Genomic DNA, 113314 nt, shown 5'->3' on the forward strand with positions numbered 1-113314 from the left:
CGCCATAGATCGTGAAATGGTAATTGTGCTGGCGATAGCCTGTGTAAATATTGAACGCGCCCTCGCGCTCGAAATACTTCAGGTCCGCCTCACACGCTTTTTCGTTCCAGTGAACGACGTTCTGGTAATGGCCGCACAACACGTCGATATGCGTCGGCATATGCACCAGATGTCCCGCATCCGGCACCAGGGTGCGTAGCACATCGCCGGCCTTGAGTGCCTTTTCCGGCGTCGGCGACATTTCCATCAGATGGACATACAGGTGCAACAGGCCCGGATGCGACATGGCGGCGGGAGTGTTCGCCATGGCCCGTTCCAGCGCGTCCTGCGCCTCGAGCGTTGCGGCCCCTTGGGCAGGTTGGCCTGATTTCAGATCCCACATTTGCCAGGGCGTCAGGTTGAGCAGCGCTTCGACATAAATGGTACGCAGGTCCAGATGCCCGGGGTGGTCTGCGAACGCCGCCCGCATGGCGTCGGCAAAGGCGTGATCCCAGCGGTGCATGTCCTCGATCGGATCGCGTTGCGGGTAGCGCGCGGGCAGGGCGCGGATCAGGGCCTGTTCGACTGCTGTGCAACCATCTGCCAACGCCAGGGCCTGTTGGGTGGCGTCATATGCCGTGGCCAGCGCTTTTTGCCGGCCCTGGGCGTCCTGCAGCGCCCAGGGCAGGTTGTAGTTCGGCCCTGCCGCGTAGGCCACACCCCAATGGGCCATGGCGCATCTCGGATCATGCTCCAGAGCACGCTGAAAACAGGCGACTGCTTCGTCGTGATTGTAGCCGTATGTCCAGTTCAGGCCCCGGTCAAACCAGAGCTGTGCATCTGGCGCAGACGTGGTGATCGGACAGGTATAGGTGCCAAGATCGTAATACGCGCTCATCGAATGGTCCCCCCGGGCTTGTCGGGCAGAGTAGCGCGATTCAGCCCTTCAGCACAATTCAGGCTGGCACTCTGTTTTCGATCCGGCCCATATGGACCATCAGCCCAAAGGCAATGATGCACATGGTCAGAATACCCATCGTCAGGGGGGCAATAGAGCCATCGAACAACAATCCGACCGGGGCCGCGATGGCTGCGGCCAGCACGGTGGAGATCGACCCGATGACGGATGCGGCCATCCCGGCGATGTGCCCCATCGGCTCCATCGCGATGGCGTTCAGGTTGCCCATCGTGACGCCGGCCATGAAAAACACCATGGTCTGCCAGAATACGAACAGGGCAAAGGATGCATTCGGTGACAGCGGCGTTGCGTTCAGGACAATGACCGTGAGCGTGATCAGAATTTGTCCACCCAAGGCCCAGGTCACCATGCGTCGCATGCCGACACGCACCACCAGTGCGGCATTCAACAGGCTGGCCGACCCGGACATCAGCGCCACAAAACCGAACCAGAACGGAAAGCTGTCGGCACGGTCGTGGATCACGTCATAGACCGGTTGCACCATGGTCAGCATGGTAAAAAGCACGCCCATACAAAGGGTCTGCACCATGATGGACAATCGAACGGTCGGGTGGGCAAACATCTCCTGAGCCGCCGCGATCATCAGCGGTATGCGGACGGGGCGGCGGTTTTCCTTGGCCAGAGATTCAGGCAGCCGGGTGCCCATCCAGATACAAACGATCAGAGCGAACAGAATGAACAGGGCAAAGATACTGCGCCAGCCGAACAGGGCGATAACGCCTGCGCCCAGCATAGGTGCGATAGCAGGGACCAGTGTGAAAATCATCATGGCGATCGAGATGATACGCGCCATCACACGGCCGGAATAGAGGTCGCGGATGACCGCCATCGCCACCACACGCGGACCCGCAGCGCCAAGGCCCTGCACCACGCGGGCCGCCAACACCAGTTCCAGCGAAGAGGAGGCCCAGGCCACGGCAGAGGCGAGGATATACAACGCCACCCCTCCGTAGATGACCGGTTTGCGCCCGAACGCATCCGAAAGAGGGCCGGTGAAGAAGGTCCCGATGCCCATCCCCAGCACAAACGACGTCAGTATCAGCTGGGCGCGGTTAATATCGTCGGGGCTCAGCTGCGCGCCGATTTCGGGCAGGGCGGGCAGCATCGAGTCGATCGAAAAGGCGATGGTGGAGAACATCATCGCGATCAACGCAATGAACTCCCCCCGGGACATGCGGTTGGCCATAAAGGTCTCCTTACCCAATCGCGCTATCACGGCGGATCAGGTTGCACCAGACCGGAAATTTGCACAGGGCTATGTGCTATTCTGCAGGGGAAGCCTCAAGTTGAGACAGGATCTCACCGATCACTTTTCCCCACATTTCAGGTGGTTGCGCACCGGGAACGGCGTGCTGGTTGGCGACGATGAAAGTTGGGACCGAGGTAATGCCCATATTGCGTGAATGGGTGTCGCGGTTGCGAATATCCTCGCGATCCGCATCGGATTTCAGCAGCTTCATGACAACGGCGGCATCCATTCCCGCGCTGTCGGCGATATCGGCCAGAACTTCCGCATCGCCAATGTCTCGCGCCTGCACGAAATAGGCGTCAAACAGCGCGTCAACGACGGCATTCTGCTTGCCTTCGATGCCGGCCCAATGGATCAGGCGGTGGGCGTCCAGAGTATTGGGTGTGCGTTTCATGCCTTCGAAATCGATCTCGAGACCTGCTTTTCCGGCATGCTCGACAACCGGGGCATAGGCGCGCACCGCGCCCTCCTTGCCGCCGAACTTTCGTTCCAGATACGCGCGGCGATCCATGCCTGCATTCGGCATGTCCGGGTTCAATTGAAATGGGTGCCACTCGATCACAAACGGATGCTCGGGCACAGCGGCCAAGGCCTTGTCCAGATGGGTTTTGCCGATATAGCACCACGGGCAGATCGGATCGGACATGATGTCCAGCTTGACGGTCTGTGTCATTCTGTTGACGCCTTGAAATAGGCCGGCAGCGCGCGGCGCAGGAGTTTACCATTGCCGCCGGTCGGCAACGCGGGCAGGTGAACGAAAGCGCGCGGTTGCTTGTAACGCGCCAGATTTGCCTCGACATAGGTGCGCAGGGCGGCATCGTCCAGTTTTTCCGGCCCGGTATAGAACGCCGCTATCACAAATGTGTCCTGTTTGACCTCGACCGCTGCGGCGCCAACCTGCGTAATTCCGGGAAACCGGGACAGGGCGGATTCGACCTCGACCGGTGAAACACGGTAACCGCCTGCATTCATCATGTCGTCGTTACGCCCGAGATAGGTGATCTGCCCATCGACGGCCATCGCGCCTTGGTCTCCGGTCAGGAACCACTCGCCCTGCATGCGCGCTGCGGCGTCGTCCGGTGCGTTGAGATAAGTCAGCATCAGACCCGGGTCGGATCGGTGAATGGCAATGGTGCCTTCCTGGCCCTGCGGGACAGGCCCCTCTGACCCCAGTATCGCCACGCAGCGACCTGGCTGCGGTTGACCCAGCGCGTCACCCCGGGCCGGGTGGGACGGGCTGGACGAGATAAAGGTCGAGCATTCCGACATCCCATAGGCTTCGTACAACTCGGTATCGGTCGCCTGATGCCATTGCTCGTGCAGCGCGCGTGACAGTTTTTCCCCGGCGCAGAGACCGTGGCGGAAGCCTGGCAACTCGATCCGATCCGCAACCTGCAGCATCCTGCGATACACCCCGGGAGCTGCGGCAAAAATCGTCGCGTGATGGCAGCGCAGCAGGGTGGGCAGGGAGGAGATGTCCGTGCCGGGCTCTGGGATCAGGGCTGTGGCACCCATGGCCCACGGATCCATCAGACCGGTGCCCAGCGTATAGGTCCAGTTGAACGCTCCGGCGTGGCACAGCCGATCTGTGTCGCGCAACCCGTACCAGCCATCGACCATCATCTGTCGCGCCCAGATGGCACGATGCGCGTGGGCCACGGCACGGGGGGTTCCGGATGTTCCGGAAGTGTAAACGACATAGGCCAACCGGTCCGGGTCGCCCATGACATAGTCTGCAGGGGGCAGATCCCGCATGGCTGCAAGATCGGCCAGTTCAATCTGCAAAGGGTGCGGGGCGCAGGCAACCGCAGGATCGCGAAGGATCGCCGCAGGTGACAGATCCGCGATCATACGCGCCGTTTCCGGTTCCGTCAGCTGCGACGATGTCGGCACGGGCACGATCCCAACCGCGATGGCGCCCAGATAGGCGATTGGAAAGTCGACCGTGTTCCCCAGCCGCATCAGCGCGATGTCACCGGGGTTCAGGCCTGCCTGCAAAAGGCCGGTTCCGGTGCCGAGGATGGCTGATTGCAGGCTTTCATAGCTGCAGTCAGACGCGCCCGTTTTGGACAGAACGGACAGAGCGGTCTTGCCCGACAACGGCTCCGCATGACGCAGAACATGTGCGGCCAGATTAAAGGGTGCGGGACAGGTCGGCGGTGGACCCTTATCGAATATCGACAACATGGCCACTGGCTATCGCGGCGCATGGCGCGTTGCAAGCCGGGCTGGCTGGCCCTATAGAAAGGCGCATGAGCACGCAAGATCCTAAGTCCCTTATCCGCATTGCACGCGACTCCGGTGATCACACCGAAGTCGAACCGCTGGACCTTGGCGTACGGGTGCGTGAATTGCGCAAAGCCCGGAACTGGACGTTGGAGCAGGCCGCCGGCCAGGCGGGTCTTGCGCGATCAACACTCAGCAAGATCGAAAACGGTCAGATGTCGCCGACCTATGATGCGCTGAAAAAGCTGGCCACGGGGCTGGAGATTTCGGTTCCGCAGCTTTTCACGCCACCGCAGCGCGATCAGGTGATCGGCCGAATGGCGATTACGCGTCTGGGTGAAGGAACGGCGCATGCCACCGCGACTTACGAGCATGAATTGCTGGCTGAAACGCTGACCAAAAAGCAGATGCTGCCCTATCGCGCCCGTGTCCGCGCCCGGTCAATGCAAGAGTTTGACGGCTGGGTGCGCCATGATGGCGAGGAATTCCTGTATGTGCTGACCGGCGTCGTGCGGCTGTATACCGAGTTTTATGAACCGGTAGAGATGCGCCGTGGCGACAGCGCCTATTACGACGGCAGCATGGGGCATAATGTGATTTCAGTCAGCGACGAGGATGCAACGATCCTTTGGGTGACGTCACTTTCGTGATCCGGCGTGGACAAGCTCCCGGTTGAGACGTTCCGTGAACAGAAAGTCCTCAACCTCTTCATGGGCCTCGTTCACGGTCAGATGGTGACGTTCGGCCAGATACGCCTCGAACCGTTTACGGTCTTTGGAAACGCGGGGCATGTCCTGATCGCGCAGGTTCGGGAAGCGACGCTTCGCACGCGCGTAGGTTGCACCCCAGTCTTGCGTCAGTTCTGTCCAGTTTAGCATCTGCGAGCATTCCTCGGTTGGGTTCAGAACTGCTCTTCCCCAACTCAGGGTACGGATCGGTTGACGCCGCGGGAGACATGACAAAATGTCGCAGGTTGTCGGGCGGGCCATAATATGGGTAGTGCCCGCTGCGGTCATCCCGCAACGGGCGAACGGACCTGCGTTTTGGAGTGAGTGGCGGCCGGTCCGTTATTCTGTCTGTCAGGCAAGTCTATCTGTCCTATGTGTCAGATTTCAAACACGATATCTGGTGAGTGGACGGGACCTGTCTGATCTGACGATACAAGGCTCAGGCGCATTCCGTAAAGTGTTATGGGCGCAGGAGGCCCAAGACCGCAAAACTTGGGACTGGTTTCGATTTGTTGGGTTCACTGGCAGGACAATGCGCGGAATATGGTGTTCTGTTTATCATGTGCCAAATCTCGCCGAAAACCAAGTGAGGCTGCACCAAACGGTGATAGTTTCCCGACCTTGTGAGGTGCGGACACCGATCCGCGTTTCGTCTTGAGCGCTGATGCAGGCCGCCGGAGCAATTCCGGCTGGCGAAAGGCTTGCGGTTGTTGTCAGCCTTCGTACCACCATACTTCGGGCATGTACTGTGGTCCGTCGCCGTAAATCGGCAAGGTCTCCGGAAACTTCAGCGCGCTGTCGTGTGCGATGCGTCCGACATCAAAGCTCCAGATCGGGATCACATAACGTCCGGCCGTCAACACCCGGTCAAGAGCGCGGGTGGCGGCGACGAAATCCTCGCGCGATTCCGACGCCAGCATCGCGTCGATCATCCCGTCCACGGCGAGCGATTGCACGCCCATGAGGTTGCGGGTTCCGGGCGTATCAGCATTTTCACTGCCCCAATAGAGGCGCTGTTCGTTGCCGGGAGACAGTGACAAGGCCCGGCGAAACGGGGTCATGTCAAAGTCCAGTTCGGATGTCCGCGATGTATATTGCGCGTCGTCTACTTTTTCGATGGTCATCTGAATGCCCAACCGCTCCAGTGCCCGGGAATAGATTTCGGCGATCGACTCGACATTCTGAACGACGTTCTGGGCACCTTGGCTGATGAGCAGAGTCATTTGGAAAGGCGCGCCCGAGGCGTTCTTCAAGATGCCGTCCTGAATGGTCCATCCGGCCTCGGCCAGCAACGCGGAAGCCTTGCGAATGTTCGAACGGTTTCGCGCCGACCCGTCACCTTCGGGCAGAACATAGCCTTCAAGGGTGCCGGGGATGAGATCGTCTGCATAAGCCTGAAGCAGATCTTCGACTCTGCCGCTGGCCGGTCCCGGCTGCATCGCCAGATCCGAGCCCGAGAAATATGACGTGATCCGGGGCTGCGCCCCGCCGGTGATTGTGTCGTTGATGAATTCGAAGTTGAACGCCAGGGTCAGCGCCTCGCGCACGCGCCAGTCGTCGAATGGCGCCTTTCGGGTGTTCATGACAAACCCGGTGATCCCGGACGGCTTGCGATGCGGGATCTCGGTTTTGATGACATCACCACGATCTATGGCCGGGAAATTGTACTGCGTATCCCATTTGTCCGCGTTGAATTCGCGGACAGCCGACAGTTCTCCGGCTTTGAACGCTTCGAACAGAACGGTTCCGTCGCCGTAGAATTCGATCCGCATGTCATCGAGGTTCATGGTCCCGCGGCGAAACGGGATATCAGCGCCCCAGTAGTCGGGATTGCGTCGCAGATTGACGTAGCGCCCGGGTTCGTAGTCGTCGATGACATAAGGCCCCGAGCCGATGGGAATGTCCTGAATTTGGGCGTCGGCAAAGTCTTTACCCTCCCACTGCGCCTTTTGCAGGATCGGACGCAGACCGGCGATCAGGGCGAGTTCGCGGTCGGGCTCGTTGAAGGTGATCCGGACAGAGCGCGGGCCGGTCTGTTCGATGCTGTCGATCTTTCCCCAAAGACCGCGATAGCGCAGGTGCCCCTGGGTGCCGAGGGTTTCATAGGACCAGATCACATCGTCCACGGTGACCGGCGCGCCGTCGGAAAACCGGGCGTTCTCGTGCAGCGTGAACTCGACCCAGGATCGGTCGGACGCGGTCTCAACTGATTCGGCTAACAACCCGTAAAGCGTGAAAGGTTCGTCCCAGGACCGGCCCATCAGGCTTTCATGGGTCCAAAACCGCAATTGCCAGGGTGACGTGCCTTTTTGCAAAAACGGGTTCAAGCTGTTAAAGCCGCCGGTATTTCCAAACACGACCTTCCCGCCTTTGGGGGCATCCGGATTTGCATACGGCAGAGACACAAAATCCGGTGGTAGGGCCGGGTCGCCATACATAGCTATGCCATGGGACGAATCTGCATGGGCAAAAGAGGCCGCAAAAATGCCGGCGATTCCCGCCACAAGAGGGCGAAGCGGTCGTAGAATATCCTGGCTCATTTTGGAAACAATCCTGCTCTGGCCTTATTTTGTTGGGATTCACCGTACCGATGATTTTTCTTATTATCAAACTTTTAGCTTGGACGAAGGCGCGGAATTGCTTATAAAGGATGCACTGCTCGATAGGTTTCTTGCCTGTATGAAACCTGCCTCAATAACTTAACGCCCGCTTCGTGCGGGCGTTTTTTTTGGCCTGATTCTCTGGTTTCAGCCTGCGGCAGTGCTCCGGATGTTTCCCCGTTTTCTTTGCAGGTGCAGCATGGCACTCTGTGCAAAATCTGACTCAGTGGGAGAGCGGCCATGAGCCTGTCTGGAAAAACGGCAATCATCACGGGATCGAATTCGGGGATCGGGCTGGGCGTCGTGCGCGAACTGGCCAAAGCCGGCGCTGATGTGGTTCTAAACTCGTTCACGGATCGCGAGGAAGATCACGCGTTGGCCGCCGAGATCGCCCAAGAGACCGGCACGAACGCACGCTACATCAAGGCGGACATGTCCAAAGGTGACGAGTGCCGGGCCCTGATCGAGCAGGCCGGGGCCTGCGACATTCTGGTGAACAACGCAGGTATTCAGCACGTGTCGCCGATCGACCAGTTCCCGGTGGACAAATGGAACGCGATCATCGCGATCAACATGAACTCGGCCTTTCACACGACCGCAGCGGCGCTACCTTTGATGCGCGCTGCAGGCTGGGGCCGGATCGTCAACGTTGCCTCGGCGCATGGATTGACGGCGTCACCGTTCAAAACGGCCTATGTGGCGGCCAAGCACGGGGTGGTTGGGATGACCAAGTCCGTGGCGCTAGAAACCGCCCAAGAACCGATCACCTGCAACGCGATCTGCCCGGGTTACGTCCTAACGCCGCTGGTCGAAGCGCAAATCCCGGACACCATGAAGGAATACGGCATGAGCCGCGAGGACGTGATCAGGAACGTCATGCTCGAACGTCAGCCGTCGAAAGAATTTGCCACCGTCGAACAGCTGGGGGGAACAACCGTGTTCCTGTGTTCGGATGCGGCGGCTCAGATTACAGGCACCACGATTTCGGTGGATGGCGGGTGGACCGCGCTGTGACATTTGACCGGGATACCGCACCTGCGTCCATTGAGCATCCAGAAACCAATAAAGAGGTGAGGTTGTGAAACGGATCAATCTGGCTCTGCAGGGCGGCGGGGCGCATGGTGCCTTTACCTGGGGCGTGCTTGATCGGTTGCTGGACGAAGAAGACATCGAAGTGGCCGCCATCACCGGAACATCTGCAGGCGCTTTGAACGGTGCGGCCTTCAAATCCGGCATGGTCCATGCGGGGCGCGAGGGCGCGCGAGAAAACCTTGATGCGCTATGGAAGCGGATGGGGGCGGTCAGCGACATGCGTGTTGCTCACTGGTTCCGCGGGCTGGAACCCTCTCAGATTGCGCAGGCGATGGAATATTCTCTGCCGTTCTCCATCGGGGATGCGTGGTCGCGGATGGTGTCGCCTTATGCCTACGGACCCTTTTACACCAATCCGCTGGAATCGGTGGTCGAGAGGTTCAACTTCAACGAGATTTGCGCCGATCAGGGGCCGCAGCTGTTTGTCTGCGCGACCTGCGTGCGCAGTGGCAAGATTCGGGTCTTTACAGGCGATGAGGTCTCGACCGATGCGATACTGGCCTCGGCCTGTCTGCCGACCCTGTTCAAGGCCGTTGAGATTTACGATCCGGAAACCGAACGGGTCGAGGCCTATTGGGATGGCGGCTATACCGGCAATCCGGCGCTGTATCCTCTGTTCAACAAAGATCTGCCGGAAGATGTGGTGATCGTAAATATCAATCCGCTGGAACGGGAGGAGATCCCGGTAACCCCACAGCAAATTCAGAACCGGATCAACGAGATCAGCTTTAACTCATCCCTGTTTCGCGAGTTGCGCGCGATCAGTTTTGTCCAGAGATTGCTGAAGGAGGGCAAGCTGAAGTCGGGTGAGATGAGCCGCGTTCTGGTTCACATGATCGCGGATAATGACCTTATGAACAGCCTGTCGGTTGCGACCAAGACCGTCCCCAATCCCGTGATCCTGCACAAGCTCAAGAAGGCTGGTCGCGATGCTGCGGATGGGTTTCTGGCCCGGCACAAGGATGACCTGGGTCAGCACAGTACCGTTGATCTGCCTGCGATGTTCGGGTGATCACTCTGGCGGCTGGGTCGGGTCTTTTTCGTTCGGATAAACGAGCCCCGCCGAGATAACCAGCTTGGCGGCCTCTTCGATCGACATGTCCAGCAGGATCACGTCCTCGGCCGGGAAGAACAACAGAAAACCCGACGTCGGGTTGGGCGTTGTCGGCACAAAGACACTGTAAAGCTCGCCGCCCGTTTCCGCCTTTTGACTGACTTCGCCCCTTGCGGTTGTGGAGACAAAGCCGATCGCCCAGATACCCCGGCGCGGATATTGAATGAGACAGGCTTTTTCGAAGGAGCGTTCGGTCTGGGCAAAGACCGTTTCCGAAATCTGCTTGATGCCGGAATAGACCGACCGGACCACGGGCATCCGGTCGACAAGGCTTTCGGTGAAAGAGATGAACGACCGGCCCAGAATACCCTTGGCGATCCAGCCGACGATGATGGTGAACACCAGAAAGATGATGACGCCAACGCCGCGCAGGTTGATGCCGACATATTGCTCGGGCTGGAACTGCTGCGGCACCAGCGGCAGCACCGCGCTGTCGATCCATCCCACCACGGACCAGATCAGCCAGACGGTCAGCCAGACTGGCGCGATGACCACGATCCCCGTCAGAAAGGACGCACGCAGCCTTGAAAACAGGCCAGGGCGGCGGTGTGGCTCTTCGTCAAAGGGTGTATTCATCGCGGTTCCGAGTGACTTCGGGATTTAGTTAAGCAGTCCGGGGCTTTGAAACAATAGGGTAGTGTCACCTGCCATCGGCCAGAGCTTTGGCGATTTCTGCGGCCAGTCGCGCGTTGTTGCGCACCAAAGCGATGTTGGCGGTCAGTGAGCGGCCCTGGGTTTTCTCGAATATGCGCTGCAACAGATAGGGCGTGACCGCCTTGCCGGTGATCCGGTGCGCGGTTGCGTCCTGTTGAGCCGCCGCGATGATCGGGGCCAGTTCTTCTGCGGCGATCTGATCGGCGGCAGGAATGGGGTTTGCGACCAGTTGACCGCCGGGCAGGCCTAGCGCGCGCCGGGTCGCGTGGGCCTTGGCGATGTCGCTGGCACTGTCCATACGCAGCGGCGCGTCATATGGGGATTTGGCGGACCAGAAGGCCGGAAACGCGTCTTGCCCATATGAAATGACGGGGACGCCCAGTGTTTCCAGAACCTCGAGTGTTTTGGCGAGATCAAGGATGGCCTTGGCCCCGGCGGCGACCACCGTGACCGGGGTTTGTCCCAGTTCGTGCAGGTCGGCGGAGATGTCGAACGAGGTTTCCGCGCCCTGATGCACGCCACCGATCCCGCCGGTCGCAAACACCTCGATGCCTGCATAATGGGCGGCGATCATTGTCGCGGCGACAGTTGTCGCTCCGGTGCCGCCGGTCGACATGCAGGCGGCCATGTCGGCGCGCGAGATTTTCGCAACCCCCTTTGCCTGACCCAGATCCTGCAACTGGTCCGGCTCGAGACCCACATGCAATTTGCCTTTGATGACGGCCATGGTTGCCGGAACTGCGCCTGCGTCACGGATATCCTGTTCAACCTGTGCCGCCACCTCGATGTTTTGCGGGTACGGCATGCCATGGGTGATTATGGTGCTTTCCAGAGCAACGATGGGTCTGTCCGCTTTTTTTGCGGCGCGTATCTCGGCGGAATATTGGATGTCGATCACAGGGGTGTTTCTCCGGAAACATAAGTTGCTGCGGCGTGCAGGGCCCGCGTCAGGGCTTCTTCGCTATCGGCCCCATTGGCCTCAGAGGCGATATGGGCGGCCATGAATGTGTCGCCCGCACCTGTCACACGTGTGACGAGAACGGACGGCGGTGTCTGGGTCAGGATACCGGCCTCCGAGCCGACGGTGGCAGAGTTTCCGCCATCGGTGACCAGAACCCGCAATGCGCCACGGTCCAGCAAGCCCTTGGCCGCGCTATCGGAATCGGTGAATTCACGCTGGCACAAAAGACCCGCTTCTTCGAGGTTGACATACAGCGTGGCACGCGCGTGTTTCAGAAACGGCAAAAGGCGCTCGGCCTTGCCGGGCGAAGCGGGCGCAACACGCAGGTCGGCGCGCGCGAAGGCCGGGCTTTGCGCAATCTCTTCCAGAAGCTCCAGTGTCAGGTTGCCATCCAGAGCTATAGGGCCGTCGAACGGTGTGTTTTCATACCCCAGCGGCCCATGCATCAGCGGACGCAGGATTTTCGCACCGGCCGCTTCCAGCGAGTGGGCATCCGCGATGGCGGCGATCAGGCCGTTGGCCCCTTCGACCGCCATGTAGCGGTCGGTTGGTAAGTCCTGCGACCGGTAGATGTGATCCGTTACCATTCCAAGGCGCGCGCAGGCGTGGATCAGTTCATCCCCTTCCGGGTCGCGGCCAATGGCAGTCAGCAGCGTTGGGGTCATGCCGAACCGCACCAGGGTCATCGCGATGTTAAACACAACGCCACCGGGCAGGCGCGTGATCCGCCCGGGCACATCCGACCCCTGTCGCATCGCGCTTGCGGAGCGCCCGATCACATCCCAGAGAACCGAACCGATGCACAGGATTTCACTGTTTTGAGTCATGATGCTGTCATGCCGGAGCCCGGGTGGCCGTGCAACCCAGAACAGGCCCGCCGTCCGAGATTCCCGGCGGCGTCCTGCCTGTGGGGCTCTTTGGCCTTGCTATCCTTGGGAATCGACAAGACACTCCTCGGGAAGGTTTGGTGTATTGGTTTTGGAGCATTCCTGATGAGTGCTGGGTTTTTCTCTGCCCTCGCTCTTCGCGTTCGGGTTTTCGTGCTGGCGGTTTTGGTAGCCGGGGGCGTTCTGTCGAAGGACGGCGTCGCCCAGTCACCGTCGCCCACAATCATCGATTTTTGGACCAAGTCCGACACGCTGTTTCTGGAAATCAGCCTGAATGCCGAGGCCTTTGTCGCGGGTCTCGACCCGGCAACCGATCCTGAGTCCCTGAGTACTGCACAATACCGGAAACTGCGAGCGACGGTGTCATCGGAACTGGAACCGGAGGTCAAGGCTTTCACCGCAAACTGGATGCAGACCCTTCGGGTCGAGGTCGGTGAACCCATCGTGCTGGATTACGAAGGCGTGAGCATTCCCGCTGTTGGCGATCTGGAAACGGTGCGTGTCTCACGGCTGTTGCTGACGGGGCCATTGCCGGATGGCGCGTCCGGTCTGCGCCTGACTTGGCCAATTGGGAGCGGGCCTGTTGTCCTCAAACAGCAGAATGTCGCGGCCCCCTATACCGGGTATCTTGAGGCCGGCGAAACGAGCCCGCTGATCCCGCTGCAAGGTGGCGCATCCCTGACAACCCAGCAGACCCTGCAGGCTTATTTCGTCAAAGGGGCCGCCCGGGTGCCTGCGGCCGGGTACATGCAGGGTCTGTTTGTCCTTGCCCTCGTGTTCCTGTCGCTGAACCCGCGTTTTGTTTTCGCGCAGATGCTGTTCTTTTCCCTTGGCTTTGTGATCGGTCTGGGCGGTGGGCTGCTCAATTGGATTGACGTGCCGTCCTCAATCGCGGTGCAGGCAACCAGCGTTGCGATTGTCGTTGTGTCGCTTTGGAACCTGATCCTCCGACGGCTTCACGTCTGGCGTCTGCTGGTGGGTCTTGCCGTTGGGCTGCTTCAGGGAATCATCCTGTCCGCCGTTTTGGACGGTATTGGTGTGCCACCAGACCACATCGCGCCCGCCATATTTGGGTTCGGGGCAGGGGTTTTGCTGGCGCTTTGGGGTATTGCGGCAGCTGCGTTTGGTATTGGTGCCGTGATCTCTGGTCGGTCAGAACGTCTGCGCGACCGGGTATCCGCCGTGGCCTCGATCCTTATTGCTGCCGCCGGTGTCTATCTGATTGTCGAGCCATTGCTGGTGGCCTGATCCATTGCGGCTTGCAGGCCCTTCAGTGCCTCCAGAGGGTCCTCAGTGGACCAGATCTCGTCCCCGATGCCAAAGAAATCCGTGTAGGGTGTCAGGTCCCGGATCAAGTCCGGAGTCAGACCGCCTTCGGCCACGACCGGGACCTCGATCATTTCGGACCACCACTGAAACAGATCGCGTTCTGCGCGTGTCCCGTCCCCAAGGCTGTCGCTGCCGACCGGTCCAAAGGCGACATAGTCCGCACCGGCTTCGCCTGCGGTCATGCCGTCATGGCTGGACGCTCGGCAAAAGCTGCCGACGATGGCGTCCGCGCCCAATTCCTTGCGCGCCGAACGCACCGAACGGGCCCCGTCGTCCAGATGCACGCCATCCAGACCCAATCGTTGCGCCAGTGGCACGTGGTTTGAGATCACCAATGCCACGTCGCGCGCATGGGCAACCTCGCGACATGTATCAGCGGCGTGGGCAATGGCGTCTTGGTCACCCCCCGCCAGTGCCAACCGGATACAGGCGATCTCGACGCCGTCCAGCACGCGGGCCAACTGATCGGGAAAGGTCTCCGGCGCAATGGACGGCGGTGTGATCAGATAAATCTGCGGCTGCTCGGGGGTGTCCATTCACGCGTCCTTCGGCTTGGTCTTTGGCGCGGTTTAGCGGATTGCGCACGGGAAGCAAACTTTTATGCCCGGCCGCGCAGGATTTGTCCGCTGCCATGCCTTGCTCTGATCCTATGAGCAGAATAGAGCAGGCGGAGATTTTTGGAGTGAGCGATGCCCAGCGATACATCCCAGCCGTCTTTTGTGCTTGTGCGTCCACAGATGGGTGAAAACATTGGCGCTGCCGCGCGGGCAATGTGGAACTTTGGTCTGGATCGGATGCGGATCGTGGCACCCCGGGACGGGTGGCCAAATCCAAAGGCTGTAGCGATGTCCAGCGGTGCAGGGCGGTTGCTGGACGAGGCGCAGTTGTATGACGACCTTGCCGGTTCACTCGCCGACAGCACCTTTGTGTTTGCAACTACGGCGCGCCAACGCGGGCTGACCAAACCGGTCTACAGCCCGGAACGCGCCATGCAGATCGCAGCTGAAAAGGTCGCGGTCGGCGAAAACGTGGCGGTTCTGTTTGGCCCGGAACGTGCCGGGCTGGAGAACGAGGACATTGCCAAGGCAAACGCCATCATCTCGGTGCCTGTGAATCCGGACTATGCCTCGCTGAACCTGGGCCAATGCGTTCTGCTGACGGCTTATGAGTGGATGCGCCAGACCGGTGACGTGGTGCATGAGGCCACCGATCTGGGTAAAGGCGACTGGGCCACGGGTGTGGAAGTCGAAAAGCTGGTTGAGCATTACGAAGACCGGTTGGACGAGGCCGGATTCTTCTATCCCCCCGAAAAGGCCGAAGGCATGAAGGTCAACCTGCGCAATCTGTGGTCCCGAATGCGGATGACCCGGGCCGATGTGCAGATGCTGCACGGGATAATGCGGCAGATGGTCCGCTGGAAGGACAGGGGCTGAGGCTGGACCTCGGCGCACCTTGGCCCTAGCTTGCGACGAAATCCAGGACATGAGGACAGCATGAGCGGTAAGCGCAGCATCTTCGAAGAGGTCTCAGACACCGAAAAGCAACAGGCGGTGCAGCCGGGCATGATCGACAAGGGGCGTGGTGGCGCGCGCGGTGCGATCCGGGTGTGGCTGATGATCCTGTTCGCCCTCGTCGTCGTGATGATTGCGGTCGGCGGTTTGACCCGCCTGACGGATAGCGGCCTGTCGATCACCGAATGGCGGCCGATCACCGGTGCCATCCCCCCTTTGAATGACACCGACTGGCAGTTGGAGTTCGACAAGTACAAGCAGATCGACCAATGGCGTATCCAGAACCAGTGGATGGAACTGGATGATTTCAAAACAATCTACTGGTGGGAATGGGGCCACCGTCAGTTGGGCCGCGTGATCGGACTGGTCTGGGCCATCGGGTTCTTCGGGTTCCTGATTGCGCGGAAAGTCCCGACCGGCTGGACCGCAAAGCTTGTCATCCCCGGCGCGCTGGGCGGTGTTCAGGGGGCTGTCGGTTGGTGGATGGTCGCCTCGGGCGTTACGCAGGGCGAAGGCATGACGGCTGTGGCCAGTTACCGGCTGGCCGTTCACTTGGGGCTGGCCTTTGTGATCCTGGGATTCCTTGCCTGGTACATCTTTGAACTCGGCCGGGAGGAACGCGACCTGATGCAGGCGCGGCGCACGAAAGAGGCCAAGCTGTTTTCGCTCTCGACCGGCCTGATGCATTTTACCTTCTTGCAGATACTCATCGGCGCGCTGGTCGCCGGGATTGATGCCGGACGGTCGTATACCGACTGGCCGCTGATCGGCGGTCAAATCCTGCCGCCCGATGCAGCGATGCTGGAGCCGATGTGGCGGAACTTCTTTGAAAGCCCGGGCCTCGTGCAGTTCATTCACCGCTGTGCCGGGTATCTGCTGTTCATCTTCGCCATCGTCGTTTGGCGCCGCAGCAGCGCCAGCGCGCATCCGCAAACCCGGTTCGCCTTCAACGCGGTGTTCGCCGTACTCTCGCTGCAGGTGGTGGTCGGGATTGTCACCGTTCTCTACGCCGCCCCCTGGCAGATCGCCATTTTCCACCAGTTCCTCGCGGTCGTGGTCTGGACACTGATCCTGCGCGCCCGGTTCCTGACAGCCTATCCCATTGCAACTTCGCTTCGTGGAGCATGACACAGATGACAGCATTTGATGACCTGATGGCCTATCAGCGCGAAACGTCGGCGATTGGGCAGATCGCCGGGCGGCTCGGCTGGGATCAGGAGACGGTGATGCCGCGCGGTGCAGCACCTCAGCGCGCAGAAGAAATGGCCGCCATCGAGGCGGTTCTGCATGCCCGGCGATCTGACCCGCGTGTGGCGGATTGGCTGGATCGGGCCGAGCCGACATGTGATGCGGGCCATGCCCAGATACGCGAAATACGCCGGTCTTACGAGCGCACGGTCAAGGTTCCAGCCGACCTGGCCAAGACCATCGCGCGCGTCACCTCTGCGGCCCAGGGCAAATGGGCACAGGCCCGGGCCGACGAGGATGTGGCCGCCTTTTTGCCGGTGCTGGAAGAGGTTGTCGCGTTGAAGCGCGAAGAGGGGGCTGCTCTGGCTCAGGGCGGCGACATATACGACGCTATGGTCGAGGATTACGAGCCGTACACTACGGGTGCCCAGATTGCTGCGATCTTTGACGCGATGCGCCCGCGACTGGTGGCGTTGCGCGCTGCCGTTCTGGGTCGCCCGGAACCCAAAGCGTTGAACGGCACGTTTGACGAGCAGGCCCAGATGCACCTGTCGCAGAAGCTGGCGGTTGCTTTTGGGTATGACCTGAACCGGGGCCGTGTGGACAAGGCCGTGCACCCGTTCAGTTCGGGCAGCGGGTCGGACGTGCGGATCACCACACGCACCAGCGCCACGGACCCGTTCAACTGTTTCTATTCCACCATTCACGAGGTCGGCCACGCGGCCTATGAGCAGGGCATTGACCCGGCTTATGCCTTGACGCCGCTGGGGCAGGGCGTGTCGATGGGGGTGCACGAAAGCCAAAGCCGCATCTATGAAAATCAGCTTGGCCGTTCGCGCGAATTTACCGGCTGGCTTTTCGCGCAGATGGTGGACGCGTTTGGAGATTTCGGGATCGCCGATGCGGAGAGCTTCTACGCCACGGTGAACCGGGTTCACAACGGCTATATCCGCACCGAGGCCGATGAGGTTCAGTACAACCTGCACATCATGCTGCGGTTTGATCTTGAGCGCGCCCTGATGGCCGGAGACCTCCAGGTGGATGATCTCGAAGCGGCCTGGAATGATCGGTTCAAGGCCGATTTCGGTTACGCGGTCGACGCACCGTCAAACGGCTGTCTGCAGGATGTCCACTGGTCGGTCGGCCTGTTCGGCTATTTCCCCACCTATGCGCTGGGCAATGTCTATGCCGGGTGCCTCTATCGGGCGCTGCGCCCGGCTGTGCCGGATCTGCAGTCGCAGCTGACGCAAGGCGATACGTCCGGCGCGACCCATTGGTTGCGTGAGAACGTGCAGCAATATGGCGGTCTCTTTGCGCCGCGCGAGGTTATCGAACGGGCAAGCGGCTTTTCACCCGGGCCGGAGCCTTTGCTGGACTATCTGGAAGAGAAGTTCGGGGCCTTGTACCGGCTCTAACACTACGCAGACCAACTGACATGGCCGGTATGCTAATCCCTAGCGCTCGGCAGCTAGGTCTTTGTCATGTGAGCGGCAAAGGCCTGTTCGTATTCGGGGTGCCACCGGCTGAGTGCCGGACGGTTCTCAATTACATCGCCGACGGCCCAGGCGATGCGCTTCTCGTCGATATCGCGTGAGACGTCATTGTCGGGGCACAGGATGTAAAAATCGCCCCGATTCATGCTGTCGATGAAGAAGTCTGCCGTTTGCTCAGGGGTCCAGGCCGATGGCGGCTTTTCCGCCGCACCGATCATTCCGGTGTGGACAAATCCCGGCACCAGCAGATGCGCCGTCAAGGTCGCGCCTTCGGTGTTGCGCAGCTCGTGCGACAACGCCTCGGTAAATGTTTTCAGGGCGGATTTTGATACATTGTAGGCCGGATTCCCCGGCGGTGTGGTGATACCCTGCTTTGACCCGGTATTGATGATCGCGCCCGGACGACCGCGTGCGATCATGCCCGGAAGAAATGCCTGGCAGCCGTTGATTGGCCCCCAAAGATTAACACCCAGGGTTTGGTCCCATGCGTCCCGTGGACCTGTGCAGGATGACCGAATGCCGACACCCGCGTTGTTCATCAGAATGTCTGTGCCGCCAAACCGATCGGTCACGTCTTTGGCGAGGGTTTCGACCTGTCCGATGTCGGACACATCCGTTGACGCGACCATGACGTCAGCGGCCCCGGCCTCACGCAAGGTGCTTTCAGCCGCCGCAAGCTTTTCCGCGTCGCGGTCTACGACAACAACGTGCATACCCATTCCCGCAAATCTTCTGGCGGAGGCCAAGCCGATTCCCGAAGCGCCGCCGGTCACGACGGCGACGGAGTCAGATGTGAGGGCGGGATGGGTCATGGCTAATCCTCTTTTCGTTTGGCATCTGGTTCAGGCTGGGCCGCACCGTTCATCCATCGATCAAGTTGCGGTTTCGTTGGCAGCCAGAATGATCTGACCGATACTGTGTGAGGCGCAAGCTAGCTTCGACAAGAGGCTAGTCCAGCGTATACAGCTCCTGGCGTTCGCTGACGCCCCGGAGGCGGTATTGGCCCAGCGACACAAGTTCCGGAAAATCCTCCAGCAAGGGGGCGGCCACCTTGGCGGAGATGACGATGGTCTGATCCACGGCGCTGCTCATACCGAGAATGCGCGCGGTGGTATTCACTGCCGGGCCGACCACTGTGAAATCCAGACGGGATTTGCCGCCAATGTTTCCGTAGAGGACGTCCCCGGCATGCAAGGCCAGCGTAAAGCCGGTGGTTGGCAAGCCTTCTGCCGTGCGGCGCTGGTTCAGGTCATCGAATGCCGTCTGCAGCTCCATGGCGGCTTTTATCGCCACTTTGCCGGTCTCGGGGATCTGGTCCATGTCGAAGATGGCGAGCATTCCGTCGCCCATGAATTTCAGAACATTTCCGCCGTTGCGCTCGACAACGTCCACTGCTTCGGCGAAGCAATCGTTCAGCAGCTCAATGAGTGCATTGCCCGGAAGCGTTTCGGACAGCTTGGTGAATCCCTGCAGATCGAAATACCAGATCACCGCCGAGATCGTTTCCAGCGAACCGCGTGTGATATCGCCGGAAAGAACCCGCTTGCTGGCATCGCGACCCAAATAGGCGGCCGTGATATCCTCGGCCATCAGCCTGTTGGCACCGCATTTAAGCGTCAGACACAGCGGCGGGATCAACTGGCGCAACCCGTCGAGCTGCGCATCGGAAAACCCACCCGGCGCATCGGTTGTGAGCGAGATGATGGCCCCTTCCTCGGCCCGCATCGGGTCGACGGCGGCGGCCTGATCTTCCAGCAGAAAGAACCGCTTGACCGCGTAGTAATCGGTCGCGCCGCGCTCTCGCAGCTCATCGAAAATCGGGAAATCCAGTACGGGATCCTCAACCGTCAATTTCTGTCTGATCTCTTCAACGTTGTTTGACAGCAGATAGTAGATCGGGCTGAGTTTGTATTCTTCGGGCACGTCATTCTCAGCTCGGCGCATGAAATCCTGACGTTCATTCTCGCGATCTCGGAACCATCGGAATGCAACCGTTCCGATTTCCGGGTGATGGGCGCGCAACGTGATGTTTGCGCGCTGCAAGGGAATGCCCGCCGCGACGAGCCGGATGCAGCACTCTTCAAGCCACGTTTCGACGGGGGTGTTTTCAAGACCTTGCTGCACCAGCCAATCGGTCAGGTCCTTGAGCGCCGCGGTCATTTCCCAGTTTTCGATCGTCGGGGCGGCCATATCGTCCTCGTTCAGCGGTCAGTTCGATGGGTCCTATGTGGCACAAGGTGCCTTGGCCTCTTAATCTGTGGCTGACATCCAATTGGGTCAAGTTTTCTGAAAGCTGTTTGGCGACGTGGCGAAACCCGCCATCGTAGCCAGTGTCACAGTGAAGTGTGCCAAGTGTATGGCGCCGTTTCCAGAAGCGGCTGGCACTTCGTTGGTCCCAAGACGGGCACATCTGCGAACACAGGAGGGATCGCGGCCGCTCTTTGACCGGGTCGATCCTTTTGGGTCTGATATGAAGACCCCCGGGACCAAACTCCCGGGGTGCCGTTCAGCGGGTCACTCTTCCGTGTCGTCGTCGCCCTGATCCGCGATCCAGGCGACGCTGACAACTTCCTCGCCTTTGCCGGTGTTGAACACCTTTACCCCGCCAGCGGACCGTGACCGGAACGAGATGCCGTCGACCGGCACCCGGATCGACTGACCCTTGGAGGTCGCCAGCATGATCTGGTCATCAATCTCGACCGGGAACGAGGCCACCAGCTCTCCGCCGCGCATGGCCTTGTCCATTGCGGCAACGCCCATGCCGCCACGGCCGCGCACGGGGTAATCGTGGCTGGAACTCAACTTGCCCGCACCGCCGGCTGTAATGGTCAGGATCAGGTTCTCGGCAGCCGACATCTCGGCATAACGGTCCTGCGGCAGGAGGCTGTCGGCGTTGCCTTCTTCCTCTTCCGCTTCGGCATCGTCGGCGACACCGGCGACGGCGCGGCGCATCTTGAGATACGCGGCGCGTTCATCCGGGTCCGCTTCGAAGTGGCGAATGACGGACATGGAGACAACCCGGTCGCCATTGGTCAGTTTGATACCGCGTACACCTGTCGACTCACGCGAGTTGAACACGCGCAAATCAGTTGTGCGGAACCGGATTGCGCGACCCGAGTCGGTCACCAGCATCACGTCTTCATCTTCGGAGCAGATGCGGGCGTTCACCAGTTCCACGCCTTCCGGCAGTTTCATGGCGATCTTACCGTTGCGCCGGACATTGGTGAAATCCGACAGGCGGTTGCGGCGCACGTCACCCGCGCTGGTTGCGAAGACGATATGGAGGTTTTCCCATTCTTCGTCGGGAACATCCACGGGCATGATCGCCGCGATTGAGACTCCGGTTGGAATTGGCAGGATGTTGACGATCGCCTTGCCCTTGCCGGTGCGGCTGGACTGGGGCAGGCGCCAGGTCTTGAGTTTGTAGACCATACCATCCGTTGTGAAAAACAGCAGCTGCGTATGCGTGTTGGCGACGAAGAGGTTGGTGACGACGTCTTCTTCCTTGGTCTGCATCCCCGACAGGCCCTTGCCGCCACGCTTTTGCGCGCGGAAATCGGCGAGCGGGGTACGCTTGATGTACCCGCCCGAGGTGACGGTGACGACCATGTCTTCGCGTTCGATCAGGTCCTCGTCTTCCATGTCGCCGGACCAGTCGACGATCTCGGTGCGGCGCGGCACTGCGAATTGCTCGCGGACACTGCGCAATTCATCGCCGATGATCGACATGATCCGTTCACGCGAGGACAGAATATCGAGGTATTCCTTGATCTTGGCGGCCAGCTCTTCCAACTCGTCCGTGACTTCCTTGACCCCGATCTGGGTCAGGCGCTGCAAACGCAGGTCGAGAATAGCGCGGGCCTGTACCTCGGTCAGGTTATAGGTGCCGTCGTCATTCATTTTGGACAGAGGATCATCGATCAGGCGCAGATAGCCTTCGATATCGGAGGCAGGCCAGCGGCGCGTCATCAGTTTCTCGCGCGCTTCGGCTGCGTCGGCAGACGAGCGGATGGTGGCAACCACCTCGTCCACGTTCGACACCGCCACGGCCAGACCACACAGGATGTGGCTGCGTTCGCGGGCCTTTCGCAGATCATATGCGGTGCGGCGGGCAACGACATCTTCGCGGAAGTCGATGAAGGAGGTCAGGAAGCGCCGCAGGGTCAACTGCTCGGGCCGACCGCCATTCAAGGCCAGCATGTTGCAGCCAAAGGATGTCTGCATCGGCGAGAAACGAAAGAGCTGGTTCAGCACCACCTCGGGCGTCGCATCGCGCTTTAGCTCGACGACGACGCGAACACCGTTCCGGTCGGACTCGTCCTGAACATGGGACACGCCTTCGATCCGCTTTTCGCGCACGGCTTCGGCGATCTTTTCGATCATCGCGGCTTTGTTCACCTGATAAGGGATCTCATCGACGACAATGGCGTACCGGTCCTTGCGAATTTCCTCGACGCGGGTTTTCGAGCGAATAATCACGCTGCCGCGCCCTTCCAGATAGGCTTTGCGCGCACCGGACCGGCCCAGCATCACGCCGCCGGTCGGGAAGTCGGGGCCGGGGACGTAGTCGATCAGCTGCTCGGACGTCAGGTCCGGGTCGTCGATCAGGGCCAATGTGGCATCGACCACCTCACCCAGATTATGAGGCGGGATGTTGGTTGCCATACCCACAGCGATACCACCGGCCCCGTTGACCAGCATGTTTGGGAAACGGGCGGGCAGAACAGTCGGTTCACGGTCCTTGCCGTCGTAGTTGTCCTGAAAATCGACCGTCTCTTTTTCGATATCGGCCAGAAGGGCGGCAGCGGGCTTGTCCATTCGGACCTCGGTATACCGCATGGCCGCGGGGTTATCGCCGTCCATCGAGCCAAAGTTGCCCTGACCATCCAGCAGCGGCAGCGACATCGAGAAATCCTGCGCCATCCGCACCAGAGCGTCATAGATCGCGCTGTCGCCATGGGGGTGGTATTTACCCATCACATCGCCGACCGGACGGGCCGATTTACGATAGGCCTTGTCGTGCGTGTTGCCGGTTTCGTGCATCGCATAGAGGATGCGCCGGTGCACCGGTTTCAAGCCGTCCCGCAGATCGGGGATCGCACGGGACACGATGACCGACATGGCATAGTCCAGATAGGACGTGCGCATCTCGGATTCGATGGAGACCGTCGGACCGTCATAAACGGGGCGCTCCGGCGGGATTTCGTCCATGTTTTCAGGGATTTCTGGCGTATCGCTCACGTAAACTGCCTGTTCTTTGTGCAGGGTCTATATCTTGTATATGCACCTTATCAGACCCGGTACATAAGGTGCAAGCAAGCAACCTGTTTAAGCGCCAGAAACGCTGGTAACATCCGAGTAACATATTGTTATCTAAGTATTAGGTGGTTTTCGTGTTACGCTAAAGAGACCTTGAATGAAATTGGAGGTCTGCATGGAGCAAAGCGAAACGGAATTGATGCTCAAAGGGTATGGGCTGACAACGGCGGAGTTTTTCTACCACATGCCCGACTATATCCACGTCCTGAACACGTTTGTCTGGCAGGATTACGATCTGGCGCCTGATCACCCGAAACTGTTCGATTTTATAGAATTCTGGCAGCGCGAGATTGAGGGCCCGCTCCACTCGGTCCGCTATACGCACCGCAAGATGATCGGCCCCGGGGAATGGCGCAACCTTGTGGGTGAGTTCCGGGTGAACTGAACTTTACCCAGAGCAGCTGGCCCCGCCCAAAACGCAGAACTTCGCGCAATGGGGATGGTTCAGGTGCACGTCGGCCTCAGCCTCGGCCAGGGTCGAGCCCATCTCGAATTCCGGGGAATAGGGCAACAAGGTGCAGGCCAGCACCGCAAGACGGTCCGCCCCCTTGCGCTTCACGACCATGCGCGATGTGGCGCACATCACGGATTTCGGGGATTTGTTCAGGATACCCCAGCAGGCGGTGGTGATCTCGGGCACGTCGACGGATTCGTCCATTTCCGGGAACAGCACGGTTTCGCCGGGGTTTTGCGCATCGATATCAAAACCATGCTCGGCAAAGAAAGCGGCATAGCCGGCCCGGCTTTCGGCCTCGGAATCCCCCCACACAGAACGCCCGGCAATTGCCATTTTGAACCCGTTGTCGCGGAGCCACTCCATACCTGTCAGGGTTCTGGCGAAGCTGCCGGCGCCGCGTTCCTTGTCATGCAGGTCAGGCAGAAAGTGATCGACCGAAACCCTCAGCGTCAGCTTGGCCCCATAGTCACGGTTCAGCGCCAATAGCCCGTCGCGCATTTTGTGGCGCATCATCGGCTGCATCGCGTTTGTCAGGATTAGAACCTCGTACCCGCGCGACAGGGCGGCGCGGGCCATCTCGATCATTTCGGGATTCATGAACGGCTCGCCCCCGGTGAACCCGATCTCATGGACCGGCCAGCCGCGCGTTTCGATCTGATCCAGATAATCGATCACCTCGGCAGCCGTAATGTACACCAACGCGTCATTTTTTGGGCTGCTGAGGATATAGCAGTTCTCACACTCGATATTGCACAAGGTTCCGGTATTGAACCACAGCGTTTCGGGATTGTTCAGCGAGACCGAAGCCCGAGGCTGCCCGTCCGCCGTCACCAGTTTGTTCTGAAATTTGCCGGCATTGGCTGTTTGTAGGGCGTTGTCTTTCATAGCCATATCCGGTTCTTGGTCGTCATCAAACTGACTTAGCCTTTTGTCATGCCGGAGTTAAGTATGACGCGACCGTCCTGACAGAGTTTTGATGAGGAAGAAAACCGCCAATATGATTGCGCTAACATTGGACATGAAATCTGTAGCGGGTTAAGGACGTCCCATGGTGTCTCGCGTCATACCAGTTGACCCGTTTGATCTGGTCATATTCGGCGGAACCGGTGATCTGGCGCAGCGCAAGATCCTGCCGGCGCTGTTCAGACGGTTTTGCGCCGGACAATGGCCCGATGCGGTGCAGATCATAGGCGCGGCCCGTCGCGACCATGATCAGGATACGTTTCGGAAAATCGTCGCCGACTCGCTGCGTGCACACGCACCACGGCAGTGCCAGGACACAAAGGCGCTGGATCGTTTCCTGCACAGGGTGGACTACGTGGCGCTGGATGCGCAGTCTGCTGACGGGTGGGGGAGGCTTGCAGGCAAACTGAACGCGGATCGCATCCGGGCCTTTTACTTCTCGGTTGGCCCGCGATTGTTCGGCCCTTTGGCGGAGCAAATACAGGCCCATGACCTGACAACAGAGCGCAGCCGGATCGTTGTCGAGAAACCCTTTGGTCATGACCTGGACAGCGCCCGTGCGCTGAACGCCACATTGGCCGCACACTTTGCGGAAGGTCAAATCTACAGGATCGATCACTATCTGGGCAAGGAAACGGTTCAGAATCTGATGGCGGTTCGGTTTGGCAACATGCTGTTCGAGCCGTTGTGGAACAGCCAGTATGTGGACCATATCCAGATCACGGTGGCGGAAACCGTCGGCATTGACGGGCGCGAAGAGTATTACGAGCGCGCAGGCGCCATGCGCGACATGATGCAAAACCATCTGATGCAGCTCTTGTGCCTGATTGCGATGGAGCCGCCCGCAAAGTTCGCTGCCGATGCGGTGCGGGACGAAAAGCTCAAAGTGATCCGGGCGCTGGATCCGGTTGAGCCGCATCACATCGTGCGCGGACAGTTTTCTGCAGGCCCGGACGGTCCGGGTTATCGGGAAACTGTGAATAACCCGCGCTCCACCACCGAAAGCTACGTGGCTTTGCGGGCCCATATCAGCAACTGGCGATGGGCCGGTACGCCGTTCTATATGCGCACGGGCAAACGTCTGGTGGCGCGGTCCTCGGTGATCAATGTGCAGTTCAAGGACGCGCCGCATTCCATCTTTGGCGAAGCGGCGGGGCGTCATGCCAATGCCTTGTCGATTCGTTTGCAGCCGAACGAAGGCATCACGCTGAAGGTGACCATCAAGGAACCGGGACCAGGCGGGATGCGACTGGTGGATGTGCCGCTGGACATGAGCTTTGCCGAGGCGCTGGGGCCTGAAAACCAGGACCCGCCGGACGCCTATGAGCGGTTGGTGATGGACGTCATACGCGGCAACCAGACGCTGTTTATGCGCGGGGATGAGGTCGAGGCGGCGTGGGCCTGGACCGATCCGATCATTGCCGGATGGCAGGCGCGCGGCGATGTGCCAAAACCCTATGACAGCGGCAGCACCGGTCCGGGCGACGCCGAGCTGCTGATTCAAAGAGATGGTCGCCAGTGGCAAGGGATCAAGCCATGAACATTCAGGAATACGCCGACCGGGACATGCTGGCCATCGACGTTGCAAACGCGCTGGCCGGTGATCTTGAATCGGCTTTGCTTCACCATGAACTGGTGTCGCTTGCGGTGCCGGGCGGTACAACACCGGGGCCGGTTTTCGACGGATTGTGCGCCGCCGATCTGGACTGGGATCGGGTGCGCATTCTGCCCACGGATGAACGCTGTGTGCCCGGCCACCACGACCGCTCGAACGAGCGCTTGATCCGGGAACGGTTGCTGACCGGCCGTGCCGCAGTGGCACAGTATCTTCCGCTCTATGCGGCTGGCAAAGACCCAGAAGATATCCTGCCCGAAATCGAAAGCCTTATCACGCCGGTCCTACCCCTGTCCGTTCTTGTTCTGGGCATGGGCGAGGACATGCACACGGCCTCTCTGTTTCCCGGAATGGATGGTTTGATGGCCGCTCTGGACAGCCATGCGCCCGTTCTTGCCGTGGCCCGCACCGATGTGCAGCCCGAGCCACGCATCACGCTGACAGCCCCGGTTCTGGACGGCGCGCTGTCCAAACATCTGATCATCTTCGGCGCATCCAAACGCGAGGCGCTGGACAAGTCCATGTCCCTGCCACCGGAAGAGGCGCCCATCGCAGCGGTTCTCAGCGGCATGACAGTTCATTGGGCGGAGTAGGCAGATGCAACTGGAATCGCTTAAATCTCTGGCCGCTGCCACGCAGGGCCGCCGCATTCCGGAGCTGTTTGAGGCCGACCCGGATCGGGCGCAGCGCTTTTCGGCTTCGACCGGCGATCTATTGTTCGACTATTCCAAAACCGGGATCGATTCCGATATCCGCGCCGGGTTGATCGGGCTCTGTCAGGCGGCTGACCTGGCGGCGCGGCGCGATGCGATGTTTTCCGGTGCCAAGATCAACGAAACCGAAGGGCGGGCGGTCTTGCACACGGCCCTGCGCAATCTGGATGGCGGTCCCGTCGATGTTGATGGGCAGGACGTCATGCCGGGCGTTCTGGATACGGTGCAGCGGATGCGCGTCTTCGCCGAAGAGGTGCGCGGGGGAACTGTCGCCGGGGCAGGGGGCAGTTTCACGGACGTGGTGAATATCGGCATCGGCGGGTCCGATCTGGGCCCGGTTATGGCCACACATGCACTGGCCCCGTATCACGACGGACCCCGACTGCACTATGTTTCGAATGTTGATGGTGCGCATATCGCGGATACGCTGCGCCAGCTCGATCCAACACGAACGCTTGTCATCGTTGCCTCAAAGACATTCACCACCATCGAAACCATGACCAACGCCCGGACCGCCCGGGCCTGGATGACGGATGGGGGCGGGGACGCGGCCCGCCAGTTCGCCGCGGTCTCGAGCGCACTGGACAAGACCCAGGCCTTCGGCATTCCCGAGGATCGCGTGTTTGGGTTTGCCGATTGGGTCGGCGGGCGTTACTCGGTCTGGGGCCCTGTTGGCCTGCCCGTGATGATTGCCGTCGGGTCCAACGCATTCGATGCGTTCCTGCGCGGCGGTCAGGCGATGGATCTGCATTTCCGGTCAGCCGATTGGCAGGAGAACATTCCGGTCATGCTGGCGCTGGTTGGCGTCTGGCATCGTCAGGTGCTGGGATACGGCAGCCGCGCGGTGCTGCCTTACGATCAGCGTTTGTTGCGACTGCCCGCGTATTTCCAACAGCTTGAGATGGAATCGAACGGCAAGTCGGTGGCGATGGACGGCAGTACGCTCACCGTTCCGTCCGGCCCGGTTGTCTGGGGCGAGCCCGGCACAAATGGCCAGCACGCCTTTTATCAGCTGATCCATCAGGGCACCGATGTCATTCCCTGCGAATTCATGGTCGCCGCTGAAGGTCATGAGCCGGGACTGGCGCATCATCACCGTTTGCTGCTGGCCAATTGCCTGGCGCAGTCCGAAGCCCTGATGCGGGGCCGGTCGCTGGACGAGGCCCGCGAGCGAATGGCCGAGAAAGGCCTTGTAGGCGATGAGTTGGACCGGCAGGCCCGGCATCGCGTATTTCCGGGGAACCGGCCCTCGACCACACTGATCTACCCGAAGCTCACGCCTTTTGTTCTGGGCCAGATTATCGCCCTGTATGAGCACCGGGTCTTTGTCGAAGGGGTCTTGCTGGGTATCAACTCATTCGACCAATGGGGTGTTGAACTGGGCAAGGAACTGGCCACGTCTTTGGGTCCAATTGTCGACGGCGACGAAAGTGCCAGCGACAAGGACGGATCGACTGCCGCGCTGGTCGCATACGCGCTACGCCATCGGGATTAGGCGCATTTCGGGCAGCCTGCCGTAAGGGCAGGCTGCATTCTTTTATTGTCAGACAATTAAATGATTGGCAGGGTTCCTTCTGAGAAAACGTCTGGATCGGCGGGTGGCGCATCGGTGCTGCGCGTTGGCGAAAAGGCGCAAGAAGGCGCGAACACGAAAAAACCGCGTCGAAAACGGGAGGATGTCCATGCTGGGACAGATGATGACGCAGCCTTTGCTGATTTCGTCGCTGATAGATCATGCCGCGCGCTATCACGGCCAAACTGAAATAACCTCGGTTGAAACCGATGGAACAGTGACACGAACCAACTGGTCCGACGTTGCCAGACACGCGCGACAACTGGCCTCGGCGCTGACAAAGCTGGGATTGCAGGCGCAGGATCGGGTGGGGACGCTGGCCTGGAACAACCGGCGGCATCTTGAAATCTACTACGCCGTCTCAGGCGCAGGATTTGTCTGCCACACGGTCAACCCGCGTTTGTTCCCGGAACAGCTGACTTACATAATCAACCACGCCAAGGATCGGGTGCTGTTTTTCGACGCAACGTTCGTTCCGCTTGTCGCGTCGTTGCACGAAAGCCTGTCCGAAGTCCGTCATTTCGTGCTGATGGGGCCGAGAAATGAGGACGCGGCATCGCAAATCCCCGGCCTGCAATTCTATGATGACCTGATCGAGACCGGCGATTCGGATTTTGAATGGCCGAGCTTTGACGAAAACACTGCTTCGAGCCTTTGCTACACCTCAGGAACCACGGGCAACCCAAAGGGTGTTCTGTATTCGCACAGGTCGACTGTTCTGCATAGTTTTGGATCGAACACGCGGGACGTTATTGGGTATTCGGCCATGGACGCGGTGATGCCGGTTGTGCCGATGTTCCATGTGAACGCGTGGGGGTCGCCATATGCCTGCGCGATGTCGGGTTCGCGCATGGTGCTGCCGGGGCCTGATTTGCATGGTGAGGCACTGGTCGACCTGATCGACACCTACGGCGTCACGCTGGCGATGGGCGTACCCACGATCTGGCAAGGGTTGCTGGCGCATGCGGCCAAGTCCGGCAGCAGACTGGCCAGCCTGGAACGCACGGTGATCGGCGGCGCAGCTTGCCCGCCGTCGATGATCGAGACCTTCCGCGAAACCTATGGCGTCGACACCGTTCACGCGTGGGGCATGAGCGAGATGAGCCCGCTGGGCACAACCAACTACCCGCTGGCCAAGCATCGCGACCTGCCAATGGAAGACCAGCACAAGCTGCGTGAAAGCCAGGGTCGACCGCCCTATGGTGTTGAGTTGAAGATCGTGGACGACGACGGAAACGATCTGCCGCATGACGGTGAAACACAGGGTGACCTGCTGGTGCGCGGACACTGGGTGTTGGACAGTTACTACCAGCTTCAGGACCAGGGTTTGCTGCAGGATGGCTGGTTCGCCACGGGCGACGTCGCGACGCTGGATCCGGACGGCTACATGACCATCCGCGACCGTTCAAAAGACATCATCAAATCCGGGGGGGAGTGGATCAGCTCTGTCGAACTCGAAAACATCGCAGTTGCGCATCCCAAACTGGCCACGGCCGCCGTCGTGGGGGTGCCGCATCCGAAATGGGATGAACGCCCGCTGCTGGTGGCGGTCAAAGCGGATGGAGAAACGCCAACCGAACAGGAGTTGCTGACCTTCTTCGACGGCAAAATCGCAAAATGGCAGGTGCCGGACAAAGTGGTCTTTGTCGATGCGCTGCCGCTGAACGCCACCGGAAAAGTTCTGAAACGCAAACTGCGCGCCGAGTTCGAAAGCGCCCTGACCGGGTGAGGTGTTTTGGGGTTTGGAGAAATGGCTCCGGCGGTAGGGATCGAACCTACGACCAATTGATTAACAGTCAACTGCTCTACCGCTGAGCTACGCCGGAACGGTTCGCGCCGTATAGCAATCAGAATTATCCGCGTCCAGAGGCCGTCGTTTGATTTTTGGACAAAATTCGCCCCGAGCCGAATAGCGGAAGCTCAGCCAGAGATTCGGCTGGCTAAAGCCATTCTAGGGCCGCTAGAAAAGACACAGTCCTTTAAGACCAAGGATTGGACTGTGTTAGGTCGCTATCTGAGGTGGTAGACAAATTTCACGACTATGCCGTGGAGACCAGTCTTGAAGACCATACCCGTAGACAGACCAACCCTTACGATGCCACAGGACGCGCAAGACCTGGTTCGCGAGACATACGAAAAGGCGTCCGTCATTCTGGAATATGGCTCTGGCGGGTCGACCGTACTGGCCGCTGAAATGGAATCCAAAACCGTTTTCAGTGTTGAAAGCGACCGGAGATGGGCGCGTATGATGCAGCGTTGGTTCAATCAAAACCCGCCCGCGGCAAATACACAGGTAAGTGTCCGATGGGTCAATATTGGCGCAACAAAGAAGTGGGGATTTCCGGTTGACGGCGAAAATTGGGCGCGGTTTCCCCGGTATCCATTGTCTATTTGGCAAAGCGATGATTTTCGGCACCCGGATGTGGTTCTGGTTGACGGGCGGTTTCGCGTCGGATGCGCCTTGGCAACCGCATTTAACATCTCGCGCCCTGTCACCCTGCTATTCGACGATTATGCAAATCGACGCCGTATGCATGCGGTTGAAGAGTTTTTGGAAACACCGGAACTCGTTGGTCGCATGGCAATATTCCATGTTGAACCCTTGAAAGTCGATGCTGCTCGGTTGATCCGGATTTTCCGTCTTATGACAAATCCCTGACGGCCTTCACAAATGGCGGTCCGCTAAAATCACAAAGAAAAGGGTTGGGTCGAGATTTTGGCTCCGGCGGTAGGGATCGAACCTACGACCAATTGATTAACAGTCAACTGCTCTACCGCTGAGCTACGCCGGAACTGAGGGCGCATATAACAACCCGGATTTTCGGCGTCCAGAGGGGAACGTCGTCGAAGCGCAATTTTCTTATCTGAGCTAGGGAGTTCTGTGAAAGCTGGCGGTCTCGGACAAAGGGCCTTCGGTCGCAACCAAAGAATTCCCTGTCAGATCAATCAGATGCGCAAAGACATTCCGTTCAGCGGCCGGCAACAGGACGGCGGGGGCGTCCGTGTAAATACGTTCCGCCAGTTGCCGGGCTGTCGCCGGCCCGTCCGCGAGCGCGTCCAGGATTTGCGCTTCTCGCCCCAGCCGGTGTTGGATCAGCCAATCCAACCGCCCATTCGGATCTGTGATCGGCGCGCCATGTCCGGCGTGAAAGACGGACCAGTTCCGGGCCTGCAGTTTGCGGCAGGCGGCCATGAAATCCGTCAAATCCCCGTCAGGCGGGGACACCAAAGAGCTGGCCCATCCCATGACATGATCGGCGGTGAAACAGACATCACCCCAAGCCAATGCGATATGATTGCCCAGATGTCCCGGCGTGTGGATCACTTCAAGCCGCCAGCCTTCACCCTCGATCAACTCCCCGTCCTGAACTTCGACATCCGGACGGAATGCGGTGTCGATCCCTTCCCCGCCGCCTGCAAGACCTTGCTGGGCCAGTTGGGCCATTACGACGCTGCGCCCCGCTTGGGGCCCACCAAAGGCCAGAACCGGCGCTCCGGTTCGGGCGGACAACGGCGCGGCCAACGGGGAGTGATCCAGGTGGCTGTGGGTAACAATGATGTGGCTGATCTTCTGTCCAGGGCGCAGCGCGGTCAGGATCGCCTGCAGATGGTCGTCACTCAGGGGGCCGGGATCGATGACTGCAAGGTCCCGGTCTCCCAACAGATACGTGTTGGTGCCGCGATAGGTCATCGGTGACGGATTGGGTGCCAGAATCCGACGCAACCCCGGTTGCAATTCCATCGCGACGCCGGGGGATGGCGCAAAATCGTCAGGTGCCTGCATTCTGTGCTCTTCCTCTTGTCCGGGTGGCCCGCTAGGTTTAGCGCATGTCCACGCAATGGCTCAAACCCTATATGCCGCGCAGCCTGTATGTCAGGGCCGCTCTGATCCTGGTTCTGCCGGTGGTTGTTCTGTTGCTGGTGGTCGGAATCGCCTTCCTGCAGAAGCATTTGGAAGATGTCACCGCGCAGATGACCCGTGCCGCTACGCGCGAAGTCAATCTGGTTCTGGCCGTCATGAACGAGGCGGAAACGCAGCAACAGGCGCTTGCCGCGGTTCGCCCGGATCTGGCCGCGCTGGAGATGAAACTGCGCTTTCTGGGGGTCAGTGAGGTACCTCTGGTCGGCAAACGCCGGTGGTATGATTTCATCGCTCCGCAGGTCGAGGCGGATTTGCGGGCTCAACTGCCGGAACTCGAGGCAATTGCGCTGCCCAGCGGGCAGGAGGCGCGACTGTATCTGGCGACACATCTGGGTACGATGGAGTTGATCTTTGACAGACGACGTCTATCACCAGCTGCGCCGCATCAACTGATCGTCACGATGCTGTTCTTTGCGGTCATCATGACTTCGATTTCGTTTCTCTATATGCGCAACCAGTTGCGCCCGATCACCCGATTGGCCAATGCGGCCCAGGCTTTCGGGCGAGGTCGGATCGTGCCCTATTCCCCGGGCGGTGCCGTCGAAGTGCGCGCGGCAGGCAATGCGTTTCTGGACATGCGATCCCGGATCGAACGTCAGATGGAGCAGCGAACGTTGATGCTGTCCGGAGTCAGTCATGACCTGCGCACACCGCTGACGCGTCTGAAACTGGGCCTGTCGATGTTGCCCGAGGACGAGGCGGCGCCCCTGCAACGAGACGTGACCGAGATGCAGTCCTTGCTGGACGCCTTTTTGGAGTTTTCCCGGGGCGCCTCAGACGGGACACCGGAAGAGGTCGAGCCGGAGGCCTTTCTGCGCCAGATCGTCGATGATGCGAAGCGGGCCGGCAATTCGGCCGAATTGGTTCAGGTCGACGGGCAGGGCAGCGTGATGCTGCGCACCACGGCCATGCGGCGCGCGGTCGAGAACCTGATCGGAAATGCGGTGCGCTATGGCAGCAAGGCGGATCTGAGCCTGAGCCTGACACCGAAATCGATGCGCATCCGGGTCGAGGATGACGGCCCCGGCATTCCGCCGGACCAGCGCACCGAAGCGGTCAAACCCTTTACCCGGCTGGATCCTGCCCGCAATCAGAATCAGGGCACGGGGGTCGGCCTTGGGTTGGCCATAGTGGCCGACATCGCACGCGCGCATGGCGGCACGCTGCGCCTTGCCGAAAGCGAGCGTCTGGGCGGATTATGTGCGGATATCATCATCGGGCGATAGCACCGCGCGAATAGGCCTGCGTGGCGGCTGTGAGTTTGTGAGTTCGCCGGAGAGGCCGCGCTGCTGCCGCTCTGGCGGTGGTAGACGAACAGGATGAAAGGCGGATCGCGCGGCTGATCCCCTGCGCAAGACCTCGGCCGAACAGTCGGACTGAACAAAGATGCGGTATGCTGAAGGTCAGTGCGATCGCTCAGGTAGACGGTGTGACCAACACCATCGGATTTGCACTATTCCCGGCGCCGGTGATCACGTGCACAGAGTAAAAGGGGGAGCCCTTCGACCTATTCTCCGAATGCACCGTCCAAACGGCTTCACTCAGGCCGGCTCTTGTGGTCGGGCCTTTTCGTTTTTTAATCGCTCACAACGACAGAGGCGCCAAATATTTGCAACAAATACAACAGTTCAACCGATCCGGCCCCGGCAAGACCAGGGCCGGTCGCTTGGTCGTCGTCTCTTACTTCGTGTTTTCCTGGAACAAAGAGAACCGTTCGGCTCTCAACAGAGTGGTTCCATCCTCCTGACGCAGCAATACGAGATCATCAGCTTCCAGCCGTATGTCTTCGAGCGTTACGACAACATTGCCCGAATAGCTGCTTCCTTGGTCAGTTTGTGAAATGCTGTCGGAAGAAATCTCGAACGCCTCGCCGGCATCGAGCACGGCCTGAGCACCCCCGGTATATTGTTGAAAGGTGCGGGTTTCATTTGCTGAAAGCTCAACAGCGAACGCCGGCGCAGAGAAGGTGAGCGCTGCGCAGATAGTGGTCGAAATTATGAGTGGGTTTTTCACGAGAATAGCTCCAATTCCAGTTTCTCACTGTGCGTAGGCAGGCGCCTAGCCGGAGAAATTGTCAAGTTAACTAAATTTAAGAAACGCGAGGACGGCAGTATTTGGCTTAGGTACTCTGGGCAGGTGCTTAGATGGTGTTCGTTGCGTGTCGCCCCTACGCCTCCAACAATTTCGTGGCGGGCGTCTGGCTTTTGAGTTGCTGAGACGGTGTGGATGCGGCGGAGGCACTGGGCGCTTTGCAGGCATTTGGAGGCCCTGCGGCCAAGTCATGGCTCAGACGGGCTGGTTGCTGCTGGACGATTGCCGGGCCTTACACGGTCGTGGTGTCAGATGTGAATTCCGCGAGCGATGCCCGGCGTTACATATTCAAAGCAAACTTAACTGAGAGCTTTGACATGACCATACCTCCATTGCACCGTTGTACCTTAGATGGTCTCAGCGGGTGGATGATTCAAGGCACTGGTAGGCCCGGAGGGACTCGAACCCCCAACCAAAGCGTTATGAGCGCTCTGCTCTAACCAATTGAGCTACAGGCCCGCCTGAGCGCCTTGGGTATCACGGTGAACGCCCGCGTCAAGCCTGACCGTTGCATGAAGGCGCACAATCGACTAACCCGCCGCAAAGCACTCAAAAGGGACTGGCCATGACAGCGGGCAAGAATGGAATCACCTATGCCGATGCAGGCGTGGATATTGATGCAGGCAACGCTCTGGTCGACCGGATCAAGCCCGCCGCGAAACGGACCAGCCGTCCCGGTGTCATGAGCGGCCTGGGCGGGTTTGGTGCTCTGTTCGATCTCAAGGCCGCCGGGTATGACGATCCCATCCTGGTGGGTGCCACGGACGGCGTCGGGACCAAACTGCGGATTGCAATCGACACCGGCATCGTGGACGGGGTTGGCGTCGATCTGGTGGCGATGTGTGTCAACGACCTGATCTGTCAGGGGGCGGAGCCTCTGTTCTTCCTCGACTACTTTGCGACCGGCAAACTGGACACCGAAACCGCTGCACGGATTATCGAAGGCATTGCCGATGGCTGTGCGCAATCCGGCTGCGCGTTGATCGGGGGCGAAACCGCCGAGATGCCGGGCATGTATCCCGATGGAGATTTCGATCTGGCCGGGTTCTCGGTCGGTGCGATGGAACGCGGCGCGGACCTGCCGGATGGCGTGCAGGCCGGTGATGTTCTGTTGGGGCTGGCGTCGAACGGCGTCCATTCCAACGGATATTCACTCGTTCGCAAACTGGTCGAGATGTCGGGGTTGAACTGGGATGCCGCGTCTCCGTTTGGCGCAGGCTCACTGGGCGAGGCGCTGCTGACGCCGACACGGCTCTATGTGAAACCGGCATTGGCAGCAATCCGGGCCGGCGGCGTGCATGCACTGGCGCATATCACCGGTGGCGGTCTGACCGAAAACCTGCCGCGCGTCCTGCCAGATGGGTGCGGTGCCGCGATTGATCTGAGCGCATGGGATTTGCCACCGGTCTTTCGCTGGATGGCGGACACCGGGGGAATCGCCGAGGCGGAGATGCTGAAAACCTTTAACTGCGGTGTCGGGCTGATCGTTGTCTGCGCCGAGGATCGCGCCGATAACCTGACCGCGTTGCTGTCCGAGGCGGGTGAAACGGTTGCGCGGATCGGATCTGTAACCGATGCCCCCGGCGTAATCTATTCGGGTACGTTGTTGTGAGCCACAAGCGTGTCGCCATCCTGATTTCCGGGGGCGGATCGAACATGGTGTCGCTGGTCGACAGCATGATCCGGGATCATCCCGCGCGTCCGTGTCTGGTGTTGTCGAATGATGCGCAGGCCGACGGGTTGCAGAAGGCTGCGGATCGGGGCATCCCGACCGCCGTGGTCGATCACCGCCCGTTCAAAGGCGATCGCGTGGCGTTTGAGGCTGAGTTGCTGAATCCGCTGGAGAAGGCGCAACCTGACATTGTGTGTCTTGCCGGTTTCATGCGCGTTCTGACCGGCGATTTCGTATCGCGTTTTCAGGGGCGCATGCTGAATATCCACCCGTCACTGTTGCCCAAATACAAGGGTTTGCACACCCATGCCCGTGCGCTGGCAGCGGGTGATACGGAACATGGCTGTACCGTGCATGAGGTGACCGCGGCGCTGGATGACGGGCCGATTCTTGGCCAGGCCCGCGTGAAAATTGAGGCTGACGACACTCCTGAGACGCTGGCCGCACGGATCTTGGTCTGGGAACACAAGCTGTACCCCGCGGTTCTCCGGCGTTTTGCGGCCGGACGCAGGGTGCCTGTTCTGCTGCCGTGATCACCTCTGGGTGATTTACACGTGGCTGTTATTCGTCTTATGGTCGCCGGTATCGCTCGGGACGTGGAAAAATACGGGCAGTCACAAAGACAAGAGCAAGAATAGTACGGCGCATGAAAACCCTGACGACGACGCAAGAGCTGGCCGATTTTTGCAAGGCCGCTGCCCACTACCCTTATATCACCGTTGACACGGAATTCCTGCGCGAGCGGACATACTACTCGAAACTCTGTCTCATACAGTTGGCCGTGCCTTCAGAGGACGAAGACAGCGCAGTTCTGGTCGACCCTTTGGTCGACGGGTTGTCGCTGGACCCGCTCTATGACCTGTTCCGCGACGAAAACGTGGTCAAGGTGTTTCACGCAGCCCGGCAGGACCTCGAGATTTTCTGGGTCGAGGCTGCGGTCTTTCCCCAACCGCTGTTTGATACGCAGGTTGCCGCGATGGTCTGCGGGTTTGGCGAGCAGGTCGGGTACGAGACGCTGGTGCGCAAGATCTGCAGGCAGGGGGTGGACAAAACCTCGCGCTTTACCGACTGGTCGCGCCGGCCGCTCACCGAGGCACAAAAGACCTACGCCTTGGCGGATGTTACCCATTTGCGGCTGATCTATGAGTACCTGGCGGCAGAGCTTGAGAAATCGAAACGCAGCCATTGGGTCGCCGAAGAATTGCGCACCCTGACGGAACCCGCGACCTATGTTGTACGACCCGAGGACGCATGGAAACGGGTCAAGACACGCACAAATTCCGCCAAGTTTCTGGCTGTGGTCCGTGAACTTGCACAGTTCCGCGAGATATATGCGCAGGAAAACAACATCCCCCGGAACCGGGTGTTCAAGGATGACGCGTTGATCGAGCTTGCTTCGACCAAGCCAAAAACGGCGGCGGATCTGGGCGGGTCGCGCCTGTTGCTGCGCGAGGCCCGAAAGGGCGCCATCGCTGACGGCATTCTGTTGGCGGTCCGGCAGGGGCAGGACTGTCCCGCCGACGCCTTGCCGCGGGTCGACAACAGCCGTGAAAAAATGAAGGTCAACCCGGCGCTGGCGGATCTGTTGCGGGTCCTGCTGAAATCAAAAACCGAAAGCTCGGGCGTGGCGGCCAAGCTGATCGCCACCAGTTCCGAACTGGATCAGATTGCCGCCGGAGAGCGCGCGCTGCCGGCCATGTCGGGCTGGCGGTTCGAGGTATTTGGCGAGGACGCGTTGAAACTGTGCGAGGGCAAGATCGCTCTGGCCGCCAAGGGGCAGGCGGTCAAGGTTGTCTCGCTCTGACGCAACTCAGCGTCGCCGGGATTCCAGGGCGTTTTGTTGACCAACCACGCGCACGAGACGGATGCTCTCCAAATCCTGAGTGCTGACGTTGATCGCGTCTGACACCATCCGGGATCGCTCGGTTCCCTGGCGCGTCGCGTATGTGGGATACACCACCCGGAAGGTGAACTCCAGAATGCCATTTTCCTGATTCTCTTCGGAATCGACCCGGACGAGCCGGGCGTCAAACGCCCCCTGACGTTGCGCAGTTCCAGACGCGTAGACGATTGCGCCAGCGGGCGTGGGATCAATCCGCAACTCGTCAATCTTGGTGATCGGAACGCTTCTGTCCTCTTCCTCGGGGCGTGCAAACAGGCCGCGCCCATCGCCTTGCTGCGGAACCAGAGCATTGGCGTCATCCGGCGGTGTTTCGACGGGGGCGGGCCGGCTGGACCCAAACCAGTTGGACGGGTTCACCCGCGAGTCGCGCCAACTGTTGCAGGCAGACAGGGTCAAGGCGGCGATCATGAGGATAGACAGAGTTTTTTGCATAGACCCAGAGCTTTGTGCAGGAATTCAGGCAATGGGTTAGCGCAAATTCCCGGGTTTGAAAAGCCGCGTGGGGGGCTGGACAGGCCCCTGTCGTCGACATAGGTCACAATTGTGACCGCAACGGAAGGACCGCCACATCATGGCAACGCCCGCCTTTGAAGATATAGTCGAGGATTTCGAGTTTCTGGAGGACTGGGAAGACCGGTACCGCCATGTGATCGAGCAGGGCAAGGCGATGGAGCCGCTGGAGTCCGCGTTCAAGGTGCCCGCGACCAAAGTCAACGGATGCGCCAGCCAGGTCTGGCTGCACCCGGTAATCGAAGGCGGTGTATTTCGGTTCGATGGCGACAGCGACGCGCTGATCGTGCGGGGACTGATTGCCGTTCTGCGCTCCCTTTACAACGGGTTGCCCGTGGCCGAGGTGCCACGAGTGGACGCTGGCGGCGAATTGGCCCGACTGGGATTGAACGACCATCTCTCGGCGCAACGTTCAAACGGGCTGCGCGCCATGATCGAACGTATTCGTGAGGTTGCGCAGGAAAACGCGTGACACGGGGCTGAACGTCCGTGAATCAGCTATGGCTCGGGCGGTTGGCCCAGTCCGTCAAAGTGGTCTCCAGATCGCCATAGCCGGTCAGACGGCGCTCAAACGCCAGTCCCATCCGGTCTGCACATGCGCGGGCGCGCTCGGTCAGGTCCGGATCGTCTGTTTGGGCCTGATAAACCAGCTTTGTATAATTCCCGAAATACATGTCGCGCAGTTCCGGGTGCCGATCCAACCCCAGCGGTTTCCAGACGAAGGCATCGAATTGCCGGGCCAGAAAATCGGTGAGGTAAAATGCGGTGGTTTCGTCATCGCCATGCGCCGCAAAGATGTCGTTCCCTTCAAAGAACGAATAACAGTGCGGGCCTTTGACCATTTCAACGCCCAAGCGCTCGCACGCTTTTTGCAACAGGCCGCCGGTGCCGCAATCGGCATAGACGACAAAGATCTGGTCGTACGCGTCGCGATGCTTGGCGACGGCCTCTTCGACCGCCTCGGTAATGCGTTCCGGATAGACATGCAGAATTGCCGGCAGGCAGGTCAGCGCCATATGGTCCCAGCCATTGCGGGTCTTGATATCCAGAATTTCACGCGCCAGCGCGCCACAAGCCAGCAACAGGATGCGCGACCGTGCATTCTCCTCGACGAAGCCCTGCGTCGTCAGGCTGGAATCATCGGGTAAATGGTGCTGTCGCATTCAAATGCCCCCTTGGGTGCATCATGATTGGATCGTCGGGGTTGCCTAAGCCCTCGGGTGACTGTTGGCGATCTGGCTTGCCGCGTGTCAGGGGAAAAGGGCCGAGCGCTATTCAGACGGCCCTTTTGCGCGGTGGGCTGTGGTCAGCTCGCCAGTTGATTGTGCTTGCGTGACACGAATTCTTTAGCGGTCTCCACCGCCACAGCCGCGTCGCGGCAATACGCGTCCGCACCGATGGCCTTGCCAAATTCCTCGTTCAACGGGGCGCCGCCCACCAGAACGATGTAGTCATCGCGCACGCCTTGTTCGACCATCGTGTCGATCACCACCTTCATGTAGGGCATGGTTGTGGTCAGCAGGGCGGACATGCCCAGAATGTCGGGCTCTTCCGACTCCAGGGCTTCCATGTAGTTTTCCACCGGGTTGTTGATGCCCAGATCGACCACTTCGAAACCTGCACCTTCCATCATCATCGACACGAGGTTCTTGCCGATGTCATGGATGTCGCCCTTGACGGTGCCGATGACCATCTTGCCGACGCGGGGTGCACCGGTTTCGGCCAGCAAAGGCTTGAGGATCGACATGCCGCCCTTCATGGCATTCGCGGCCAGCAAAACCTCGGGCACGAACAGAATACCGTCCCGAAAATCATGCCCGACAATTGTCATGCCACCGACCAGCGCCTTGGTCAGGATGTCATAAGGCATCCATCCGCGCTCCAGCAGAATGTTCACACCTTCTTCGATCTCTTCTTTCAGGCCGTCATAAAGATCGTCGAACATCTGTTCGACGAGCTCGTCGTCGTTCAGTTCGGACAGGACGATGTCTTCTTCATCGGACATGGGGTAATTCCCTGAGCTGTGCGGGCCATTGGCCCGTGGTGGCATTTTTTCCGTTTTGGCTAATACGTCGCAGTTTGACTGTGACGATTGCGACCTCGGCGGTTTCGGGACCGACCTATACGGCAAAATCTCGGGGCTCACGACAGAATAATCTGCAAGATCATCCTGCATTTGGTTCAGGTTACAGCGAAAAACGCTAAACGTCGTTCACGGCAAATTGCGCGCTTGATGCATCCGGGTTTCAGGAAGTGATCGCTTGGTGGAATTGTCCGGCTTGCCGGGCGACAGCACATTTCGTATTGTCAAAATATGGAACATAAGGTGAACAAGATGCGCAATCAGACCGCGATCCGGGGTCGCGGGACGGAGTCGAATGAGGCCGGCCGGTTCGAGAGGTTCGCAACCGTTGCAACAGATGATGGCTGGATCCCCGAAGAAGATTTGCCGCCCCTGCGCACCGAGGTCAGGGACGAGGTGGCGCGTAGCCTGATCACCTACAACAAGTCCCCGGATCTGCCGTTTGACCGCTCGATCAACCCGTATCGCGGTTGCGAACATGGGTGCGTGTACTGTTTTGCCCGGCCAAGCCACGCCTATCTGGGGCTGTCTCCGGGGCTGGATTTCGAAACCCGCCTGATCGCACGGCCGAATGCGGCCGAAGTTTTGCGGCGAGAACTGTCATCCCGATCCTACCGCGTCGCCCCAATCGCCCTTGGGACGAACACGGACCCATATCAGCCGGTCGAGAAAGACCGCATGATTACAAGATCCTGCCTGAGGGTTCTGCAGGCGTTCAATCACCCGATCGCCATTGTCACCAAGGGGGCCTTGATCGAGCGGGATTTGGATATTTTGTCAGACATGGCTGACAGCGGTCTGGTGCGGGTCGGCGTTTCTCTGACAACAATGGACGCGAATCTCTCGCGCCGGATGGAGCCGCGCGCACCATCTCCGCAGCGGCGGCTGTCCATGATCCGGCGATTGGCCGGGGCAGGGGTTCCGGTTCGGGTCATGACGTCGCCGGTTGTTCCGGGCCTGACAGATCACGAGTTGGAAGACCTGCTGGAGGCCGGAAAAGATGCAGGTGCAGATGCTGCTAGTTGGATCATGTTGCGCTTGCCGAGGGAAGTGTCTGCGTTGTGGCAGGATTGGCTGGCCACGCATGAACCTGCGCGGGCCGAAAAGGTGATGTCCAAGCTGCGCGACATGCATGGCGGGCGCGAGTATGATCCCCGCTGGGGGCACAGGATGCGCGGCGAGGGGGAATATGCCGAGATGGTCGCCAAACGCTTCAAACTGGCGGTGAGGCGTCTGGGGCTCGCCACAAAATCCGACCCTCTGCGGTGTGATCTGTTTTCAAAACCGCCGCAGGCGGGGGATCAACTGAGTCTCTTCTAAAGAAAAACGCTCCGGCAAATCCGGAGCGTTTTGGGGCGCTTGTGATCGATCAGCGGTTTTCGATGTCGACGTAGTCGCGCAGTGTTTCACCAAGGTACAGCTGACGCGGACGGCCGATCTTGTTCTGCGGATCGGCGATCATTTCCTTCCACTGGCTGACCCAGCCGACCGTGCGTGACAGCGCAAAGATCGGTGTGAACATCGAGGTCGGAAAGCCCATCGCCTCAAGAATGATCCCCGAGTAGAAATCGACATTCGGGAACAGTTTCTTCTCGGCAAAATATGGGTCTTCCAGAGCCTCTCTTTCCAGCTCTTTGGCAACCTGCAGTTTCGGATTGTCTTCGATGCCCAGCAGATCCAGAACTTCATCTGCCGACTGCTTCATCACCTTCGCGCGTGGGTCGAAGTTCTTGTAAACGCGGTGACCAAAGCCCATCAGGCGGAACGGGTCGTCCTTGTCCTTGGCGCGGGCAATGTATTCGGGAATGCGATCCACCGAACCAATTTCTTCCAGCATTTCCAGACAGGCCTGGTTCGCGCCGCCATGCGCGGGGCCCCAAAGGCAGGCGATGCCGGCGGCGATACAGGCGAACGGGTTCGCGCCGGAAGACGAGGCCAGACGCACGGTCGAGGTCGAGGCGTTCTGCTCGTGATCCGCATGCAGGGTGAAGATGCGGTCCATCGCGCGGCTGAGGATCGGGTTGACCTCATACTCTTCGGCCGGAACGCTGAAGCACATGCGCAGGAAGTTCGACGCGTAATCCAGATCGTTGCGCGGATACACGAAGGGCTGACCGTTGTGGTATTTGTACGCCCAGGCCGCGATGGTCGGCATCTTGGCGATCAGGCGGTGCGAAGCAATCTCTCGCTGACGCGGATCATGAATGTCGGTCGAGTCGTGGTAGAAGGCCGACATCGCGCCGACCACGCCCACCATGATCGCCATCGGATGCGCATCCCGGCGGAAGCCGCGATAGAAATACTGCATCTGTTCGTGCAGCATGGTGTGCCGGGTAATGGTGGTCTCGAAGGTTTCCAGGTCCTTGGCGACCGGCAGTTCTCCGTAGAGCAGCAGGTAGCAGACTTCGAGGAAATGGGACTTTTCGGCCAACTGGTCGATCGGGTACCCGCGATGCAGCAATTCGCCTTTTTCACCATCGATGTAAGTGATGGTGCTGTCGCAGCTTGCCGTGGATGTAAAGCCGGGGTCATACGTGAACACGCCAGCATCGCCATACAGCCTGCGAATGTCTACGACATCGGGTCCTACAGTCGGCGAATGAACCGGCAACTCATAGTCTTTGCCATGAACAGTCAATGTGGCTGTTTTGTTGCTGTCAGTCATGGTTGTCCCTTCTTTATTCATGCGCAGATCGGCGCGCTGTCCGACCTTGCGGGCAACGGCTGCGCGCTGGCGCGCAGTCCGGGTGTTAGCGGAGCAGCGTTACCCGATTATGAAGCTTGGGTTTAGGTCGCTGCCTCAGAAAGCCGGGCCAGGGTCTCGTCGCGCCCAAGTACCAGCATCATGTCAAAAACCGAAGGAGTTACCGCTCGACCTGCCAGCGCTGCCCGCAGCGGACCCGCCAGTTTGCCGAACTTGAGCTCTTTTGACTCGGCAAAAGAATTCAAGGTCTCCTCCAGTTCGCTCCGGGACCAGCTAGCATTTTGCAGATGCGGCGTCAATTCTTCCAGTATACCATCGGATACTGAGCTGAGGGCCTTCGCGGCCTTATCATCCGGGGCGATGGGACGTTCAGTCAAAATAAAATGAGCCTTTTCAAGCAATTCCGGAAAGGTGCGTGCGCGATCCTTGAGGCAATAGAGCGCACGTTCCAGATCACCCGATTGTGTCTGCGTGAGAGGGGGGAACTTGGCTGCGGCCAGAAAATCCTCAATTTCATGCCGCAGCGCGGCATCATCCGACACAGCAATGTGCTGACCGCACAGGTTTTCCAGCTTTTTCAGATCGAAACGCGCAGGGCTTTTACCGATTCCGTCCAGGTCAAACCAGGCTTTGGCCTGATCGTCGGTAAAGAACTCGTCGTCTCCATGGCTCCAGCCGAGACGGGTCAGATAGTTTCGCATTCCAGCGGCAGGGTAACCCATCGCTTGATATTCCTGGGCGCCCAGGGCCCCGTGCCGTTTGCTCAGCTTCTTGCCGTCTGGTCCGTGAATCAGAGGGATATGGGCCCAGACCGGGATGGCCCAGCCCATTGCCTCGTAAATCATCATCTGACGCGCCGCGTTGTTGAGGTGGTCGTCGCCCCGGATCACATGGGTTACGCCCATGTCATGGTCGTCGACCACAACCGCCAGCATGTAGACCGGTGTTCCATCGGATCGCAGAAGGATCATGTCATCCAACTGGTCGTTGCGGATGGTGACATCGCCCTGCACCTGATCCCGTATGATCGTCGCGCCGTCCTGAGGCGCCTTGATCCGTATGGCAAACGGCGCGTCCGGATGGGTTGCGGGGTCCGCGTCGCGCCACGGGCTGCGGTACAATGTCGACTTGCCCTCGGCCTTTGCCTGTTCGCGAAAGGCGGCAATCTCGTCCTGGGTTGCGAAGCATTTGTAGGCCTTGCCCTCGGCCAGCAATTGATGTGCCACTTCGGCGTGCCGCGCCGCGCCCTCGAACTGAGAGATCACGTCTCCATCGTGATCAAGCCCCAGCCACCTCATACCCTGCAGAATGGCTTCGGTCGCTTCGGGCGTAGACCGCTCCCGGTCGGTATCCTCGATCCGCAGAAGAAACCTGCCGCCCCGACCCCGCGCGTAAAGCCAGTTGAACAGCGCCGTCCGCGCGCCACCGATGTGCAGAAATCCGGTGGGCGAGGGGGCAAAACGGGTGACGACCTGATCGGACATTATGTTGATTAACCTTTTGGTAACCGCGTCGGGCATAGCTTGGCGCCTGTCTAACGAGCCCGAAGGACGGGGGCAACCATGCGTGTTCTGGCACGGGTCGAGGCCGCGCTGCTACACCAGACCGGGTTCCTGTTTCCCTGGTCTCCGGTGTGTCTGGCCATCGGCATTGGCCTCTATTTCGGACTGCGGTTCGAACCGCATTGGCCGCTGTATGCCGGTCTTGCGGGGCTGAGCGTCATGCTGATCGGTTTGTCCAGGGCATTGCCGTCCGGCTGGGGTGCGTTGACCATCGGGGGGGCGCTGGTCGCTGTCGGGTTTCTGCTCGCCGGCGCGCGCGCCCACATGATGGCAGAGCCGGTTCTGTCGTGGCGCTACTATGGCCCTGTCGAGGGGAGGGTCGTCGCCATGGACCGGTCTGCCTCGGATGCGCTGCGGCTGACGCTGGACCAGGTGCGAATAGGGGACGTGCCACCGGACCGCCGACCGCAGCGCATCCGTCTTTCCGTCCACGGCAGCGCCGGCCCGATCGCACCGGGCCAAAGGATCATGACAACCGCCTATCTGTCCCCACCGCAAGGCCCGGTGGAACCCGGCGGTTTTGATTTTCGTCGCCACGCGTGGTTTCAGCGTCTGGGAGCGGTCGGATATACGCGCGTGCCGATCCTAACCATCGCACCACCCGAAGAGGCCCTCGACGGCGTTCGGATCACCGCGTGGCGGATGGCCATATCGAACCGCGTGCGCGACATCCTTCCGGGGGAAGTGGGCGGGTTCGCCGCCGCAGTCACAACCGGAGACCGCAGCGGTATGGGACAAGACACCCTGACCGCGTTGCGGGCGTCGAATCTCGCCCATTTGTTGGCCATATCCGGTCTACATATGGGGCTGCTGACCGGCTTCGTGTTCGTGGCGGGCCGGATCGCTTTGTCGGCTATCCCGGTGCTGGCACTGCGCCTTCCGGTCCGCAAGGTCGCGGCGGTTCTGGCACTGGTTGCGGCCGTGATCTATTTGCTGCTCTCAGGCGGGAACGTCGCCACGGAACGGGCATTTATCATGGTCAGCGTCATGCTCGGTGCCGTGCTGATCGACCGCCGGGCGATTTCCTTGCGGGCGGTCGCCGTCGCCGCCCTGATCGTTCTGTTCCTGCGCCCGGAATCCTTGCTGAGTCCCGGGTTTCAGATGTCGTTTGCCGCAACCACGGCGTTGGTGGCGGTATTTGGGGCGTTACGGGAGATCGGTCCGACGCCCGGCCCGAAATGGCTGAGACCTGTTGTCGGAGTGTTAATGTCATCTGCCATAGCCGGTCTGGCGACCGCTCCGATCGGGGCTGCACATTTCAACACCATGTCGCATTACGGATTGCTGGCCAACCTTGTGTCCGTGCCTGTTATGGGCACGGTCGTGGTTCCATCGGCGGTTGTCGCGGCACTGCTGGCCCCAATCGGACTGGAATCACTGGCCCTGACGGTCATGGGCGTCGGTTTGCGTTGGATTCTAGGGGTCGCGGACTGGGTGTCTGGTCTGGATGGTGCCCAGGGGTTTGTGGTCAGCCCGCCGTGGTTCGTTCTGCCGCTGATCGCATTGGGCGCGCTATGGATTGCCCTGTGGCAGGGGCGCGCCAGATGGGCGGGGCTCCTGCCTGTTGCGGCTGCGTTTCTGTCATGGGATCAGGGACATCGCCCTGAAATTCTGGTGGCCGAATCCGGCGGGCTGGTGGGTGTCATGACGGATCAGGGCCGGGCGCTGAGCGAGGGAAAAGGCAGCGGATTTGTCGCCACCGTCTGGCTTGAAAATGATGGGGACGGGGTGGATCAAGCCCAGGCGGCGGGTCGATGGCCGCAAGACCCCGGCCTTGTGCAACGCTACGACTGGAACGGGAAAGAGGTGATACACATCACTGGTAAGCGGGCGGCGCAGGGCTTTGACGAGTGCAAGGAAAACCAAATTGTTGTCTCATCGGTTGCCCTGACCCTGCAAGGTGCCTGCGGCGTGTTTGATCCGGACCGCCTGCTCAAAACCGGCAGCCTGTCTTTTTCTGGTGAGCACATGACAAGCAGCACTGAAATGACCGGCCATCGTCTCTGGTCCCCAAAGGCAGCGAAGAGCCGCCTTCGGGACAGCGATCAGTAGCTGCGGATCAGACCCACCAGCCGACCCTGAACCTTGACCTTGTCTTCGGGTAGGACGCGCGTTTCGTAGGCCGGGTTCGCCGCCTCCAGCGCGATGGCCTGACCCCGGCGGAAGAACCGTTTCAGCGTCGCCTCCTGATCCTCGACCAGTGCGACGACAATGTCGCCATTATCCGCAACAGATGTTTCGCGAATGACCACCACGTCGCCGTCGTTGATCCCGGCGTCGATCATCGAGTCGCCGCGTACTTCCAGCGCGTAGTGTTCTCCGCTGCCGGACACCATCGTGCCGGGCACGGCGACCCGGTGGGAGACATGGCTTATCGCTTCGATCGGAACACCGGCGGCGATCCGTCCCATCACGGGGAGTTCCATGGCGTCGACCGAAACGGGCTCGAAATTGGCGGGGCGCGGGCCGGAGGGTTTGTCCCCTTCGATCACGCGGGGCGTGAACCCGGCTGTAGGCTGTCCGCCGAGGCTTTCGGGCAGTTTCACAATCTCGATGGCCCGGGCCCGATGGGCCAAACGCCGGATAAACCCGCGTTCCTCCAAAGCTGTGATCAGACGGTGAATGCCGGATTTCGATCTGAGATCCAGCGCGGCCTTCATTTCATCGAAACTGGGCGGAACACCGTCCGCCTGCACGCGTTTGTGGATGAATTCCAGCAAATCCAATTGCTTCTTGGTCAGCATCGCTCACACCTCGTCGCTCATGCGTTTTCTTTTGTTCTACGCATGTTCACGTTTTGTGTCAACGGATTTGCCGAAACTCTAGATCGGCAGGTACAAGACCTCATCCCCGGCCTGCAACGGCGGATCATGCGGCGGGCGCACCAACAGCGCGTTTGCCTGGGCCAAAACGCTGAGCAGCGAACTGTCCTGATCCTCACACACCCGAATGCCGGTTTCGTCCAGGACCGACCGCATGTAATGCTCGCGCGGACCGTTGGCCGCGACCGGTTCCACAAGTCTGGCGCGTTTGAACGGGGTCAGGACCTCATCCAGGCCCAACATTCGACGAACCATGGGGGCAAGGAACAGATACCCGCACACCATCGCGCTGACAGGGTTGCCGGGCAGGCCGACCATGGCCGCGCTGCCCAGACGACCGGCCATCAGCGGTTTGCCGGGGCGCATCCGGATCTTGTAGAACGACCGCTCCATCCCCAATCCCTGCGATACGTCCGAAACAAGATCATAGTCTCCGACCGAAGCGCCACCGATGGTCACGACAAGATCGGCACCGTGTGCCAGGCCAAATGCCGTTTCCAGAGACGCCACGGTATCCTGCGCGATGGGCAACACACGCACATGCGCGCCGAGCCCTTCCAGAAGGGCCTGCAGGCCGAACGTGTTCGACGCTATGATCTGATCCGGTCCCGGTGTCTCGCCGGGCATGACCAGTTCGTTTCCGGTCGAGATCAGGGCAACGACCGGTTTTTGCGCGACCGGGACCTGCGCAATGTTCATCGCGGCCATCAGGGCGACATCTTCGGGTCGGATCGGGCGCGGCGCCGAGATGGTGGTGCCCGCGGCGAAATCCACACCTGCCGGGCGAATATTGGTCTTGGGTTTTGGAGTATCCGTGATGGTTATCAGGTTGTCCCGCCGCTCGACATCTTCCTGAATGACAACGAAATCGGCGCCGTCGGGTATCGGAGCTCCTGTAAAGATGCGCACGGCCTGACCGGCGCCGACCGTGCCGTCAAAGCGGCCGCCCGCAGTGGCTTCGCCAATAACCTTGAACATCGCGTGCAGTTCGACCTCGGCCGCCTTGACGGCGTATCCGTCCATCGACGATGCGGCAAACGGAGGTTGATCCCGTGTAGCCGTCACGTCCTGCGCCAGAACGCGGCCAGCGGACCGTGCCAGGGGAACCTGTTCGATGGGCGTCGGTGCAACCAGATCGAACAGCAGGGCGCGTGCGTCCTCTACGCTGATCATGTCGCCTCGTAACGCCCTGATTTACCCCCATCTTTCAGCAGAACTCGGATGCCGCCAATCTCCATCGCCTTATCGACAGCCTTGGTCATGTCATAAACGGTCAGCGCAGCGGTCGAGACGGCTGTCAGCGCTTCCATTTCCACACCCGTCTGACCGGATGTCTTGACGGTGACCTCGATCTGAACGCCGGGCAGATCGGGGTCAAGCGTCAACTCCACCGCGACCTTGGTGACCGGTAGTGGATGGCACAGCGGGATCAGGTCTGGTGTCTTCTTGGCGCCCATGATGCCCGCCAGACGGGCAACGCCCAGGACATCCCCCTTTTTTGCGCGGCCTTCCGAAATGATTTCAAAGGTTTCGGGCGCCATCCTGATGTGCCCCGCGGCGATGGCCACGCGATCGGTCATCGCCTTATCCGACACATCCACCATATGGGCTTGTCCCTGCGCGTCGAAATGAGTCAGCGGCATCACATCACTCCGGGGATCAGAGGGTTGGCCAGCAGGTGGCGCGTAGCCGAGGCCACATCGTCCTGCCGCATCAGGCTTTCACCGATCAGGAAACACCGCGCGCCATAGCGAGCGATGTCGGATAGGTCTTCGGGCGTGTTCAGCCCGCTCTCACACACGATGGTCCGGTCTGCTGGCACCAGCTTGGACAGCCGTCTCGTTGTATCAAGAGTGGTCTCGAACGTCTTGAGATTGCGGTTGTTTATCCCGATCAAGGGGCTTTTGAGCAGGGCCGCGCGGTCCAGTTCAGCCTCGTCATGTACCTCGATAAGGACGTCCATGCCCCAGTCAAATGCCGTCTGCTCCAGCTCGGCGGCTTGTTCGTCTTCGACCGATGCCATGATGATCAGAATGCAGTCCGCCCCGAGCGCGCGCGCCTCGACCACCTGATAAGGGTCATACATGAAATCCTTGCGCAGCGCCGGTAACGACGTCGCCTCGCGGGCTTGCGTCAGGTATTCCTTGGCTCCCTGAAAACTGGGCGTGTCCGTCAGGACAGACAGACAGGCGGCACCGCCTTCCTCATAGGCCTGTGCCAGAGCCGGAGGATCGAAATCGGGCCGGATCAGCCCCTTGGACGGGCTCGCCTTTTTGACCTCGGCAATCAGCCCGTAGCCTTGGCGCGAAGCGTGTTGCAAGGCCTTGACAAACCCTCGCACCTCGGAGGCGTCTCTGGCTTCGCCTTCCAGTGTTTCCAGAGACTTATGCGCCTTGTCTGCAGCGATTTCGTCGAGCTTGTAGGCCTTGATTTTATCCAGAACGGTCTCGGTCATGCGGCTTCCTGTGTCATGCGGGCCAGCGCAGTTATTTTGTCCTTGGCGCGCCCGCTGTCTATGCTCTCTGCCGCTTTTGCGACACCGTCACGCAGGTCCGCTGCGGCATCTGCAACGACCAGCGCTGCCGCTGCGTTCAGCAAAACCGCGTCGCGATAGGCCGAGGCTTGGCCATCCAGCAACGCCCGGAACGCACCGGCATTCTCTTCGGGTGTGCCGCCGATAATGTCGTCAAACGGGTGGACTGGCAGACCGGCGTCCTCGGGATGCAATTCGACCATCTTGACGACACCGTTCTCCAACGCCGCCACCCAGCTGATACCGGTAATGGTCAACTCGTCCGTCCCGTCAGAGCCGTGAACCAGCCAGGCGTGCTCGGCACCCAGCAGACCCAGGGTTTCGGCCATCGGGCGGATCAGGTCGCGACTGAACGCCCCGGTCAACTGGCGCTTTACGCCCGCGGGGTTGGTCAGGGGGCCGAGGATGTTGAAGATTGTACGCGTGCCCAGTTCCTGCCGGGACGGCATGACATGTGCAATGGCCGGGTGATGCATCGGGGCCATCATAAAGCCGATGCCGACTTCTTTCAGCGCCTTTTCAACGGTTTGCGGTCCAACCATAACGTTGATACCCATCTGACCCAGCGCATCTGCCGCCCCGGATTTCGAGCTCAGGTTTCGGTTGCCATGCTTGGCCACGGTTACGCCCGCTCCGGCCACGACAAAGGCCGTCGCGGTCGAGATGTTCAGGGTGCCTTTGCCGTCACCGCCGGTACCGACGATATCAATTGCCCCGTCAGGTGCCGAGACCGCGTTGCACTTGGCCCGCATCACTGCGGCGGCGGCAGCGTATTCATCCACCGTTTCACCCCGCGTCCGCATCGCCATCAGCAATCCGCCAATCTGGCTGGGCGTCGCTTCGCCATCGAACAGAATGCCAAAGGCCTGTTCGGCCTCGGCGCGGGTCAACGGGCGATCGGCCGCGGCTCCGATCAGCGGTTTCAGGGCGTCACTCATGCGGGGACTTTCAGTTCTTGCAGGAAGTTCTTGAGCAGGGCGTGCCCATGCTCGGACGCAATCGATTCCGGATGGAACTGAACGCCATGGATCGGCAATTCCTTGTGTTGCAAGCCCATTATGGTGCCATCTTCCAACTCGGCCGTGATCTCGAGGCAGTCGGGCAGGGTGTCGCGTTCAACAACCAGAGAATGGTATCGGGTGGCTTCAAAGGGCGAAGGCAGCCCGGCAAACACCCCTTTGCTGGTGTGACGCATGGTTCCCATCTTTCCATGCACAATCTCGTGGCAGCGAATGACCTTGCCGCCAAAAACCTGACCGATGGTCTGATGTCCAAGGCAGACGCCCAGCAAAGGCGTTCGTGTCTCAGCCGCAGCCTGCGTCAGGGCCAGACAGATCCCGGCCTGATCGGGGTCACAGGGGCCGGGGCTCAGCAGAATGCCAGCCGGGTTCATGGCCATCGCTTCCTGCACATCCAGCGCATCGTTGCGACGAATGACCATTTCGGCACCAAGTTCGCCCAAATAATGTACCAGGTTGTAGGTAAACGAGTCGTAGTTGTCGATCAGCAGCAGCATTGGGCACTTATCTCGGCTTGGGCATTTCAGGCTGGCGATGCAGCACCGGGCCACGGTATAATGTCCGGACATACATGCTCAGGCTTGTGCGGCAGCGTCAAGAGGACATCCCGTTCCCGATGCGCCCTCAGGCCGAGTGTCGCGGCAGACGGCGCAAAGGTGAGCGAGCAGGACAAGAGGCGAAAGGCAAGAGCAATGGGCGGATTTGTCGGAGGAATGATCGCAGGAGCGGTCGTTGTTTTGATATTGGGCGCGGTGTTGTCGCTGAACACTCCGCTGACCAACAAAACGGTTGTGACCACGCAGGCACCGGAACCGGCTGCGCTTGAGGCCCCTGAGGCTCCGACCGATGTGGCCGAGGCCGGATCCGACGCGGATCTGGTGGAGTTGCCGCCGCATGCGCCGAAAGCCGCCGAAGAGGTGTCCGATGATCTGGCCGATTTGTCCGGCATCGAAACCGGATCCGACGATCAGCCGACCATTGGCGGCGCGGCGCAGGGTCTTGCACAGCCGGAACAGCCAGGGTCTGCCGAAGTTTCCGTTGTGACCGAAGCACCGACGGCGCCCCCGTCTCCCAGTTCTGCGCCTTCAGCCCCTCAGGAAGACAGCCAGCCCGTCGTGATTGACGAAACACCTGAGAGCCCGACCGAGTCGGAGACGCAGGATGTGGCGGTGCTTGAGCCCGAGCCACAGCCCGAAAATCTGCCGGCCACGCCGGACGCCGCACAAGAGGATGAGGACGAAAACCCATTCGAAAACAGCCCTATTGCTGCGGAAGGGGAAGAAGAGGTCTTACCGCGCGAGCTGCCTCGGATAGCGGCACTGCCGCAGATTGGCGGGGACGAGTCGACCAGTGACAACTCGATCGTGGGCACACGTGTGGTCCCCTTGACCGATCGCGACGACGAACCTGTCAATGCGGACTCTGGCGGTAGCGCTGCACCGGGCAAGCCAATCGAAGCTTTTGCAGCAGCGTTTGAAAACCCCGAGGCCAAGCCGTTGATGTCGATCATTCTGATCGACGACGAAGGGGCGTTCGGTGCCGAGGCTTTGCAGGATTTCCCTTATCCAATCAGCTTTGCGGTGAGCCCGTCAGACCCTGACGCCGCCGAAAAGATGGCCAAGCACCGTGCGGCCGGATTCGAAGTTCTGGCCATGGCGGATCTGCCCGAGGCCGCAAGTGCGCAGGATGCCGAAGTGTCGCTTTCTGTCTGGCTGGACACGTTGCCTGAAACGGTGGGTATTCTGGAAGGCGTTGGGACGGGCATTCAGGGCAATCGGAAACTCGCCGATCAGGTTGCGGCGATTGCAGGCGGGACCGGGCGTGGCCTGATCACGCAGGACAATGGCCTGAACACGGTCCAGAAACTTGCGGCGCGCAATGGTGTCCCGTCAGGTGTCATATTCCGGGATATTGACGGCGCCCGGCAGGACCCAAAGATCATGCGGCGGTTCCTGGACCAGGCTGCATTCCGTGCGGGTCAGGAAGGGACAGTCGTGATGCTGGGCCGGGTCCGCCCCGAGACGATTTCAGCCTTGTTGCTCTGGGGGCTGGAAGATCGCGGCAGCCGTGTGGCGATGGCTCCGATCTCGGCGGTCATGATGCGGGAAATCCAGTAGATTGATCTAACAGACCTGTAGAGACCCGGAGCGGCATTCGACAGATGCCACCCGTTTGTGTCAGCTGTTGCCAGACCCGGTGAACCTTGCGGCATCCGCAGCCGCGCGGCGGATCGCGTTGGATTTGTGGACGGTCTCCATGTACTCGGCCTCGGGATCACTGTCGTAGACGACGCCGCCGCCAGCCTGAATGTAGAGCTTGTGATCCTTCACGATGGCCGTGCGCAAGGCGATGCACATATCCATGTCTCCGCCGGCGCTGAAGTACCCGACGCCACCGCCATAGACGCCGCGTTTTTCCGGTTCCAACTCGTCGATGATTTCCATCGCACGGACCTTGGGCGCGCCTGAGACCGTTCCGGCGGGCATTCCGGCAAAAAAAGCGTCCAGCGCATCCTTGTCCTCGGCCAGTTCACCGACGACGTTTGACACGATATGCATGACGTGGCTGTACCGTTCGATGATGAACTCTTCGGTCGGGCGGACGGTGCCGATCTTTGCCACGCGCCCTGTGTCATTGCGACCAAGGTCCAGCAGCATCAGATGCTCTGCCAGCTCCTTTTTGTCGGCCAGCAGATCGACCTCGTTCGCCTTGTCTTCTTCGGGCGTGGCCCCGCGCGGGCGTGTGCCCGCGATGGGGCGGATCGTGACCTCATTGCCGAAGACGCGCACCAGGATTTCGGGGCTTGCGCCGACAACCTGAAAGCCGCCGAAGTTGAAATAGAACATGAACGGCGACGGGTTCGTGCGCCTGAGTGACCGATAAAGCGCAAAGGGTGGCAGGGGAAAGTCCTGCGCCCACCTTTGGGCCGGGACAACCTGAAAGATATCACCCGCCCGGATGTAGTCCTTGGCCTTCTCGACCGCCTCCATGTAACCGGATTTGGTAAAGTTGGAGACGGGTGGCGCGACATCATGGGCCTCGCCCAGATCGCGAGTCTCGGCTGGCATGGCGCGCTCCAGATCGCGCACCGCGTCCATCACCCGCTCGGCGGCTTGTGCATAGGCGGCTTTGGCCGACTGGCCGTCACTGACCCAGGCCGGAGAAACAACGGTCACTTCGCCCTTCACGCCATCCAGAACCGCGATGACCGACGGGCGCATCATGATCGCATCGGGCAGGCCCAAGGGATCCGGGTTCACATCCGGAAGGTACTCCACCAGCCGCACCATGTCATAGCCCAGATATCCGAACAGACCTGCCGCTGCCTGCGGCAGATCATCAGGCAGGGCGATGCGGCTTTCGTCCAGCAGGGTGCGCAGGTTGTCCATCGGGTTGCCACCCTGCGGGGTGAACGCCTCGGCATCAAACCGGGCAGAGCGGTTCAGCGCCGATGCCTTGCCCTGACACCGCCAGATCAGATCCGGCTTCATTCCGATGATCGAGTAACGCCCGCGTATCTCACCGCCGGTCACCGATTCCAGCATGAACGCGTCTTTCTGTGCGCCCGTCAGTTTAAGCATCAGCGAAACCGGGGTGTCCAGATCGGCGGCCAGACGCGTGTATACGACCTGGTTTTCGCCCGCTTCATAGGCGCGCGCGAAGCTGTCGAAATCGGGTGTCAGGGCCATGATGGTCTCGTCTAGTAGCTCGCCTGCACGGCGTTCAGTGCCTGCTGATCAATGATCGGGCGGGCCCGGCTCTGGGCATCGCGGACAAAAGCGTCGAAAATGTTCTGGGCCAGGGCCTGATCCATCTGCGCGGACAGGGCGTTCTGCATCTGGCGCAGTTCGTCGGTCTCCGCCGGGGGCAGTATCTCGTCGAGCCGCACGATCAGCGCGGTGTTGATACCGTCGAGAACACGCAGTTCGCCGGGTTCCATCTGAAAGACGTCACCCATGAAATCCGCCGGGACGTCTTCGAGGAATGCGGTGCGGGTCAGGGCGTTTTCCACCCGGAAGGGCAGGCCGGTTGCGGTGAAATCGCCGTCCGTGGCCAGCGTCGTCAGAACCGAGTTGGCCTGATCCTGAAGGGCTGCGTTGGTCTCGGCCTGCAGCCATGCGGCGGCCACACGCTCACGTGCGCTGTCCAACGGTTCCGGGCGACGGGGCAGCACCTCGTTCAGGCGCAGGGCAAAGATCGATCCGTCTTCCAGAAAGGCAACCTCGGGAAAATCGCCTTCGCGCACCGCTTCGGCTGCGGTTCGGAACCCGTCATAGGCGGCGACCTCCTCGGTGCTGTCGCGGGTCCAGTCGATCTGACCCAGCTCCATTTCGGTCTCGCCAGCCAGTTCTTCCAGGGTCGCGCCGCCGGCCAGCATGTCGTTGATGTCTTCGGATTGCGCCTCGATCAATCGGCGCGCCCGGTCCGACGCAAGTTCTTCGCGCAGGTCAGATTCGGCGTCCTCGAACGGCACATTATTGGCCGCCAGCGATCCGTTGATCCGGAACAGCGCGGGGCCAAATACGGATGGCAACGGACCGACAACCGTGTCCAGATCGGCGGCAAAGATTGCATCGGCGGCATCACCCAGATCTTCGCGTGTCACGTCGCCGAGATCGATATCGCTCAGTTCAAGCTCGCGGTCGCGGACCAGCTGTTCAAAGGTTGTTCCGCCGACTTCCAGCTGTGCCTTGGCGTCATTGGCCGCCGCCTCATCAGGGAAGTTCAGTCGCTCGACCAGACGGCGTTCCGGTTGCTGGTACTCAGCCGACCGTTCATCATACAGGCGGCGCAGCGAGTCTTCGTCCACGCTAATGCCATCCAGCAACATGTCCGGGGACAGAATGGCATAGGTCAGACGCTTGGTCCGGGGCAGGGTGAACAGGTCGGTGTTTTCATCATAATAGGCCTGAACCTGCGCGTCAGTCGGATCCGCTATCGGGGCGGTCAGCGCGTCGGTGCCGACGGTGGCAACGGTAAAGCTGCGCCGGGCGCCGATGTAATCCGTCAGGGCGTCTGTCAGCGTCACCGGCATCTCGACACCGCTCATCACCGCGCCTTGTACGATGGTACGTGCAGATTCCTTGCGCAGGTCGGTTTCAAACTCGGTGTCGGTCATACCGACCTGTTCAAGCTGAAAGCGATAGGCCTCGCGGTCAAAGGTGCCGTTTACCCCCTGAAATGCCGGGATCGCCACAATCTCGCGCTGCAGGTTTTCATCTCCGATGGAAATACCGAGCTGCCCGACCTCGTTGTCCAGAGCCGCGAGCGCCGTCAAGCGGGACAGGGCCAGTTGCTCCAGGCCAAGTTCACGGGCCTGCGCCATTTGCAGCGGCTGACCTGTCTGGGCCTCGACAGCACGGATTTCCCGCTGCAATTCACGGACATAGGCATCGACTGAAACACTCTCATCCCCGACCTGAGCGACCGTGCGGACCGTGCCGCTGAGATTGGTCGCGCCAAACCCTGCGAGACCCAGGAACAAAAGGCCCATCAGAATCCAGACAAAGGTTTTGGAAAGACTGTTTTTGCCTGCGGCCATGGTGCCCTCTTCGTGCGTTTGCGACGGGACCATATCCCGTCGGTTGCGGACCTGAATACGATGGGTGCCGCCGGGGGGCAAGCTCAGAAGGGCAGGGCCTGCAGCCGATCGAACAATTGGCCAATACCCACGCGGTCGAGATTGGCAAATGCGATACGCACCTGTTGTTTGCCCGCCGGATCGTGAGCCGGCATGAACATGGTGCCGGGCAGCAGAAGAATCCCAGCCTCAGCCACCAGCCGACGCGCCAATTCATCGGATGGAATGGCGAACGGATGTTCCAGATAGGCGAAATAAGCGCCCAACCCCAGCAATCGCCATCCCTGTGCCGTCAGTTTTGGCATGCCTTCTGAAATGGCGGCGCGGCGATCCAGGATTTCGTGCCGTTCACCTGCAAGCCATTGGGGCAGGTTTTGCATGCCCCACAGCGCTGCGAACTGACCGATCTGGCCGGGGCAGATCGCGACCGTGTCGAGAAATTTTTCGATCTCGGACAACAGCGCCGCGCTCGTCGCAATCGCCCCGACGCGATGTCCTGTCAGCCGATAGGCCTTGGAAAACGAATAGAGGTGGACCAGTGTTTCATCCCAGCCCGGCTGTTGAAACAGGTCATGCGGGGGGCCGCTGCGGCTGTCGAAATCGCGGTATGTTTCGTCGACCAGCAGGCGAAGGCCGGTGTCGCGCGCCAGATCATAAAAGGCCCGGACCAGATCGGACGGGTACTCGACTCCACCGGGATTGTTGGGAGTCACCAGTGCAATCGCGCGGGTCTTGTCAGAGATCAGAGCGCGGGCTTTGTCCGGGTCAGGCAACAGATCATCACCAGTGGGCAGGTCGACGGCGTGAACACCTACCATATCCAGCCACATTTTATGGTTGAAATACCAAGGCGTTGGCAGGATAACCTCGTCCCCTTGATCGGTGATTGCTGATATCGCCGCTGCAAATGCCTGATTGCAGCCCGACGTGATGGCAACCTGTTCCGGCACGACCTCGGCATCGTAATGCCCGCCGATCTGACGTGCCAGTTCTCCGCGCAGATCAGGATTGCCCAGAACCGGGCCATAGAGATGCGCCTCATCTGTATTGACCGCAAACTCTGCCATCGCCTGGCGCAGAGCCAACGGAGGTGGATCGACCGGCGCGGCCTGGCTGACATTGATCAGCGGCCGGTCGGCCGAAAACTGAACGCCGTCCAGCCAGCGGCGCGCCTCCATCACCGGAGGCGCAAACGTGGCGGCAGTTCGTGTTTGAGGCATACCATTCCCTGATGTGTCAGTGGGCCGTCGCGGTCCGTTCAGAGGTTATTTGAGGCAAGGGCTGAGTCCGCAGGATGTCAATCCGTCCCTCGATACGGCTCGACATATTGCAACGCCATATCCCAGGGGAAGAAAATCCAGGTGTCCTGGCTGACCTCGGTGATGAACGTGTGCACCATGGGGCGCCCTTTGGGTTTGGCGTAGACCGTGGCGAAATGCGCCTTGGGATACAGATCGCGGACAAGCTCCAGCGTTTTGCCGCTGTCGACCAGATCGTCGATGATCAGAATGCCTTCGCCATCGCCCATCAGGGCGGCATCCGGTGCCTTTAGCACCTCGGCCTCGCCCTGTTCCTGATGGTGATAGGACCGCACGCTGATCGTGTCGACGGTGCGAATATCAAGTTCGCGGCTCACGATCATGGCGGGGGCCATTCCGCCCCGCGTGATGGCGACAACCGCCCGCCAGGCACCGTCATCGGGGCCTTGCCCGTCCAGACGCCAGGCCAGAGCACGGGAGTCGCGGTGGATCTGGTCCCAGCTGATGTGAAAACCCTTTTCGTGGGGCAGGCGGTCCTTGGCGCTCATCCCGTTACCCCTTTTCGACGTCCGGTGCGTCGACAGCTTTCATGCCGACGATGTGATAGCCGGAATCGACATGCAGGTTCTCACCGGTCACGCCGCTGCTGAGATCAGACAACAGATAGAGGGCCGATTTGCCGACATCGTCGATCGTCACGTTCCGTCGCAGGGGCGAGTTATACTCGTTCCACTTCATGATATAGCGGAAGTCCCCGATACCGCTGGCCGCCAGCGTCTTGATCGGGCCGGCAGAGATCGAGTTGACCCTGATACCGTCCTTGCCCAGATCCTCGGCCAGATATTTGACCGATGCCTCAAGCGCGGCCTTGGCGACGCCCATCACGTTGTAATGGGGCATGACCTGCTCTGCGCCATAATAGGTCAGGGTGACGGCGCTGCCGCCTTCGGACATCATCTTTTCCGCGCGCTGCATCACGGCGGTGAAAGAGTACACTGACACATCCATCGTCAGATTGAAGTTTGCCCGGCTGGTATCGACATACCGGCCCCGCAGCTCGTTCTTGTCCGAGAACCCGATGGCGTGGACAACAAAATCCAGCTGACCCCATTTCTCTTCGAGCGAGGAAAACAGCGCATCAATTGACGCCTCATCGCTGACATCGCAGGGCAGAACAATTTCGCTGCCCAATTGCATGGCAAGTGGATCGACGCGCTTTTTCAGCGCATCGCCCTGATAGGAAAAAGCCAGTTCGGCGCCTGCATCGGACAGAGCGCGGGCGATACCCCATGCGATTGATTTGTCATTGGCCAGTCCCATGATGAGGCCGCGCTTGCCGGCCATCAACTGATTTGACATGTTTGGTTCTCCGCCTGTCGTCGCGATGTGTTGGGTTGGTTTATGCCATTGGTTGCGCTGCATCAAGGCCGTGCGCTCTTGCTCAGGCTATGATCTCGTCATAGGTTCGACCTCAGTACTTTCCAGGGGATGGAAATGAGCGAACGCGACGGTGTCTTTGCCGGTGCTGACCCGTTTGAGATTGCGGGGCGGTGGCTGGCTGAGGCTGAAGAAACGGAACCGAACGACCCCAACGCAATCGCGTTGGCAACGGTCGATGCCGATGGCATGCCGAATGCACGGATGGTCTTGCTCAAGGAAATCGAACCGGACGCATTTGTGTTTTACACCAATTATGAAAGTGCAAAGGCCGGGGAACTGGATGGTGCGGGCAAAGCCGCATTTGTTATGCACTGGAAATCTTTGCGGCGACAACTTCGTGTTCGTGGTACAATAACCCGTGAGAGCGGGGCGCAGGCGGACGAATACTATGCCTCGCGGTCCTTAAAAAGCCGGTTGGGGGCTTGGGCATCGCGTCAGTCTCAGCCGCTCAGCAGTCGAACTGCGTTGATGGCTGAGGTCGCAAAAGTGACCGCGAAACTGGGCCCCAATCCGCCTCGCCCCCCATTTTGGGGCGGGTACAGGTTAACGCCTACCGAGATCGAGTTTTGGGCCGATGGCGCGTTTCGGCTGCACGACCGGTTCAGATGGCAAAGGGAAGAACCGGGTTCCGCGTGGCAAGTGCAGAGGTTAAATCCATGACGTTCACGTATCGCGAAATGCAAGGATCAGAAAACAGTAGATTTTTTCGGCTTGAATTTGCTACCCATTGCCATAAACAACGAACCCTTAACGAACACGAAAAACTCGCGATGGGGAAACTGTGCCGGATGATCTGAACAACATGTACCGCGTACGTGGACACGTGAAATGGTTCGATCCCGCAAAGGGGTACGGTTTCGTTGTGTCCGACGAAGGCGGTCCGGATATTCTGTTGCATGTGAACGTGTTGCGAAACTTTGGTCAGAGTTCCGTCGCGGATGGCGCCGGGATCGAGATCATGACGCACCGCACGGATCGCGGTGTGCAGGCGGTTGAAGTGATCAGCGTCGATCCCCCCGTCCGTGCGGACACGATGATGCTGGCGGATTTCGCGGAGCTGGATCCGAATGAGATTTCGGCTGCGCCGCTGGAAGCCGCCCGGGTCAAATGGTTCGACAAGGGCAAAGGGTTTGGGTTCGCCAATGTCTTTGGTCGCGGAGAGGATGTCTTTCTGCACATTGAAGTTCTGCGCCGTTCCGGCCTGGCCGACCTTCAGCCCGGCGAAGCCCTGGCCATGCGCGTGATCGACGGTAAGCGGGGACGTATGGCAGCCCAGGTCTTGGCCTGGGAATCGGCACTGGACGACTGATTTGCCATGATGCGATTGCTTGCGGGTCTGGCGGTTTTGACAATGCTGTGGACCGGGAGCGTGATGGCGGCGTGTCGTCCCGACCGTGTGGACCTCAGGAATGACAAAAGCCAGGTGCGGTTCGATGTCGAACTCGCCGTAACGCCACAGGAACGGTCGCGCGGATTGATGTTTCGCGAGTCGCTGCCCAAGAGCGCGGGGATGCTGTTTGTTTTTGACCCGCCACAGCCGGTGGCGTTCTGGATGAAGAACACGCTGATTCCCCTGGACATGATTTTTCTGGACCGGACAGGGCGCGTCACGCATGTGCACGAGGGCGCGATACCCGGCGATCTGACACCGATCGAAGGTGGCGATTCGGTCTATGCCGTTCTTGAGATCAATGCGGGTTTGTCCTCTCGCTACCTGATCGACGCCGGCACCCAGATGCGGCACGAAGTTTTTTCGCAAGGTCCTGCGATTTGGCCTTGTTAGGGCTTTTCAAATCCAAAAGGCATCGTTAGGAAGGCGCACGGTCCGGGGCGTGGCGCAGTCTGGTAGCGCACCTGTTTTGGGTACAGGGGGTCGTGAGTTCGAATCTCGCCGCCCCGACCACTTCGCTCCCTTAGGATAGTGATCCGCCCATCGCCTCGTAAAGCGCGCTGATGGCCCGATCCAGTGATTTGCTTTCCACCGGAACTTCGACGGTCGATCCTGATTTTTGCGGCACCTTGAAGTACAGTTGCGCATCCACCTGGTATCCGGCTGTGTTTTTTGTCGAGGTCAGGCGCATGACGCTGTGCGGCAGGTCTTGCGGAGAGCCATCGTAATTGAGAATCAAATAGGCCGTCGTGTCGGGGGGCAACAGTTCGCGGCACTCAAACACGCCGTTCCTGACTTTCTCAAACGTTTCGCCCGGCCCGGCGCAACTGGTTTCGAAGGTGTCGAACAGTTTCTCGGGGTATTGCGCGAACTGGGCGCTGCGTGATGCGTTGGGCACATTTTGTGGTGCACATGCCACGAAAACAGTCAGGACGGGCAATAGGCGAAACAGCAGCATCCGTTTGTAAGTCCTCACTCATTTGCGCTACGTCCTGCGCAACGTGTCCATCTCTGCGCTGCAGCAGCGCTGATTCTGTGACAGCCTAGCCATCTTTGTAGTGGTTGATCAAACGGCGATAACTATGCCGGTAAACACAGCAATTTCTTTTTGCGTTTTGGCAGATCGGCGGAAAATCGCCGCGTAGGACCCGGGGCGGGAATCGGAAATGCGAAAACCGCTACTCCCCGCGGGGCTCAGGTCAACACAAAAGATTTCAAAAATGACCGAAAAATGACATTGACGTTGTAGGGGTGGATACGTCAGATTGTGTAGGCCAAACATGACGCCACTACATCTGGTATTCAATCCAGGGAAAGGCGCAGGTAAGGGACGGAACGCACACCAACTTATTGTGCAACCGCTTGGACGGTTTTGCGCTGCTTGCGGCAGCGTCCGGTCCTTTGCGCCTGTCAGGTTCGGCTAGGTGGGCGGCTTGATATTTCACGAGCCCGAAGCCGGGTAGACGGTCATTAATTCGAAGGCAGCGGACATGAAGATTGACAGAAAATTCACCAAATCCGGGCAGGATGCTTACGCAGATCTCGATTTCGTTTCGGCGACCTCAGAGATCCGGAACCCGGACGGGACCATCGTCTTCCGCCTCGACGACATAGAAGTCCCCTCAAGCTGGAGTCAGGTTGCCAGCGATGTGATCGCGCAGAAGTATTTTCGCAAGGCCGGCGTTCCGACCAAGCTGAAAAAGGTCAAAGAAAAGGACGTCCCCGAATTCCTGTGGCGCTCGGTGCCGGCAGACGGTGCCGAATTCGATGGGGAAACCTCGTCCAAGCAAGTGTTCGACCGCCTTGCCGGCGCATGGGCCTATTGGGGCTGGAAAGGCGGCTATTTCTCGACCGAGGAGGACGCGCGCGCCTACTTTGACGAGATGCGCTATATGTTGGCGACCCAGCGCGCCGCACCGAACTCGCCGCAATGGTTCAACACCGGTCTGCATTGGGCTTATGGCATCGACGGACCGGCGCAGGGCCACCACTATGTCGACTACAAAACCGGCAAGCTGACCAAGTCGAAATCCGCCTACGAGCATCCGCAGCCGCATGCCTGCTTCATCCAGTCCGTGCAGGATGATCTGGTGAACGAAGGCGGCATTATGGATCTGTGGGTGCGCGAGGCGCGCCTGTTCAAATACGGATCGGGCACCGGCACCAATTTCAGCCATTTGCGCGCGGATGGCGAAGCGCTGTCGGGTGGCGGCAAATCCTCGGGCCTGATGGGCTTTCTCAAGATCGGCGACCGCGCCGCTGGCGCGATCAAATCAGGCGGCACAACCCGTCGAGCAGCAAAGATGGTCATCGTCGATGCGGATCACCCGGATATCGAGCAGTTTATCGAATGGAAGGTGATCGAAGAACAGAAGGTGGCCTCGATCGTTGCCGGATCGAAGATGCACGAAAAGATGCTGAACGGCATTTTCGAGGCTATCCGCAGCTGGGACGGTGCGCAGGACGATGCCTATGATCCCAACAAGAACGACAGCCTGAAAACAGCCGTTCGTGAGGCGAAAAAGGTCGCGATCCCAGAAACTTACATTAAACGCGTGCTCGATTACGCCCGGCAGGGGCACGACAGCATCGAGTTCCCGACCTATGATACAGACTGGGATTCAGAAGCCTACAGTTCGGTTTCGGGTCAGAACTCGAACAACTCGATCCGCGTGACCAATACCTTCCTGAAGGCGGTTGAAAAAGACGCAGATTGGGAACTGATCAACCGGACAAACGGCGAGGTCGCCAAGACGGTCAAGGCGCGCGATCTGTGGGAAAAGGTCGGCCACGCGGCATGGGCCTGCGCCGATCCCGGCATCCAGTTCCACGACACCGTCAACGAGTGGCACACATGCCCCGAAGATGGTGAGATCCGCGGTTCGAACCCGTGCTCGGAATACATGTTCCTCGATGACACGGCCTGTAACCTGGCGTCGATGAACCTGCTGACCTTCCTGAAGGAGGGGGAGTTCCAGGCGGCGGACTACATGCACGCCTCGCGCCTGTGGACTCTGACGCTGGAAATCTCGGTGACCATGGCGCAGTTCCCTTCCAAGGAAATCGCCAAGCTCTCCTATGATTTCCGCACCTTGGGTCTGGGTTACGCCAATATCGGCGGCCTGCTGATGAACATGGGCTACAGCTATGACTCGGATGAGGGCCGCGCTATCTGTGGCGCGCTGACGGCGATCATGACCGGCGTGGCCTATGCCACCTCGGCTGAGATTGCCGGTGAGCTGGGGGCCTTCAAAGGCTATGAGCGCAACGCAGACCATATGCTGCGCGTTATCCGCAACCACCGCCGTGCGTCGCAGGGTGTGACCGAGGGTTATGAGAAACTGGCCGTGAAGCCGGTCCCCTTGGACCACGGCAACTGCCCGGACAAGCGTCTGGTCGATCTGGCCATGTCGGCCTGGGACGAGGCGTTGAGCCTTGGTGAGAAGAACGGTTACCGCAACGCGCAGGCCACCGTGATCGCCCCCACCGGCACCATCGGTCTGGTGATGGATTGCGATACCACCGGGATTGAGCCGGATTTTGCGCTGGTGAAGTTCAAGAAGCTGGCCGGGGGCGGCTACTTTAAGATCATCAACCGCTCGGTGCCGTCGGCATTGGAGAAGCTCGGCTATTCCTCCTCTCAGATCGAGGAGATCGTCAGCTACGCAGTTGGTCACGGCACCATCGGAAACGCGCCGGGGATCAACCACACCTCGCTGACCGGTCACGGCTTTGGCCCCAATGAGCTGGCGAAGGTGGACGCGGCGCTGGAAAGCGCATTCGACATCCGGTTCGTCTTCAACCAGTGGACACTGGGTGAGGACTTCTGCACCGGCGTGTTGGGCATCCCTGCGACCAAGCTAAACGACCCGACCTTCGACCTGCTGCGCCATCTAGGCTTTACCAAAGCCGATATCGATGCGGCGAACGACCATGTCTGCGGGACGATGACGCTGGAAGGTGCGCCGCATCTGAAGGAAGAGCACTATTCGATCTTCGACTGCGCCAACCCGTGCGGCAAGAAAGGCAAGCGTTTCCTTGGAGTTGACAGCCACATCACCATGATGGCGGCGGCGCAAAGCTTCATTTCGGGCGCAATCTCGAAAACGATCAACATGCCAAATGATGCGACCATCGAGGATTGCCAAAAGGCCTATGAGCTCAGCTGGTCGCTGGGTGTGAAAGCCAACGCGCTGTATCGCGATGGCTCGAAACTGTCGCAACCTTTGGCGGCGGCACTGGTCGAGGATGACGACGAGGCGGCGGAAGTGCTGGAAAGCGGATCGGCACAGGAGAAGGCCGTCGTGCTGGCCGAGAAGGTGATCGAGAAGGTTGTGGTCAAGGAAATGATCCGCAGCCATCGCGAGAAGCTGCCGCATCGCCGCAAGGGCTATACCCAGAAGGCCATCGTCGGTGGACACAAGGTTTACTTGCGCACCGGTGAGTTCGAAGACGGCAAGTTGGGTGAAATCTTCATCGACATGCACAAGGAAGGTGCGGGCTTCCGGGCGATGATGAACAACTTTGCCATCGCGGTGTCGGTTGGTCTGCAATACGGCGTACCGCTGGAAGAATTCGTCGACGCCTTCACCTTCACCAAGTTCGAACCGGCAGGGATGGTGCAGGGCAACGACTCGATCAAGAACGCGACGTCGATCCTCGATTACATCTTCCGCGAATTGGCCGTGTCCTATCTGGACCGCACCGATCTGGCCCATGTGAAACCCGAAGGCGCAACCTTCGACGATCTGGGGCGCGGCGAGGACGAGAATGTCTCGAACGTCTCGGAAATCAGTGACAGTGCGGCGTCAAAGTCCTTGGAAGTGCTGAAACAAATCAGCTCGACCGGGTATCTGCGCAAGCGGTTGCCGCAGGATCTGGTGGTGTTCAACGGTGGCCAGGCTGAGGTGAACGGCATGGCTGAAACAGCCGCTCAGTTCGAGGTTCAGAGCGAAACCACCGTGGTGGCCGAGGTTGCGACCGGAATGGATGCCCGCACCAAGGCCAAGATGCAGGGATACGAGGGCGACCCCTGCGGTGAATGCGGAAACTACACGCTGGTGCGCAATGGCACCTGCATGAAATGCAACACCTGCGGCGCAACCAGCGGGTGTAGCTGAGAAAAACGCCCCGGCAACCCGGGGCGTAGGGACCGGGATACCCCTCGGAACACCGGTCCCGACGAATACGGAGCATGGCAAAGCCTGAGACTTACCCAAGGCGCCTTGCTCCACTCGGCCAGCATGCCCGTGCTGGCCGGGAACAGGGTGGGGCGGAATATCGGTCCTTCCCACTCTCTCACGGGACGGGTGCGCTCGTCTCATGCGACGTCCAGGCCGCAGGCAAAAAAACACCGGGCGGTCAACGAAATGAGCCTGGATGGCGAAACTCACAGGGGGCTTCGGCCCCCTTTTCTTTTTCAACCCCGAGTCGTGTTTTTGAGCAGAGCCTTGCCGGGTCATCGCTAACGGGTCGGGCAAGAACCGCCGAGCGACGGTAGGGGCATTTCGTGCAGCGGGGGATTGCGGATGCGACTCGGTCAAACACGCGGAGATTGGCGCGAATTGGTCAGTATCCCGGAATGCGGGTGACGCCGGGTGGGTCGCCGGTGTCTTTGGTGCCTGTCCGGACGAAAATACTCGAAAACTCACTCAGGAGGCACGATAATGAAACCGCAAAAACTGGCTGTTCTGTCAGCAATCGCACTTGGCCTGCCGACGCTGGCCGCAGCGCAATCCTCTGCGGATGCAAACGGGGATGGCGTTCTGACCATTGAAGAAGTTCAGGTCATCGCACCCGAGGTGGATACCGACAGCTTCTCGACCATGGACGCCAACGGTGACGGCGCATTGGATCCCGATGAGATCGCAGTTGCGCAAGAAGCGGGGCTATTGCCGCCAACCAATGGCTGATTATAGCTGAAAGTGGCGGCCCGAATCTGTTCGGGCCGCTGTTTTTCAATAAGTTACGCGGGCAAGTGAATGTTGAATCTGCTGCGAATCTCGGCATCAAGAATTGGGTCGAACTTCGCTGCGGACGGTGCCGCCAGTATCTCTTCCTTGCGGGCGGTGGCCTTTTCCAGCAGATCGGGCTTGTCCAGTTCCGCCCATTCCTTTGGCGACGTGCGATCCCCGAGATTGGGGTAAACGTAATCCGCCTGCATCCGGCTGAGCGTAGCGTCCGTGCCAAGATAGTGGCCGGGTCCACCCAGACAGACTTCGGCAATCTGATCCAGTGCCAGGGTTTCGTCGGTCACTTCGATCCCGCGCACGCATCGCTGCGCATGGCCAATCAGATCATCGCCCAAGATCAGGCTTTCAAAGCAAAATCCAAGCAGGGAGGCATGCATGCCCGCTGCCTCATAAACCATGTTCAGACCGGCCAGTCCGGTCATGACATTCGAACACATCTGTTCCCAACCCGCCTGCATGTCCGGCAGCTTGGAATCCGATGCACCAGCAGCTGCACCGCCCGGCAACTTGTAGAATTTGTGCATCTGGGCACATCCGGCGCTCAGCAACGCCTGTTCACCCGATCCCACGGACATTGCACCGGTACGCAGATCCAGGCCAAAGGGCCATGTGCCGAAGATCGCCGGGGCGCCGGGGCTTACGGCGTTTACATAAACCAGACCGGCCAGGCACTCCGCCGTCGCCTGCGCTATGGCCCCTGCAATGGTCGAGGGCGCGGTGGCCCCGGCCATGCCCGCAGACAACAACAGAACCGGCAGTCCCGCCTTGATGCATTCCTCCATGACCTGACAGCTTTCGGTGGCGAACTTCATCGGCGGCACAACAAAGCAATTCGAGTTCGACACGAACGGCCGCGCGCGCCATTTGTCTTCGCCATCTGCGATCATGTGGAGCATTTCCACTGCGGGTGCGACGTAGCTGGGGTCGGTAAAGGACGTGCCGACATGCTTGTATGTTCCTGAACAACAAGCATAAATCGTGTTCAGGTCCATCTCTTGATTGTCGAGAATGTCGCGGCAGACCATCGGACGCTGCACGAAGTGGATGTTGTCGAGCTGTTGGCAAATCCGGGCCGCATCGTGCAGATCCTGAACGGTCGAATCGCGGTATTCGCGCCCGTGCACATCCACCATGCTCACGGCAGCGCCCGCCGTTCCGTAGTGGACCTTGGACCCGGTCAACTCCAGATCGGTTTCACCATTCCGGCTGTACAGGGTGACGGACCGGTTGGCCTTGGCAATCGTGTCCTCGACGAGGGCGCGGGGGAATCGAATACGACCGTCTTCGCCCAGAATGCACCCGGCCCCGACCAGGTAGTCGATGCCGCTCTGCGGGGCATCTGCCAGCCCGATGGTTTCCAGCGCCTGAAGCGCCGTCTCGTGAATCCGCTCCACCTGAGATTGGGTCAGCGGCTTGTACGTGCCGCCCTCGAGGCCGGGGCGCACCGGACGCAGATACTCGGGTAGGGCAGAGGCGCGGGCGGCGCGGCGCGCGGCACGTCCGCCGCTGCGCGAAGTGTTTCGGGGTTGATCATTCATGTGTCAGAGTCCGGTCGTTGAGTTGTTCCTAGGGTGGTCGATGTCACGACCCGCCCGGACGACCGCGCGCCGCACGACCACGATCCGCACCGATGGTGCGGCGAACCAGGCAGATCTTCCAAACCTCGTTGTGCATGCGCGTCCTCAACTTGTGCCGCGACTCTTCCAGTGAAGGCCGACGCAATCTGTCCTGTTTGCGACCTGTCTGCGAAAAACCTGCTTGGAGCCGAACGAAGCCTTATGGAGTATTTGAATGAGGTTTTTTCCCGCATCGGGGGAAATCTGTTATAGTTCGTTCACTTATTCAGGAGTTTTGCGTGACGTGAATTGAATTTTAACCGTTGCAAACCACGTTTTCATAAACGGGCCTTAGCTCGCCAGAACAACTAGGCGCCCCTGTGAAAACGTGTCGGAGAGATTGATGAAACCATTTTCGGCCCTGATTGTCTCAGCGATGATGACATTCGCCGGTCCTGCCTTGGCAGAAGACTGGACAGGGGCCTATGCAGGGTTCAGCTTTGGCTATGCAGATGCCGACGGTCCCGGTGGCGCAAGCGGGGATGACACCACATTCGGTGCTCATATCGGATACGACCAGGATTTTGGCAATTTCGTTCTGGGTGGTGAGCTAGAATACAACCGACTATCGCTGAACCTGAGCCAGGATCAGGGCAGCCTGGACAGCATGACAAGCCTGAAACTGCGCGGCGGCTATGATTTTGGGCCGGCGCTGGGTTACGTTGTCGTCGGGGCCGCGCGGGCGGAAACGTCGTTTGACAGTGACACGGCCGCTGTTTACGGCATCGGCGTTGCCTATCCGATCGGTGAGAATTTCGTCATCAGCGGCGAAGCGCTGCGCCAGAATTTTGACGATGTGACCCGCTCGAACGGTGGGCTTGATTCCAACGTATTCAATCTGCGCACAACCTTCAGGTTCTGAGCCCGGTTATTCCGCCGCCTGACGCTCGGCCAGCATAGCCGCAAATTCACACAGGGTTTTCAGGGCCGTAGCAAAGCGTTCGTCATCGACCGTCATCGCAACGCGCACGTGGCCAGCGGCGGCATGTCCAAAGCTTTCGCCGGGCATGACGGCAATTGCATGGGTGTCCAGCAATGCGTTGGCAAAGCCCTCGCCACTCAGACCCGTGGCGCGGACATCCAGCATCACGTACATCGCGCCCTGTGCAGGGACCAGCCCGACGGTGTTCTGAGCCGCCAACAGGTCGAGTGCCAACGCGCGGCGGCGGCGGAAGGGGGCGGCGATTTCGTCTTCCAGCGTCGGCCCTGCATTCAGCGCAAAGCTCGCCGCGTCCTGAATAAAGCCGGGAACGCCATAGGTGGTGTGTGTGGCAAGGGTGATCAGGTGGGCAACAACGTCTTCAGGGCCAACAATCCAGCCGCAGCGTGAGCCGGTCATGGCATGGGATTTGGACATCGAGCCGACGACCAGGGTGCGATCGGCCATACCGGGCAGAGTACGGGGCGACAGATGCGCGCCCTGCCAGACCTGCGTGTCGTACACTTCGTCCGAGATCAGCCAGAGGTCACGCCGCAGGCAGAGGTCGGCAATGTCCTGAAGCGTCTCTCGGGAATAGACCGCCCCGGTCGGGTTGTTCGGCGAGTTGATCAAGAGTGACACGGCCTTGTCGGCTGCGGCGTCTATCAGGTCTGCACGCGGTTGAAACGCATCCTCGGCTGTCGTCTGAACCGGGCGTGCAATGGCCCCGACACCCCGGATTGTGCCCGGATAGGTGGCGTAGTAGGGATCGAGATACAGCCCGACATCGCCGGGGTCGCACGCAGCGACATGCGCAGCAAACAAGGCGGACTGACCGCCGGGTGTGATCAGAACATTTTGACGCGTGGTCGGAACGCCGGTGCGCATCTGGACCCGGGCCGCCACCGTATCGCGCAGCAGATCCGTGCCGGGCATCATCGCATAGCCCGTATGCCCGCCCCGCGCCGAGATATCCATCGCCTCCAGAATCGACGGATCGGTGCGAATGTCATGCTCGCCAATCGTCAGCTCGGTGACCGCGTGCCCTTCGCTGACCATGCGTCGTGCTCGGTAGAAGACGTCCCACCCGTCGCCGCCGCCTCCGGTCAGATGTGTGATACGCTCAGACAGTTTCATGGTCGCACCCCTTGTGATCCTCCCGGCGAATGGGGCAGAGCGGCGCAGAATTGTCAATCAGCTTCGCGGCGGTAGCTGGGCCTGCACTTTTTTCGTCAGCGACGCGCGCACCAGATCGTAGGACGCGGTCAACCGGTGGCGCATTTCCTCGGCGTCTGCGTCGAATGGCAGTCGTACCCAGCTGCGGTGAAAATAAGGGGCTTTGACCCCAACCCCCGCATCAATCAGCATCTGGGCCGTTTCGATATCCGATGTTTTGACGGAAACCCCGTCATTGGCCACGCCAATGCAGGCAAACATCTTGCCACCGATTTTCCAGGCATCATGACCGCCACCCCACGGGTCTGACCACTCGGCCCCCGGCAGGTCGCGGCAGATGGAATTGACGTGATCTCGGCTCATACGTGCCAGAGTGCCGGTGAATCGAGGCGAACTCAAGCCTTGGCACGGGACCGGTGCCATGATAAGCGAAATCTCATGAACCGGATGACCTGCATCATTATCTGCTGCATTTCCTGCTGATTTTTCAAGCGGGCCGGTTTCCTTCGTTTTCATCCCTGAGACAAGTTGCTAAGCCCGCGTCAACGCGCAACCGCATGCTGTTTCTTAGGAGCCCGACTGATGACGACGATCAAGCTGCACAACACACGGACGCGGACGAAAGAAGATTTCGTTCCGATCGATCCTGAAAACGTGCGGATGTATGTCTGTGGGCCCACCGTCTACGACCGGGCCCATCTCGGCAATGCGCGACCCGTCGTGGTGTTCGATGTGCTTTTTCGCGTGCTGCGCCACGTCTATGGCGCGGATCAGGTGACCTATGTGCGCAACTTCACTGACGTCGACGACAAGATCAACGTGACCGCGTTGAAGCGCAAACAAGCCGGGGCTGAGGGGTCGCTGGAGCAGTTGGTGCAGGAGCGTTCGGACGAGACCATCGGCTGGTATCTGCACGATATGGGCGCGTTGGGTACCCTGGAGCCGGACGAGATGCCGCGCGCCACGCAGTATATCGCGCAGATGATCACAATGATCGACGACCTGATTGCCAAGGGCCACGCCTACGCGGCAGAGGGTCACGTCCTGTTCGCGGTCGACACGTGGAAAGAGGACTACGGCAAGCTGTCGGGGCGCTCTGTCGACGACATGATCGCGGGTGCGCGGGTCGAGGTGGCACCGTATAAGAAGAACCCGATGGATTTTGTCCTGTGGAAACCGTCGACCGATGAGTTGCCGGGGTGGGACAGCCCTTGGGGTCGGGGTCGCCCGGGCTGGCATATCGAATGCTCGGCGATGAGTTACGAGTTGCTGGGCGACAGCTTTGACATTCACGGCGGCGGAAACGACCTGTTGTTCCCGCATCATGAGAACGAGATCGCTCAGAGCAAATGTGCCCATCCGCATGGCGACTTCGCGCGGTACTGGCTGCACAATGAAATGCTGCAGGTCGAAGGGAAGAAGATGTCCAAGTCCCTGGGCAACTTCTTCACCGTGCACGATCTACTGGAACAAGGCGTTCCGGGTGAGGTGATCCGGTTCGTGTTTTTGCAGACCCACTATCGCAAGCCCATGGACTGGACCGAGAAAAAGGCGCGCGAGGCCGAGGCAACGCTGCGCAAGTGGCGGGCGCTGACAGCGGGCATCGAGCCCGCCGCCAGCGCGGCGCCCTCGGTCATCGAAGCGCTGGCGGATGACATGAACACGGCGGGCGCCATCGCGGACCTGCACCGGCTGGCCGGTGACGGAGACGCGGCGGTCCTGTTGGCAAGCGCCCAAGTTCTGGGCCTTTTGTCACCGGATATGGGGGAATGGGCTGAGGCCGATGCGACTGATCTGGCATCCTTTGCCAAACGGTTGGCCGATGCTCGGGCCGAGGCCATGCTGAACAAGGATTTTTCGGAAGTCGACCGCCTGAAAGCGGCCTATATTGCGGCAGGGGTCGAAGTGCGCATGAGCAAGGATACCGTCGAACTGGTGCCCGGTGCAGGATTCGACGCCGCCAAGCTGGAAGACGTGTGATGACCAAGGAACGGCTTTATCTCTACGACACGACCCTGCGCGACGGGCAGCAGACCCAGGGGGTGCAGTTCTCGACCGCTGAAAAGGGGCAGATCACGCAGGCACTGGACGAACTGGGCGTGGACTATATCGAAGGCGGATGGCCCGGGGCAAACCCGACAGACAGTGCCTTCTTTGAAACCGCGCCGCAGGTCTCTGCCCAACTGACCGCCTTTGGCATGACCAAGCGCGCAGGTCGATCTGCCGAGAATGACGATGTTCTGGCCGCCGTTATGAACGCCGGAACACAGGCGGTGTGTCTGGTGGGTAAGACACATGATTATCATGTCACACATGCGCTGGGTCTGTCGCTGGAGGAAAACACCGAGAACGTGCGGGCCTCGATCGCGCATGTCGTGGCGCAGGGACGGGAAGCCCTGTTTGATGCCGAGCACTTTTTTGACGGCTACAAGGACAACCCCGGTTACGCCGTCGCGGTGTGTCGCGCTGCGTTGGATGCGGGCGCGCGTTGGGTTGTTCTGTGCGATACAAACGGCGGGGCGCTGCCTGCGGAGGTCGGGCGTATTGTCTCTGAGATGAGAGCGGCGGGCTTTCCCGGAGACCGCCTGGGCATCCACACCCATAACGACACCGAAAACGCGGTGGCCTGTTCACTGGCCGCCGTGGACGCGGGCGCGCGCCAGATTCAGGGCACGCTGAACGGGCTGGGGGAACGCTGTGGCAATGCGAACCTGACGGCCCTGATCCCGACACTTTTGCTCAAAGAGCCCTATGCCTCGGCCTTCGATATCGGGGTCAGTCTGGACGCCCTGACACAACTGACCCGGATCAGCCGGATGCTGGACGACATCCTCAACCGGGTGCCCAGCAAGCAATCGGCCTATGTGGGCGCGTCAGCCTTTGCGCATAAGGCCGGCTTGCACGCCAGCGCCATCCTCAAGGACCCGTCGACCTACGAACATGTCGATCCGGCGACGGTTGGAAACGCCCGCATCATTCCGATGTCGAACCAGGCCGGGCAATCGAACCTGCGCAAACGTCTGACCGAGGCCGGGCTGATGGTCGAGGCCGGCGATCCGGCATTGGGGCGCATTCTGGAACGGATCAAAGCGCGCGAGGCGGAAGGCTATTCCTACGACACCGCGCAGGCGAGTTTTGAGTTGCTGGCACGGGACGAACTGGGGCAGATGCCCGAGTTCTTCGAGGTCAAGCGCTACAAGGTCACAGTCGAACGGCGCAAGAACAAGTACAACAATATGGTCAGCCTGTCCGAAGCGGTCGTTGTGGTCAAAGTCGATGGCGAGAAAAAACTGTCCGTCAGTGAATCTCATGATGAGCATGGCAGCGATCGCGGTCCGGTGAACGCGCTGGCCAAGGCGCTGTCCAAGGATCTGGGGCAATATTCCCGCGTACTGGACGACATGCATCTGGTCGATTTCAAGGTGCGCATAACGCAAGGTGGCACCGAAGCCGTCACGCGCGTCATAATCGACAGCGAGGACGGGCAGGGGCGGCGCTGGTCCACCGTCGGTGTCAGTGCCAACATAGTGGATGCGTCGTTCGAGGCGTTGCTGGACGCAATTCAGTGGAAACTGGTGCGGGATTGCGGACCTCAAGAGGCAGCGGCGGAGTGAGCGTTTCGTTTGACGACGACACCAAAGCCTGTGCCGCGCTGGTGCACAGGGCCGATCCCGATCGATTTCTCGCGGTGATGGCTGCGCCGGTCGCGGCGCGCGCGATCCTGTTTCCGATCTATGCTCTGAATGTCGAGGTGGCGCGCGCGCCCTGGGTCACGCAGGAAGCGATGATCGCCGAAATGCGCCTGCAATGGTGGCGCGATGCGTTGCAGGAAATAAGCCACGGCGTAACGGTCCGGCGACATGAGGTGGTGACGCCCTTGTCTGGCATTCTGTCGCCGCATCTGGCCGAGGTGCTGGATGAATATGTCGCCGTAAGACGCTGGGATATCTACCGGGATCCGTTTGAGGATCAGGATCATTTCGATGCCTATATCGATCGCAGTTCCGGTACGCTGTTTGTTGTTTTGGCACAGGCTCTGGGGCCAGCGGATGAAGAGGTCGTGCGGGATTTCGGGTACGGTGTCGGTGTAGCCAACTGGTTTCGCGCTATTCCCGATCTCGAATCTCGCGGGCGTATTCCCCTGCTGGACGGCACACCCGAAGGTGTGCGGCGCCTGGCGCAAGCAGCGCTGGACCGTCTGAGCCGGGCAAAGTCGCACCGGGACGCCGTCTCGGCCCAGGCCCATCCGGCTCTGTATGCCGGATGGCAGGCGGAATGGATGCTGAGGCAGGTTGTGGACCGGCCCGAGCGGGTGGCAGCGGGCGCGTTGGCGCAAAGCGAGGTACGGCGACGGTTATCGCTGATGTGGGTCTCGGCAACCGGGCGCTGGTGACGTGGCTCAGGCTGTTTCCGGATCAGCAGGCCGCAAAATCAGCCACAACAGGGCACCACCTGCCAGTGTCAGCAATGGGATCATTGCTAGATTCACCGCCGTCCAACCCTCGACCGGTGACCCACCGGAACAGTTCATCAACCCTCCGGATGCCAGCGAGGCAAGGGTGACACCCCCGAACACCAACAGGTCATTCAGCCCCTGCATCCGCCCGCGTTCATGCACCTCATGCGAGGCTGCAAGCATGCTGGTTGCGCCGATGAAGCCAAAGTTCCAGCCGACGCCCAGCAGGATCAGCGCGATGTAGAAGTTCTCAAGCTCTACCCCCTGCAGGGCTACAACACCGGCTCCGGCCAGGATGGCCAAGCCAAGGGCGACGATTTTTTCCACCCCGAACCGTGCAATCAGGTGGCCGGTGAAGAAGCTGGGCACATACATGGCCAAGACGTGGCTGGTGACGATATCGGCAGCATCGTTTTCACTGAAACCACAGCCAACAACGGCCAGAGGCGTTGACGTCATCACAAGGTTCATCAGGGCGTATGACACCATTGCGCAGATGATGGCCACCGCAATGCGCGGGGTTTTCAGCAGTTCCAACCGCGACCGTCCTCTGGGCGTGTCGGCGGCCGGTTTCGGTGGGGTCGGAATGTCGAGAAAGAAAAACAGCCCCGACCCGATCACGTTTACGGCGATTACCGCGATATACGTGCCCAGGAACGGGATCACATAGGCCTGTGATGTCAGTTTGACGATCTGAGGCCCGATGATGGCGGCGGCCAGCCCACCAGCCATGACATACGAGATTGCCTTGGGCCGAAAGCTGTCCGAGGCGGTATCAGCCGCCGCAAAGCGGTAAAAGCCATGTGCGCTCATGTAGATGCCGGTCAGCAGGCTGCCTACGAGGAAGACGGAGAAAGACCCGAGATACAATCCGTACGCGCCGATCAAACCTCCGAGCGCACCCGCCGTTGCCCCGACCAGAAAACCGGCGCGGCGACCCCATCGCTGCATGATGCCCGAGATGGGCGTGGCTGCCAGCATCGAGCCCAGTACGATCAGCGATATGGGCAGCGTCGCCAGACACGGATTGCTGGCCAAGGATTGCCCGGCCAAACCACCGACGATGAAGATCATCGGCATCTGCGCCCCGAGAATGGACTGCGCGGCGACCAGAACGGCCACGTTGCGCTTGGCCTGCGAGTCGTCCGGGGTGGCGGTGGTCATCGTCATGGGCACATCCGTATCGGCGAAAACGCTGGCACACAAGCGGCTTGCATATGCGACAAAGCCGCCTAACGTGCGGCGTGTATCACAATCGGGAGAGCCCATGACCGTCGGACGCATCATCGAAACGCCAGACTGCGTGGCCGAAGGAGCGGAATGGCTGTCCGAAGCGTGCCCGCGTATGGCCTATGCGATGACACAGACCGGTCCGTTGCCCCTGCGCCGCCGTCCGGACGGGTTTGCCCAACTGCTGAGCGCCATTGTCAGTCAGCAGGTCAGCGTGGCGTCGGCCAACGCGATCTGGCAACGCCTGAAAGATGCAAGGCTGACCGGCCCCCGCAAGATCATGTGGGCCACGGACGATGACCTTCGTGCTGTCGGCCTGAGCCGTCAGAAAATCCGCTATGCCCGCGCGCTGGCCGAAGCCCGCATCGATTACAAGTCCTTGCGCGATGCACCTGACCAGGATGTCGTCGCTGTTTTGACCGAAGTTCCCGGCATCGGTGTCTGGACCGCAGAGATCTATGCGATGTTCTCGCTGGGACGGGCGGATGTGATCGCACCCGGCGATCTGGCGCTGCAGGAAGCGGCGCGGATTCTCTACGAGTTGCCCGAACGTCCGACGGACAAGGCGTTGCGGCAGATGGCCGAGGACTGGTCGCCCTGGCGGTCGGTTGCGGCACGGGTGTTGTGGGCCTATTACCGGGTGGCCAAACAAAGAGAAGGGATCAGATGACACGGGTTTTGAATGCGCTCCGGAAAGAGCCGGTTTCGGGCGACACACGCTCTGTTGTGGTGTTCGTGCACGGCTATGGCGCCAACGGGGCCGACCTGTTGGGGTTAGCCGATCCGCTGGGTGAGCATTTGCCCGACACGTTGTTCGTCGCCCCCGACGCGCCCGAGCAGATTCCCGGAATGCCCAACGGGTTTCAGTGGTTTCCGATCCCTTGGATTGATGGCTCATCCGAAGAGGCAGCCCGGCGCGGCATGGAGATGGCCGTTCAGGACTTTAATGCTTTTCTCGATGCGCTGATGGTCGACGAGGACGTGCTGCCCGAACAGGTGGTGTTGTTTGGCTTTTCGCAGGGCACGATGATGAGCCTGCAGGTCGCCCCGCGCCGTGACGACCCGGTGGCAGGGATCGTCGCATTTTCCGGTCGCCTGTTGGAACCTGATCTGCTCCCGGACGAAGTGGTCAGCAGGATGCCGGTCCTGCTGGTGCATGGTGATGCCGATGATGTGGTGCCTCCGCAATCGCTTCCCGAGGCTGCGGAAGCCTTGCAGGCGGCAGGGTTCAAGGAGGTCTATGCCCATGTGATGAAGGGGACCGGTCATGGCATTGCGCCGGATGGCCTGAGCGTTGCGCTGGCCTTCATGCGCGACAAGCTGAGCCTGTAGCCATGATCACGGTGCGGCCGATGATGCGCGAGGATGTGCCGGCGGCCTGCCGCATCCTCAATCAGATCATTGCTGCCGGAGGCACGACCGCGTTCGAGATTCCGTTTTCCGAGCCGCTGTTTGCGCAAAGCTATCTGGACGGCGCAGACAAAATCTGCTGCCACGTCGCTCTGGACGATCAGGGCGAAGTGGCCGGTTTTCAATGGCTTGGCGTGAACGAAGACCTGCCAGAGGACTGCGCGGACATTGCAACCTTTACCCGCCGCGCACCAGTTCTCAGGGGCGCAGGACGCGCGCTGTTTGAGGAAACGGTCAAGGTTGCAGGTGCATTGCGGCTTGCGGCGATCAACGCGACGATTCGGGCGGATAATAGTCTTGGGCTGAGTTATTATGAAAAGATGGGGTTTCGGGATTTCTCGGTCGCTCATGGTGTACCGCTCCGGGACGGCACTCCGATGAACAGAATCTCGAAAAGGTACCGTTTAAGGGAGTGAATGGATGCTGATCGTGACAGGTGTTGTGGAAGTTTCCGCAGATGGTGTGGACAAGGCGCAGGAGGCTGCGCGGACCATGGTGGCGGAGACGGTCAAAGAGGACGGTTGCTTTGTCTACGAGTTCAGCCAGGTCCTGGGACACGAGGCGCGATTTCGGGTCTATGAAGAATGGCGGGATCAGGCCGCGCTCGAGGCGCATTTCGCGACCGCTCATATGGCGGAGTTCCGGGCCGTTCTCGCGCAGGTCGGCATCGTCTCCAGCGAAATACACCGCGTTGTGGGTGGGGAAAAACAACCCCTGAACTGACCGGACGGGTTAGTCCCACAGCCAGCCTTCGGCAAATTCGACGGAGTTTCCGGCCGGATCGCGCACGTATAGGGATCGCGCTCCGCCCGGCCAGTCAAATTCGGCATCCACGGGAACGTTCCAGTCCAGCAGGTGTTTGCGCATCGCCGCGATTTCTTCGCGGGTCAGAACCAGACAGACATGTCCCGCGCCGCGTGCGCCATGCGGTGGTACCGGCAGGTCGGGATTACCGGGGGGCTGTTCGGTCTGGTCCGGGTTGAACAGCAACAGAACCGACCCGCCGACGCGATAGAAAACGTGCCGGTCGGTGATCCTCTGGATTTGTTCAAGCCCAAGAATTTCGCCGTAAAACTGCTCAGCCGCGTCCAGATCGTCAACGTACAGCGCCGCTTCCAGAATGGCCTGTGGGGTCGGAATGTCAGGCGTCAGTTTCATAGGGTCAGTTTAGCAGACAGCGGTGCATCCTGTCACCGGCGGGTGCGTCGGTCCCGTTTGCGATGCGTTGCCGCACTCAGCATCGGCAGTGGCAAACCCTCCCACTGTCCGGGGGCAAGGTCATCCAGCGTCCAGTCTCCGATCCGGCAGCGGATCAGGCGCAGGGTGGGCAGGCCCACCGCGGCTGTCATCCGGCGTACCTGCCGGTTCCGGCCTTCGCGCAGTGTCAACTCAATCCAGCTGTCCGGGACTGTCTTGCGCGCGCGGATCGGCGGGGTGCGGGGCCAAAGGGCAGGCGGCTCATCAATTTGGCGCACTTTGGCCGGGCGGGTCAGACCGTCCTTGAGGTCAACACCCGAGCGCAGGGTCTTGAGCGCGATCTCGTCCGGCTCGCCTTCGACCTGAATCCAATAGGTCTTGGCCATCTTGTGCTTGGGATCCGAAATCTGCGCCTGCAAACGCCCGTTATCGGTCAACAGCATCAACCCTTCGCTGTCACGATCCAGCCGTCCCGCCGGGTACACGCCGGGCAGGTCGATGAAATCCGACAATGTGCTGCGCGGCGACTCGGTATGTGACCGGTCGGTGAATTGCGGCAGGACATCAAACGGTTTGTTGAAGCGAATGAACCACGACATACGCCCGCCATAGCGCGGGCGACACAGGGGATGCAACCTGTGGATAACTGTCATGTGCCTGTTACGGATTCGGCTTACCCAATCAGCGACATATAGTGGAAACTCAGGGCTTGTCAGAGATTTACCACGATATATAGTCATCATAAGGCTGGGGTGGGTGCTCTCCGCTCCGGTGTCACAAACGGGCAGCTGAGAGCGAGGAGCTATTCAGGTATGGACGGAGATTTCAGGACCGAATTTGTCAGGGAGCCAGGTGCGCTCAGGCACCATCCGGCATTGGTTTTGAACGCCGACTATCGCCCCTTGTCCTATTATCCGCTGTCGCTGTGGCCATGGCAGGAGGCGATCAAGGCCGCTTGGCTCGACCGGGTCGATATCGTCGCTGAATATGACGAGGTTGTCCGAAGCCCCAGTACCGAGATTCGAATACCTTCGGTTGTTGTCCTGAAAGACTATGTAAAACCCAGAAAGCGCGTGGCCTTCACGCGCTTTAATTTATTTCTGCGGGACGAATTCCAGTGCCAGTACTGCGGCAGCCGCGGAGAGCTGACCTTTGACCACGTCGTGCCGCGCGCGGCGGGGGGCGTTACAAGCTGGCAGAACGTGGTTGCGGCCTGCAGCCCGTGCAATCTGCGCAAAGGGTCCAAGTCGCTGAGACAGGCACGCATGACCCTGCGCAAGCCGCCCCGGCAGCCGGATGCCGAAGCTTTGCGCAACATTGGCCGCAAGTTCCCGCCAAATCACCTGCATGAAAGCTGGATCGATTTTCTCTACTGGGATGCGGAACTGGACGCCTGAACCTGCTCAGCGCGCACGCCAGGCCGCGATCCAAAGCAGGACGAGCCCGGCAGAGATCACCGCATTCCACCCCGCCATCGACAGTCCCAGGAATTCCCACGGGATTTCATCGCACCGCACCAGCGGGGCCGCCATGATCTGGTTCATCAGCTCTTCGGCCGACAAACCGCCAATATCGCCCGCGGAACAGCTGGACGGGCCTTCCCACCAGCCGCGTTCGACACCCGCGTGGTAAAGACCGATGCCCGACGTGCTCAAGGCCGCCAAGGCGCCCAGCACCGGCGTCAGCCGAATACCCGGCAGGGCCAGCGCAACCGCACCAATCGCAAACGCTATGCCATGCGGGTATCGCTGCCAGACGCACATCTTGCAGGGGGCCATGCCTCCCAGATACTGGAATCCCCATGCGGCCAGCAACAGCGCCGCAGAGCCGCCTGCGGCAAGGATGATGTATGTCGTTCTCTTGGTCATAGATACCGCACCGCCAGGAACCCGCCGAACAGCAAGATGATGAACAGGGTGAACATAAGGCCCAGACGTTTTTCGATGAACCCCCGGATCGGCTCTCCAAATCCCCACAGCAACCCGGCGACCAGAAAAAACCGCAGCGCCCGCGCCAGTATGGACGTCGCGACAAAGGTCGCCAGTGGCATGCCCGTCCAGCCCGACATAATGGTGATGACCTTGTATGGGAAGGGCGTGACACCTGCGGTCAGCACGGCCCAGAAGCCAAAATCGTTAAAGCGGGTATTGAACTCTTCCATGGCTTGGCCCTTGCCCATGGATTCCAGAATGGGTTGCCCGATGCTCTCATAGGCGAACGCCCCAATCGCATACCCCAACAACCCGCCCAGCACCGAAGCGACCAGGGCTACGGTTGCGATCAGCCATGCCCGCGAGGGGCGGGCCAGAATCATCGGGATCATCAGCACATCTGGCGGGATAGGAAAAAACGAACTTTCGACAAAGGCGACGATGGCCAGGGCCCACAAGGCATGTGGATGTTCCGCCAGGCGAATGGTCCAGTCGTAAAGCGATCGTAACATAAGGCACTCAAATCCCAATCTCAGACCGTGCAAGCCAAATCATGCACCTGCGGTACCGTCAACCGCTGTGGCGGACACAATCACTCGGATGGTCGTTTTTTGCCTCTGGACCTTCCCGAAGTTGGGCGCTAATCCAAAGACCGTGGCCCAAGTGGCGGAATGGTAGACGCAGGGGATTCAAAATCCCCCGCCTTCACGGGCGTGAGAGTTCGAGTCTCTCCTTGGGCACCACATATTCAAAGCATGTCCGTTTTCTTAAGTAAGTACTTTCATCAAAGGGCAAGAACAGGATGAATTTGGACTTAATCGTTTCAAATCGGTGGTCCGGCCTGTCGTCTGGGATTGCCATGATTGTCGTCGCCGTAGGTGTCGTGTCGACTCCTGGAGATACAGCTGCAGCTGAAGAAAGCGTATCTTATGACATTTCTGACGGACGTCGGGTATTAACCTTCGATGTATTTCAGGAATGTCAACAATGCCCAGAAATGATCGTCATGCCGCTTGGCTCATTCATGATGGGTGCAACGGCAGAAGAGTCTCGGGACCCATTTGATTTTTATGGTGAAAACGCGACCATGACACGGCGTGCGCCTGATGATGTTCACATCATCCCGCATGAACATCCGCGTCACAAGGTTGAAATGGATGTTCCCTTCGCAATGGGGCGCAACGAAGTCACGTATGCCGAGTGGATGCAATGCGTGGATGCCGGAGGGTGTTCGCATAGTCCAGACCACAAAATCCTTCGGCTGGGTGGATATACGCTTTTGGGGCCCGAGCACCCCGTTATCCACGTATCTTTTGAGGACGTGCAGGAATACCTGCACTGGCTGAATTCTATAGTCGGCGAGGACGTTTATCGCCTGCCAACCGAGGCAGAGTGGGAATATTCCGCGAAAGCGGGGACCCAGACCAGATATGCGCAGGGCGAGGAAGTGACGTCTGAGCAAGCAAATTTTTCTGGGGACGCGACAGAAACCACGCTGGGGGTGGCACGGCCAGATCTGACGGATCTGGGTTTGTCGGTTCCGGTTTCGGAATTGGATGCTGCGAATGGCTGGGGTCTGAGGCATATGTCGGGAAATGTTCGAGAACTGACGCGGTCATGCTGGACAGATAGGCACCTTCGGTTGGCCAGCGGTAGTGAGTACTTAAATCAAACCAGAGATGATGCAATTTGCCGACGGGTGTTGAAGGGAGGGAGCTATGCCACCGGAATGGATAGATTACGTCCCGCAGCCCGGGAAAGGACTCGGGTGACGTGGCGCAATGATAGCCACGGATTTCGTGTGGTTAGAAAACTGTTTGATGCGGAGCGCTGACAAGTTTCGTGGTCCAAAGCACGTCACAAGGCTGTACCTGAAGCAAAAAAGCGCCTAGCTTTGCGCGTGGATTGGATAGCGTATGTTTTTTTGGCTTTAGGAACTAGTGCCAGGTTTGTTTCGACTTTGTTGTCAACAAGCGCTCAAACATTGGCAGATGTCGCATATCATTGACTTACGAATCTGATCCGCAAATGGAATATTGGTTAGTGTATTGATTTGAAAGGTGCGTTCCATTGGTGGGTAATTCAGAAACCGCCAAGCCCGTCGGCCAGACCGACGCGCTTGAACTTACGATTTTGATGCCTTGTCTGAACGAGGCGGAAACAATCGAGATTTGTATCAAGAAAGCGCAGGAATTTTTTGAACGTGCGCAAATCAAAGGTGAAGTGTTAATTGCCGACAACGGCAGCACTGACGGATCGATTGAAATGGCCGAAGCCCTGGGTGCGCGGGTCGTGAGCGTCCCGCAAAAGGGGTACGGGGCGGCGCTGTCAGGTGGGATCGACGCAGCCCTGGGCACCTTTATCATCATGGGGGACGCGGATGACAGCTACGACTTTTCCAGGCTCGAAATGTTCGTGCAGGAGTTGCGGGCCGGAAACGATCTGGTCATGGGCAACAGGTTTCGTGGCGGCATTTCCGAAGGTGCAATGCCCTTCCTGCACAAGTATCTCGGCAATCCGGTTCTGAGTTTCATCGGCCGGTTGTTGTTCAACATCGGCATTGGTGATTTTCACTGCGGTCTTCGCGGATTTCGACGTCAGGCCATTCAGGACCTTCAGTTGCACACGTCCGGCATGGAATTTGCCTCGGAAATGGTCGTTCGCTCGGCCATGAGTCGTTTGAAAATTGCCGAAGTTCCGACCACGCTGAAGCCAGACGGCAGAAGTCGTGCGCCTCACCTGAGAACCTGGAGAGACGGCTGGCGGCACCTCAAGTTCCTGTTGATGCACAGTCCCAGATGGCTGTTCATGTATCCGGGGCTGTTCCTGACGCTGCTGGGCGGTCTGACCGCCCTGATCCTGATGTTCGGCTCCGTGAATATCGGCGGGTCTGTGGAGCTGGGCACCAATACGTTCCTTGCGGCCTGCCTGATCACCATTGTCGGGACTCAGCTGCTGACCTTTGGCGCGCTGGCGCGGATGATCGGGACGACGAGCGGGCTGCTGCCGGTTGGGGAGCCCAGCAAGGTTCTGAGAAACTGGGCGACGACGGATAACATCGCTCTGTTTGCGTTCTGGCTGCTTCTCTTCGGTCTTTTGCTGTTTGGGATCGCTTTCTGGCAATGGGCACGGCTGGGGTTCGGTGACATAACGAACCCCATCACCACAAAACTGACTGCTGCGGGGTTCAGTTTGATGGCGATTTCCATCCAGTCGGCGTTCGCGGCCTTCCTGTTCGGTATCATCGAAATCCCCACCCGGAAGAAGTAGACAAACGCGGGTCTGCCAAAGGCGTTCAACCGGCCTGATCACATGGCTGTGCCTTGGATGGAGCACGGGACTCGTGGTCGGACCTGCGACCCGCCGCGTGTTTTCCGTTTCGTGCCGCCGCCGTTTGGATCGCCCCGGACCGGTTCCTTGCTTGGCGCAGTTTTTCCAAACTCCTAGATTTTGGCTGGGGCGGATTTCCCGATCTCTGACGGGGAAACTTTTGGAAACATCCTCAGATTTGCGGCTTTGGCGCGGCTCGTCCGGCACGGGGGTTGACAAGTGTCGTGTCGGAATGAAACGTCAAAGGTGTTGGGAGATTTTGGAAATTCAGATGCTTGCGCCTGTTGTTTGACGGGTGCAATTGCCGTATCGGCAGGGCCCCGGATGGGGCTGCGCAAGGCTCTCCCATCCATAAAAAGAACTGGGAGTTCACTAATATGAAAAACAGCAGCAAGCTTAGCCTCGGCGCGTTTGTAACGGCGGCCATGATGGCTCCGGCGGCTTATGCCGAAGAGTTCATCACCATCGGCACCGGTGGCGTGACGGGCGTGTACTATCCCACCGGCGGTGCAATTTGCCGTCTGGTGAACAAGGGCCGCAAGGAACATGGCGTGCGCTGCTCGGTCGAATCGACCGGCGGTTCGGTCTACAACATCAACACCATTCGCGAAGGCGAGCTGGAGTTCGGTGTGGCGCAGTCCGACTGGCAGTACCATGCCTACAACGGCAGCTCGAAATTCGAAGAGGCCGGACCGTTTGAAAACCTGCGCGCGGTTTTCTCGGTCCACCCCGAGCCGTTCACGGTTGTGGCCCGTGCCGATTCCGGCATTACCAACTTCGAAGATCTGAAGGGTAAGCGCGTCAACATCGGCAACCCCGGGTCCGGTCAGCGCGGTACCATGGAAGTTCTGCTGGGCGAAATGGGCTGGACCACCGACGATTTCGAACTGGCGACCGAGTTGAAGGCGGCCGAGCAATCCGCGGCTCTGTGCGACAACCAGATCGATGCGATGGTCTATACCGTTGGTCACCCGTCGGGATCGATCCAGGAAGCCACAACGGCCTGTGACTCGGTGCTGGTGAATGTCAGCGGCGACGCGGTCAGCAAGCTGGTTGACGACAACTCGTTCTATCGGACCGCCACCATCCCCGGCGGCATGTACCGTGGTTCGGATGGCGACACCCAGACCTTTGGTGTTGGTGCGACCTTCGTGACCTCGGCGGATGTGTCGGATGATGCGGTGTATGCGGTTGTCAGCTCGGTCTTCGAGAACTTCGACGACTTCAAAAAGCTGCATCCTGCCTTCGCAAACCTTAAGCCCGAGGAAATGATCGCGGACGGCCTGTCGGCTCCGCTGCATCCGGGTGCCGAGAAGTACTACAAGGAAAAAGGCTGGGTTCAGTAATCCGCCTAAGAGACTGAAACGAGGCGCTGTGCGGCGCCTCGTTTTCAACCGGTAAAACACCGGACAAAAACCGCGCCGGAAACCGGCCGCAGGACGGGGAGACTAATGATGAGCGCTGATCAACAGGGCAATCGTCCATTATCCGAAGAAGAACTTCAGGAACTTGTTGCCTCCTCCGATGCAGGAGCCCGAGACCCGGCCGGAAATGTCGGTTTGTTCCTCGCAATCGTCGCCGCCATCTGGTCGATCTTTCAGGTGGTCCTGGCGTCGCCATTGTCGAACTATCTGTTGCCCGGGAGCGTAGTGAACAACGCCCGCCAGTTCCATCTTGCCTTTGCCCTGTTCCTTGCATTTGCGGCTTATCCCGCGCTGAAATCGAGTCCCCGCAACTATATCCCGATCCAGGACTGGATCATGGGGATTCTTGGCGCCTTTGTCGCCCTTTACGGTTATTTCTTTTACGACAAGATCGTGAACGCGGGCGGTCTTGCGGACGACACCGACAAATGGGTCGCACTGGGTGGTTTGCTGTTGCTGTTCGAGGCCGCGCGTCGCGCGCTTGGCCCGGCGATGGCGATCATTGCAACAATCTTTCTGGTTTATGTGTTTTTTGGCTCATCCGATTGGGTGCCCGAGGTCATCCGCTGGAAAGGCGCGAGCCTGAAGAAGGCGATGAGCCATATGTGGATCACGTCCGAAGGGGTGTTCGGCATCGCCTTGGGGGTTTCCACCAAATTTGTGTTCCTGTTCGTGTTGTTCGGCGCTTTGCTCGATAAGGCCGGGGCCGGGAACTACTTTATCAAGATGGCGTTTGGTGCGCTGGGTCACCTGCGCGGCGGCCCCGCCAAGGCGGCGGTTGTGGGATCGGCTGCAACCGGCCTGATCTCGGGATCGTCCATCGCCAACGTTGTGACAACGGGCACTTTCACCATCCCCTTGATGAAGCGGGTGGGCTTTTCCAGTGAACAGGCGGGTTCGGTTGAGGTCGCCTCATCTGTGAACGGCCAGATCATGCCGCCGGTAATGGGGGCTGCGGCCTTCCTGATGGTCGAATATGTCGGCATCTCGTATGTCGAGGTGATTACGCATGCCTTCCTGCCGGCCGCGATTTCCTACATCGCGCTGGTCTACATCGTGCACCTTGAGGCGGTGAAGCGAAACATGCCCACGCTGGGTGACCGCGATGTGCATCTGGCGCGCACGGTTGTCGGAATGCTGTCGTTCTTCCTCATCTTCGCGGGCCTGTGTTATGGGTCGCAATTCCCGGTCGATGCCGTGACCACCTGGGTGCCTTCGGCCGCCGGATTGGTCCTGAGCCTCGTGGTCTGTGCCATCTATATCGGTCTGCTGTATCTGGCCGCTCAGGTGCCGGACCTTGCGCCGGATGATCCGAACGCAAAAGAAGTCACCCTGCCGGTCATCTCGGAAATCTACAAAGCCGGTCTGCACTACCTGCTGCCGATTGTTGTGCTGGTCTATTTCCTGATGATCGAACAGAAATCGCCGGGCCTTTCGGCCTTCTGGGCGACGGCGTTGTTGTTTGTGATCCTGCTGACCCAAAAGCCTCTGAAGGCGATGTTCCGGGGACAGAGCAACATGTACGATACCTTTATCGACGGTGTTGCCGACCTCTGGCAGGGCCTGATCGATGGGGCGCGCAACATGATCGGGATCGCTCTGGCTACGGCCACGGCGGGTGTCATCGTTGGGACCGTGACCCTGACCGGAGTGGGGCAGGTGATGGCCGATCTGGTCGAGTTCCTGTCGGGTGGCAACCTGATCCTGATGCTAGTGATGGTGGGAATCCTCAGCCTGATCCTGGGCATGGGCCTGCCAACCACGGCGAACTACATCGTGGTCAGCTCGCTGATGGCGGGTGTGGTCGTTGAACTCGGTGCCCAGAGCGGGCTGATCGTGCCGCTGATCGCGGTGCACCTGTTCGTCTTCTACTTTGGCATCATGGCCGATGTCACGCCGCCAGTTGGGCTGGCCAGTTTCGCCGCTGCTGCCGTGTCGGGCGGGGATGCGATCAAGACCGGGTTCACGGCGTTCTTCTACTCGCTGCGGACCGTCGCGCTGCCATTTGTCTTCATCTTCAACACCGATCTTCTGCTGATTGATGTGACATGGGTCGAAGGCATCATAGTCGCCATATTCGCGACGATTGCGATCCTTGTCTTCACGGCGGGCACAATGGGGTATTTTGTAACCCACAGCCGCATCTATGAAAGCATTGCGCTGATCTTTGTCGCGTTTGCGCTGTTCCGACCGGACTATTTCATGGACCGGTTTGCACCGCCCTATGCTTCGGTCGAACCGTCGGCCTTTGTCGAGACGATCGGACAGACGCCGCCGGGCACCGAGGTGCGCATGGTGATCAGCGGCCCGGACTTCGACACGCTGGAGATGGTGGATACGACGGTCGTCGTTCCTGTTGGCACCGAAGAGGGCGGTGCCGCGCGGGTCGACGCGATGGGGCTGCTTCTCGTCGAGGAAGATGGTCTTGTGAAGCTGGACGAGCCAATGTTCGGATCGCCGGTGGCCGATGATCTGGGCAATTTCGACTATTACGGGGACGAGCCTGTGCGTCTGACCTCGGTCAGCCTGCCGTCCAGCCAGCCTCCGAAACAGCTGATCTACATCCCGGCCATGCTTCTGCTGGGTCTGATCGCATTCCTGCAACGCGGCCGGTCCGCCAGACAAGAGGTGACCGTATGACAAAATCTGTTCTCTGTGCCATCGACATCAGCAATGGCGAAATAGATGTTCCGGTCCTGAAACAAGCTGCGGCGATGGCCGATATGGACGGGGCGCAGCTGGATGTTGTCACCGTGCTGCCGGATTTCGGGGAATCCTGGGTGTCGGGCTTCTTCGAGTCGGATTTTCATAACAAGGCGCTGGAAGAGGCGCATGAAAAGCTGGCTCAACTGTGCACCGCGACGCTGGGCTCAGACCGCAATGAAACGATCCGGCACGTCGTCGCCACCGGCACAGCCTATCAGGAAATCCTAAAAACAGCCGAAAATGCAGGCTCGGATCTGATTGTGATCGGGGCCCACAAACCGGATCTGAAAGACTACCTGCTGGGGCCGAATGCCGCGCGGGTTGTGCGACACTCGACGGTCTCGGTCTACGTGGTTCGCTGACCGCTATTCGGCAAGCCCCAGCGCGCGCAGATGCTCGAAACCCGACAGGACTTCCCGGCTGTCGCGCAGTTCAAGCACCAGACGGGTCTGTGGCGCGCATTGGGCAATCGCTCCGAACACAGCATGCCAGTTGACGCTGCCCTGACCCGGCGGCCAGTGGCGGTCGGCGTATCCGTCCGCGTCCTGAACATGCACATGCGTCAACCGATCTCCCGCCGCCCGGACATAGTAATCCACCGGCGGCGCGCCGGTCGCGACATGGGCATAATGGGCGTGCCCCGTATCCAGCGACACACGGACGCAAGCTGATCCAAAGCTGTCCGCCAGCCGCACCCGGTCCTGCGGATCGATGTCTTCGATGTTTTCGATCACCAGTTCAACGCCATGATTTTCGGCGCGGGCTACAACCGGGCTGAGGGTCTGATGCACGCGGGAAACCTGGTCTGCGCGCGAGGTCAGATCACTATCCAGATTGTGGGCGTTCCAGGTTGAGTAGGGGGAGTGCAGAACCATTTGCGTCGCGCCAAGCTCGGCCGCAATGTCCAGCCCGCGGTTCAGGCGCTTCTGGACGACATCGCGAATATCGGGATCGCGGCAATCCAGCGGCAGATTGTAAAATGGTCCGTGGATGCCCAGACGGCCGGAATACCCATGCAGGACGGTCTTGGCACCGGCAATGAGGTCTTGGGCTACGTCGCCGAGGTTATGCGGAAAGATGAAATCCTGGATTTCAAGATCGCGTTGTGCGTCAATCAGCCAGTCGCGATGAGATGCCAGATCAGCAACCATCAACGCGGCACCCACTTTCAGTTTTGTCATAAGAGGTCCTTTCACTTCGGCGCTGTTGATAGGGGCAGCGTGTGACACCCAGGCGACAGGGCTCCTCAGTAGCCGGTCATTTCCAGATATCCGCGCCCCGTGTGGCTGCCGGAAATCGAAACCGGCCCTTCCCAGTATTCGAAGCGCGTCGCCATCCAGGCATCCGGGACAAGCGCGTTCACCTCGACATCAAGATCGCGATCCGGGAGGGTCACACGCCAATGCACCGGAACATCCCGGCCGGCGACGCGTGCGGTTTCCAGCGGCTTAAAGGCCACGGATCCGTTGGGTATGGCCTCGGTACGGCCATCGGCAGCGATCCAGGTTGCGGCGGTGAAATCGCCCCGCCCGCCACGCAAGCGAAAGGCCATCATCTTGTCGCCGTCTTCGAAACTGAGCGAGAACCAATCCCAGCCGCTTTGATCTTCGGCCAGCGGCTGTGACGACCATTCGCGGTCCAGCCAGCCGTTGCCAGTGACGGCGACATCCCCATCGGGCAGGTGCAACACGCCTTCGACCGCGTAGAAAGGCTGCGAATAGTAATAGCTGGCCTGTCCGTCGGCTGACTTGACCGAATAGCCGGCATCGCCGTGAAAAACCAACGGACCCTGAGCATTCAGAGACAGATCATATCCAAAAACGTCACCATTGGCCGTCAGGGTCAGGCGGTCAAAGTCAGGTCCGCGCATGCTCCATTCGTCGATCCAGGCCTCAAAAGGGTCTGCCGTGACGCCTGCTTGACCAATTCCACCGCGCGAGAGACGCTCGGCGAAATAGTGGGTGTCGGGGGTTGTTACGGCCGCATGCCCCATCCAAATCTGCGGGCTCTGCCAGTTTTCCGTTTCCGAGGGTTTGAGCGCCGAGCGGAACAGGGTCCATTGTATCCCGTAATCGCGACCGTCTTCGCCCGTCAGGTTTGCCGTCAGGTACCACCACTCAATCCGGTAGGTGGGATGCGGCCCGTGATCTTTGGGAAAGCTGAACTGATAGCCACGCGCGGGAATGTCGAACCCTTCGGCAGTGCGGCCAAGACCGGCGTAACCTTGCGCCCATCCGATGATGGGCAAGAGGAGCGTCACGAGGAAAAACAGGACCTTAACGTTCACTTGCAAACACCCTCAGCAGATCGGCGGGCGGCAGGCGCAGCAACCGCAACGCGGGCAGGGCCGCAGCAGCAAAGGCGGCCAGCATTGTCAGCGCCAGCAGGGACAGCCACTCGCCCGGAAACACATACATGGGCAGACGCCAGCCGAAGGCCTGCACATTGATGACGGCCAGAAGAACCCATGCCAGAACCAGCCCCACCGGCAGGGCCAGACAGGCGGTCAGGGCCGCCAGAACAACGCTGCGCAGCAACTCCAGCCGCGCCAGTTGACTTCTGTTCAGACCCAGGGCCCAGACCGGCGCGATTTGCGGCAGGCGCTGGGTCCACAATGTCAGCAGGCTGGTGAGAATGGCGAATCCGGCCACCCCAAGGGTCAGCACGTTCAGGGCCGATGTGACCACGAACGTCTTTTCGAATATCGCCAGCGACTGCGCTTTCATGGCCGCCTGCTGGACGACGCCCAGCCGGGGCAGATCGAACCTGTCGCGCAGCGATTGTGCCATCTCGGTTGCGCGATCCGGGTCCATGCGAATGCCAAAACGACGGGTTTCGGTGCCCGGCGCAATCCGGTCCAGTTGCACCATGGACACGATGGCTTGTCCGGTGGGATTGCCATAGTCCGAGTAAACACCGGCGATGGTCAGGGACTGGCCGGACTCGAAAGTCAGGGTCTCTCCGGGCCAAAGGTCGGATCGCCGGGCGAGTTGTTCGTTGATCAGCACGGTGTCGCCAGACATCACAGTGTCCCAGACATCGGGTGTCGAGGCGATCAGGGGCCAGTATTCGCGGTAGACCGGGTCGTCGACCACGCCATACAGAAACAGGGGGCCCGTTTCATGCGCCAGTTCGACGCTGCGGATCGGTAGAATTGCGTCGACTTGCGGGGCCAGCCAATCGGAAATCTCACGACCTTGCTCGGTATCTGCTGCGGTCACATAAAGCTCGGAGGTCAGGCGCTGATCCAGCCAGCCAACGAAGGTCAGCCGAAAGCTCGACACCATCGTCCCGACGCCGATATTGGCGGCGAGAGCCAGCAGCAGCGCCATCAGAGCCAGCGACAGGCCGGGCAGCTGCGCGCGCATATCGGCCCAGACCCATTGTGCGACCGGCCCCTTTGCAGTGCGGGCAAACGCGGACAGTGCAAGGGACAGGAGCGGGGGCAGCAACAGGGCCGCCCCGGTCAGCAGCCCGGCGACCAGAGCAAACCCGGCGACCAGACCGCCAACACCGAAATACACAACTGCTCCGCCTCCGATCAGCGCGACACCTGCGATGGCGGCCCATCCGCGCCCGAAACCGGCGCCCCGCCACGCCTGCAGGCCCGGGCCGGCCAGAAGGGGCATCCGCGACAGGCGCCACAGCGCGTGACCACTGGCCAGAAAGGTTCCCGCCAGTGCCATGGCAATCCCGGCCACCGCCCATTCCGGTTGCAGCGACATTTGTCCGGTGACCGGGGCCCCGTACAGCCCGCGCAGCGTGGCCGCCACATCCGGCAGCAATGCGCCCGCCAGAAAAAAGCCCAACACAAGCCCCAGTGTCCCTCCGATGATCGCGAACAGCGTCAGTTCCGCCAGGATCATCCACACCAGACGCCGCATCGACACGCCGAGCGCACGCAAGGTTCGGATCATGGCGCGCCGCTGTGCAAAGGCCAGTCCGACGGTGCCATGGACAATGAACAATCCAACCGCAAAGGACAGTAGGCCAAAGGCCGTCAGATTAAGATGGAAACTGTCGGTCAACTGGGCGGTGTCGATTTGCGAAGTCGGGCTGATGCGGTCCAGTTCCGGCGCGATGTCCGACAGAGGGGGCAGGGCGCGCGGCTGATCCGGCAGCACAACGAGGCGCGAGATCGCTCCGGGCTGGCCCAGCAACACCTCTGCAACACCGATATCCGTCAGGATGACATCCGGCGGCAGGGATGAGCTCACCAAGAACGGTGGCAAATCATCCTGTCCGCGCAGCAGCGGTTCCAGTTCCGGCGTGATGAGAAGACGACCCGGTGCAGTCAGCATGTCCACGGGCTCGGGCGGAGTTGTGCTTTGTTCAGCTTCGGTCACTGCCGGCAGGGCGGGATAGGCCACCATGTCCACGCCCATTAGGCGCAGCGTCCGACCTCCGACGCGGTAGGGCCCTTCGAGCACCGCCGCCACCTGCCATCCGGCCCGCCGAAGCTCGACATAGCGGGACACCGGAATTGGCCCCGATGGATCGCGCAACTCGTCGAACTGACCCAGCGCAAGCTGGGCGTTGGCGCGCGCATAGCTCGCGCGGGCCTCGGCATTGATGGCCTGAACCGCAGACCAAAGCCCGGTTGCCAGCGCGATACCGATCAGCAGGGTCGCCAGTTGCAACAGATGCGCCCGCCAATGGGACAGCAGCGCTTGTACGACCGCTGCGGTCATTGCAGATGACCGCCCGCCAGATGAACCCGCCGCTGCAGCCGCGCGGCGATGTCCTGCGAATGGGTCACCAGCAGCAATGCCGCCCCGGTATCGGCCACTAGGGAAAGCATCAGGTCCAGCACATTGGCGCTGGCGGTTTCGTCCAGATTGCCGGTGGGTTCGTCCGCCAGCAACAAGTTGGGACGGGCGGCCATGGCACGACCGATTGCGACACGTTGCTGTTGTCCGCCGGACAGGTTTTCCGGGTATCTGTTCAGCAAATCGGTCAGACCCAATCGATCAGCCAGTTCCTTGCACCAGCCTGCATCGAAGCACCCCGCCAATCTGGCATGCATGGACAGGTTCTGATCGACGGTGAGCGAGGGGATCAGGTTAAACTGCTGAAACACAAGGGAAACACTCTTGCGTCTGAGGGCCGCACGCCCCGCATCATCCAGCGTCGACAAAAGGCTGCCGTCCAAGGTGATCTCACCGCCATCAAACCCGTCCAAAGCGGCCGCAAGGTTCAGCACCGTGCTTTTGCCGCTGCCGCTTTCCCCGGTCAGGGCCAATGTCTGGCCCTGATCCAGATCCAATGAGACATCCCGCAACACGGGCCGTCCGCCGGGGTAGGATTTCTGAACATGATCGAACTTCAATACCATAGCGCAGGATGTGCAACTGTTTGCCTGACTGTCCAGTGTAGATGCGCAGGCAGAACCAAACGCCGCAGTTTCGTGCCGGGCGGGTTGGGCTTGTGCCCAATGGTCTCAGCGGTCATTCTGCAACAAGATATTTGCGCCGCAAATCAGGATGTAAAAACATGACGTTGTCGCACCAGATCTTTTGGGGCAGTACCTTTCTGGGTCTCTGCTTTCTGATCGAGATCTTTTTACTGACCTGGTGCACGGTGGTTCTGCTGAAACTTGGCGACAGGATGGAGAGGCGCGGTGTATTCATTGGGACCGCTGGTCCGATTGCCATAGCGCTGGCGTTCATCGTTGCGACACACACCATTCAGGTCTGGATATGGGCGATCGTCTGGGTATTGCTCGAAGTGCTTCCGGACTGGAACACGGCGATCTACTTCTCGCTGGTGTCTTTCACGACCCTCGGATACGGCGATATCGTATTGGGCGAGGCGTTGCGCATATTTGGTGCGTTTGCGGCCGTCACGGGATTGCTGGCGTTTGGCCTGTCCACAGCGTACATGGTCGCCCTGATGACGCGGGTGTTTCAGGACAGGTTCTTTTCTTAGAGGATGGGCGCGAACAGGCGCGCCAGTGGGGCCCCAAAGCGGATATGGGCGGGTTGCTGCGCCAGATCGCGGGTCAGTTCATAACTCGCCTCGAAATCATCCGACAGCATCGCCTCGACGGCTTTTGCAGCCTCGGTGTCGAACAGCAACGCCATCGCTTCAAAGTTCAGCCGGAAGGACCGGTTGTCGAGATTGGTGGTGCCCACCGCCGCCAGCGTGTCATCGACCACGAACACCTTCTGGTGCATGAACCCGTCGGTATATCGAAACACCCGCGCGCCGCAGTCCCGGACCTCGTCAAAATAGGCAAAGGCGGCCAGCCAGGGCAGGCGATGATCGATGATATCAGGAACCAGAATGCGGACATCCACGCCACGCATCGCCGCGTGTTGAAGCGCGGTCATGATGTCGATATCGGGCACGAAATAGGGTGACGCGATCCACAGCCGTTCCTTTGCCTCGGCAATGGCGGCAAAGAACATCATTGCGCCGGTTTCGGTTTCATCCCCCGGGCCGGTTGCCACAAGCAGGGCATTCATATCCTGCTCGGCCACGCTCCCGGCCCAGACAAGATCGTCGATCAGGTCCTCGTCATGCGCCCAGTGCCAGTCTTCGGTAAAGATCAGCTGCAACTGGCGGACGATATGGCCGGTCATCTTCAGATGCGTGTCGCGCCAATGTCCGAAATGGGGGTCTTCGCCCAGGTATTCGACACCGATATTGTGCCCGCCGATGAACCCTGTCTCACCGTCCACGATCACTGTTTTCCGGTGATTTCGGTAATTGAGCTGAAACCGGAAATTTGGGCCGCGCTGCTGGCGGGGGTCGGCCACATCGATCCCGGCGTCCCGCATGGTTTCAAGGTATTGGGTCGGCAAGCCGTAGCTGCCAACCGCGTCGGTCATGAACCGGACATGCACACCCCGTCTGGACGCGGCGATCAGCTTGTCCTGCAACTGGCGGCCCAGCCGGTCATCGCGCACGATATAGAACTGGATCAGAATGTAACTCTGTGCGCCATCGATGGCTTCAAAAATGGCGTCAAACGTCGCCTGTCCGTCGATCAGAAGCTCGGCGCCATTGCCGCGCGACACCGGCAGATGTGCCAGAAACTCAAACGGGCGCGGATTGATCTGCATCGTGGACGGGTCGGGTTTGGAATAATCGGCAAAGGTCTTGATGCCTTCGACCACCCGCTCGCTTTCCTGCCGGGCGATACGGTAATCGCGAAACCGGTGATGGCCCAGAAACAGATACATCGGAACCGCGAAGAACGGTGCGGAGATCAGAAAGACCACCCATCCGACAGCACCTTGCGGGGTGCGGGCTGTTTGCGCCGCGCGCACAGAGAACACAACCGCTGTTGTATAAAGGGCAACAACGAAGGAAGAAACAAGCAATGTCCACATATGGTTAGTCGGCTCCGGCGTCGTTTACTTGGCGCCAGTGTAGATGCGGGACCAGTCCTGCGCCATATCAACAATGACCCACCCCATGTCCGGGCCTTTGTCGAGCCCGTCGACCAACCTGCCAATCGGGCTGTCCCGGTCATACGCCCATTCGCGTTCGCCGTCCGTATGGTGGATCAGCACGCCGAGGCGGGGGCCATTGCCCGCTGTGGTCCATTCCATCATCGCGAAATCACCATCCGAGTTTCCCACCGCCATGATCGGGCGCTTGCCGATGGTGCGCTCGATATTGATCGGCTTGCCCTCCTTGTCGTCGATAAAGGCAATGCCCAGGGCTTTGACCACGGTCGGAGAACCGTCCACAGTCTCCATCGTGCTGTTGCCGTAGGTGCCCAGAACCTGCTCGGGGGGGATGCCATAGGCGTCCTCTGCAAAGACGCGCATGAAATGAATGCCTCCGCCGGACACGATGTAGGTTCGAAATCCTTCATCGCGCAGGTACCGCAACAGCTCGACCATGGGTTGGTACGTCATCTGATGGTAGGGAAGGCCCGTGTCCGGGTGTCGGGCCGTCTCCAGCCAGTCGGTCACCGCGGATTGAAAGGCATCGACGCTGGTGCCGGTATGCGAAGCGTTCACAACCTCGATCAAGGCGTCGTGGCCACCCTGCAAAACAGCCGCGAGATCGCCGTCCGCCGCAGCCTGCAGCGTCGGGGAGGTCAGGATCGACGGATTCTCTTTGGCAAGTTCGGAGAGCCGGTCCATCGCAAAGATGAACTGGAAGTAAACCGGCTGTTCCGCCCACAGCGTCCCGTCATTGTCGAACACCGCGATCCGGTCGTTCGGGGTGATGTAGTCGGGACTTTCCGGGTCCGTGACGGCGTCGACAAAAGAGGTGATCCGCTCGCGCGCTTCCGTATCGTTCCAGCTTGGCAACGGGTCGGTCAGCGCGATCAGCGGCCAGCTTGAGATCAACGCAGCAAGGGCGAGACGCATCATGACACTATCTCCTCATCCGTAATCCCGGGGCCGCTGAAACGGCGACCCCGGACGTGCATGCTGGCTCACATCAGTTGGAGGTGGGCGTGGTCAGTTTCTCCATCACCTGATCCAGGCTGAAGCTGGCGGCTTTCTGCCGCGGCGGGAATTCCTGGAATGTGCTCAGGAAGCCTGCAACATATTGTTGCGCCGGCACCAGGAAATACACGCGGTCAATCATCCAGTCATAGTAGCTATTCGACGTCCGGTACCCACGTTCATAAGGATCCCGTCGCAGGTTGACGATGATCGGCACGCGCAGCTCGGTGAACGGCTCCATCCATGCACGCAAGGTGGCCCAGGCCTTCTGTTCCAGAAAGATCAGCTTCCAATCGTCGAACCGCAGGGCCGACAGGTCGCCGTCATCGGTGAAATAGAAGATCTCGCGGCGCGGGCTTTCGGTGGTTTCACCGGTCAGCAGCGGCAGGATGTTGTAGCCGTCCAGATGGACCTTGTAGTCGCGTCCCATCACAGGAGACGAATACCCGGCCATCAGCTTTTCCTTGATCTCGGAGTCTCCGGCTGCCGCCAGGTAGGTCGGCAGCCAATCCATATGATGCACGATTTCATTGGACACAGATCCAGCTTCGATCTGGCCGGGCCAGCGCACCATCGAGGGCACGCGCCAGCCGCCTTCCCAGTTGGTGTTCTTTTCGCCCCAGAACGGGGTCGCTGCGGCATCCGGCCAGGTGTTGTAATGCGGACCGTTGTCGGTTGAGTAATGCACGATTGTATCGTCGGCGATCCCCAACTCATCCAGCAGATCAAGAAGTTGCCCGACATGCATGTCGTGTTCGATCATACCGGCGGTGTATTCATCGGCCGGCCCGCCCAGAATCTCGTTCGCCTGTGCGCGCATCTCGTCTTTGACATGTGTGCGGAAATGCATCCGGGTGCCGTTCCACCAGACGTAAAACGGCGTGCCGTTCTGGTTGGCTTCGCGAATGAACTCGATCGCAGCCTCCAGCGTCTCTTCGTCGACGGTTTCCATCCGCTTTCTGGTCAGCGGTCCGGTGTCCTGGATTTCACCACCTGCCGAAGACCGGATCACGCCGCGCGGACCGTATGCTTCGCGGAAGGTTTGTCCGTCCGGCAAAAGGGCGTCACCGGGATAGTCCTCGTGTTCGGGTTCTTCCTCGGCATTCAGGTGGTACAGATTGCCAAAAAACTCATCAAATCCATGGTTTGTCGGCAGATGTTCATCCCTGTCACCCAGGTGGTTCTTGCCGAACTGGCCGGTCACATACCCGTGGTCTTTCAAAAGGCCTGCGATGGTTGGATCTTCGACCTGCATCCCTTCCTTGGCGCCCGGCAGACCCACCTTGGACAGCCCGGTGCGGAACACCGACTGGCCCATGATGTAGGAGGATCGCCCGGCGGTGCAGGACTGCTCGCCATAATAGTCGGTAAAAATCATGCCCTCATTGGCGACGCGGTCAATATTGGGTGTCTGGTACCCCATCAACCCCATTGTATAAGCCGAGATATTGGATTGCCCGATATCGTCACCCCAGATGACGAGGATATTCGGCTTCTGATCCTGCGCCCATGCAGGAATGGCAAGACACGCGGCAATTGCGGCGGTGGCCAGCTTTTTCACCCACGTATCGCGGGCTCCAATCGACAATGACATATGATGCTCCTCAAGTGGCGGGTCGGGGACCCTGACTTGTGTTCAAAATCTAGTCGGCGGTGCTTTGGCTTTTTTTTGGTTCGAATTGTAAACTGCCGATTCCCAACGTTAAATCTCAATACGCGGAAGCCTCATCTGGCGATGCTAGCATACGAGAAATTCGAAATACACAATTTTTGAATGATTGATTTCCGGCAAAACAACCAGAACCATCAGTTCGCTTTGTCGTCTTCGCCAAGCCGGCCATCCAGCGACATCAAAATCGCTATGGGCCGCAATGCAGGGATGTGGCTGAAGACGATCAGGATACACACGGTCAAAGGGACACTCAGGAACGCGCCGATCAGGCCCCAGACCGTTGTCCAGAACATCAACGCCAGAATGACGAGGAAGGTGGACATGTTCAGCGACCGCCCAAGCATGGCGGGATCGAGGAAATTGCCGATCAGAAATTGCAGCGTGCCGCAGCCCAGCACGATGATCAGAAACGGGCCCACGGTTTCAAATTGCACCAATGCGATCATGGCTGGAAAAATTACGGCGATGATCGACCCGATCGAGGGTATGAAATTCAGCGCAAAGGTCAGAACGGCCCAGGTCTCGGCGTATTCCAATCCCAAAGCTCGGAAGACCGAGTAGCTGATGCCGGCGGTGACAAGGCTGATGAAGGTTTTGACACCGACATAGCGCTGCAGGCTGAAAGAGATCGCGTCGAGCATGGCGGCAAACTCGGACCCGGTCTGCGGGCTACCCGCCGCCAGTTGGATTTTTTTGCGAAAGGCCAGCCGCTCAGCCATCAGAAAGGCGACGTAGAGGCTGATCAGAAAGAACTGGTTCAGCAGGGAGGTGGCGCTGCCCAGCAGCACGCGGGCGACATAGGACATGTCGATGCTGACCAGATTGTCCCGGATAAAGGTCGTCACGTCATTGCCCACCAGCCCGGTGATGCGGTCCACGGCGCCGTCAAACTGGCTTTCATAGGTGTTGATGGTGCGCGCAAACTGCGTGGCCTGGCTGCCCAGAATGTACATGATCATGAACAGACCGGCCAAAACCACCGTAACCCCGGCGATATTGGCCAGCCAGACGGGCGCGCGGGTCAGGGCGATGACCCGGTCGCTCAGCGCAATGATAAGCACGTTGATCAAAAGCGCCATCGTCAAGGGTATCAGAAAGGCGGCGCCCGCGTACAACCCCAGCACAACCAGCGTCGCAACGATGCAGGTGTCGCGCACCACTTCCAGCTTGAGCCTGGGCCGAACCGGGGTGTTGTTCTGATCAGAGGTCATACCTGGGCCTGTCCTGCGGGCAATCGCTGCCCGAAAAAGGGGTGAACGCAGGACGATCCTGCACAGGCGCGCGGGTTTATGCAATGCAGTCAGGTATTTGAAGGGCCTTTATCCCCGCGGTTTCGACCGCCATGGGTTCTGTGATCGCGGCAGGCGGGGTAGGGTTCATCTATGACCGGTTCCGTGATTCCCACTTTGGGGCGTCCTGTGCAGGCGTTTTGGCTGGCCCTTCGGCGGTTCAATGGCAAGAACGGGTTTGTCATGAGCAGCCATGTCGCCATGTCGCTGATGCTGGCGCTGTTCCCGTTTGTGTTGTTCACGGTGGCCTTGGCGGGTGCGTTGTCGCAGGGCTATGTCACGGATGAACTGATTGAGCTGATCTTCGGCGCATGGCCCAGGGATGTGGCCGAACCGATAGTGGCCGAACTGCGCGCGGTTCTGGCGGGGTCGGGGACGGGTGTGATCACGTTGGGTGGTCTGCTGGCGATATACTTTGCGTCGAATGGCGTCGCTGCGGTGCGGGCCGCCATGATCCAGGCCTACCACGATCAGGACAGCTGGCCGTTTTGGAAGGCGCGCCTGCTGTGCTTCGCGCTGGTCATACTTGGCGGGGCTACGATTCTGGCCGTCGCCGCGTTTGAACTGATCCTGCCTGCCTATACGCAGTTGGTCACCGAACGCACCGATATTGACGTCTCGGACTGGCTGTCCGTTGACAGGTTGCGGTGGACATTCACGGTTGCTGTCCCGGCCGGCACGGTCCTGCTGGCGCATCTGATTCTGCCGACGCGCCGCCATAGCCTGTTGCAAATTCTGCCCGGCGTGGTGCTGACCCTGGCGCTGTGGACCGCCGGTGGATGGGCGTTTTCCATCTATATCGCCCAGTTCGCGACCTACAGTGCCACATATGCCGGGTTGGCCGGGGCCATGGCCGCCTTGATCTTTTTGTATCTGTGCGCGGCGATGCTGATCCTTGGGGCGGAGTATAACGGCGCGCTGATGGACTTGCGAAATGACACCGGGGAGGGGGACGTGTGAAGCGGCTGGTGCTGGCACTGTGCGTTACCGCGCCGGTCGCCGGACATGCGCAGACACCGGGATATGTGGGCTCGGATCAATGCAAGGACTGCCATACCGAAGAAGCCGCCGCCTGGGCCACGTCGCACCATGCGATGGCATGGACGCCGGTCCGCAATGGTTCGGTTCTGGCCGATTTCGATGGCACGCGTTTTGACTATGACGGCATGTCCGTGGCGTTTGGGGTCGACGCGGAAACCTACACCGCACGGGTCACCGAAAAGGACGGCCGGACAACCGAGTACGATGTGCATTCGGTGGTCGGCATCGCGCCATTGCAGCAATACCTGTTCGAAACCGAGCCCGGGCGATTGCAGAGCTTTGATGTGGTCTGGGACACCGAAACCAGGCGCTGGTTTCACCTCTACCCCGATCAGGACCTGCCACCTGATGACGGGTTGCATTGGACCGGACCTTACAAGACCTGGAATGCCCGGTGTGCCGAATGCCATGCTACCGGATTCGAAAAGAACTATGACCCGGCAACCCGGACCTATCGCTCGGTGCAATCCGAGATCGGCGTCGGGTGCGAATCCTGTCACGGGCCGGGGTCGGCCCATATCGATTGGGTCGCCGGGCAGGAGCCGGCCGATGGTCTGAGTGACTATGGATTCATGATGAATTGGGGCAGGGGACAGACCGAGGCCGAAATCCAGCAATGTGCGGCATGTCATTCGCGGCGCGAAGCCCATGAAAATGGCAACCCTTTGCCCGGAACGCCGTACCACGATGCCTACAACCTCGCGCTGCTCAGACCCGGTCTGTATCACTCCGACGGTCAGATATTGGACGAAGTCTACGTCTACGGCTCGTTTCTGCAATCCAGGATGTACGCCCGCGGGGTTGGGTGCATGGATTGTCATGAGCCGCACAGCGCGACGCTGAAGGCCGAGGGGAATGGTCTGTGCACGCAATGTCATTCACCCGCCGGAAACCCCGGTTTCCCGACGCTGTCGGGGAAGGAATACGACGCGCCCGCTCATCACCATCACCCCGAGGGTAGCGAGGGTGCGCAATGCAAAAGCTGCCATATGATCGAACGGGTCTATATGGGTGTGGACGGCCGACGCGACCACAGTTTCCGCATACCACGCCCGGATCTGGCATTGGGCGTGGATGCCTGCACCGACTGCCATCAGGACGAAAGTCAGAACTGGGCTGCCGGGCAAATTGAGGCGTGGTTTCCTCAGGCCGATCATCGCAAGCCTCATTTCGGAACCGAGTTTGATGCCGTATTTCAGGGCCAGGCAGATAGTCCGGACGGCTTGCTGGCCATCGCAGTTGACCCTGCTCAACCGGGTATAGTCCGGGCCACGGCCGCTTATCTGCTGCAACCTTTCGGCTCACCTGATGTAGCTGCCGCAACGGCCCCTTTGCTGCGCGAGGCGGATTCGCTGATCCGCGCCAATGCGGTCGCCCTGCAACGTCAGGCAGCCCTTTCTGATCAAGTACAGCGGTTGGAACCTTTGCTATCCGATCCGACGCGCAACGTTCGTATCGCGACAGCAAAAGAGTTCCTGAGAATTCCTGAGCAGGCTCTGACACCCGCGCAACAGGAAATGGCCCGGCAAAGCATGGCGGAGTGGCAGCGCTCGATTTCCAACCGGCTGGACTTTCCCGAAACCCATCTTGTGCTCGGGGGTATGGCTCTGACACTCCGAAATGCCGAAGCGGCTGAGCGCGCGTTTCGCGAAGTTGTCACACTGGACCCGCAACGGGCCGAGGCGTGGCCGATGTTGGTGCAATTGGCGCAAGTAAACCGTGGAGCAGACGCTGCGCGCGAGGTGGTTCGCGAGGGGTTGAACGTGATTCCGGACGATCCGGCGTTGCAGCAGCTTTCAACGCAGCTTGGCCCGTGACCCGGCCAGTCTCAGCCCGGTTTTGGACATCTTCCCGGCAAATTTCAGCGCTATGGATCAGGGCAGGGCGTGTTGGCCCGTTTGTTCGGTAAAGGTGATCTATGTCAGAGCAAGTGGTAAACAAGCCGGTGGCGGTGGTTGGAAAAATCTCGTTGGATCAGCGCATTGCCGAGCTACGCGCACGAGAGCCGGTAGACCTGAATCACGGTGAGGCGCTGTTGTTGCTGGGCATTGCCTCTGCATCGTTGCGCGAGCAACGGCTGACCGACGAACGGATCGTGCTGGAAGACTGAATTCAGCCGCGAAACCCGGTGGCGACAACGAATTTCTCGGAACTGTCGGACCGGGACGCGGGCGGCTTTACATTCGCGACTTTCTCAAACTTCTGTTTCAGCAGCTTCTGCAGATCCCCCTCGGCACCGCCGGCCAGAACCTTGGCCACGAACGTGCCGCCTTGTTCCAGGACGTCAAACGCGAAATACGCTGCCGTTTCGCACAGCGCCATGATCCGCAAATGGTCGGTCTGTTTGTGCCCCGACGATGAGGCCGCCATATCCGACATCACAACGTCGGCCTTGCCGCCCAGCCATTCCTTGACCCTGTCATCCGCACCGTCATCCATGAAATCCAGTTGGTGGATGTCCGCCCCGGCAATCGGTTCGACCTCTTGCAGATCAATGCCCAGAACCGTTCCGATTTGCTTGCCGGATCGCTCGCCCAACGCGTTGACGCGTTTGACGGCGACCTGACACCAGCCGCCCGGCGCGCATCCCAGATCAACCACGCGTGCCCCGGGAACCAGAAAGCGGAACTTGTCATCCAGTTCCAGTATCTTGAACGCCGCGCGTCCGCGATACCCTTCGGTCTGGGCCCGCTTGACATACGGGTCATTCAACTGACGTTGCAGCCAGCGGGTCGAGCTGAGCTTGCGCCCGCGCGCGGTCTTGACCTTGACCTTCAGGTCGCGCTGCCCGCGGCCCGAGGTGTTTTTTCCGCTCGGCGTTTTTGCCATGCGATTGTTCTCCTGAAAGCTGACCGGTCCATACCGCCTTGCGGGTTAGGTATCAAGAAAGCCCTAGTCTCTTACCATCAGGTCCGGCCAAGGAGAAGAAATGTCAAACGCCAGCCAGCCCAGACCGTTCATTAAGTGCGACACGCAAGAGGGTTTATTCTGAGATGCGACCTCAAAGCTGCGCAACAGATCTCTGGCGTCCGACGCCTGCGGGCCCGGAACTGCGATGTGAATGCCGCCAATTGCCAAGGCCCAGTGCGGGACCATGCTGATCAGGTTGTACCCGGGGCAGAAAACATCAAACCCTGCAGCCTCGAGAGAGCAGATCGTCGTCGCGGCCGTGCTGGTGCGATAAGCAATCGCAATTATGACGCGGTCAGATGACTGCAATCAAAACGGCCCATCTTCCAGCACGCCGTCCGCGCTCATCTGCGCATAGAGCAGACCCTCGCGCAGCCCTCGGTCCGCCACAGACAGGCGGTCGGTGGGCCAGCAGCGCAGCAGAGCCTGCAAAATGGCCGAGCCGGACATGATCAGGGCCTGCCGGTCATCCCCGATCCGAGGATCCCGGCGTCGCCCGTGAGGTCCGAGGTCCAGATAGCCGCGGATGACTTTGTCAATCTGGTCGCTGGTCATGCGCAACCCGTCGACCTTGGTCCGGTCATAGCGTTTCAGCCCCAGATGCGAGGCTGCCACGGTCGTCACGGTGCCACTGGTGCCCACGATCTGAAAGCCCTCGCGGGCCTGTTCGTCTTTGTAGGGGGCAAAATCGGCCAGATTTTCCTCAAAGAACCAGCTCATCAGCGCGAACCGTGCCGAGTCGTCCTCGACGTCGCTGAACTGATCCCGCAACGTGGCCACGCCCAGCGGCACGCTGATCCAGTCCACGACCTTGGCGGCCGGAAAGGGGCTGTCGGCGGTATGAAACCCGTTGTGCAGCCGCATGATCGCGGCGGGGCGATCCCGCCGGGGCAGGGACGAGATATCGATCCAGACCAGTTCCGTTGATCCCCCGCCGATATCCACCACAAGCAGCTGCTCGGTCTTGGTCGAGACCAGGGGCGCGCAGGAGATGACCGCCAGCCGCGCCTCTTCCTCGGGCTGAATGATCTCGAGCGTCAGCCCCGTTTCGCGTTTCACCTGCCGGATGAAGTCGCGGGAATTCTTGGCCCGGCGACAGGCTTCGGTCGCGATCAGTCGCATCCGCTTGACCTTGTTGCGTTTCAGCTTTTGCTGGCAGATCCGCAGGGCCTGAACGGTGCGGGACATGGACGCCCGCGACAGCCGTCCGGTTCGCTCCAATCCGGCACCCAGTTGCACCGATTTGGAAAAGCTGTCTACCACATGAAACCCGCTGCCCTTGGGCTGGGCGATCAACATGCGGCAGCTGTTTGTCCCCAGATCCAGCGCCGCATATAACGCATCTGGATCGGGTCTTGCCGGCGCGGGGCTTTCGACCGCTTTCGGGAACGCGCCCGCACCTTTGGGACGCTTGGGCGCCATCGTCACGCCCTCCGATTTCGAGTTACCCCGACCCTAGGCGGGGCTTCGCCGACGCGCAAGTGATTTCAGTTTTGAAATTAACGTGACTGTCACATGCGGTTCATACTGAAATGCGACCTGAAAGGTCGGAACCCTGAACGGGATTCTCTACTCGCTGACAGCCAGATACGGAGACCGCCATGAAAGATGAGCACACCCTGTCCTTTGACGAATATGATGAAGTCGTAAACCCACGCCCTGAAGAGTGTGAATTTGACCGCGTGGTGGAACGCGCCCTGTCCCGTCGTGGCTTTCTTGGTGGCGTGCTGGCTATGGGCAGCTTCACAGCCGTTGGCGGTTCGCTTATTCCCACGGGTGCGCGCGCGGCGGCGGACCGTTTCTCGTTTCAGGCGATTCCGGTTTCAACCGCCGACGATGTCATCGTACCCCCGGGCTACAAGGCCGAGGTCATGGTGCGCTGGGGCGACCCGCTGTGGTCTGACGCGCCTGAATTCGATCACGCAACGCGCGGCACGGCCGCCAGCCAGGAACGCGCCTTTGGGGACAATACAGATGGTCAGGACGTGTTTCTGCACGACGGCCACGTCCTGTTGGTCGTGAACAACGAATACACCAACCGTGACATTCTGTGGGGCAACAACCCCGATGCCAAGGCGGCCTCGGACGATGACGTCGCCAAAGGCATGATGGCCCACGGTGTGACAGTCGTTGAGATTGCCATCAGCGACGGCACATGGGGTATCGTCAAGGACAGCCCGTATAACCGCCGCATCACACCGCAGACCGATATGACCATCACCGGTCCGGCTGCTGCTCATGACCTGATGAAAACGGCGGCTGATCCGTCGGGCACTTCGACCAAAGGCACCTGGAACAACTGCGGCAACGGCATGACGCCCTGGGGCACCTATCTGGCCTGCGAAGAGAACTTTAACGGCTATTTCTCAGCGGCTGACGAAAACCACGAAGTCAGCCCCGAACTGAAGCGCTATGGCGTCTCGTCCAAAGACTGGGGCTATGGCTGGGCCAAGATCGACGACCGTTTCGACGTCTCGACGAACCCGAACGAGCCGAACCGCGCTGGCTATGTGGTCGAGATCGATCCGACCGATCCGACCTCGACTCCACGCAAGTTGACCGCCCTGGGCCGGTTCAAACATGAGAATGCCGAAACCGTCGTGAACAATGACGGTCGCGTTGTTGTTTACATGGGCGATGATGAGCGTGGCGAATTCCTGTATCGCTTTGTCTCGGATGGCGTTTATGCGGCCGGTGTGGACACCAACACATTGTTGGAAAACGGCACGTTGTCCGTTGCAAAATTCAATGACGACGGCACCGGTGAATGGTTGGACCTGACGCCAGAGACAACGGGCCTGGCATCGCAGGCCGAAATCAGCATTCATACTCGACAGGCGGGATCGGCTGTTGGAGCGACGACCATGGATCGCCCGGAATGGGTTGCCGCCAACCCGAACACCGCCGAGGTCTATTGCTGCCTGACCAACAACAAGAACCGTGGCGTGAAACCGAACGCTGGTGGCGACGACACCTCGGTCAACGGTCCGAACCCGCGCGAGGCCAACAACTATGGCCAGATCGTACGCTGGCGGCCCGAAGGTGGCGATCACACGTCATCGGGCTTTGGCTGGGATCTGTATGTGCTGGCGGGTAACCCGACGGTCCATCAGGATGCATACGCAGGCTCGGCCAATCTGAGCGCCGAAAACATGTTCAACTCACCCGACGGGCTGAAGTTTGACAGCAACGGGCTGTTGTGGATCCAGACCGATGGCAATTACGGCAACGAAGGTGATTTTGCCGGTCAGGGCAACAACCAGATGCTGGCAGGTGACCCGGTCACCGGCGAAATCCGCCGCTTTATGGTCGGCCCCAACGAATGTGAGATCACCGGCATAAGCTGGTCGCCGGACCGCCGCACGATGTTCGTTGGCATCCAGCACCCGGGTGAAGACGGCAACAGCCACTGGCCCGAAGGCGGGGATGCGGTTCCACGGTCTGCGATCATCGCTGTTACGCGCGAGGATGGCGGGCTGGTCGGTTAAACCCGACCCGAGCCAGAAAAACGCCCCGGACAGCAGGCGCTGTCCGGGGTTCTTTGTTTTATGCAGAACGTTCATAGATACATTGAGAAATTTGATATGCGCTTTTGTGGACGATCGTTGTAAAAGCCCCAGTGTCCCATCACGGGCAAAAACGTCGCTGAAAAAGCGCCGGGTGTCGAAAATCGACCGACCCGGGCCCACATTGAAGTTTAGAACCAGCCCATCTGGTTAGGAGGAATCACGGCGATGCCTGACGTCACCATCGTATACTGGCGCGACATTCCCGCTCAGGTCATCGTCGGCAAGGGCCGTCGCGGCGCCAAGCGGCAATTGGAAGAACGGTTTGAGCAGGCCATCGACCGGGCCGCCATGAAGGTGAACGCAAAGGACAGCGATGCCTATCTGGCCGAATGGCGCAAGGCCCAGCCTTTTGCAGTCGACGGTGACCCTGCCGAGATTGCCGAGGCGCAGGCCGTGCGTCTGGAAACGGAATACGATCAGGACCGCATCAAAGCCCTGATCGCCAATGACGGTTGGGCATGAGCCCGAGACAGCTATGGGAGGCCGCAATGGCTTTGCTGAACTTCAAGAAACGTGATGCGGTCGAAACCGGCCCAGTCAATCCGACCGTCGAAGCCTTTTTGCAGGGCTATTCGATCGAGGTGATGCCCCGCACCGCCGAAAAGGTCGAGGATTTCCGCGCGCTGCTGCCCGAAGGCACCCGCGTCTACATCGCCCATATCGACGGCACGCCGATCGAGGATATGGTCAAGACGGCCAAACGGATCGCGGCCGAAGGCTACCCGGTGATGCCGCACTTCCCGGCTCGGATCATCAAGGACGCCGCCACGCTGGAAAACTGGATATCGATGTATCAGGGCGAGGCCGGTGTCGATCAGGCTCTGCTGCTGGCCGGTGGCATCTCCAAGTCGCACGGCGATTTGGACAGCTCGATGCAGTTGCTCGAAACCGGCCTGTTCGACAAGGCGGGTTTCAAACGCCTGCACGTTGCGGGCCACCCCGAAGGCAACAAGGACATCGACCCGGACGGTTCGACCAGGAACGTGGACGATGCGCTGCGCTGGAAACAGAAATTCTCGGAAACCACGGATGCCGAAATGGCGCTGGCCACTCAGTTTTCCTTTGACGCCAAACCGATCATCGCCTGGGCAGACAGCCTGAAAGAAGCAGGGATCGACATTCCGGTGCATATCGGCATCGCAGGCCCGGCCAAGCTGCAGACCCTGATCAAGTTTGCCATCGCCTGCGGTGTCGGACCGTCGCTGAAGGTGCTGCAGAAACGCGCCATGGATGTCTCCAAGCTGCTGCTGCCCTACGAGCCGACGGACGTGATCACCGAACTGGCGAACCACAAGGCCGCCAACCCGGAGTTCAACATCACCAACGTGCACTTCTTCCCGCTCGGCGGGATCAAGACCAACGCCAACTGGGCGATCAATAATGGCGGTGCCTCGGCGCAGCCTGCCAACGCTTAAGGAACGGATATGACCCGTACAGTCGTAGAATCAAAAACAAAAACTGCCGTTCTGGGCTTTGATGAGCCGTTCTGCGTGATCGGTGAACGGATCAACCCCACGGGTCGCAAGAAACTGGCCGCAGAACTGGAAGCAGGCGATTTTTCGACTGTTGAAAAAGACGCGTTGGCTCAAGTTGCTGCAGGCGCAACCGTTCTGGATATCAATGCGGGTGTTGTTTACAACTCGAACCCCAATCCGAACGAGACTGAACCACCATTGATGCGCAAGATCGTTGAACTGGTGCAGGGATTGGTCGATGTGCCGCTATGCGTCGATTCATCGGTTCCCGGCGCGCTTGAGGCTGGCCTTGAAGCCGCTGAAGGGCGTCCTCTGCTGAACTCGGTCACCGGCGAAGAAGATCGTCTGGAACTGGTTTTGCCGTTGGTCAAGAAATACAACGTTCCGGTCGTGGCGATCTCGAACGACGACACCGGCATCTCGGAAGATCCCAATGTGCGGTTTGACGTCGCCAAGAAGATCGTTGAACGTGCTGCCGACTTTGGCATCCCCGCGCATGACATCGTTGTTGACCCGTTGGTCATGCCCATCGGCGCGATGGCGACCGCCGGTCAGCAGGTGTTCGCCCTGGTGCGTCGTCTGCGCGAAGAACTGGGCGTGAACACCACCTGTGGTGCCTCCAACGTCTCGTTTGGTCTGCCAAACCGACATGGCATCAACAACGCCTTCCTGCCGATGGCGATGGGGGCCGGCATGACCTCGGCGATCATGAACCCGGTGGCTCTGCCAGTGACGCAAAAGAAGATTGCCGAAAAGAAAGAGGCGGTTGCCGCTGCGGGTATCATCCTGCCGGACGGTATGGATGACGAGGCGTTTGTTCAGATGTTCGGTCTGGGCTCGACCCTGCCGCGTGCGGGCAAAGAGATGGAAGCCATCCGCGCTGCCAACCTGTTGACCAACAACGACCCGCATGGCGGTGAATGGATCCGGTTCAACAAAGCGCCGGACGCGGCAGGGGCCGAAGGTGAAGGTGCCCGGGGACGTCGCGGAGGCGGTCGCCGCCGCCGCGCCTGATCAACAACCCGGTGTAGTTTGGCAATGCCGGGCGTTTGTCCCGGCCTTACTCTCTTGACGCTGATCAAGGCGCGGTTCCAACAATTGGACAAAATAACCTGATCTTAGTCATTGATCCGGTGCGTCATGTCCAAACATCATCCTCCGAAACTGTCGGACGCAGATCTGACCAAGCGTCTGACAAAAGACGCGTATTTCGAACAGCTTGTCGCGTTGCAGGCCAAGCTTGAGCGGATTCAACAGGCTTTTCTGTTTCATGGGCTGAAGGGCGTTCTTGTATTCGAAGGCTGGGACGCGGCGGGCAAAGGCGGCACCATTCGCAGGATCAGTCAGGCCCTGGACCCGCGTAGTTTCAAGGTCTGGCCGATCGGTGCCCCCAGAAACTATTACCTCAACCGGCACTACCTGCTGAGATTTTGGGAACGCCTGCCACCATCGGGTGCGATCTCGGCCTTTGATCGCAGCTGGTACGGGCGGGTATTGGTCGAGCGGATCGAGCACATCACGCCCGAGACCCGCTGGCGCGCGGCCTATCAGGAAATCAACGATTTCGAACGCATGCTGGTGGATGACGGAACGCGGATTGTGAAACTGTTTTTCCACATCTCGCCTGAGGAACAGATGCAACGGTTCACCGAGCGACTGACGAACCCTCTAAAGCGCTGGAAGCTGACCTATGAGGATTTCCGCAATCGTGAGAAATGGGAGGAAGCCGAAATCGCCGTCGATGAAATGCTGGCCCGGACTTCAACCGACAAAGCTCCCTGGCACGTGATCCCCGCAAACAACAAAAAGTATGCGAGAATCAAGGCAATGAAAGCCATTGTTCATGCGTTCTCCAAAGGCGTGGATTTGTGTCCCCATCATCTCGATACGCGCACTCTGGACGCCGCAGGCGAAGCGTTGGACGTTGATCAATCTCTCATAGACAGCCTGCGCGCCCGGACCGAGTGAGGTCATTTTGCGGAATTTCACTGCGATCCTGCTTGAACCGGATCAGGCGGTGATGATATCCAGACCAGCGCGGCGGGTATGATGTAATGGTAGCCTGTCAGCTTCCCAAGCTGAACGCGCGGGTTCGATTCCCGCTACCCGCTCCAAGCTCATCTAGCAGTGGTTGGCTGGCTGCGGGTTGTGGTTTTTGGTTCGCATAGGAAGTGTTAGATCGTAGTCGTTAGTAGCGGCGACACGAGCCGTGGCGTCTACGAGGAACCTAAGATTTTCAGGCTGGTTTTCGACCCTGCTCCAAGGCACCACTGAAAGCCGCACACCGGGTTTGGCTAGGTTGTCTATGATGCGCTGAGGCATATCCGGGTACAGTTCTCGATATTCGACTTTGGTCGTTACGCTGAACCAGCCAGACAGGCGATCGGGATAGATGAACTGTTTCTCGCCCGCGAGACTTGCGCGCGACGACTTTGACCGCGTCGATGGTAAGTCAATAACGAGGATGCCACTACGCCGGTTGATCGCTCCGTCAATCATGCTCGACTTGAGTTCCCAATCGACGTGCTTACGAAAGCGCGTTTCGGTCCCGCAGAGCAGAATCGTTACTTTCGTGTCGCGAAGGTAGTTATCGCGGATAAAGTGACGGATCGATTGTGACGGGTACCTCTCGTCGATGTCGCCAACTTCCACTGACTGATCGTCAAATGCGCCGTAGACGTTCGCAAGAAACGAAAGGTGCTCGCGGTACTGCTGGTCGTTTCTATGGTGGTAGCTGATGAACGCCTTTGTCATTGAAATACTCCGGATACAAAAACTGCCATCGACATCATGGCGAGGCCGAGAATCATGACGGCAATTGCGAGCCAGTGCGCAACAGACTTCCATTGGTTTGCGACATCAGGCAAGCCGTTGTCACCGATAGCCTTGCCAGCCTCGCGCAGCGCAATGGCGTTAGCTCGTATTCCACCGCCAATGCGCAGCATTACAAAGGCCAATGTCGCGAGCGCTGCCCCGAGCAGCGCGTAGAACCACCATTCTAGCTCGCCAGAGGTCGAGCGCAGGACGAGTGCCGTGGCTGAGGCCACAGCAATCAGCAACTGCAACATCTGCCATCTCAGCTTGTCGAGATGGCGAAACGTTTCGTAGCGTTGGTTGTAAATCTCAACGCTCTTGGGAGTTGGGATATCCGCGTCATCATCCATCTAAGACAGGTGGGAACTGATGCGCGCACTTTCAAGATGTGGTGGCAGAGGTGCGCGTGAGCGCCATATGATGTGCGATACACCAGCGTACGATCACCGCAATTTCACTTTAGTCTATGCCATCAGCAGAGATTACACTTGGTATTCAATCAATTGGGGTGGTGCGTATAAGCTTCCCAAGCTGAACGCGCGGGTTCGATTCCCGCTACCCGCTCCAGAAAATCCAAATCCCCGAGTTTTACCCGGACCGGAGTACCGGGCCGGGCCTTGATTGCGAAACACTCAACCCCGACGTCGGCGACGGCGTCCGCCGCCTGCCTCGCTGTCCGATCCGCCCGTGTTGAACGACGGTGAGGGCAGGGTGACGACCTGCGCCAGTTCCGGGAAGGGATCGGTCTTGTGCGGGATCGCGTTTGCGGCGACGAAATGGTCCTGGAATTTGGGCTCGATGGCCGTTTCAACCTTGGTGATTTCGCGCACGACCCGTTCGATCTCCGCCCGAGCGCCGGTATTGCACAGAGCGATACGCGCGCCGGTGCCTGCCGCATTGCCCGCGCTGGTGACCTTGTCCAGCGGGGCGTCCGGGATCATGCCCAGAACCATCGCGTGTTTGGTCGAGATATGGGCACCAAATGCGCCGGCCAGTACGACGCGGTCGACCTTGTCGACCTGCATTTCGTCCATAAGCAGCCGCGCCCCGGCATAGAGTGCCGATTTCGCCAATTGGATGGCCCGGATATCACCTTGCGTAACGGTTATGCGCGGCCCGCCCTCGGCGCTTGAATCGTGGATCAGATAGGAATGGGTGCGGCCTTCGGGGATGCAGCGTGGGGTGCCCGTTTGTTCTGCAGAACCGATCAGACCGCTTTCATCTAGCAAACCGGCCATGCGCATTTCGGCCACGGCCTCGATGATTCCCGAACCGCAAATGCCGGTAATCCCGGTGGTGGCAATGTCCTGGTCGAACCCGTCCTCGTCGGACCATTTCTCGGACCCGATGATACGGAAGCGGGGGGTCTTTGTGACCGGATCGATCTCGATCCGTTCGATGGCACCGGGGGCCGCCCGCTGGCCCGAACTGATCTGGGCGCCTTCGAAAGCAGGACCGGTCGGAGAGGAGCAGGCCAAAACGCGGCTGGTGTTGCCCAGCAGGATCTCGGCGTTGGTGCCGACATCGACGATAAGGACCAGATCCTCGGATTTTCCGGGCTCTTCTGACAAGGCGACGGCCGCGCAATCGGCCCCAACATGGCCAGCGATGCAGGGCAGGATATAGACCTGCGCGCGCGCGT

Annotated in this window: 105 protein-coding genes and 6 tRNA genes (2 of these 111 running past the window's edge); 53 read left to right on the forward strand and 58 right to left on the reverse strand. The window is 59.8% G+C overall.

Annotated elements, in window-relative coordinates; translation table 11 throughout:
- The 4 genes from ACR3E0_RS09515 to ACR3E0_RS09530 all read right to left on the reverse strand — a co-directional run.
- On the reverse strand, positions 1-877 hold the 5' portion of the coding sequence (locus tag ACR3E0_RS09515) for a hypothetical protein (RefSeq protein ID WP_480478414.1). 788 nt of this gene lie to the left of the window's left edge; the window shows 877 of its 1665 coding nt (coding positions 1-877); the start codon lies at positions 875-877; its stop codon lies beyond the left edge, outside the window.
- A gap of 58 nt (positions 878-935) precedes the next feature.
- The gene (locus tag ACR3E0_RS09520; protein ID WP_480478416.1) at positions 936-2144 is read right to left on the reverse strand and encodes a multidrug effflux MFS transporter; all 1209 of its coding nucleotides are present in this window, start codon (positions 2142-2144) and stop codon (positions 936-938) included.
- 76 nt (positions 2145-2220) lie between these two features.
- Positions 2221-2880 (reverse strand): DsbA family oxidoreductase, encoded by a 660-nt coding sequence (locus ACR3E0_RS09525; protein WP_480478418.1) that lies wholly within the window; start codon positions 2878-2880, stop codon positions 2221-2223.
- Positions 2877-4394, reverse strand: a complete 1518-nt coding sequence (locus ACR3E0_RS09530) for a class I adenylate-forming enzyme family protein (protein ID WP_480478420.1) — start codon at positions 4392-4394, stop codon at positions 2877-2879. Before ACR3E0_RS09530 ends, ACR3E0_RS09525 begins: the two co-directional genes overlap by 4 nt.
- Positions 4395-4459: 65 nt before the next feature.
- Here ACR3E0_RS09530 and ACR3E0_RS09535 point away from each other — a divergent pair, with 65 nt between their 5' ends.
- The gene (locus ACR3E0_RS09535) at positions 4460-5083 is read left to right on the forward strand and encodes a helix-turn-helix domain-containing protein (protein WP_480478421.1); all 624 of its coding nucleotides are present in this window, start codon (positions 4460-4462) and stop codon (positions 5081-5083) included.
- On the opposite strand, the gene ACR3E0_RS09540 is transcribed toward ACR3E0_RS09535, so the two are convergent.
- Positions 5072-5311 carry a hypothetical protein gene (locus tag ACR3E0_RS09540; RefSeq protein WP_480478423.1) on the reverse strand — a complete coding sequence of 80 codons (240 nt, stop codon included), beginning with the start codon at positions 5309-5311 and terminating at the stop codon, positions 5072-5074. The genes ACR3E0_RS09535 and ACR3E0_RS09540 overlap by 12 nt on opposite strands.
- Positions 5312-5874: 563 nt before the next feature.
- Positions 5875-7701, reverse strand: a complete 1827-nt coding sequence (locus ACR3E0_RS09545) for an extracellular solute-binding protein (protein ID WP_480478425.1) — start codon at positions 7699-7701, stop codon at positions 5875-5877.
- Between ACR3E0_RS09545 and ACR3E0_RS09550 the strand changes: the two genes are divergently transcribed.
- From ACR3E0_RS09550 to ACR3E0_RS09560, 3 genes are all read left to right on the forward strand, one after another.
- Positions 7604-7864 (forward strand): hypothetical protein, encoded by a 261-nt coding sequence (locus ACR3E0_RS09550; protein ID WP_480481104.1) that lies wholly within the window; start codon positions 7604-7606, stop codon positions 7862-7864. The two genes, ACR3E0_RS09545 and ACR3E0_RS09550, sit on opposite strands and share 98 nt — an antisense overlap.
- 137 nt (positions 7865-8001) lie before the next feature.
- On the forward strand, positions 8002-8775 hold the full coding sequence (locus tag ACR3E0_RS09555; protein WP_480478427.1) for a 3-hydroxybutyrate dehydrogenase: 774 nt from the start codon (positions 8002-8004) through the stop codon (positions 8773-8775).
- Positions 8776-8839: 64 nt separating this feature from the next.
- Entirely contained in the window at positions 8840-9865 is a 1026-nt protein-coding gene (locus ACR3E0_RS09560; protein ID WP_480478429.1) for a patatin-like phospholipase family protein, read from the forward strand.
- Here ACR3E0_RS09560 and ACR3E0_RS09565 read toward each other — a convergent pair whose 3' ends face one another.
- From ACR3E0_RS09565 to ACR3E0_RS09575, 3 genes are all read right to left on the reverse strand, one after another.
- Positions 9866-10543, reverse strand: coding sequence for a DUF502 domain-containing protein (locus ACR3E0_RS09565; protein ID WP_480478431.1), 678 nt, complete (start codon positions 10541-10543; stop codon positions 9866-9868).
- Between the two features lie 64 nt (positions 10544-10607).
- The gene (locus ACR3E0_RS09570; protein ID WP_480478433.1) at positions 10608-11519 is read right to left on the reverse strand and encodes a pseudouridine-5'-phosphate glycosidase; all 912 of its coding nucleotides are present in this window, start codon (positions 11517-11519) and stop codon (positions 10608-10610) included.
- Positions 11516-12409: a PfkB family carbohydrate kinase gene (locus tag ACR3E0_RS09575; protein ID WP_480478435.1), complete on the reverse strand. Its 894-nt coding sequence runs from the start codon at positions 12407-12409 to the stop codon at positions 11516-11518. The genes ACR3E0_RS09570 and ACR3E0_RS09575 overlap by 4 nt, the downstream gene beginning before the upstream one ends.
- A 165-nt stretch (positions 12410-12574) precedes the next feature.
- On the opposite strand from ACR3E0_RS09575, the gene ACR3E0_RS09580 reads away from it, so the two are divergent.
- On the forward strand, positions 12575-13717 hold the full coding sequence (locus tag ACR3E0_RS09580) for a HupE/UreJ family protein (protein ID WP_480478437.1): 1143 nt from the start codon (positions 12575-12577) through the stop codon (positions 13715-13717).
- On the opposite strand, the gene ACR3E0_RS09585 is transcribed toward ACR3E0_RS09580, so the two are convergent.
- Positions 13684-14334, reverse strand: a complete 651-nt coding sequence (locus tag ACR3E0_RS09585) for a thiamine phosphate synthase (protein WP_480478439.1) — start codon at positions 14332-14334, stop codon at positions 13684-13686. The genes ACR3E0_RS09580 and ACR3E0_RS09585 overlap by 34 nt on opposite strands.
- 153 nt (positions 14335-14487) lie before the next feature.
- On the opposite strand from ACR3E0_RS09585, the gene ACR3E0_RS09590 reads away from it, so the two are divergent.
- The 3 genes from ACR3E0_RS09590 to ACR3E0_RS09600 are packed head-to-tail and all read left to right on the forward strand — an operon-like array spanning position 14488 to position 17912.
- The gene (locus tag ACR3E0_RS09590; RefSeq protein WP_480478441.1) at positions 14488-15231 is read left to right on the forward strand and encodes an RNA methyltransferase; all 744 of its coding nucleotides are present in this window, start codon (positions 14488-14490) and stop codon (positions 15229-15231) included.
- Between the two features lie 60 nt (positions 15232-15291).
- Entirely contained in the window at positions 15292-16437 is a 1146-nt protein-coding gene (gene ctaA, locus ACR3E0_RS09595) for a heme A synthase (RefSeq protein ID WP_480478443.1), read from the forward strand.
- Between the two features lie 5 nt (positions 16438-16442).
- The gene (locus tag ACR3E0_RS09600; protein ID WP_480481003.1) at positions 16443-17912 is read left to right on the forward strand and encodes a carboxypeptidase M32; all 1470 of its coding nucleotides are present in this window, start codon (positions 16443-16445) and stop codon (positions 17910-17912) included.
- 53 nt (positions 17913-17965) lie between these two features.
- On the opposite strand, the gene ACR3E0_RS09605 is transcribed toward ACR3E0_RS09600, so the two are convergent.
- From ACR3E0_RS09605 to gyrA, 3 genes are all read right to left on the reverse strand, one after another.
- Positions 17966-18802 carry an SDR family NAD(P)-dependent oxidoreductase gene (locus tag ACR3E0_RS09605; RefSeq protein WP_480478445.1) on the reverse strand — a complete coding sequence of 279 codons (837 nt, stop codon included), beginning with the start codon at positions 18800-18802 and terminating at the stop codon, positions 17966-17968.
- Positions 18803-18938: 136 nt separating this feature from the next.
- Positions 18939-20180, reverse strand: a complete 1242-nt coding sequence (locus ACR3E0_RS09610) for an adenylate/guanylate cyclase domain-containing protein (protein ID WP_480478447.1) — start codon at positions 20178-20180, stop codon at positions 18939-18941.
- 324 nt (positions 20181-20504) lie between these two features.
- On the reverse strand, positions 20505-23201 hold the full coding sequence (gene gyrA, locus ACR3E0_RS09615; protein ID WP_480481005.1) for a DNA gyrase subunit A: 2697 nt from the start codon (positions 23199-23201) through the stop codon (positions 20505-20507).
- A 223-nt stretch (positions 23202-23424) separates the two neighbouring features.
- Here gyrA and ACR3E0_RS09620 point away from each other — a divergent pair, with 223 nt between their 5' ends.
- Positions 23425-23694: an usg protein gene (locus ACR3E0_RS09620; protein ID WP_480481006.1), complete on the forward strand. Its 270-nt coding sequence runs from the start codon at positions 23425-23427 to the stop codon at positions 23692-23694.
- A gap of 3 nt (positions 23695-23697) precedes the next feature.
- On the opposite strand, the gene ACR3E0_RS09625 is transcribed toward ACR3E0_RS09620, so the two are convergent.
- On the reverse strand, positions 23698-24651 hold the full coding sequence (locus tag ACR3E0_RS09625; RefSeq protein ID WP_480478449.1) for a radical SAM protein: 954 nt from the start codon (positions 24649-24651) through the stop codon (positions 23698-23700).
- A gap of 163 nt (positions 24652-24814) precedes the next feature.
- On the opposite strand from ACR3E0_RS09625, the gene zwf reads away from it, so the two are divergent.
- From zwf to ACR3E0_RS09645, 4 genes are all read left to right on the forward strand, one after another.
- Positions 24815-26269, forward strand: coding sequence for a glucose-6-phosphate dehydrogenase (gene zwf / locus ACR3E0_RS09630; protein ID WP_480478451.1), 1455 nt, complete (start codon positions 24815-24817; stop codon positions 26267-26269).
- A complete protein-coding gene (gene pgl, locus ACR3E0_RS09635; protein WP_480478453.1) occupies positions 26266-26937 on the forward strand; it encodes a 6-phosphogluconolactonase in 672 nt (223 codons plus the stop codon). The genes zwf and pgl overlap by 4 nt, the downstream gene beginning before the upstream one ends.
- A gap of 4 nt (positions 26938-26941) precedes the next feature.
- Positions 26942-28552 (forward strand): glucose-6-phosphate isomerase, encoded by a 1611-nt coding sequence (gene pgi, locus ACR3E0_RS09640; RefSeq protein ID WP_480478455.1) that lies wholly within the window; start codon positions 26942-26944, stop codon positions 28550-28552.
- Between the two features lie 187 nt (positions 28553-28739).
- The gene (locus ACR3E0_RS09645) at positions 28740-30359 is read left to right on the forward strand and encodes a long-chain-fatty-acid--CoA ligase (RefSeq protein WP_480478457.1); all 1620 of its coding nucleotides are present in this window, start codon (positions 28740-28742) and stop codon (positions 30357-30359) included.
- A 22-nt stretch (positions 30360-30381) separates the two neighbouring features.
- Here the strand turns inward: ACR3E0_RS09645 and ACR3E0_RS09650 are convergent.
- Positions 30382-30456, reverse strand: a tRNA-Asn gene (locus ACR3E0_RS09650).
- 269 nt (positions 30457-30725) lie between these two features.
- Here ACR3E0_RS09650 and ACR3E0_RS09655 point away from each other — a divergent pair.
- Positions 30726-31289 (forward strand): hypothetical protein, encoded by a 564-nt coding sequence (locus tag ACR3E0_RS09655; protein WP_480478459.1) that lies wholly within the window; start codon positions 30726-30728, stop codon positions 31287-31289.
- Positions 31290-31347: 58 nt separating this feature from the next.
- On the opposite strand, the gene ACR3E0_RS09660 is transcribed toward ACR3E0_RS09655, so the two are convergent.
- A tRNA-Asn gene (locus ACR3E0_RS09660) sits at positions 31348-31422 on the reverse strand.
- A gap of 77 nt (positions 31423-31499) precedes the next feature.
- On the reverse strand, positions 31500-32414 hold the full coding sequence (locus ACR3E0_RS09665) for an MBL fold metallo-hydrolase (RefSeq protein WP_480478461.1): 915 nt from the start codon (positions 32412-32414) through the stop codon (positions 31500-31502).
- 44 nt (positions 32415-32458) lie between these two features.
- Between ACR3E0_RS09665 and ACR3E0_RS09670 the strand changes: the two genes are divergently transcribed.
- Positions 32459-33778 carry an ATP-binding protein gene (locus ACR3E0_RS09670; protein ID WP_480478463.1) on the forward strand — a complete coding sequence of 440 codons (1320 nt, stop codon included), beginning with the start codon at positions 32459-32461 and terminating at the stop codon, positions 33776-33778.
- Positions 33779-34232: 454 nt separating this feature from the next.
- Here ACR3E0_RS09670 and ACR3E0_RS09675 read toward each other — a convergent pair whose 3' ends face one another.
- Both ACR3E0_RS09675 and ACR3E0_RS09680 read right to left on the reverse strand, forming a co-directional pair.
- Positions 34233-34565 carry an LptA/OstA family protein gene (locus ACR3E0_RS09675; protein ID WP_480478465.1) on the reverse strand — a complete coding sequence of 111 codons (333 nt, stop codon included), beginning with the start codon at positions 34563-34565 and terminating at the stop codon, positions 34233-34235.
- 460 nt (positions 34566-35025) lie between these two features.
- A tRNA-Ile gene (locus ACR3E0_RS09680) sits at positions 35026-35102 on the reverse strand.
- A gap of 106 nt (positions 35103-35208) precedes the next feature.
- Here ACR3E0_RS09680 and purM point away from each other — a divergent pair.
- The 3 genes from purM (at position 35209) to rnd (ending at position 38119) form a co-directional block, all read left to right on the forward strand.
- Entirely contained in the window at positions 35209-36255 is a 1047-nt protein-coding gene (gene purM / locus ACR3E0_RS09685) for a phosphoribosylformylglycinamidine cyclo-ligase (protein ID WP_480478467.1), read from the forward strand.
- On the forward strand, positions 36252-36848 hold the full coding sequence (gene purN / locus ACR3E0_RS09690; RefSeq protein WP_480478469.1) for a phosphoribosylglycinamide formyltransferase: 597 nt from the start codon (positions 36252-36254) through the stop codon (positions 36846-36848). The genes purM and purN overlap by 4 nt, the downstream gene beginning before the upstream one ends.
- 113 nt (positions 36849-36961) lie before the next feature.
- The gene (rnd, locus tag ACR3E0_RS09695; protein ID WP_480478471.1) at positions 36962-38119 is read left to right on the forward strand and encodes a ribonuclease D; all 1158 of its coding nucleotides are present in this window, start codon (positions 36962-36964) and stop codon (positions 38117-38119) included.
- A gap of 6 nt (positions 38120-38125) precedes the next feature.
- Here rnd and ACR3E0_RS09700 read toward each other — a convergent pair whose 3' ends face one another.
- Entirely contained in the window at positions 38126-38650 is a 525-nt protein-coding gene (locus ACR3E0_RS09700) for a hypothetical protein (protein ID WP_480478473.1), read from the reverse strand.
- Between the two features lie 139 nt (positions 38651-38789).
- On the opposite strand from ACR3E0_RS09700, the gene ACR3E0_RS09705 reads away from it, so the two are divergent.
- Positions 38790-39200 (forward strand): SufE family protein, encoded by a 411-nt coding sequence (locus tag ACR3E0_RS09705; protein ID WP_480478475.1) that lies wholly within the window; start codon positions 38790-38792, stop codon positions 39198-39200.
- A gap of 22 nt (positions 39201-39222) precedes the next feature.
- On the opposite strand, the gene ACR3E0_RS09710 is transcribed toward ACR3E0_RS09705, so the two are convergent.
- Positions 39223-39891 carry a DUF1638 domain-containing protein gene (locus tag ACR3E0_RS09710; protein ID WP_480478477.1) on the reverse strand — a complete coding sequence of 223 codons (669 nt, stop codon included), beginning with the start codon at positions 39889-39891 and terminating at the stop codon, positions 39223-39225.
- A gap of 143 nt (positions 39892-40034) precedes the next feature.
- On the reverse strand, positions 40035-40733 hold the full coding sequence (locus tag ACR3E0_RS09715) for a corrinoid protein (protein ID WP_480478479.1): 699 nt from the start codon (positions 40731-40733) through the stop codon (positions 40035-40037).
- A 309-nt stretch (positions 40734-41042) separates the two neighbouring features.
- Here ACR3E0_RS09715 and ACR3E0_RS09720 point away from each other — a divergent pair, with 309 nt between their 5' ends.
- Positions 41043-42131: a PA0069 family radical SAM protein gene (locus ACR3E0_RS09720; protein WP_480478481.1), complete on the forward strand. Its 1089-nt coding sequence runs from the start codon at positions 41043-41045 to the stop codon at positions 42129-42131.
- A 49-nt stretch (positions 42132-42180) separates the two neighbouring features.
- Here ACR3E0_RS09720 and gltA read toward each other — a convergent pair whose 3' ends face one another.
- Both gltA and gltX read right to left on the reverse strand, forming a co-directional pair.
- The gene (gene gltA, locus ACR3E0_RS09725) at positions 42181-43476 is read right to left on the reverse strand and encodes a citrate synthase (RefSeq protein ID WP_480478483.1); all 1296 of its coding nucleotides are present in this window, start codon (positions 43474-43476) and stop codon (positions 42181-42183) included.
- Between the two features lie 122 nt (positions 43477-43598).
- On the reverse strand, positions 43599-44999 hold the full coding sequence (gene gltX / locus ACR3E0_RS09730; protein WP_480478485.1) for a glutamate--tRNA ligase: 1401 nt from the start codon (positions 44997-44999) through the stop codon (positions 43599-43601).
- A gap of 78 nt (positions 45000-45077) precedes the next feature.
- Here gltX and ACR3E0_RS09735 point away from each other — a divergent pair, with 78 nt between their 5' ends.
- A complete protein-coding gene (locus ACR3E0_RS09735; protein ID WP_480478487.1) occupies positions 45078-47129 on the forward strand; it encodes a ComEC/Rec2 family competence protein in 2052 nt (683 codons plus the stop codon).
- Here ACR3E0_RS09735 and lexA read toward each other — a convergent pair.
- From lexA to ACR3E0_RS09765, 6 genes are all read right to left on the reverse strand, one after another.
- Positions 47123-47821, reverse strand: a complete 699-nt coding sequence (gene lexA, locus ACR3E0_RS09740; protein WP_480478489.1) for a transcriptional repressor LexA — start codon at positions 47819-47821, stop codon at positions 47123-47125. The two genes, ACR3E0_RS09735 and lexA, sit on opposite strands and share 7 nt — an antisense overlap.
- A 78-nt stretch (positions 47822-47899) precedes the next feature.
- On the reverse strand, positions 47900-49072 hold the full coding sequence (locus tag ACR3E0_RS09745; protein WP_480478491.1) for a molybdopterin molybdotransferase MoeA: 1173 nt from the start codon (positions 49070-49072) through the stop codon (positions 47900-47902).
- Entirely contained in the window at positions 49069-49542 is a 474-nt protein-coding gene (gene moaC, locus ACR3E0_RS09750; protein ID WP_480478493.1) for a cyclic pyranopterin monophosphate synthase MoaC, read from the reverse strand. The genes ACR3E0_RS09745 and moaC overlap by 4 nt, the downstream gene beginning before the upstream one ends.
- Positions 49542-50354 (reverse strand): indole-3-glycerol phosphate synthase TrpC, encoded by an 813-nt coding sequence (trpC, locus tag ACR3E0_RS09755; protein WP_480478495.1) that lies wholly within the window; start codon positions 50352-50354, stop codon positions 49542-49544. The genes moaC and trpC overlap by 1 nt, the downstream gene beginning before the upstream one ends.
- Complete coding sequence (trpD, locus tag ACR3E0_RS09760) at positions 50351-51370, reverse strand: anthranilate phosphoribosyltransferase (RefSeq protein WP_480478497.1); 1020 nt, start codon at positions 51368-51370, stop codon at positions 50351-50353. The genes trpC and trpD overlap by 4 nt, the downstream gene beginning before the upstream one ends.
- Positions 51367-51948, reverse strand: a complete 582-nt coding sequence (locus ACR3E0_RS09765) for an anthranilate synthase component II (RefSeq protein ID WP_480478499.1) — start codon at positions 51946-51948, stop codon at positions 51367-51369. Before ACR3E0_RS09765 ends, trpD begins: the two co-directional genes overlap by 4 nt.
- Before the next feature lie 216 nt (positions 51949-52164).
- On the opposite strand from ACR3E0_RS09765, the gene ACR3E0_RS09770 reads away from it, so the two are divergent.
- On the forward strand, positions 52165-53568 hold the full coding sequence (locus tag ACR3E0_RS09770) for a divergent polysaccharide deacetylase family protein (protein WP_480478501.1): 1404 nt from the start codon (positions 52165-52167) through the stop codon (positions 53566-53568).
- 60 nt (positions 53569-53628) lie between these two features.
- Here ACR3E0_RS09770 and trpE read toward each other — a convergent pair whose 3' ends face one another.
- From trpE to fabI, 5 genes are all read right to left on the reverse strand, one after another.
- Positions 53629-55140 (reverse strand): anthranilate synthase component I, encoded by a 1512-nt coding sequence (gene trpE, locus ACR3E0_RS09775; RefSeq protein ID WP_480478503.1) that lies wholly within the window; start codon positions 55138-55140, stop codon positions 53629-53631.
- Between the two features lie 11 nt (positions 55141-55151).
- Positions 55152-56993 carry a peptidyl-prolyl cis-trans isomerase gene (locus tag ACR3E0_RS09780; RefSeq protein WP_480478505.1) on the reverse strand — a complete coding sequence of 614 codons (1842 nt, stop codon included), beginning with the start codon at positions 56991-56993 and terminating at the stop codon, positions 55152-55154.
- An 83-nt stretch (positions 56994-57076) separates the two neighbouring features.
- Complete coding sequence (locus ACR3E0_RS09785) at positions 57077-58252, reverse strand: aminotransferase (RefSeq protein WP_480478507.1); 1176 nt, start codon at positions 58250-58252, stop codon at positions 57077-57079.
- 77 nt (positions 58253-58329) lie between these two features.
- Positions 58330-58839 (reverse strand): xanthine phosphoribosyltransferase, encoded by a 510-nt coding sequence (gpt, locus tag ACR3E0_RS09790; RefSeq protein ID WP_170434914.1) that lies wholly within the window; start codon positions 58837-58839, stop codon positions 58330-58332.
- A 4-nt stretch (positions 58840-58843) separates the two neighbouring features.
- On the reverse strand, positions 58844-59650 hold the full coding sequence (gene fabI, locus ACR3E0_RS09795; protein WP_480478509.1) for an enoyl-ACP reductase FabI: 807 nt from the start codon (positions 59648-59650) through the stop codon (positions 58844-58846).
- 135 nt (positions 59651-59785) lie between these two features.
- On the opposite strand from fabI, the gene pdxH reads away from it, so the two are divergent.
- The 4 genes from pdxH to ACR3E0_RS09815 all read left to right on the forward strand — a co-directional run bounded on the left by pdxH (position 59786) and on the right by ACR3E0_RS09815 (position 61634).
- Positions 59786-60391 (forward strand): pyridoxamine 5'-phosphate oxidase, encoded by a 606-nt coding sequence (gene pdxH, locus ACR3E0_RS09800; protein ID WP_480478511.1) that lies wholly within the window; start codon positions 59786-59788, stop codon positions 60389-60391.
- Positions 60392-60533: 142 nt separating this feature from the next.
- Positions 60534-61040, forward strand: a complete 507-nt coding sequence (locus ACR3E0_RS09805; protein WP_480481008.1) for a cold-shock protein — start codon at positions 60534-60536, stop codon at positions 61038-61040.
- A gap of 6 nt (positions 61041-61046) precedes the next feature.
- Positions 61047-61514 carry a DUF192 domain-containing protein gene (locus tag ACR3E0_RS09810; protein ID WP_480478513.1) on the forward strand — a complete coding sequence of 156 codons (468 nt, stop codon included), beginning with the start codon at positions 61047-61049 and terminating at the stop codon, positions 61512-61514.
- Positions 61515-61557: 43 nt separating this feature from the next.
- Positions 61558-61634: transfer RNA gene (locus ACR3E0_RS09815), tRNA-Pro, on the forward strand.
- A gap of 10 nt (positions 61635-61644) precedes the next feature.
- Here ACR3E0_RS09815 and ACR3E0_RS09820 read toward each other — a convergent pair.
- Complete coding sequence (locus ACR3E0_RS09820) at positions 61645-62079, reverse strand: hypothetical protein (protein ID WP_480478515.1); 435 nt, start codon at positions 62077-62079, stop codon at positions 61645-61647.
- Between the two features lie 532 nt (positions 62080-62611).
- Between ACR3E0_RS09820 and ACR3E0_RS09825 the strand changes: the two genes are divergently transcribed.
- Both ACR3E0_RS09825 and ACR3E0_RS09830 read left to right on the forward strand, forming a co-directional pair.
- Entirely contained in the window at positions 62612-66241 is a 3630-nt protein-coding gene (locus tag ACR3E0_RS09825) for a vitamin B12-dependent ribonucleotide reductase (RefSeq protein ID WP_480478517.1), read from the forward strand.
- A gap of 546 nt (positions 66242-66787) precedes the next feature.
- Positions 66788-67033: an EF-hand domain-containing protein gene (locus tag ACR3E0_RS09830; RefSeq protein ID WP_480478519.1), complete on the forward strand. Its 246-nt coding sequence runs from the start codon at positions 66788-66790 to the stop codon at positions 67031-67033.
- A 53-nt stretch (positions 67034-67086) separates the two neighbouring features.
- Here ACR3E0_RS09830 and ACR3E0_RS09835 read toward each other — a convergent pair whose 3' ends face one another.
- On the reverse strand, positions 67087-68631 hold the full coding sequence (locus ACR3E0_RS09835; RefSeq protein ID WP_480478521.1) for a trimethylamine methyltransferase family protein: 1545 nt from the start codon (positions 68629-68631) through the stop codon (positions 67087-67089).
- Positions 68632-69052: 421 nt separating this feature from the next.
- On the opposite strand from ACR3E0_RS09835, the gene ACR3E0_RS09840 reads away from it, so the two are divergent.
- Positions 69053-69571, forward strand: a complete 519-nt coding sequence (locus ACR3E0_RS09840) for an outer membrane protein (RefSeq protein ID WP_480478523.1) — start codon at positions 69053-69055, stop codon at positions 69569-69571.
- 6 nt (positions 69572-69577) lie between these two features.
- On the opposite strand, the gene ACR3E0_RS09845 is transcribed toward ACR3E0_RS09840, so the two are convergent.
- Both ACR3E0_RS09845 and ACR3E0_RS09850 read right to left on the reverse strand, forming a co-directional pair.
- Complete coding sequence (locus ACR3E0_RS09845) at positions 69578-70765, reverse strand: pyridoxal phosphate-dependent aminotransferase (protein WP_480478525.1); 1188 nt, start codon at positions 70763-70765, stop codon at positions 69578-69580.
- 57 nt (positions 70766-70822) lie between these two features.
- Positions 70823-71167 carry an MmcQ/YjbR family DNA-binding protein gene (locus ACR3E0_RS09850; protein ID WP_480478527.1) on the reverse strand — a complete coding sequence of 115 codons (345 nt, stop codon included), beginning with the start codon at positions 71165-71167 and terminating at the stop codon, positions 70823-70825.
- Positions 71168-71386: 219 nt separating this feature from the next.
- Between ACR3E0_RS09850 and cysS the strand changes: the two genes are divergently transcribed.
- Genes cysS through ACR3E0_RS09865 form a run of 3 tightly spaced genes read left to right on the forward strand, consistent with a single transcriptional unit; the run spans position 71387 to position 75197 of the window.
- The gene (cysS, locus tag ACR3E0_RS09855) at positions 71387-72784 is read left to right on the forward strand and encodes a cysteine--tRNA ligase (RefSeq protein ID WP_480478529.1); all 1398 of its coding nucleotides are present in this window, start codon (positions 71387-71389) and stop codon (positions 72782-72784) included.
- Entirely contained in the window at positions 72784-74418 is a 1635-nt protein-coding gene (gene cimA / locus ACR3E0_RS09860) for a citramalate synthase (RefSeq protein WP_480478531.1), read from the forward strand. The genes cysS and cimA overlap by 1 nt, the downstream gene beginning before the upstream one ends.
- Entirely contained in the window at positions 74415-75197 is a 783-nt protein-coding gene (locus tag ACR3E0_RS09865; RefSeq protein ID WP_480478533.1) for a squalene/phytoene synthase family protein, read from the forward strand. The genes cimA and ACR3E0_RS09865 overlap by 4 nt, the downstream gene beginning before the upstream one ends.
- Positions 75198-75203: 6 nt before the next feature.
- Here ACR3E0_RS09865 and ACR3E0_RS09870 read toward each other — a convergent pair whose 3' ends face one another.
- Positions 75204-76430 carry an MFS transporter gene (locus ACR3E0_RS09870; RefSeq protein ID WP_480478535.1) on the reverse strand — a complete coding sequence of 409 codons (1227 nt, stop codon included), beginning with the start codon at positions 76428-76430 and terminating at the stop codon, positions 75204-75206.
- A 97-nt stretch (positions 76431-76527) separates the two neighbouring features.
- Between ACR3E0_RS09870 and ACR3E0_RS09875 the strand changes: the two genes are divergently transcribed.
- The 4 genes from ACR3E0_RS09875 to ACR3E0_RS09890 are packed head-to-tail and all read left to right on the forward strand — an operon-like array spanning position 76528 to position 78623.
- Positions 76528-77160: a DNA-3-methyladenine glycosylase family protein gene (locus ACR3E0_RS09875; RefSeq protein WP_480478537.1), complete on the forward strand. Its 633-nt coding sequence runs from the start codon at positions 76528-76530 to the stop codon at positions 77158-77160.
- On the forward strand, positions 77157-77822 hold the full coding sequence (locus ACR3E0_RS09880) for an alpha/beta hydrolase (protein WP_480478539.1): 666 nt from the start codon (positions 77157-77159) through the stop codon (positions 77820-77822). The genes ACR3E0_RS09875 and ACR3E0_RS09880 overlap by 4 nt, the downstream gene beginning before the upstream one ends.
- 2 nt (positions 77823-77824) lie before the next feature.
- A complete protein-coding gene (locus ACR3E0_RS09885) occupies positions 77825-78316 on the forward strand; it encodes an N-acetyltransferase family protein (protein ID WP_480478541.1) in 492 nt (163 codons plus the stop codon).
- A 4-nt stretch (positions 78317-78320) separates the two neighbouring features.
- Positions 78321-78623: a putative quinol monooxygenase gene (locus tag ACR3E0_RS09890; protein WP_480478543.1), complete on the forward strand. Its 303-nt coding sequence runs from the start codon at positions 78321-78323 to the stop codon at positions 78621-78623.
- A gap of 9 nt (positions 78624-78632) precedes the next feature.
- Here ACR3E0_RS09890 and ACR3E0_RS09895 read toward each other — a convergent pair whose 3' ends face one another.
- Both ACR3E0_RS09895 and ACR3E0_RS09900 read right to left on the reverse strand, forming a co-directional pair.
- Entirely contained in the window at positions 78633-79058 is a 426-nt protein-coding gene (locus tag ACR3E0_RS09895; RefSeq protein WP_480478545.1) for a VOC family protein, read from the reverse strand.
- A gap of 32 nt (positions 79059-79090) precedes the next feature.
- Positions 79091-79696, reverse strand: a complete 606-nt coding sequence (locus ACR3E0_RS09900; protein WP_480481010.1) for an rRNA large subunit pseudouridine synthase E — start codon at positions 79694-79696, stop codon at positions 79091-79093.
- 213 nt (positions 79697-79909) lie between these two features.
- Here ACR3E0_RS09900 and ACR3E0_RS09905 point away from each other — a divergent pair, with 213 nt between their 5' ends.
- Complete coding sequence (locus ACR3E0_RS09905; RefSeq protein ID WP_480478547.1) at positions 79910-80494, forward strand: HNH endonuclease; 585 nt, start codon at positions 79910-79912, stop codon at positions 80492-80494.
- Between the two features lie 6 nt (positions 80495-80500).
- Here the strand turns inward: ACR3E0_RS09905 and ACR3E0_RS09910 are convergent, their stop codons facing one another.
- Both ACR3E0_RS09910 and ACR3E0_RS09915 read right to left on the reverse strand, forming a co-directional pair.
- A complete protein-coding gene (locus tag ACR3E0_RS09910; RefSeq protein ID WP_480478549.1) occupies positions 80501-80965 on the reverse strand; it encodes a disulfide bond formation protein B in 465 nt (154 codons plus the stop codon).
- On the reverse strand, positions 80962-81540 hold the full coding sequence (locus ACR3E0_RS09915; RefSeq protein WP_480478551.1) for a YqaA family protein: 579 nt from the start codon (positions 81538-81540) through the stop codon (positions 80962-80964). The genes ACR3E0_RS09910 and ACR3E0_RS09915 overlap by 4 nt, the downstream gene beginning before the upstream one ends.
- 145 nt (positions 81541-81685) lie before the next feature.
- On the opposite strand from ACR3E0_RS09915, the gene ACR3E0_RS09920 reads away from it, so the two are divergent.
- The 6 genes from ACR3E0_RS09920 (at position 81686) to ACR3E0_RS09945 (ending at position 88850) form a co-directional block, all read left to right on the forward strand.
- Positions 81686-81771, forward strand: a tRNA-Leu gene (locus ACR3E0_RS09920).
- 59 nt (positions 81772-81830) lie between these two features.
- Positions 81831-82862, forward strand: a complete 1032-nt coding sequence (locus ACR3E0_RS09925) for a formylglycine-generating enzyme family protein (protein WP_480478553.1) — start codon at positions 81831-81833, stop codon at positions 82860-82862.
- A 239-nt stretch (positions 82863-83101) separates the two neighbouring features.
- The gene (locus ACR3E0_RS09930; protein ID WP_480481011.1) at positions 83102-84298 is read left to right on the forward strand and encodes a glycosyltransferase family 2 protein; all 1197 of its coding nucleotides are present in this window, start codon (positions 83102-83104) and stop codon (positions 84296-84298) included.
- 437 nt (positions 84299-84735) lie between these two features.
- Positions 84736-85704: a TAXI family TRAP transporter solute-binding subunit gene (locus tag ACR3E0_RS09935; RefSeq protein WP_480478555.1), complete on the forward strand. Its 969-nt coding sequence runs from the start codon at positions 84736-84738 to the stop codon at positions 85702-85704.
- Positions 85705-85812: 108 nt separating this feature from the next.
- Entirely contained in the window at positions 85813-88422 is a 2610-nt protein-coding gene (locus ACR3E0_RS09940) for a TRAP transporter permease (RefSeq protein WP_480478557.1), read from the forward strand.
- Complete coding sequence (locus ACR3E0_RS09945; RefSeq protein ID WP_480478559.1) at positions 88419-88850, forward strand: universal stress protein; 432 nt, start codon at positions 88419-88421, stop codon at positions 88848-88850. Before ACR3E0_RS09940 ends, ACR3E0_RS09945 begins: the two co-directional genes overlap by 4 nt.
- A 3-nt stretch (positions 88851-88853) precedes the next feature.
- Here the strand turns inward: ACR3E0_RS09945 and ACR3E0_RS09950 are convergent, their stop codons facing one another.
- The 4 genes from ACR3E0_RS09950 to ACR3E0_RS09965 all read right to left on the reverse strand — a co-directional run bounded on the left by ACR3E0_RS09950 (position 88854) and on the right by ACR3E0_RS09965 (position 93823).
- Positions 88854-89669, reverse strand: coding sequence for a sugar phosphate isomerase/epimerase family protein (locus ACR3E0_RS09950; RefSeq protein ID WP_480478561.1), 816 nt, complete (start codon positions 89667-89669; stop codon positions 88854-88856).
- A gap of 65 nt (positions 89670-89734) precedes the next feature.
- Positions 89735-90775, reverse strand: coding sequence for a lipocalin-like domain-containing protein (locus ACR3E0_RS09955; RefSeq protein ID WP_480478563.1), 1041 nt, complete (start codon positions 90773-90775; stop codon positions 89735-89737).
- On the reverse strand, positions 90765-93179 hold the full coding sequence (locus ACR3E0_RS09960; RefSeq protein ID WP_480478565.1) for an ABC transporter permease: 2415 nt from the start codon (positions 93177-93179) through the stop codon (positions 90765-90767). The genes ACR3E0_RS09955 and ACR3E0_RS09960 overlap by 11 nt, the downstream gene beginning before the upstream one ends.
- The gene (locus ACR3E0_RS09965; RefSeq protein WP_480478567.1) at positions 93176-93823 is read right to left on the reverse strand and encodes an ABC transporter ATP-binding protein; all 648 of its coding nucleotides are present in this window, start codon (positions 93821-93823) and stop codon (positions 93176-93178) included. The genes ACR3E0_RS09960 and ACR3E0_RS09965 overlap by 4 nt, the downstream gene beginning before the upstream one ends.
- Positions 93824-93981: 158 nt before the next feature.
- On the opposite strand from ACR3E0_RS09965, the gene ACR3E0_RS09970 reads away from it, so the two are divergent.
- Entirely contained in the window at positions 93982-94416 is a 435-nt protein-coding gene (locus tag ACR3E0_RS09970) for an ion channel (RefSeq protein ID WP_480478569.1), read from the forward strand.
- Here ACR3E0_RS09970 and cls read toward each other — a convergent pair.
- The 4 genes from cls to ACR3E0_RS09990 all read right to left on the reverse strand — a co-directional run bounded on the left by cls (position 94413) and on the right by ACR3E0_RS09990 (position 99785).
- Positions 94413-95825 (reverse strand): cardiolipin synthase, encoded by a 1413-nt coding sequence (cls, locus tag ACR3E0_RS09975; protein ID WP_480478571.1) that lies wholly within the window; start codon positions 95823-95825, stop codon positions 94413-94415. The genes ACR3E0_RS09970 and cls overlap by 4 nt on opposite strands.
- A 24-nt stretch (positions 95826-95849) precedes the next feature.
- Positions 95850-96824: an HAD family hydrolase gene (locus ACR3E0_RS09980; RefSeq protein WP_480478573.1), complete on the reverse strand. Its 975-nt coding sequence runs from the start codon at positions 96822-96824 to the stop codon at positions 95850-95852.
- Between the two features lie 70 nt (positions 96825-96894).
- Positions 96895-98496, reverse strand: coding sequence for an arylsulfatase (locus ACR3E0_RS09985; RefSeq protein ID WP_480478575.1), 1602 nt, complete (start codon positions 98494-98496; stop codon positions 96895-96897).
- A 212-nt stretch (positions 98497-98708) separates the two neighbouring features.
- Entirely contained in the window at positions 98709-99785 is a 1077-nt protein-coding gene (locus ACR3E0_RS09990; protein WP_480478577.1) for an AI-2E family transporter, read from the reverse strand.
- Between the two features lie 171 nt (positions 99786-99956).
- Here ACR3E0_RS09990 and ACR3E0_RS09995 point away from each other — a divergent pair, with 171 nt between their 5' ends.
- From ACR3E0_RS09995 to ACR3E0_RS10005, 3 genes are all read left to right on the forward strand, one after another.
- Positions 99957-100823 carry a YihY/virulence factor BrkB family protein gene (locus tag ACR3E0_RS09995; protein WP_480478579.1) on the forward strand — a complete coding sequence of 289 codons (867 nt, stop codon included), beginning with the start codon at positions 99957-99959 and terminating at the stop codon, positions 100821-100823.
- Complete coding sequence (locus tag ACR3E0_RS10000; RefSeq protein WP_480478581.1) at positions 100820-102721, forward strand: cytochrome c3 family protein; 1902 nt, start codon at positions 100820-100822, stop codon at positions 102719-102721. Before ACR3E0_RS09995 ends, ACR3E0_RS10000 begins: the two co-directional genes overlap by 4 nt.
- A gap of 101 nt (positions 102722-102822) precedes the next feature.
- Positions 102823-103014, forward strand: a complete 192-nt coding sequence (locus ACR3E0_RS10005) for a hypothetical protein (RefSeq protein WP_480478583.1) — start codon at positions 102823-102825, stop codon at positions 103012-103014.
- 2 nt (positions 103015-103016) lie between these two features.
- Here ACR3E0_RS10005 and ACR3E0_RS10010 read toward each other — a convergent pair whose 3' ends face one another.
- From ACR3E0_RS10010 to ACR3E0_RS10020, 3 genes are all read right to left on the reverse strand, one after another.
- Positions 103017-103733, reverse strand: a complete 717-nt coding sequence (locus ACR3E0_RS10010; RefSeq protein ID WP_480478585.1) for an RlmE family RNA methyltransferase — start codon at positions 103731-103733, stop codon at positions 103017-103019.
- Between the two features lie 63 nt (positions 103734-103796).
- A complete protein-coding gene (locus ACR3E0_RS10015; protein ID WP_480478587.1) occupies positions 103797-104123 on the reverse strand; it encodes a hypothetical protein in 327 nt (108 codons plus the stop codon).
- Positions 104124-105236, reverse strand: coding sequence for a Ppx/GppA phosphatase family protein (locus tag ACR3E0_RS10020; RefSeq protein WP_480478589.1), 1113 nt, complete (start codon positions 105234-105236; stop codon positions 104124-104126).
- Positions 105237-105415: 179 nt separating this feature from the next.
- Between ACR3E0_RS10020 and ACR3E0_RS10025 the strand changes: the two genes are divergently transcribed.
- The 6 genes from ACR3E0_RS10025 (at position 105416) to ACR3E0_RS10050 (ending at position 110972) form a co-directional block, all read left to right on the forward strand.
- A complete protein-coding gene (locus ACR3E0_RS10025; RefSeq protein WP_480478590.1) occupies positions 105416-107302 on the forward strand; it encodes a PhoX family protein in 1887 nt (628 codons plus the stop codon).
- Between the two features lie 246 nt (positions 107303-107548).
- Entirely contained in the window at positions 107549-107845 is a 297-nt protein-coding gene (locus ACR3E0_RS10030) for a virulence factor (RefSeq protein WP_480478592.1), read from the forward strand.
- Positions 107846-107871: 26 nt separating this feature from the next.
- Entirely contained in the window at positions 107872-108798 is a 927-nt protein-coding gene (locus tag ACR3E0_RS10035) for a methylenetetrahydrofolate reductase (RefSeq protein WP_480478594.1), read from the forward strand.
- A gap of 9 nt (positions 108799-108807) precedes the next feature.
- Positions 108808-109872: a methyltetrahydrofolate cobalamin methyltransferase gene (locus tag ACR3E0_RS10040; protein WP_480478596.1), complete on the forward strand. Its 1065-nt coding sequence runs from the start codon at positions 108808-108810 to the stop codon at positions 109870-109872.
- Positions 109873-109998: 126 nt separating this feature from the next.
- Positions 109999-110826: a polyphosphate kinase 2 family protein gene (locus ACR3E0_RS10045; protein ID WP_480478598.1), complete on the forward strand. Its 828-nt coding sequence runs from the start codon at positions 109999-110001 to the stop codon at positions 110824-110826.
- Between the two features lie 72 nt (positions 110827-110898).
- A tRNA-Gly gene (locus ACR3E0_RS10050) sits at positions 110899-110972 on the forward strand.
- Positions 110973-110979: 7 nt separating this feature from the next.
- Here ACR3E0_RS10050 and ACR3E0_RS10055 read toward each other — a convergent pair.
- The 3 genes from ACR3E0_RS10055 to ACR3E0_RS10065 all read right to left on the reverse strand — a co-directional run.
- Positions 110980-111612 carry a TIR domain-containing protein gene (locus ACR3E0_RS10055; RefSeq protein ID WP_480478600.1) on the reverse strand — a complete coding sequence of 211 codons (633 nt, stop codon included), beginning with the start codon at positions 111610-111612 and terminating at the stop codon, positions 110980-110982.
- On the reverse strand, positions 111609-112022 hold the full coding sequence (locus ACR3E0_RS10060; protein ID WP_480478602.1) for a hypothetical protein: 414 nt from the start codon (positions 112020-112022) through the stop codon (positions 111609-111611). The genes ACR3E0_RS10055 and ACR3E0_RS10060 overlap by 4 nt, the downstream gene beginning before the upstream one ends.
- 282 nt (positions 112023-112304) lie before the next feature.
- On the reverse strand, positions 112305-113314 hold the final stretch of the coding sequence (locus ACR3E0_RS10065; protein ID WP_480478604.1) for an ASKHA domain-containing protein. 1039 nt of this gene lie beyond the right edge of the window; 1010 of the gene's 2049 nt are visible here — the last part of the coding sequence; its start codon lies off the right edge, out of view; its stop codon occupies positions 112305-112307.

This window comes from Ruegeria sp. AJ12 (assembly GCF_056536245.1).

Excerpts from the sequence above, each read along its gene's own strand:
- ACR3E0_RS09520 (WP_480478416.1), bottom strand. The coding sequence starts at position 2,144 with ATGGCCAACCGCATGTCCCGGGGGGAGTTCATTGCGTTGATCGCGATG.
- ACR3E0_RS09525 (WP_480478418.1), bottom strand. The coding sequence starts at position 2,880 with ATGACACAGACCGTCAAGCTGGACATCATGTCCGATCCGATCTGCCCG.
- ACR3E0_RS09530 (WP_480478420.1), bottom strand. The coding sequence starts at position 4,394 with ATGTTGTCGATATTCGATAAGGGTCCACCGCCGACCTGTCCCGCACCC.
- ACR3E0_RS09535 (WP_480478421.1), top strand. The coding sequence starts at position 4,460 with ATGAGCACGCAAGATCCTAAGTCCCTTATCCGCATTGCACGCGACTCC.
- ACR3E0_RS09540 (WP_480478423.1), bottom strand. The coding sequence starts at position 5,311 with ATGCTAAACTGGACAGAACTGACGCAAGACTGGGGTGCAACCTACGCG.
- ACR3E0_RS09550 (WP_480481104.1), top strand. The coding sequence starts at position 7,604 with ATGCCATGGGACGAATCTGCATGGGCAAAAGAGGCCGCAAAAATGCCG.
- ACR3E0_RS09545 (WP_480478425.1), bottom strand. The coding sequence starts at position 7,701 with ATGAGCCAGGATATTCTACGACCGCTTCGCCCTCTTGTGGCGGGAATC.
- ACR3E0_RS09555 (WP_480478427.1), top strand. The coding sequence starts at position 8,002 with ATGAGCCTGTCTGGAAAAACGGCAATCATCACGGGATCGAATTCGGGG.
- ACR3E0_RS09565 (WP_480478431.1), bottom strand. The coding sequence starts at position 10,543 with ATGAATACACCCTTTGACGAAGAGCCACACCGCCGCCCTGGCCTGTTT.
- ACR3E0_RS09575 (WP_480478435.1), bottom strand. The coding sequence starts at position 12,409 with ATGACTCAAAACAGTGAAATCCTGTGCATCGGTTCGGTTCTCTGGGAT.
- ACR3E0_RS09580 (WP_480478437.1), top strand. The coding sequence starts at position 12,575 with ATGAGTGCTGGGTTTTTCTCTGCCCTCGCTCTTCGCGTTCGGGTTTTC.
- ACR3E0_RS09585 (WP_480478439.1), bottom strand. The coding sequence starts at position 14,334 with ATGGACACCCCCGAGCAGCCGCAGATTTATCTGATCACACCGCCGTCC.
- ACR3E0_RS09590 (WP_480478441.1), top strand. The coding sequence starts at position 14,488 with ATGCCCAGCGATACATCCCAGCCGTCTTTTGTGCTTGTGCGTCCACAG.
- ctaA (WP_480478443.1), top strand. The coding sequence starts at position 15,292 with ATGAGCGGTAAGCGCAGCATCTTCGAAGAGGTCTCAGACACCGAAAAG.
- ACR3E0_RS09600 (WP_480481003.1), top strand. The coding sequence starts at position 16,443 with ATGACAGCATTTGATGACCTGATGGCCTATCAGCGCGAAACGTCGGCG.
- ACR3E0_RS09605 (WP_480478445.1), bottom strand. The coding sequence starts at position 18,802 with ATGACCCATCCCGCCCTCACATCTGACTCCGTCGCCGTCGTGACCGGC.
- ACR3E0_RS09610 (WP_480478447.1), bottom strand. The coding sequence starts at position 20,180 with ATGGCCGCCCCGACGATCGAAAACTGGGAAATGACCGCGGCGCTCAAG.
- gyrA (WP_480481005.1), bottom strand. The coding sequence starts at position 23,201 with ATGGACGAAATCCCGCCGGAGCGCCCCGTTTATGACGGTCCGACGGTC.
- ACR3E0_RS09620 (WP_480481006.1), top strand. The coding sequence starts at position 23,425 with ATGGAGCAAAGCGAAACGGAATTGATGCTCAAAGGGTATGGGCTGACA.
- ACR3E0_RS09625 (WP_480478449.1), bottom strand. The coding sequence starts at position 24,651 with ATGAAAGACAACGCCCTACAAACAGCCAATGCCGGCAAATTTCAGAAC.
- zwf (WP_480478451.1), top strand. The coding sequence starts at position 24,815 with ATGGTGTCTCGCGTCATACCAGTTGACCCGTTTGATCTGGTCATATTC.
- pgl (WP_480478453.1), top strand. The coding sequence starts at position 26,266 with ATGAACATTCAGGAATACGCCGACCGGGACATGCTGGCCATCGACGTT.
- pgi (WP_480478455.1), top strand. The coding sequence starts at position 26,942 with ATGCAACTGGAATCGCTTAAATCTCTGGCCGCTGCCACGCAGGGCCGC.
- ACR3E0_RS09645 (WP_480478457.1), top strand. The coding sequence starts at position 28,740 with ATGCTGGGACAGATGATGACGCAGCCTTTGCTGATTTCGTCGCTGATA.
- ACR3E0_RS09655 (WP_480478459.1), top strand. The coding sequence starts at position 30,726 with ATGCCACAGGACGCGCAAGACCTGGTTCGCGAGACATACGAAAAGGCG.
- ACR3E0_RS09665 (WP_480478461.1), bottom strand. The coding sequence starts at position 32,414 with ATGCAGGCACCTGACGATTTTGCGCCATCCCCCGGCGTCGCGATGGAA.
- ACR3E0_RS09670 (WP_480478463.1), top strand. The coding sequence starts at position 32,459 with ATGTCCACGCAATGGCTCAAACCCTATATGCCGCGCAGCCTGTATGTC.
- purM (WP_480478467.1), top strand. The coding sequence starts at position 35,209 with ATGACAGCGGGCAAGAATGGAATCACCTATGCCGATGCAGGCGTGGAT.
- rnd (WP_480478471.1), top strand. The coding sequence starts at position 36,962 with ATGAAAACCCTGACGACGACGCAAGAGCTGGCCGATTTTTGCAAGGCC.
- ACR3E0_RS09700 (WP_480478473.1), bottom strand. The coding sequence starts at position 38,650 with ATGCAAAAAACTCTGTCTATCCTCATGATCGCCGCCTTGACCCTGTCT.
- ACR3E0_RS09705 (WP_480478475.1), top strand. The coding sequence starts at position 38,790 with ATGGCAACGCCCGCCTTTGAAGATATAGTCGAGGATTTCGAGTTTCTG.
- ACR3E0_RS09710 (WP_480478477.1), bottom strand. The coding sequence starts at position 39,891 with ATGCGACAGCACCATTTACCCGATGATTCCAGCCTGACGACGCAGGGC.
- ACR3E0_RS09715 (WP_480478479.1), bottom strand. The coding sequence starts at position 40,733 with ATGTCCGATGAAGAAGACATCGTCCTGTCCGAACTGAACGACGACGAG.
- ACR3E0_RS09720 (WP_480478481.1), top strand. The coding sequence starts at position 41,043 with ATGGAACATAAGGTGAACAAGATGCGCAATCAGACCGCGATCCGGGGT.
- gltA (WP_480478483.1), bottom strand. The coding sequence starts at position 43,476 with ATGACTGACAGCAACAAAACAGCCACATTGACTGTTCATGGCAAAGAC.
- gltX (WP_480478485.1), bottom strand. The coding sequence starts at position 44,999 with ATGTCCGATCAGGTCGTCACCCGTTTTGCCCCCTCGCCCACCGGATTT.
- ACR3E0_RS09735 (WP_480478487.1), top strand. The coding sequence starts at position 45,078 with ATGCGTGTTCTGGCACGGGTCGAGGCCGCGCTGCTACACCAGACCGGG.
- lexA (WP_480478489.1), bottom strand. The coding sequence starts at position 47,821 with ATGCTGACCAAGAAGCAATTGGATTTGCTGGAATTCATCCACAAACGC.
- ACR3E0_RS09745 (WP_480478491.1), bottom strand. The coding sequence starts at position 49,072 with ATGATCAGCGTAGAGGACGCACGCGCCCTGCTGTTCGATCTGGTTGCA.
- moaC (WP_480478493.1), bottom strand. The coding sequence starts at position 49,542 with ATGCCGCTGACTCATTTCGACGCGCAGGGACAAGCCCATATGGTGGAT.
- trpC (WP_480478495.1), bottom strand. The coding sequence starts at position 50,354 with ATGACCGAGACCGTTCTGGATAAAATCAAGGCCTACAAGCTCGACGAA.
- trpD (WP_480478497.1), bottom strand. The coding sequence starts at position 51,370 with ATGAGTGACGCCCTGAAACCGCTGATCGGAGCCGCGGCCGATCGCCCG.
- ACR3E0_RS09765 (WP_480478499.1), bottom strand. The coding sequence starts at position 51,948 with ATGCTGCTGCTGATCGACAACTACGACTCGTTTACCTACAACCTGGTA.
- ACR3E0_RS09770 (WP_480478501.1), top strand. The coding sequence starts at position 52,165 with ATGATCGCAGGAGCGGTCGTTGTTTTGATATTGGGCGCGGTGTTGTCG.
- trpE (WP_480478503.1), bottom strand. The coding sequence starts at position 55,140 with ATGGCCCTGACACCCGATTTCGACAGCTTCGCGCGCGCCTATGAAGCG.
- ACR3E0_RS09780 (WP_480478505.1), bottom strand. The coding sequence starts at position 56,993 with ATGGCCGCAGGCAAAAACAGTCTTTCCAAAACCTTTGTCTGGATTCTG.
- ACR3E0_RS09785 (WP_480478507.1), bottom strand. The coding sequence starts at position 58,252 with ATGCCTCAAACACGAACTGCCGCCACGTTTGCGCCTCCGGTGATGGAG.
- gpt (WP_170434914.1), bottom strand. The coding sequence starts at position 58,839 with ATGAGCGCCAAGGACCGCCTGCCCCACGAAAAGGGTTTTCACATCAGC.
- fabI (WP_480478509.1), bottom strand. The coding sequence starts at position 59,650 with ATGTCAAATCAGTTGATGGCCGGCAAGCGCGGCCTCATCATGGGACTG.
- pdxH (WP_480478511.1), top strand. The coding sequence starts at position 59,786 with ATGAGCGAACGCGACGGTGTCTTTGCCGGTGCTGACCCGTTTGAGATT.
- ACR3E0_RS09805 (WP_480481008.1), top strand. The coding sequence starts at position 60,534 with ATGTACCGCGTACGTGGACACGTGAAATGGTTCGATCCCGCAAAGGGG.
- ACR3E0_RS09810 (WP_480478513.1), top strand. The coding sequence starts at position 61,047 with ATGATGCGATTGCTTGCGGGTCTGGCGGTTTTGACAATGCTGTGGACC.
- ACR3E0_RS09820 (WP_480478515.1), bottom strand. The coding sequence starts at position 62,079 with ATGCTGCTGTTTCGCCTATTGCCCGTCCTGACTGTTTTCGTGGCATGT.
- ACR3E0_RS09825 (WP_480478517.1), top strand. The coding sequence starts at position 62,612 with ATGAAGATTGACAGAAAATTCACCAAATCCGGGCAGGATGCTTACGCA.
- ACR3E0_RS09830 (WP_480478519.1), top strand. The coding sequence starts at position 66,788 with ATGAAACCGCAAAAACTGGCTGTTCTGTCAGCAATCGCACTTGGCCTG.
- ACR3E0_RS09835 (WP_480478521.1), bottom strand. The coding sequence starts at position 68,631 with ATGAATGATCAACCCCGAAACACTTCGCGCAGCGGCGGACGTGCCGCG.
- ACR3E0_RS09840 (WP_480478523.1), top strand. The coding sequence starts at position 69,053 with ATGAAACCATTTTCGGCCCTGATTGTCTCAGCGATGATGACATTCGCC.
- ACR3E0_RS09845 (WP_480478525.1), bottom strand. The coding sequence starts at position 70,765 with ATGAAACTGTCTGAGCGTATCACACATCTGACCGGAGGCGGCGGCGAC.
- ACR3E0_RS09850 (WP_480478527.1), bottom strand. The coding sequence starts at position 71,167 with ATGAGCCGAGATCACGTCAATTCCATCTGCCGCGACCTGCCGGGGGCC.
- cysS (WP_480478529.1), top strand. The coding sequence starts at position 71,387 with ATGACGACGATCAAGCTGCACAACACACGGACGCGGACGAAAGAAGAT.
- cimA (WP_480478531.1), top strand. The coding sequence starts at position 72,784 with ATGACCAAGGAACGGCTTTATCTCTACGACACGACCCTGCGCGACGGG.
- ACR3E0_RS09870 (WP_480478535.1), bottom strand. The coding sequence starts at position 76,430 with ATGACGATGACCACCGCCACCCCGGACGACTCGCAGGCCAAGCGCAAC.
- ACR3E0_RS09875 (WP_480478537.1), top strand. The coding sequence starts at position 76,528 with ATGACCGTCGGACGCATCATCGAAACGCCAGACTGCGTGGCCGAAGGA.
- ACR3E0_RS09880 (WP_480478539.1), top strand. The coding sequence starts at position 77,157 with ATGACACGGGTTTTGAATGCGCTCCGGAAAGAGCCGGTTTCGGGCGAC.
- ACR3E0_RS09885 (WP_480478541.1), top strand. The coding sequence starts at position 77,825 with ATGATCACGGTGCGGCCGATGATGCGCGAGGATGTGCCGGCGGCCTGC.
- ACR3E0_RS09890 (WP_480478543.1), top strand. The coding sequence starts at position 78,321 with ATGCTGATCGTGACAGGTGTTGTGGAAGTTTCCGCAGATGGTGTGGAC.
- ACR3E0_RS09895 (WP_480478545.1), bottom strand. The coding sequence starts at position 79,058 with ATGAAACTGACGCCTGACATTCCGACCCCACAGGCCATTCTGGAAGCG.
- ACR3E0_RS09900 (WP_480481010.1), bottom strand. The coding sequence starts at position 79,696 with ATGTCGTGGTTCATTCGCTTCAACAAACCGTTTGATGTCCTGCCGCAA.
- ACR3E0_RS09905 (WP_480478547.1), top strand. The coding sequence starts at position 79,910 with ATGGACGGAGATTTCAGGACCGAATTTGTCAGGGAGCCAGGTGCGCTC.
- ACR3E0_RS09910 (WP_480478549.1), bottom strand. The coding sequence starts at position 80,965 with ATGACCAAGAGAACGACATACATCATCCTTGCCGCAGGCGGCTCTGCG.
- ACR3E0_RS09915 (WP_480478551.1), bottom strand. The coding sequence starts at position 81,540 with ATGTTACGATCGCTTTACGACTGGACCATTCGCCTGGCGGAACATCCA.
- ACR3E0_RS09925 (WP_480478553.1), top strand. The coding sequence starts at position 81,831 with ATGAATTTGGACTTAATCGTTTCAAATCGGTGGTCCGGCCTGTCGTCT.
- ACR3E0_RS09935 (WP_480478555.1), top strand. The coding sequence starts at position 84,736 with ATGAAAAACAGCAGCAAGCTTAGCCTCGGCGCGTTTGTAACGGCGGCC.
- ACR3E0_RS09940 (WP_480478557.1), top strand. The coding sequence starts at position 85,813 with ATGAGCGCTGATCAACAGGGCAATCGTCCATTATCCGAAGAAGAACTT.
- ACR3E0_RS09945 (WP_480478559.1), top strand. The coding sequence starts at position 88,419 with ATGACAAAATCTGTTCTCTGTGCCATCGACATCAGCAATGGCGAAATA.
- ACR3E0_RS09950 (WP_480478561.1), bottom strand. The coding sequence starts at position 89,669 with ATGACAAAACTGAAAGTGGGTGCCGCGTTGATGGTTGCTGATCTGGCA.
- ACR3E0_RS09960 (WP_480478565.1), bottom strand. The coding sequence starts at position 93,179 with ATGACCGCAGCGGTCGTACAAGCGCTGCTGTCCCATTGGCGGGCGCAT.
- ACR3E0_RS09965 (WP_480478567.1), bottom strand. The coding sequence starts at position 93,823 with ATGGTATTGAAGTTCGATCATGTTCAGAAATCCTACCCCGGCGGACGG.
- ACR3E0_RS09970 (WP_480478569.1), top strand. The coding sequence starts at position 93,982 with ATGACGTTGTCGCACCAGATCTTTTGGGGCAGTACCTTTCTGGGTCTC.
- cls (WP_480478571.1), bottom strand. The coding sequence starts at position 95,825 with ATGTGGACATTGCTTGTTTCTTCCTTCGTTGTTGCCCTTTATACAACA.
- ACR3E0_RS09980 (WP_480478573.1), bottom strand. The coding sequence starts at position 96,824 with ATGATGCGTCTCGCCCTTGCTGCGTTGATCTCAAGCTGGCCGCTGATC.
- ACR3E0_RS09985 (WP_480478575.1), bottom strand. The coding sequence starts at position 98,496 with ATGTCATTGTCGATTGGAGCCCGCGATACGTGGGTGAAAAAGCTGGCC.
- ACR3E0_RS09990 (WP_480478577.1), bottom strand. The coding sequence starts at position 99,785 with ATGACCTCTGATCAGAACAACACCCCGGTTCGGCCCAGGCTCAAGCTG.
- ACR3E0_RS09995 (WP_480478579.1), top strand. The coding sequence starts at position 99,957 with ATGACCGGTTCCGTGATTCCCACTTTGGGGCGTCCTGTGCAGGCGTTT.
- ACR3E0_RS10005 (WP_480478583.1), top strand. The coding sequence starts at position 102,823 with ATGTCAGAGCAAGTGGTAAACAAGCCGGTGGCGGTGGTTGGAAAAATC.
- ACR3E0_RS10010 (WP_480478585.1), bottom strand. The coding sequence starts at position 103,733 with ATGGCAAAAACGCCGAGCGGAAAAAACACCTCGGGCCGCGGGCAGCGC.
- ACR3E0_RS10020 (WP_480478589.1), bottom strand. The coding sequence starts at position 105,236 with ATGGCGCCCAAGCGTCCCAAAGGTGCGGGCGCGTTCCCGAAAGCGGTC.
- ACR3E0_RS10025 (WP_480478590.1), top strand. The coding sequence starts at position 105,416 with ATGAAAGATGAGCACACCCTGTCCTTTGACGAATATGATGAAGTCGTA.
- ACR3E0_RS10030 (WP_480478592.1), top strand. The coding sequence starts at position 107,549 with ATGCCTGACGTCACCATCGTATACTGGCGCGACATTCCCGCTCAGGTC.
- ACR3E0_RS10035 (WP_480478594.1), top strand. The coding sequence starts at position 107,872 with ATGGCTTTGCTGAACTTCAAGAAACGTGATGCGGTCGAAACCGGCCCA.
- ACR3E0_RS10040 (WP_480478596.1), top strand. The coding sequence starts at position 108,808 with ATGACCCGTACAGTCGTAGAATCAAAAACAAAAACTGCCGTTCTGGGC.
- ACR3E0_RS10045 (WP_480478598.1), top strand. The coding sequence starts at position 109,999 with ATGTCCAAACATCATCCTCCGAAACTGTCGGACGCAGATCTGACCAAG.
- ACR3E0_RS10055 (WP_480478600.1), bottom strand. The coding sequence starts at position 111,612 with ATGACAAAGGCGTTCATCAGCTACCACCATAGAAACGACCAGCAGTAC.
- ACR3E0_RS10060 (WP_480478602.1), bottom strand. The coding sequence starts at position 112,022 with ATGGATGATGACGCGGATATCCCAACTCCCAAGAGCGTTGAGATTTAC.